This window comes from Mesorhizobium sp. M0563, from assembly GCF_040321065.1.
In the GTDB taxonomy this organism is placed as follows: Bacteria; Pseudomonadota; Alphaproteobacteria; order Rhizobiales; family Rhizobiaceae; genus Mesorhizobium.
On the sequence record NZ_JAMYQV010000011.1, the window covers coordinates 1 to 115,343 of the forward strand.

Genomic DNA, 115,343 nt, shown 5'->3' on the forward strand with positions numbered 1-115,343 from the left:
GGTCGCCGTCACCTAGGTCATGGTGTGCTCGTCCGCCCCGCGGGGGCGGGGGTTGGCCCCCCCGCCACCACTTCCTGTTGCCGGACTCCAGCTTAGCAAGGGGGGAATTGCCGTCATGGATCCCACCATCAAAGTCGTGCGATGCTCCGAGCCCGGCAGACTGGTGTTTGAGGAGCAGCAGGCACCAGACGCTCCGCCCGAAGGCTGGGCACTGGTCAATGTCGCCTTTGTCGGGATATGCGAAACCGACTACCACATCTTCGAGGGCAGGCATCCTTATCTCGCCTATCTGCGCATCATGGGCCATGAGGTTTCGGGAACAATCGCGGCAATCAACGCGCCCGTGGACCTGTCGGTCGGAGAGCAAATCCTCGTCAATCCCTATCTTGCCTGCGGACATTGTGCCGCCTGCCGCCAGGGCAAGCCTAACTGCTGCATGTCGATCGAGGTGCTTGGCGTGCACCGTGACGGTGCCATGAGTGAGCAGATTCTCGTGCCGGCGCAAAACTTGATTCCAGCGGCCGGCCTGTCACTGGTGGAGGCGGCCACGGTCGAGTTTCTGGCCATCGGTGCCCACGCAGTCCGCAGATGCATGGCGGGGCCGGGCATTCGCACCTTGGTTATCGGCGCCGGGCCGATCGGCCTCGGCACGGCGCTTTTTGCGCGAATCGCGCAACAGAACGTGACCGTCATGGACGTCGATACCGAGCGGCTGACCTTCGATCATCAAAACGATAGCGGCGCGAACTGCGGGAGCAGGTTTCGACGTCGTCTTCGACGCAACGGGAAACAGCCGTTCGATGCAGTCTGCCTTGCCTATGTTGCTCATGGCGGCGTCATGGTGATGGTCAGCGTCGTGCCGGACGACATAACTTTCTCCGATCCAGAGTTCCACAAACGGGAAATGATGCTGATCGGCAGTCGCAACGCGACTCGTAGCGATTTCCAGCACGTCATTGCCTCGATCCGCGCTGGAAAAATACCAATCGACCAGCTTGTCACCCACCGCACCACCCTGCGCGACAGCCCACGCGACATCGCAATCTGGGCGCAGCAGAAGTCCGGTCTGATCAAGGCCGTTATCGACGTAGGATCTGGCTGACTTCAGCAACACGATCAAGACATGTCATCGCAGCCCTGGTGCTGCATTGTGGGAGGGCGAGTTGCTCGGTGACGCCACGCTAAGCGTCGCGCTTGACACGGTATTCCGTGCGGTTTTCCTCAGATAACAATTGTCCCTGCCGAACTGGCTTGGCGTTTCGCTGATTACCGCGGGCGCAGTTTTCGTCGCATAAAGGTTGAAGCCGCGGAGCGACGATCTTTCCGGCAAAACGTGTTCCACGCAAATCCGCCGGGTATTCGCACCGCTTGAGTGTCCGACGTAGCTAGTCCACATCATGCGTGATGTTTGATGCGCGTCAGGAGAGTGATATGAGAACCACACTGGCGATTGATGACGACGTCCTGGTCGCGGCCAGGGCCATGGCCCGGCAGCAGGGTCGTAGCCTCGGCGAGGTCATTAGCGATCTCGCCCGGCGCTCGCTGCGCCGGCCTCAAGCTGGCGGCGAGCGCAACGGGATTCCTCTTCTGTCGCCTCGGCCGCATGCACCTCCTGTCACGCTTGAGACGGTCAACGCCTTGCGAAACGAACTGCCTTGACCTTCCTGCTCGGTGTCAATGTGCTGATCGCACTGATCGATCCTGGTCACGTCGCCTATGGCGACGCGCATGGCTGGTTCGAAGAGACGGGCAACGCGGCATGGGCTACTTGTCCGATCACCGAAAACGGCGTCCTGCGCATCGTCGGGAACCAAAGATATCCTAATTCTCCCGGCTCGCCCGCCATCGTTGCGCAAATCGTTACCAAGTTGCGGGCTCTGCACGGGCACAGCTTCTGGCCCGACGATGTGAGCCTGGTTGGCTCCGGCGACATCGATGCAGCGAAAATCCTGACTTCGGCACAGGTCACGGATACGTACCTTCTCGCGCTCGCCAAGGCGCGAGGCGGCCAACTTGCCAGCTTTGACCGCAAGCTGTCAGCGGCGCCCGTGAAGGGCGGGAAGTCTGCACTGCACCTAATTCACACAAGGTAGACCGCCGGGCTCTTCGGTGCAGTCTGCCTTTCGATCTTCTTGGCTTTGAATTGAGGCTTGCGCAACTTGTCGCGCTCAGCGCACTCCAGTGGATCGCGAGCGGCTATCTGGCCATAGTTTGCGGGGCATTCATCTTCTCCCTTGAGCGTCCGCGCTTGGACAGTTCGGCCTTGCCGCAATTGCCCTTTCAGCTGAATCGACTAGCGCGAAACGTTGCAAGCATGGGATGCGGATTGCCTGAGGCGATTTCTTTGGCAAGCAATTCGCCGACGATCAATCCAAGCGTGGCGCCGCTGTGGCTAAAGGCGACGTGAAGCCCGGCGACGGTCTCGACGGAGCCAAGCACTGGCTCGCCGTCGCCCGGGATGGGCTTCGGGCCAACTGCATAGGTAGCGAGTTGGAGCCGCCGATTGCCCTCGAGCACCGCACTAGCCTCGTCGAGCAGTCCTTTGACGGTCTTGTCGTGCACGGTGTAAGTTCCATCAGAGTTGACCACGACTTCTTCCTCCGACCACGCCGAATCCAAAACAAGTTCGCCATCCGGCGTCGGGCGCACCGCCACGCGCGGCGTATTCAGCACGGCACGGAGCTCGGTCTTGATCGGCTTGGTTTTCAAGAGGAGTGAAATCGGCGTGGCGTCGGGGACACGAACTCCGATCTCCGCAAGCATGGCAGGCGTCGCTGGCCCAACGGCAAGGACCACTGCATCCGCCTTTAACGGCACACCGTCGGCAGTGACGACGCCACGCGCGCGACCACCTGTGGCATCTATCCGCACGCGTCCGGCGTTCTGGACGAGCTTGCCGCCGCGGGAGCGGAACTCATTGAGCAGCAGATCGATCAGGCAGGGCAGGTCAACCCATCCTTCGCCAGGATTGAAGATGGCACCCTGCGGGGTGATTGCGCTGGCGTTGACACCGGGCGTCACTGCGCCGACTTCGGCAGGGCCGAGCAGAAGCGCGTCATAACCAATATCCTGCTCCAGCTGGCAGATGGAGGCGATCTGGTTCGTCCCATCATCCGCATCCCAGGTGAGGCCGCCGTCAAAGCGAAGCCACGACGCCGTTTCCGGCCTTGTGGCCGCCAGGGTCCGATAACGGTCGATGCCCGCAAGCCTCAAGCGGTGGTAAGCAGTGTCAGCACGTCGCGCTGAGTTCAGCCAGGAAAGTGAACGGCCGGATGCACCGTTGGCCGGCGCGCCGTCGTTGACAATGGTTACATCAAAGCCAAGACGAGCGAGGTGCAGCGCGGAAGAGATGCCGAAGATGCCAGCGCCGATGACGACGACTTGGCGCGGTTTTGGGGATGCAGTCATAGAAAAATCCTTCTACGCAGAAGCCGGGCTGGGAGTTGTTGGATGGCTGCAGAGCGCGGCGGAACTAGTAGTCCGTGAGCTTCTTCATGTAGCGCCGGCCCTCGAGCATCGGCTGGCCGCGCAGACCAGCCAGCGTATAGGCAAAACGCCATAGAGTGTCGAAGAAGACCAAGGGCACGAGATAGGGTTTGATGTGTTCGGACATACCGCTGAGGTCGAGTTCCGCTCCATCGAGCACCAGGATGTTTTCCCGGCTGCCGTGCTTGAAAAGGAAATCGCGAGCGCGTTCCGTAAGGTGCCTCGTCTCGTCCAAACCCATCAAGACCACGAAGCAAGTATCCCGGTCCACCACCTCGAACGGGCCGTGAAAGAACTCGTTGGCGTGTATGGCTTGCGAGTCGTACCACTGCATCTCCATCAACACGCAGATGGCGTAGGAATACGCCGCACCGTAGCTTGCACCGCTGGCCAGTGTGTAGATCGCTTTGCGCGGCGCGAAACGGGGTACGAAGGCCTTAAACCGGTCGGCATAGGTCCGGTGCGCACGTTCGATCGCCGGCTGAAGATGGCTCAGGCTCATCAGCAGATCGGCGGTCAGCCCGGCATCCTCCCGAGCATCGATTAGGCCGGCGAGCAACATGTAGAGCACGCCGTAGTTGCTGCGGGCTGCATCGATCGGTTTGCCCGTCGTGTAGGAGGCCTGGTAGGCGACTGCGTGGTCGACCGCCTGCGCGAGGGGCGATATCTGGTCGAGCGTCATGCCGATTGTCGTCGCGCCTTGATCCTTTGCATGATTGGCCGCTCGCACGGTCTCCTGGGTGGTGCCTGTCTGCGAGCAAAGGACGACGAGCGCGTCAGGTCCCAACCGTCGCGGATCTCGGCAGACGAACTCATCCGCGTTGTAGATATCGCAGGCGAATGTGCCGCTGTGACGGTCGACAAAGTATTTGCCTGCCATCATGATCGAGAGCGAGCCGCCGCACGCCACGAGGAATAGATGCGAAAACTGCCTGCCCGCCGTAGCGGCCAGGGCGCGTTCAACGTCGGCGGGGAGGGCGAAAATCATTAGGTTCCTCTTCTCGTTGACAGAGCTTGGGCCGGCGCACAATTGACAATGGCGGGCCATTGTGCGAACGTTATCACACCCTTTAAACTGAAAGTCCTGCGATGGTCAAGATTGCCGCGATGGGCGACAACGTGGTCGATTGTTATCTCGCTCGCGGCGAGATGTATCCTGGCGGAAATTGCCTCAATGTCTCGGTGTATGTCAGCCGCTTCGGCGGGCAGTCGGCCTATGTTGGGGCGATCGGCAAAGACCGGGCAGGGGACTTGATCCACGCCGCACTCAAGTCCGACCGCGTGGACATCACCCGATTGCGGCGCCTTGAAGGGCCGACCGCCTACTGCCTCATAGGTCACCGCAACGCCGATCGGATTTTCCTGGACTTCGATCTCGGAGTTTCGGTGTTCACGCCGACGCAAGAAGATCTGGATTTTCTCTCGGGTTTTCAGGCCGTCCACATCGGCCAGTCCAGCGGTTTGGACCCGTGGGTTGCCGCTGTATCAAGTAAGTCACTGTTGTCTTATGATTTTTCCACCCGCCGGGAACCGGGACACCGACGCGAGATTGGGCCCTATTGCTATCTGGCTTGTGTCTCGGGTGACGGTCTCGACGACAAGGAATTGGCCGCAATCGCAGCCGAATTGCTCGCATTTGGTTCAAGGTGGGTTCTTGTGACTCGCGGTCGGGCCGGCGCGGTGCTTCACGGCGACACCGTCTCTTACCGAACCCCGGCGCGGTTGGTCGAACCCGTCGACACCCTGGGCGCGGGCGACACCTTCATCGCAAGAACGCTATTCGGCCTGCTTAAGAAAGAGGCGCCTCAGGACATTCTTAGCCAAGCCGCGGAGGCGGCGGCTGCTACCTGCCGGTACTACGGGGCGATCGGCTATGCGGCAGCAATTGATCTAGGAAAGATCACGCCGGAGGTCCTCCGCGGAGCTCGGCGCATTCAAGACGAGAGAACCGTCTAGTTGGGGAATTCAACTGAGCAATTGACGCGAGAAATGGACAATGCTAGTCAAAGTGATAACGTTCTCATTCATCTAACCAACGCCATGAAAGAGCGTTTTGATGGATGGGTCGTCGAGTGGGACCGCAGGCCGACTTCGGCCAATCGTAAGAGGAGAAGACATGCAAACGAATTCGAGCAGGCGCCAATTTGTGAAATCCGGTCTGGCGCTGACGATCGCGCTGGTGACAGGACTTGGCACGTTGGCCGCATCAACGCAGGCAAAAGCGGCCGACAACCCCTACAACCTCATCGACCCGACGGTGATCAGCGTCGGAACCATGGGCGATGCGAAACCCTATGTCTTCACCGACGCCAACGGCAACTTCACCGGTTTCGACGCTGAACTCTTCCGCGACGTAGCGCGCCGGCTCGGGTTCAAGGAGGAGCAGGTCGTTTTCACCGGTCAGGAATTCTCGGCCCTGCTGCCCTCTGTCGCCAACGGTCGCTTCGACGTCGCTGTCGCCGCCATTGGCACGACCGCGGAGCGCAAGAAGACCGTGGATTTTGGCGACGGCTATCTCGCTGGCTACCTGTCGATCATTTCGCCTGATCCGGCTCTGACGAGCAATGAGAGCACCGCCGGAAAGCGCATTGGCGTGATCCAGGGGACGTTGCAGGAAATCTATGCCGAGAAGAATCTGAAGGGCGACATCGTCAAATTCCCGGACAACAACACTGCCGTGGCGGCGCTGAACAACGGGACGATCGATGGGCATTTCACTGACTATGAGTCGGCCAAGCAGTATGTGGAGCGCTATAAGAACCTGAAGATAACAATGAACGTGCCGTCCTTCGATGCGCCAGCCGGTTTCGTGGTCAAGAAGGGCAACGACGCCTTCCGAGAAGCGCTCAACAAGGCATTGCGAGAGGCCATGGACGATGGCACCTGGAAACGGCTTCACGAGAAATGGTTCCCGGGTACCCCGATGCCGGATCAATATCTGCCAAAGAAGTAAATTCGCGCGTATTCGTTAGCGTTTCCGGCCGGGCCCGTGAGCAACGGTGCCCGGCCGAGTTATAGATGGACTTGATATGAGCTGGTTCGACAACTTCGCCCGCAGCTTTCTTGATTTCCAGGCGATGGCAGAAGTTCTGCCGAACATGGTGATGGTCGGCCTCAAGAACACCCTGATCCTGGCCCTTGCCTCGACGTTTTTCGGGACGCTGATCGGTATCGTACTCGCCGTGATGGGGATTTCCGAGAACCGGCCGCTGAAACTCCTTGCCCGAGTCTACACCGATATCTTCCGCGGGCTTCCTGCCATCGTCACAATCCTAATCATTGGCCAAGGCTTCGCGCGATTGGGCCGAGATCTGTTCGGTCCATCGCCTTATCCGCTGGGCATTCTGGCGCTCAGCCTGATCGCCGGCGCCTATATCGGGGAGATTTTCCGCGCCGGCATTCAGAGCGTCGAGCGTGGTCAGATCGACGCCACCCGCACTCTCGGCATGACCTATGGCCAAGGCATGCGCTTGGTGGTGATCCCGCAAGGCATCCGCCGCGTCCTGCCCGCACTGGTCAACCAGTTCATCGGCAACGTAAAGGACTCCAGCCTGGTCTATTTCCTTGGTCTGCTCGCCTCCGAACGCGAACTGTTCCGCGTCGGCCAGGACCAAGCCGTGCTGACCGGCAACTTGTCGCCGCTGTTGCTGGCCGGCGTGTTCTATCTCGTGATCACGGTGCCGCTAACCCACCTCGTCAATTACATCGACGCGCGCATGCGCGTCGGCAAACGTATCACCGCTGTGCAAAGTGGCCTCAAGGAAGTCGCCGAGCTTGCCGAAGCGGGCGTGCCGGGCACAGCGACGTTGCCTGCAGCAGAGCCCACACGCTTCAAGGGTGGCGGCATTGAGGTCAAGAATATCGACATGGCCTATGGCGCCGTCCAGGTCCTCCATGACGTCAGTCTGAAAGTGGAGCCGGGGACCGTCACCTGCCTCATCGGTCCATCCGGCTCGGGCAAGTCGACCTTGCTGCGTTGCCTCAACCGCCTCGTAGAGTGTCGAGCCGGTGACATTCTGCTCGATGGCGAAAGCATCTACAAACAGACCCCTGACCAACTCCGGCGGCGCGTCGGCATGGTTTTCCAGCAGTTCAATCTGTTCCCCGACCGCAGCGCGCTCGCCAACATCACCTTGGCGCTTCGCAAAGTTAAACGCATGTCGCGCGAGGAGGCTGAGGGCGCGGCCTTGGCGAGGCTGAATGAAGTCGGACTGCTGGAGCGTAAGGACCATCGGCCGGCCAATCTCTCGGGCGGGCAACAGCAGCGGGTGGCCATCGCGCGCGCCCTGGCCCTCGAACCCGAGATTATGCTGTTCGACGAAGTCACCAGCGCGCTCGATCCGGAATTGGTCAAAGGCGTCCTGAACTTGATGGCCGATCTCGGTCGGGGCGGGATGACGATGGTGGTCGTAACACACGAGATGAATTTCGCCCGCAAGGTCGCGAACCAGGTCGTATTCATGGACGAGGGGCGAATTGTCGAGGCAGGCCGACCAGAGGACCTATTTGATAACCCGCAAAGCCCGCGTCTTGGGCGCTTTTTGTCCGAGGTGCTGTGATTGCAATGGTGTGCGCAACGGCGGCTGTTCCGGTGTTCGGCCTTGCGGGGCGGGCTTAACTGCCGCTAGGTCGCCGGCACAACGCGCGCATGGGCGGTAGGTTTGCCGAGTGACTCAAAGATTACCCAAAAACGCAACTATCATAGAGGTCGCTCGCCGGGCCGGGGTGAGTTCCGCCACGGCCGGGCGTGTTCTTGGTGACTACGGCTACAGCAGCCCCGAGGTTCAGGAGAAGGTGCGGGCCGCAGCAGCTGAGCTGGGCTACCGCCCCAATCGCCTTGCCAAAGGTCTGATCACCGGTAAAACGCAGACTATCGGCGTTGTGGTTGGCGACATCGAAAGCCCATTCTACGCCAGCGTGCTGCGCGGAATAGGGGATGTCGCGCGCCGTGGCGGCTTCGGGGTTATCGTTACGAACAGTGATGAAAATGCCGAACTCGAGCAAGAGGCGGTGCAACTGCTGCTGGAAAAGCAGGTCGACGGTTTAATTGTCTCATCGACCTTCGTGGACGAGCCGGATCATCTTCGTGAAGCAGTCGCGGCTCGCTGTCCCGTCGTGCAGTTCGACCGCATGGTGGCGGGCCTGGAAACCGATTCAGTCGTGGTCGACAACGTTTCTGTAACGCATAGCAGCATCGCGGCGATGATAGCGGCCGGACACAGCCGCATCGGAATATTGGCGGAACTCGGGCCGGGCCAACGCGACGATGTTGGCTCGTTTGTGGCAAACGTTGATCTCTCCAGCGCTGATCTTCGCTACCATCATCCAAGCTGGCAGAGACTATTGGGTTATCTCGAAGCCCATCGCGCCGCGGGCATTACGCCGGATCCGCAGTTGATCCGTCGCGTGGCGGTCTATTCTAGCGAGGCAGCCCGCAAGGAGGCGCTCGATCTGCTGACAATGCGCAATGCACCGTCCGCTCTGTTTACGGCCGATGGTGTGATGTCGACAGGGGTTCTGGAGGCCATTTCCGCATTGAAGCTTGCGATTCCAGGAGACGTTTCGCTGCTCTGCTTCGACGATCTCGACTGGATGCAGTTCGTGACCCAGGGTATCACAGCCATCGCGCAGCCGGCACATTTGATTGGAGCGGCGGCAGCGGAGCTTCTCTTGAAGAGGTTGGCGGAGGCCACGTTACCTTTCGAGCACCGTGTCCTTGCGGCCCGCTTGGTGGAGCGCAATTCAATTGCAGTTCATCTCAACCGCGAGGCCGTCTGACCCGGCCGCAACGGTCTATGGCTGGGGCAGTCTCTAAGGGGCTCTGAGAAACGCACCGCGGCCGAGACGCGAGACTACAACCGTCATCACCGGCCCCGCTGCATCAGCGTTGCCACGACGGCTTTAGCCAAGCGGCTCGCATCACCGCAATGATCATCTCTGAGTTGGCAATGCATCCTAAAATAGATGTCTACGCTGCGTCCCTACCCCGATATGGCCAGCCAGAAGGGGCTGCGCGGGGCTGGGCCATAGCCGGTTTTCCGATCCTTGGCTCGAACCGGGGCGTGGCTGACGGAACTCTTAGTTTAGATAGGGCTTATGTACAAATGTCGCTCCATTGGTTTTCACCGTCGATTCCCGTAAAGACCGGCCGTCCCGGCGTCATCTACCAATGCAGCAACGTCGAAGGGCCGCTGAGCAGCTCCTGAAGTGGAGCAAGCGCGGCCCTAAGTGGCATAGCGCGGTGCAACTCTGCATGGATGCAATGATCGATCAGGTGAAGCCCGATGTGGTTCGCAGAGCGTTCCTTGAGGCCGCCAAAGAGGAGGGAAAGCTACTGCCGCCGTAGCTCTTGTCTCCGAAGGAAGCTCATTCCATATCAGGCACGTCGCGGCTGACGAACAATGTCGTCGGCTCGCCGTATTCGCCTAATGCAGGGTTAGCATCGCGCGACCACGGCAATGACGCCAGCGTGTTTCGCCGCCAAGCCTCTCGCAGCCCATACCGCCCGGTCCTCGGTCTGGGAGGCTTCGGCCTGTGAATCGGCGTGCAAAATCGGCGTCGAATTTTGCACGCCGATTCACAAGTGTTGCCGTCGGGTCATGATGATCTCCCTTCGCACACTTTGCTTTGCTCGGCACGAGCTGGGTTGCGTTCCGCTCAGCCCAACCGTCGACCGCCTCGAGCCGCATACCGCTGTCGTCGAGACGTCAGGCGTCCCGCGCACGACCAGCCCTCCGTAAATGTCGTCTCGAACTGTTCCGGCGACGGAACGACCGTCTTCATTTTGGTGTCCATGCGCTGGCGTTCAAAGAGATATAGCCGCTACCTGAGATACTCGCTGTCGAATCCGGCTGTTTCGACCAGCTTCTTGCGGTTGATCACCTCTACATGGCCTGACTTGAAAGAGACGAGATCGGCCTTGCGCAGCTCCCTTAACGTTCGGTTGACGTGAACCGTGGTCATTCCGAGGATGTCGGCCAGTTCATGCTGGGCAAGAGGACACTCATATCTTCCATCAACCGACAGCTCAACCATGGAGAGCCTCTCTTCCAACTCCAGCAGGAAATGGGCGGTACGCCTCATCGCGTTCCGTCGCCCGGTATTTGTCAGATGTTCGGCAAGGATGGCGTTCAGGCGCGCCAGCGAACAGGCGATCTTCTTCCCGATTCGGCCGTCCGACAGGATGGCCTCGACCAGTTCCTTACTGGAAATTTCATAAACAGCTAGTTCGGTTATGGACGCCAGCGACGCAAGACGGGGTCCGTCCAAGCCACGGAAACCGACGACATCCCCTTTGAGGGGAGTGTCTATGATCTGCCGCTCTCCGTCCGGCAGTGCCTGATAAAGTATGCCCCAGCCCGATTTTACAATGAATATCTCACTGTTGTCGTCCTCCTGCCGGCATATCACCGAATGGGGTTTATAGATTTTTGCGGTAACACCGAGAAAATTGTTGTTCCCCCACTCATTCTTCGACAACGTCCCCCTATGGGATGAGAGCACATGAACTGCAATAGTGTCTGCATGGAGAATCGCAAGTTTGCTTCTGTTTCCACACGACTGACAATAGTATCTCCCGGATAAATCGACAGAACGACCTCTTACCCTAGGGGCGGGTTTGCCTACTGTCCTCGTCTGTTTGGTAAACTGCGTTTAACTTAGGGTGTACAAGGGCGGTTAAGTCTCCGGGTTAAGGTCCGGCAACAGGCTCCGAACCGCCAATCACCTTGCCGCGCAGTAGTACGGCTTGGTTGTGGGATCGGGGGATCGGCGAACGCATGCACATGGTCGAGATGAGCGAAACTTACCTGGATCGTCTGCCGGCCGAACTGTCGGGGGGGTCAGAAGCAGCGCGTTTGCGCCCGGGCGTTGGCCGCCGATCCGGAACTCATCATCTGCGACGAAATCACGTCCGCGCTCGACCAGATTGTGCAAGAGGAAATCCTCAAGCTCTTAATGCGGCTTCAGCGCGAACTCGGCATGAGCTGCATTTTCATCACCCATGACATTGCCACCGTGCGGGCGATCGCCGACGAAATTGGGGTGCACCAAGGTAAAGTCGTTGAGCGGGCATTAAAGAGCGAAATTCTCACGCCGCCGCACGGCCCCTATACCGAGCGGCTTTTATCCTCCGTGCCGGAAATGGATCCGAACTGGCTCACAAGGCTGCTGGCCAGCCGGAGGATGTGATCGTCGGGCGGAGCGTTGCGTGTCTTCCATATCGCCACGCCTTACAGCCTCGCGGTCGGCCTTCGGAACAATGCCAGAAATTTTGATGGTTCTCGCCCACGAAAAAGCCATCACGGCAGCAGGGACGAACTTGCGCTTTTGCGCATATTGATCTCTATCAGCAGCGATACCCAGCGCGCTCCTGCATCGGCTCGACGGCCGCAACCACCAGCTCAATGACGACTTGGCCGAGGTTGCCGCCGGTGTCCGCGCTTTGCTATAAAATCCCCCTATGTCACGAGAATGAGTATCAATCCGCCGCGCGAGTTGATGTCCTGGCGTCGTTCCGGGCACCCGTGCGCCAAATTCGGTCAGACGCCAGGCGCCGAAACGGGCGGGTCCACAGGCAAAGAGGGCAGGGCACTCGGCAAAGCTGCGCTCTATGGCAAACGGATAGCGGGCATTGCCCTTCAATGCGGGGATAGCGCCCCTTTGCCGTCGTTCGGTTTTCTGAGAGCATGATTGAGTACGTGCGATCCGGAGCCGATATTCCATGCCGACAAGAATCGATGCTAGTGAAGCGCGCCGGTGGTTTGCCGAAGATCTGCGTGTCTCATCACCTGTCTTGCACAACCCTGCGGTCATCGAGGCCTTCGCAAAGGTTCCGCGCGAACACTACCTTGGCAACGGGCCTTGGCGTATCCATTCGAGATTGCAAATCGGGGCGGTCCATACCAGCCCTTCAGCCGCACTTCATGAGATTTACCACGACGTTCTGGTCTTGCTTGACGAAAAACGCGGACTGAACAGCGGCTTGCCGTCGCTTTGGGCATTGGTTTTCGACCATCTGAACATCACTCCCGGCCAGACTGTCCTTCAGGTGGGCGCCGGTGTCGGCTATTTCACCGCCATCCTCGCTGAACTAACGGGTTCTGAAGGACGCGTGATTGCATATGAGATCGACGAAGAACTGGCTCGGCGTGCGCAAAGCAATCTTGCTCATTATGCCCATGTAGAAGTGATATCAGGTGATGCAACGCAGGCAGTTGATCTGCCAAACCTCGATGTCGTGGTCGCTTTTGCCGGCGTGACGCACGTGCCGGAACGGTGGCTTTCAAATTTGTCCGACGCTGGCCGGATGGCACTGCCGTTCACAGGTGAGGACCGACGAGGTTTCATGATGCTTCTGGAAAGGGTCGGCGATACGTTTCCCGTACGGTCACTTGTGCCATGCGGGTTTTACCCCTGCAGCGGAGCTAGGCGCAGTGACGAAGAAAAGGCCTTGATGGCCGCCCTCAAGGCTGCCCGAGGCAAGGTCACCCGTCTCGCGCAATATCATCCAGGCCGACCAGCAAATGGCCTCGAGAACGCTTGGCTGGTGACCGACACATACTGGATTTCGAAAGCCTAGCGATCGATATCAATCACGCGTGTCGCCGTCGTAGGGTGTGGCACGCATTGAAGGGCGTTCCACGAAGGATCTATACCATCGTGTCAGTCGTGGCCTTCCCTGCAAGAAGTCGGGCAGTCCCCGGAATTCCAGCCAGCTTAGACAAGTGGCGAGCGCGATGTGGCCGACATGGAGCGGTGCGTCGAATTCGACCTCGCGTTCCACGAAGTTATAGGATTCGATGAGCTTCATCGTCATGCCTGCGCCCAAGGCAGGATAACGCAGATGTTCAGGGCGGCGCTCGTTTTCCCAGCGGATGGAAATGCCTGCGTCGCACATGCCGCCGGCGAGCGCCTGGAGGCGCAAGGCGGACCATTTTGCTCGCCCTGTTTCGGGGATGAGCCGAGGACTGCTTTCGAGACTGTCGAGATAGCTGCAGATTACGCTCGAATCGAAGATCGCATAGCCGTCGTCGAGAACGAGAGCGGGCACCTTGCCAAGCGGATTGATCGCAAACACATCATCGTTGCGATTGATGGGGCTCGTCTCGTGATGAATGACGCGCAGACGTCCGGCAAGCCCGGCCTCGTGGGCAAAGACCAGAACCTTGCGCGCGTAGGGGGAGTGGGTCTGGTAGATGAGCTTCATGGACCCGTTCTGCGTTGAGTCTGAAGCGTGGGCATCTCGAGCAGTCCGCGGCCCAGCCGCTCTTTTGTTCAATGGTCCGGGGTTTGGCGCCATCGTCATGCGTCCTTCTCCAGTTCGGCCTCGGTCACGATGATCAGCACCCGGCTCGATTCGTCGAGCGCAAGCTCCCGCGATGGGCCGGAAGTCGCGACGGCGGTGGCGAGGCCGGCGAGGCCGGCCGCACCCGACGGGGTTGTGCCTGGACCGTTTGCCTCGCGAAGTCGGCTCTTCGCGTCGGCAAGCGCCGCTTCGGACACGGTTATGACCCGAGCGTTGCCTTGGCGGAGTACGTCGAGCGCCGATGCGGCTGCTTCGCCACAGGCGAGCATGTCTGCCGACGTCTTGAGATCGCCGGATATCCGCACGGACCGTGCTTGCGACAGCCCGGCCGCGACGCAGGCTGCGGCCTCTGGTTCTACTACGACGATCATGGCTGGAGGCATCAACCAGTCCTTCAGCCCAGTCGTCAGGGCGGCGGCAAGTCCGCCGACACCGGCCTGCACGAAGAGGTGGGTTGGCCTCAGATGGCCGATCTCGTTGACCTGGCGACGAATTTCCGCAGCAAGCACGCCATAGCCAGCGACGACATCTGCTACAGCTAGGTCGTCCGGGTCGCTAGAGGTGTCGGCCACCAGAATGCCTTCTCCGGCCCGGGCCGCCGCGGAGGCCCGATCGACGGCATCGTCGTAGGTGCCGTCGACCCACACGATTTCGGCGCCTTGTGATTCGATACGCCTGACCCGCGCCGCAGGAACGCCCGTGTGGAGGTATATTTTTGCCGTCCCACCGGCAAACTTCGCCGCCGCGGCAACGGCAAGTCCGTGATTGCCGGCGCTGGCCGTGATTAACGCCGGCAACGGCGTCCTGGCCCGCTCTGGATCGAGCAATTCGTCGATATCCATCCCGGTAGCCCGGGCCAGAGCACACAGACCAGCATAAGTGCCGCCGAGGGACTTGAAGCTGCCCAGGGCACGGTGTCCCTCGTTCTTGGCAAGCACCTGGGCCACATCCAGGCTCGCAGCGAGGTTTGGCAGGTCGAGCAACGGTGTCGGTGCATAAAATGGCGACAGGCGCTGTAACAGCGCCGCGATCTGATCAGGGTCAAGGCCCGGCTGTGTGTCTATGGCCATGAGGCGAAGTTCTATCCCGGAAACCACGCCGGTTGGCGCCTATTATCGTTGCTCGCCTGCCTGATTTCGTCATACATGCCTGTCCTCATGACGAAAACTGCCGTCCTCGATCGCTTCGACTATGTGCTGCTGTCGCTGGTTCAGCGCGACAACCAGATCCCGGCGCGGCGTCTCGCCGAGCAGGTCGGGCTTTCCCAGAGCGCGGTTCTGCGCCGCCTGCGCCGGCTGCGGAAGGATGGCGTGATCGCAGCAGACATTGCCGTCGTTCGCCCGGGGGCCGTGGGCCTGCCGCTAACCATCCATGTGCTCGTTTCCCTGGAACGGGAGAGCGCTGTCGAGTTGGACGCCTTCATCGGCAAGCTTCGCGGGCGCTCGGAGGTTCGTCAGGCTTGGTATGTCACCGGTGAAACCGATTTCGTGCTCCTCCTGCAATTGCCAGGGATGGAGGCGTACGATGTCTTCACGCGGGAAGTCTTCCACGCCGATTCGAACGTGAAGGCGTTTCGCACCATCGTGACGATGAGAGAAGTGATCGGCGCAGCCGATGCGCAGCCGCTATCCACTGCCTGAGTTTGTGGCGTGGCCCCAGCAAGGTCATTGCCCTTTTGACCCGTAATATCAGTCAAGGGCGCGAACCAGGTTGAAGGTCGATATACGCGTTCCCGTATCTACTCACCCGCCCCACCGCGAATGTCTGCACCTGGCCCATATTAGTTCCGCCAGTGCGTAGAAAGAGACTCTAGTACGACGGGTACATCGCATGGCAATTTGTGATAGCAACGCTGATCGCGTCTGGTGCCGGTCGGTGGGCGGTTGCGGCTCGTTCCGGCATAGTGATCGTCGCGGCAGCGAGCGGCATGAATTTCGGAAGGGATATGAGAGCCAACATTTCAGGATCTCCCGGTGACGAGGCGCACTCTACGCGGACCAGAATCAAAGAGGTCGCGGCCGAGTTCTATGTCCTACGCGGCCACGATGGTTTCAGCTTCGGCGATATAGCGACGGCAATCGGCACGACGCGCGCCAACATCCATCATCACTTCGGCAACAAGCGTCAGCTGATGGAGGAATTGATCGCAGACTTCGCCGCCAACGCCGAGGCCCGCATCAAGCGCTTCTGGACGACCCCCGATATCCGGTTCTTCGACCGTCTCGATATGCAGCTCGAGGATCTGCGCCGTTTCTACGAACGTTTCAATGCTGAGAAGGGAGCCCGCAATATGTGGAGCCCGCTTTCGCGCCTTCGCCACGACCTCCCGGTTCTCGGCGAACCAGCGGAACGTGCCCTGGAGCGCGTCAACCGGGTCTATGATCAGAGCCTGCGTCATGCGGTAGACCAGGCGGTGAAGGACGGAGAGCTTTCCTCCCACACACTCAGCGACGAGCTCGTGCACATGCTGCGCATTACCCTTCTGTCCTGTCCACCAATGACGCAGGACACCGGAAGCTTCGACGAGGTCGCCAGGACCTTCGCAGCGCTCGCCGCGATCATCCGCGCCGCTTGGCATGATGCGGGGAAGGGCTCGGGTCGAGGCTAGACATCCAGTGGATCAAAGCGAGGGTGAGTTGACAGCCTTTGGCTTTCAAGTTACTTACTTGCAGGTAAGTCAGCCCATGATGGCGACGAGGCGCGTATTAGGGAGGATCACGTGCTGCGCGATGACGCATTCACTCGTTTCGAGGTCAGCCCCTTCACTGGAGCGCTCGGTGCAGAAATTCGTGGGATCGATCTGGCGAGCGCGAGCGAGGATGCCTTCCAGGACGTTCGCCGCGCGCTCTACAAGTATCATGCGCTCGCCGTGCGCGATCAGGAGCTTGACGCCGCCGGCGTCCACAAGGTCGCCCGCCGGTTCGGACCATTTAGCGGCAATCCGGTGCACACGCCGATCGACGGCTTTAACGATATCGTGCGCTTCGTGCGCGAGCCGGACGACACGGGCAAGGTGATCGGCGAGGACTGGCACATGGACCTCGCCTGGCTACCGAAGCCGCCGGGCATTACGATCCTCTACGGTGAGGAGGTGCCGCCGGTTGGCGGCGACACCTGCTTCTCCAGCCTCGAGAAGGCATATGACTCGCTTTCGCCGCGGCTGGTCGAGATCCTGCAAGGCCTGACGGGCGTCCATAGCGGCCGCGGGGTCTTCGCCATCAACGCGGCCCACAGCCGGCTCGGCGTCAAGGCCGATGTCGAGGCGATCGAGAATGCCGTCGTCGAGCATCCTGTGATCTGTCGCCACCCCGAGACTGGCCGGCGCTATGTCTTCGTCAGCAGCGTGATGACCAATTTCAAGGGGATGACGGAGGAAGAAAGCAAGCCGATGATCGACTTCCTGATGGCGCGGGCTGTCCGGCCCGAGTTCAACTGCAGGCTGCGTTGGGAACCGAAGACGCTCGGTATGTGGAACAATCCCCATGTCCTGCACACCGCCATCAACGATTATCCCGGATATCGCCGGGTGATGTACAGGACAACGGTGGAGGGCACCGTTCCACTTGCCGCCAGGGACGGCTGACGCGCAACCGCTCAGGGAGGAGCAATGGCATTTGGTTCCGAGGCATCCGTCGGCCACAGGGGGGAGGGGACGGCGGAAGCGGCTGGCGAGACCAAGAGGCGGCGCTTCGCGTTTTCGCCTGCCTACCTCTATGCGACGCCCGTACACCTCCTGGTGCTTGGGATCATCGTGCTCCCCGCCATCTTCGTCCTGTGGCTGAGTTTCGAAGCCTCGTCATTCGGCCAATCGGCAACCTTCGTTGGGTTCGATAACTACATCCGCGTCCTCACCGATCCCTATTTTTGGTGTTCGGTCTGGAACACCGTCCTCGTCGTCGCCGTGGCGGTTCACATCGAACTGCTGCTCGGCCTTGGCCTGGCCCTGCTTTTCGCTTCCGGGCTTCCCCTCCAGCGCGTCATGCTCGTCGTGGTGCTCGCTCCCTACGCCATCAGCGAGGTGACGGCGGTCGCAATGTGGCGCTTCCTGTTCGATCCGGACGTCGGCCCAATCACGCTAATGCTGCGATACACCGGTCTGCCGACGCTCGACTGGACGTTCATCCCTTCCCACGGCCTCGTCCTCGTCGGCCTGCTCACGATCTGGCTGCACCTGCCATTCACATTCATCATCCTCTATGCGGCACGACTCGCGGTTCCGAAGGAGCTCTACGAGGCTGGGCGCACCGACGGGGCCAATGCGTTCCAGCTCTTCCGCAACATCACGCTGCCGCTCCTGGCGCCAGCGATGCTCATCGCGCTGCTCTTCCGCTACATCTTCGCCTTCCGCCTCTTTTCCGAGGTCTGGCTCCTGACCCAGGGCGGCCCGGCACGCACGACCGAGGTCGTTTCCGTTTATCTTTATCAGGAAGGCTTCCGCTACAACTCGTTCGGCACGGCGGCCGCGACGGCGTGGATGATGGTCGTCATCTCGCTGCTGCTTGCGACTGGCTATGTATGGCGGCTGCGCAAGGAATCCCTGGCCAATGCGTTCTAGGCGTCTCGCCATCGGTGCCGGAAAGATGCTCGCTGTTGCGGCAATCGTCGTCTGGTCACTGTTTCCGATCGGCTTCATCGTGCTCTCGTCGTTCAAACCCGGTCGCGAGATTTTCGCGGTTCCACCGGAGCTCTTCTTCGAACCGACCTTGGAGCACTACGCCTCGCTGTGGCAGCGCTGGCCGGCCTTTTTCGACGGGCTCGTCAACAGCCTGATCATCACCACCGGGGCGACGGCGCTTGCCGTCATGGCAAGTATGCTCGCCGGTTTTGCCTACTCACGCTATCGGGGCGTCCGTTTCCTGGAAGGATCGGTGATGTTTCTGATCGGATCGCGGCTGATCCCGCCGATCGTCGTGACGCTGCCACTGTTCCCGGTCGTCAATCGGCTCGGGCTCAACGACACCCATCTGGTGCTGATCCTGCTCTACGCGACGTTCTTTGTCTCGCTCGGCACGCTCTTGATGCGCACGTTCATCGATCAGGTACCGCGCGAACTCGACGAGGCGGCTGTCCTCGATGGCGCGCGGCCGCTGACGATCCTTGTCAAGATCATCTTGCCGCTCGTAGCGCCCGGCATGCTCGCCGTCGCCGTCTTCGTAGTCGTCTTCGCGTGGAACGAGTTTCTGTTCGCCTATATCTTCACCGCCAACCACGCCAAGACCGCGCCTCTGGTCCTTTCGGAGATGATCAGTTCGATCGACGGCGTCGACTGGGGCGTGCTCTTTGCGGCCTCTACCGTCCAATTGCTGCCGGCTCTCGTCTTCGTGGTCCTGATGAACCGGTTTCTGGTCGCCGGATTGACCGCCGGCGCGACCAAGGGGTGACGACGTCACCGAGAAAGGGAGGAAGACAATGCCTTTGCACATGACACGCAGAGCCCTGCTGACGACCGCGATGGCCGCCGGCGCGACGGGCGCATTGGGTCGGTTGGCCCATGCCCAGGTAAAGACGCTGAACGTGCTTTGCCATCGCGTCCACCAAGCCAACCTGACGACCGGCGCCGCCGGCAATGTCATCAAGCCCTGGGAGGACAAGAACAACGCCCAGATCTCCTGGACTACGCTTGACAGCAATCCGCTCCAGGACCGGTTATTCCGGGAGGCGAGCCTGAGCGAGACCGATTTCAACGTCGGCTATGTCATCGACAACCGCATGACGTCGCAGATCGCCTCGCTGTTCGAGCCGCTCGACGACCTCAAGAAAGCCGAGCCGATCGACGATTTCGACGATATCGCCGAGGGCCTGCGCCAATCGATGACCGTCGGCGGCAAGCTCGTCGGCATCCCCGTGCGCCATGCCACGCAGGGGCTTTTCTACAACGAGGAGCTGCTTCAGGAGGCCGGCATTTCGGCGCCACCGAACACATTGGAGGAGCTGGTCGAGCAGGCGAAGAAGCTGACCTTCACCTCCAAGTCTGGTACGCCGGCCGTCGGCATGATCCTTGCGAGCGACCTCGCCGTCTTCCCGGTCATGTTCGCCCGCGCGTTCGGCGGTGATTTCATCGACAAGCAGTTCAAGGTGGTTCCCGATCCGGAGGCGATGGAAAAGGGCCTGTCCGTGCTCGCCGACCTCTTCAAGGCCGGGGCGCTTCCCCGCAGCTACGCCACAACGCGCAACGACGACATGGCGACGTGGATGCAGCAGGGACGCGCTGCCTTCGCGGTGCTGCCTTTCGCCCGCTACGCGCAGCTCAACAGCAAGGAACAGTCGACTGCGCCGGGAAAGATCAAGCCGATCGAGTTTCCCGGCTCCAAGACCCTCGGCACCGGTCAGGAAATGCACCCAGTCGTCGAATCCTGGGCAATGGCCATTCCCGCCAATTCGGCGGACAAGAGGCTCTCCTGGAGCTACATCCGCTTCGTAGCGAGCAAGGCCGCCACACTCGACATGGCGCGCAACGGCAATGGCCCCGTCCGCGCTTCGACCTATGCCGAGCCGTCGTTCGCCGGGGCGCTGCCACAGGCGACGGTCGAGGCAGCCGCCCTTGCCAAGGCGCGACCGGCCTTTCCGGCTTTTCCCGAAGCCGCTCGCGCTCAGTCGACGTTTCTCGAGGAGGTTCAGCTCGCCGTCCTCGGTCGCAAGAGCCCGAAGGAAGCGGTCGCCGCCATTGTCGATCGCGTCAAGCCGCTAATGCCAGCTTGATCGTATGGACTGACGTGGCCATGTCGCCTGCTACTTGCCAGGCGACCAACCGGCGAGGATCAGCGCGGTCGTAAAGTCGTCGTCGGGTGAGGCGGTGTTCCATGGACCTGAGTTCGATCGCGCGAGCTCAGGACTGCTTAGCAGTGCGCTGGCGGCAGACAGCAGGTTCAGCGCGCCGCCACCGATATCCCACCACGCGGCCTAGGCGCCTGGGCGATCGCGTGATGCAGGCCTTACGGCGAGGCCACGCCTTGGCGCACGAGGATCATCAGCGACTCCAGCCGCGCGACGTCCTCTGGGCGAAAAAAGCTTGACGACACCATATTCGGATGCGTTTACTTCGTCCGTAACTAGGATATAAATTCCATTACTATGGAACAGAGCGAAGGGAACCAAGATGAAGCGTTTCTTGCAAATCGTCGCTTCACTCGCCGCGCTTATGCTGCCGGCGACAGGCGCTGCCTGGGCCGAGCCCGCTAGAGGTGGAGTGATTGATGTGGCGACCATTGGGGAGCCGCCGACACTGGATCCGATGGCCTCGACCGCCGATCTGGTTGGCATTGTCACGCAGCACATCTACGAGACGCTCTATACCTTCGACAAGGACTGGGGCATCACGCCGCTGTTGGCCGCCGAAATGCCACAGATTTCACCGGATGGCCGTACCTACACCATCGCGCTCAGAACCGGCGTTAAGTTCCACGACGGCAGCGATATGAATTCGGCCGACGTGGTCGCTTCGCTGCAGCGTTGGATGAAGATTGCCACGCGCGGCAAGCAGGCAGCCGAAGTCATCGCCACGGTCGACGCCGTTGACGACCACACCGTCAAGCTCACCCTGAAAAAGCCGTTCGCGCCACTTCTGTCGCTGCTCTCACTCAACAATGCGGCCGCAATCATCATCCCGTCCGAAAACGTGGGACAGGAGCCGCTGACCAGCTTCGTCGGTACCGGCCCCTATATGTTGAAGGAACGCAAGCCGGACCAGTACATCCAGCTTGCCCGGTTCGACGGCTACAAGTCGCGCGACGGCGAACCCAACGGCTATGGTGGCGCCAGAAAACAGTATCTCGACGAAATCCGTTTCGTGCCGGTTCCCGATGCGAACACGCGCGTCGAAGGCGCTGTCTCCGGCCAGTTCGCCTATGTTGACTCGCTGCCGGTCGAGTCCTTTGACAAGATCTCGGGTGGCAAGACCCAGCCGGTCATCTTGAAGCCGTTCGGTTGGCCGGTATTCGTCCTCAATACCAAGCAGGGGCTGAATTCCGACATTCGCATCCGCAAGGCGATACAAGCAGCGCTGGCGCCGAACGACATGCTGCTCGCCGCATTCGGATCGAAGGAGTTCTTCGCAGCCGACGGCGACATGTATCCCGAAGGCTTTGCCTGGCACACGGACGCCGGCACCGAGCCCTACAAGCCCGATGGCGACACTGAGGCGGCTGCGGCGCTGCTGAAGGAAGCCGGCTATGACGGCAAGCCTTTGCGCATCCTCACCAGCCGCCAATACGAGTTCCACTACAAGCTGGCGCAGGTCGCGGCCGAGTATCTGAAAGCCGCCGGCTTCCAGGTCCAGCTCGACGTGGTCGAATGGGCGACGCTGACCAAGAACCGCACCGACCCGGCGCTGTGGGACATCTACATTAGCCACAGTCCGTTCCTGCCCGAGCCGTCGCTGACCGGCATAATGTCGGACTCCTCTCCGGGTTGGTGGGTTTCGGATCGCAAGCACCAGGTGCTTGAGGCGTTCAACGCCGAAGCCGATCCGGCCAAGCGCGTCGCGCTGTTCGCAGATGTCCAGAAGGCGATCTACGACGAGGTTCCAGCGTTCAAGGTCGGCGACTTCAACGCCTTGGCCGCCCAGGCCCCCAAGCTGAAAGCCGTGACGCCGGCGCCATGGCCCTATTTCTGGAACGCTTATCTGGAAGGCAACTGAGACGGTCCTGCTTTCCGCCTCCACTCAACGACAGGCGACCGGGTGCCGGCCGACAAAGCCGGCGCCCAGCAAACCGTTCGATGGTTGCTCAGGGATGCTATAACGCCGATGCTGCACTCAATCCTCAACAGACTTCTCGGCATGATCGTCGTCATGGCGCTGGTCGTCACCATCGTGTTCGTCATCGTACGGGTGACGCCCGGCGATCCGGCGGCAGTTATGCTGGGTCCAGACGCCACCGCCGCCGATATAACCGCGCTGCGGTCCAAGCTCGGGCTCGACGGTTCCATCCTCGAACAGTTCGGGCGCTACGTTCTCGATGTCGTCCAAGGCGACTTCGGCCAGTCGATCTTCCTCGGCGAGCCGGTCACGACCGCGCTGGCCCAACGCGCCGAACCGACGTTTTTTCTCACCGTCTTCTCCCTGGTAATCGCAACGCTCATCGCGCTGCCGGTCGGAATCCTGTCGGCCTATAAGCGCGGCTCTATCTTCGACCAGGCAGCAACCACCATTGCCATGTTCGCAGCCAGCGTGCCGAGCTTCTGGCTCGGCCTTGTGTTCATTCAGTTCTTCGCCGTGAAGCTCGGCTGGTTCGACACATCTGGCTATGGCGGGCCGGGAGCTTCGTTTGCCGACCGGCTTGACCATCTGGTGCTGCCGGCGCTGGCGCTCGGTCTCATAAGCTCGGCACTGATCACCCGCTTCACGCGTGCCTCGATGCTCGACGTGCTCAATGACGACTATGTGCGGACCGCCCGATCCAAAGGCATGAGCGAATGGCGTGTGGTGCTGAAGCATGCCTTCAGAAATGCCTTGATCCCCATCCTCACCGTCATCGGCCTGACCGCGGCACTGCTCATTTCCGGTGCGGTGGTGACCGAGACGGTGTTCGGCCTGCCCGGCGTCGGCAGCTTGGTCGTCTCGGCGGTGTTACGGCGCGACTATCCGGTTATCCAAGGCGCGCTGCTGGTCATTGCCGGGCTGTACGTCCTGGTCAATTTCGCCATCGACATGCTCTATCTGGCTGTCGATCCGAGGGTTCGCTACTGATGGCCGCTATCTCGGTGCCGCTCCAGGCGGAGCCAAATATGCTTTCGCGGCTGATGACGCGGCCGACGGCGGCGGTGGGCATCGCCGTACTGATCGCCATCGTGCTCGCCGCGATCCTCGCGCCGGTCATCGCCCCCTACGCACCGACTAAGCTCTCCATTGCCAGTCGGCTGCATCCGCCGAGCCTCGACCACCTGTTCGGCACCGACGATCTCGGGCGCGATATCTTTACCCGCACGCTCTACGCCGCGCGCACTTCGCTGGCGGTCGGCTTTGCTGTCGTGATCTTCGCCTCGATCATCGGTGTCGTTTTGGGACTGACTTCCGGCTTCTTCAGAAGGCTCGACGCGCCGGTGTCGCGGTTGATCGACGCCATGATGGCTTTTCCCGACATATTGCTCGCAATTGCACTCGTGGCGGCACTTGGCGCCACCGCCGTCAATGTCGTGGTCGCCCTCGGCGTGGTTTATGCGCCGCGGCTCGCACGCGTCGTGCGCGCCTCGACGCTGGTCATTCGCGAACTGCCCTATGTCGAGGCGGCCCGCGCACTCGGCGTGCCGACGCCGATTATCCTGGTGCGGCACGTACTGCGCAACGTCACCTCTCCATTGCTGGTGCAGGCAACCTTCATCTTCGCCAACGCCATCCTGGCCGAGGCCGGTCTGTCCTTCCTCGGCGTTGGCATATCGCCCGACATCCCGACCTGGGGCACAATGATCGCCACCGGCCGTCAATACATGGATCAGGCCGGCTGGATCATGATGTTTCCGGGCGGCGCCATCGTCATCACCGTGCTGTCGCTGCAGCTCGTCGGCGACGGCTTGCGCGATCTTCTCGACCCTCGTCTCGCAAAGGACATCTGATGTTCAGCAATCGCTCTTCCCAAACCGAAAGGCCGCTGTTGATCCGGGGCGCAAAACCAGTCGGCTTCGGCGGCGAGTTTGGCCAGACGATCGACGTGCTGATCGGCAAGGATGGCCGTATCGCCGAAACCGGTTCGACCATTGCCGCCGGCGAGGATGTGACGATGCTTGACGCCAATGGCGCGTTCCTGTCGCCCGGCTGGACCGATCTTCACGTGCATGTCTGGTACGGCGGCACCGACATTTCGCTGCGGCCGCAGCAATGTGGCGCCGCCCGAGGCGTCACCACGATGGTCGATGCCGGCTCAGCCGGCGAAGCCAATTTCCACGGCTTTCGCGAGTTCATTATAGAGCCGGCGCGAGAGAATATATACGCGTTCCTGAACATAGGTTCGATCGGTCTCGTCGCCTGCAACCGTGTCAGCGAGCTGACCGACATGCGCTCGATCGACATCGACCGCACCATTGCAACCGTCGAGGCCAACCGCGACGTCATCGTCGGACTGAAGGTGCGTGCCAGCCACGTCATTACCGGCGGCTGGGACCTGACGCCGGTCCGGCTGGCGAAGAAGCTCAGCCGCATCCTCAAGCTGCCGCTGATGGTGCACGTTGGTGAGCCGCCGCCACTCTATGACGATGTTCTCGGCCTGCTGAGCGAAGGCGACATCGTCACTCATTGCTTCAATGGCAAGGCCGGCGGCTCGATCATCGAGGACGACGATCTTTATCGGCTCGCCGAGGATGCGGCGCAGCGCGGCATTGTGCTTGATGTCGGCCACGGCGGCGCCTCGTTCTCCTTCGATGTCGCCAAGGCGGCGCTCGAGCGCGGTCTGCCGCCGAAGACGATCTCGACCGATCTGCACAACCGCTCGCTCGACGGCGCGGTGTGGGATATGGCAACCACCATGTCGAAGCTGTTGTCGTTCGGCATGGCATTCGACGATGTGGTGACGGCCTCGACGACGGCGCCGCGCCGCGCCATCCGGTTGCCCGCCGACGGACTGCTGGAAAAGGGCAGGCCGGCAGAATTCACTTTGTTCGACCTCGCCGACGCCGAGCTCACCGTGAAGGATTCGCAAGGGGCGACAAGTACGCTGCACCGGCTGTTCGAGCCTCGCCACGCTATCCTCGGTGCCGAGGCGATCATTGCCCACCGCCACCTGCCGCCGGAAGGTTCTGCGGGCAGTGTGCACGTCTGTCCGCATTGCGGGTGGAAATCATGAGCGGCGCGATCGCCAGCGACGTCATCCTGTCGGTTCGGGACTTGCGGACCTGGTTTCAGACCCGCCGTCTTACCGCCAAGGCGGTCGATGGCGTCACCTTCGACCTGAAGCACGGCAAGACTCTGGCCGTGGTCGGAGAATCCGGTTCCGGCAAGTCGGTGACCAGCCTGTCGATCATGGGCCTGCTGTCACGGCCCGGAAGGATCGCCGGCGGCCAGATATTGTTCCGCGATCGGCAGGAGCGTGTCCACGACCTCGCCGGATTTACCCAGAAGGAATTCCGCAAGGTCCGCGGTCGGGAAATCGCGATGATTTTCCAAGAGCCGATGACCAGCCTCAACCCGCTCTTAACGGTCGGCGATCAGATCGGCGAAATGATCGCGCTGCACGAGCCGGTGACCCGGGAGCAAGCGCGCAGCCGTGCGCTCGCCATGCTGAAGCATGTCGAGATTCCGGACGCCGTCTCGCGGCTCGACGACTATCCGCACCAGATGTCCGGCGGCATGCGCCAGCGCGTCATGATCGCCATGGCACTCGCCTGCAGTCCGTCGCTGCTGATCGCCGACGAGCCGACTACGGCCCTCGACGTCACCATCCAGGCGCAGATCCTCGATCTCTTGCGTCGCCTGCAGGTCGAGATGGGCATGTCGATCCTTTTCATCACCCACAATCTCGGTGTCGTCGCCGAGATCGCCCATGATGTCGTTGTCATGTACGGCGGCCGTGTCGTCGAGCAGGCACCGGTCAACCACCTGTTTGCGCACCAGCGCCATCCCTACACGAGAGGGCTGCTGGCCTGCACGCCCAATGCCGCGCGCGACATCGGTGACGACGGCAAGCGCCGGGCGCTCTATTCCATTCCCGGCAGCGTGCCGCCGATCACCGCATTGCCGCCGGGTTGCGCCTTCGAGCCGCGCTGTGACTTCGCCATTGCGCCCTGTCGCGCGGCACCGCCGCCATTGATGCCGGCAGGACTGCACGGCGCTTCCCGTTGCATCAGGAGTGCAGAGCTGTGAGCGCCGGGGTGATACCAAGTCGTGCGGCGACTGCGCCATTGCTCAGCGTGCAGGGTCTGACAAAGCACTTTCCCGCCCGCAATGGCCGCATCGTTCATGCTGTCGAGGATGTCAGCTTCGATGTCGGACGCGGCTCGACGGTCGGGCTGGTCGGCGAGTCCGGCTCCGGCAAGACCACCGCCGGGCGCGCCATCCTCAGGCTGGTGGAGCCGACCAGAGGCAAAGCGCTGTTCGACGGCGTCGATCTGTTTTCGCTGTCCGCACGTGAAATGCGCGGCTATCGGCAAAAGCTGCAGATCGTGTTCCAGGATCCATTCTCCAGCCTCAACCCGCGCATGCGCATCGCCGCCATCATCGGCGAGGCACTCGACGCGCGCGGCTTTCCGCGAGGCAAGCGACGTGCCGACAGGGTCGCCGAACTGCTGACCCTGGTCGGCCTGTCGCCTGATCACGCCACGCGCTACCCGCACGAATTCTCCGGCGGCCAGCGCCAGCGCATCGGCATTGCACGCGCGCTCGCCGTCGAGCCGGAATTCGTCGTCGCCGACGAGCCGGTCTCGGCGCTTGACGTGTCGGTGCAGGCGCAGGTGCTCAACTTGCTCGGTGAGTTGCAAAAGCGGCTCGGCCTGACGCTGCTGTTCATCGCGCATGACCTCTCGGTGGTCGAATACCTTTGCGACGAAGTGGTGGTGATGTATCTCGGCCGCGTCATGGAGCGTGGTCCGAGCCGTCTTCTCTACGCCGCGCCGCGGCACCCATACACCAAGGCATTGCTGGCGACAGCACCCGTGCCCGACCCGACCCGCCGACGCACTCACGTCGCCTTGCGTGGTGACATTCCAAGCCCGATTGACCCGCCTTCCGGCTGCGTCTTCCGCACCCGCTGTCCGGACGCAATTGCTGCCTGCGCCGGGATCATTCCGCCCGTCGACGATATCGGCGGCGGGCATCACGTGGCCTGCATCCGGCACAACCAAAAAACGATCTGATTGGAGTTTGTGTATGACTTTTTCCGAGCTCATGAAGCGACCGGAAAGCACGCCCTACGACCGGCTTTTGGCGCTTGGAATAACGCTGCCCGAGGCGCCGCCGCCGATCGCCAATTTTGTCACACACGTGCAGGAGGGCAAGCTGCTGTTCCTGTCCGGCCAGGGGCCGAGTGGGTCTATACGGGCAAGGTCGGTGCCGACGTGACCGTGGATCAGGCCTATGCCCATGCGCGGCTGACCGGTGTCAACCTCATTGCCGTCATGCACGCAGCGCTCGGCGATCTGTGCCGCGTGCGACGTGTGGTAAAGCTGTTCGGCATGGTAAACGCCACGCCGGATTTCGCCGATCACCCCGCAGTGATCAACGGCTGCTCGGACCTGCTCATTGACGTTTTCGGCGAGCGCGGCACCCATGCCCGCTCTGCGGTCGGTCACGGATCACTGCCGGGAGGGATCAGCGTCGAAATTGAAGCCGTCATCGCCGTTGATTAGTCGCATCGAATAGTCGGAGCACAAGACCATGCCTGTCGAAGATATCCGCAGCCAGTTGGGCCTCAGGCCCGTCATCAACGTCTCAGGCACGATGACCTCGCTCGGCGCCTCCATTGTCGTTCCCACGGCTGTCGAGGCTGTGTCCGGCATTCTCACCGAGTTTGTCGAAATGGCCGATCTGCATCGCAAGGCCAGCGCCGTGATCGCCGAATTGACGGGCGCGGAGGCCGGTTTCATCACCGCCTCCTGTTCCGCGGCAATCAGCCTGGCCGTGGCGGCCAGCATGACGGGCCCGGACCTTGCCGCGATCGAACGGCTGCCGGATACCGCTGGACTGAAAGACGAGATCGTCATCCAGTCCGGCCACATGGTCAGCTACGGCGCACCGATCGAACAGGCGATCCGTCTCGCCGGCGCCAAGGTCGTGCCGGTCGGTCAGGCGACCAGCGCCTCGGCGTATCAGCTCTCAGGCGCTATCACCGAGCGCACTGCTGCAGCAATCTACGTCGTGTCGCACCATGTCGTCGAGTATGGGCAAATCCCGCTGAAGATGTTCGTCGAAACCGCCCGTGCACGCGGGGTCCCGGTCATCGTCGACGCAGCGTCCGAATACGATCTGGCGGGCTTTCTCGCCAGCGGAGCCGATCTGGTGCTGTATTCGGGTCACAAATTCCTGGGCGGCCCGACATCCGGTATCGTCGCAGGCACGAAGGCGCGGGTGCGCGACGTCTACTTGCAGAACCGGGGCATCGGGCGCGGCATGAAGGTCGGCAAGGAAGGCATCGTCGGTGCGCTCGCTGCTCTCCAGGCCTGGAAAACGCGTGACCATGAGGGTATTCGCGCTCGCGAACGCCGAGCGCTCGACTGCTGGGCGCAAGCACTCGAGGGGCGGCCTGGCGTCACCGCCGCTATCGTACCCGACCCGACCAGCAATCCGCTCGATCGCTTGAAGGTGTGGGTGAATGCCGCCGAATCGCGCATTACAGCCTGGGATCTGGCCGACCGGCTGGCAGCTGGCAATCCGCCGGTGGTCGTCCGCGATCATGAAGTCGAGCACGGCTATTTCTTCCTCGATCCATGCAATTTGCATCCCGACGAAGAATTCATTGTGGCGGCACGGCTTGCCGAGGAGCTTGATGGCGCGCGCAAGTCGAATGCGATCATCGCCACACCATGGAACGAGCGTCTCATGGCCCGCGAGGCTGCGATCCTCAACTGGCCGGATTGAGGCTGGCTGTGGTAAATGCCCCGGCTGCCTTACAGTGCCCGCAAAACCGAGAATGCCATGCCCACGATAGCGCCCGACCTGCACCTGAACCCCGCCGAAGACCCGCGGGAACCCCGCCGCTCGCGCACCAGCGGTATCGACCGTGCGCTGCAGATACTCGACTATCTGCAAAAGCAGGGGCGGCCAGCAACTGCATATGAGATTGCGCACGACATCGGCGCCCCCCTGTCGACGATCTACGTCATCGTCGACGATCTGGTCGAAAAGGAACTGCTGGACCGCAAGGACGGCGGCCTGCTCTGGCTGGGTCCGCGGCTCTATCAGTACGGCCTGACCTACGCTCGCACATTGGACCTGCTCAACGTGGCAACGCAGGAGATGCACGAACTGGCTCAGAGTTCGAAAGAGACGATCCAGCTATGCGGCCGTGACGGTGACCATATGGTCGTGCTTGCGATGGAAGAGGGCAAAGATCATTTCCAGGTTACATCTCGCGTCGGGACCCGGACGCCGCTGAACTGGACCGCGTCGGGTCGGCTGCTCGTCGGCCATTTGCCGGAAGCCGAACGCCGCGCCATTTTCGCTCGATCCGCGATCGCATCTCCGACCGGACGCGCCGAGACGGACGAGGATGTGCTCGCTCGGGCGGCCGCCACAGCACTGGAGCAGGGCCTGTCGATCCAGGCTGGTGAATCTGACTTTTCAGTTGCCTGCATTGCGGCTCCCATCCGTGACAACCAAGGAGCCTGCCGTGCCACGATCTCGATCGTCGTCCCGGATGTGAAGCTGAAGCAAAAGAACCCGGATTTGATTACGATGGTCAAGATCAGTGCGCGCCGCATCGAGTCGCGGCTCGGTTGGCGAACCGACCGGCCATAACGAACGCCCGGCGCGAGTTGGCAAAATCACGGGATGGTGCGTTTCTGCACATCCCGCTCACCGAACCAGAAATGATCCCATTGGGCTCAGCAGCCCGTCCAGACGAAAATTTGACGCATTGAACCGACGGGCGCCGAGTCTCCAGCCGTTCCAATCAAGCCTGCGCTCGCATCTTCAAGCTGGCCGATCTGGTGGTTTTCGGTGCCTGACAGGCTTGAGCAGTGAAACGAGAATGTGCTCTCTGGCCTGTTGATCAGACGCTCCCGTCGTCAGGCAACCGAGTACAGCGTCATCGCTGCATCAAAGCCGCGCTGACCTCTCGGGTCGAGGGCTGCCCTGATCCCCAGGGATCCGGGGCCCCGTGCGGTGTGGCCGCGCGCGCCGAGCCTCGCGTCGCCGAAGAGGCCCGAGGCGATGTCGAAGCCCAGAGTGTACATGCCGGGCGGCTCTGCAGTGCGGGCAGCCTTAAAGGCATCCGTCGAGGTCTTCTCCGCGATCTTCGCGCCGACGGTCGCGAGGCCGAGTTGCGCATTCCGGGCGACAATGAAGAACGCTGAATCCTCGCAGCCAACGCGCTCGTCAGCATCAAGGCCATCCATGAAAAGCTGCTTTCCCGGGCCCCATAGCGTGTCTGCTCCGGGCATCGCGACGCCAATATCAAACCCGGTCTTGGCGGGGCCGTCTGGCTCTAGTTCTCGCATCCCGCTCAACAACGCGTCGCGGCTGACCATCATTTTTCCCTTGTCTGCATAAACGCTTTTCAGCCCCTTCGCGCCTTCCGGAAATGGATCGGGCGTCAGCCCTTGCGGGAAACGCCGGGCCGGCGTCTGCTTCGCGGCGAAATCAACCGGCAGGCACGCTGTTTTAGGATCGTTGATCGCCGCGGCGGCGGCTTGCGCGATGATGTCTATATCGACTTGGAAACCACGGAATGCCTCCTGAACCGTCTGCAGGGTTGTCGGTGCCGTGAAGGTGAACTTGCCTGGATTGAGCGTAATGAAGTCCATCAGGTTCATCTGGTCTAGCCGGCTGCTGCGCTCCTTCGCGCACTCAACCAGAACATCCTGGGCTTGCCGGACCCGCGCTGCGTTCGGCGGGATCGGTCCATCTGCGATGGAGATTGGAGCTAGGGTGACGAAATAAGGAACGGCATTGGCGTTCGGATCGGTCTGGAATGCGTTCAGCCATTGCTGGAGAAGCCCATACATCTGGCTGGGATCCGTTACGTCCCCCATGATCAGATTGATCGGGCCGCCTTCGTGGTAGACGGTCGTGCGCACGTCTTCATGGAAATGCCTCTGCATGCTCTCCATTTTCATCTTGGCGTCGGCAGAAAACAGCCCGTAGGACCCCGACAACTCCATCGAAACGGCTTGGGCCTCCTCGGAACTGGCTGTATCCATCTGCAGGACGGCCAGGAACATCCCGCCGCGTCCTACCCCGTTCACGAACATGTTCCCGTAGCGTGATTGGAAGAGCTCGGGATTGCTCGATATCGCCGCCGCCGAGCCGCTCAGCTTTGGTTCGTCGATGCCGTGAAAGGGCAGCGTTACTTTGGCGGAGATGAGCAGGAACAGGGAACTGCTCTGGATCTTGGAACTTTGGGCGAAGTCAAACCTTCCGGCGCGGAGAAGCACCCGCACCCGCCGCTCGCTTCGACATTGATGCTCAGCGACTTTTCGAGTTCGGCGGTGGTGTGAATACGGCGTATGTCGAATGAAGATATGGACCCCAATGCATCGTCGACGCCGGAAAATGCGCCATCGACGACATGACCCATCGGACTACCCGTCGCAAGATCGACACCTTTTCCATAGTCGTAGCCGGGAGAGTAAGGTACGGTTACTTGAGTAAGCATTTCAATCTCCTGATGGGCCTATTGGCATTACTCTTAAATAAACCAGTTCAGCAGAGTATAATCTGCATGATTCTATCTGGCCGCCAGAGTGCAGCTAGTTGGCGGCGTCCTCCCCACATCCCTAGCAGGAAGGCTCAAGCGTCGTCGGGAGGCGCTACCCCAAGCCATCTGTCGAGTTCCCGTTTCGGAACCAAAATTACAGGGCCGGGCGCTCCGCCCCGGGAACAGCTCCCAGACGTCTTTGATGTCCATGACCTTCTCTGCAAGGTCTTCAAAGAACGGTCCGACCGGAACCGATCCATGCATGTCAAGAAGCTCGATCGGAACCGGATCGCTCGCCGAGCTTGAGTTCGGAGCAGTTCCTGGCGCGGAGAGGCCACCCTCGCCGGAGGCACCAGACATCCAAGGCGGAGCAGGCGCGATCCTGCTTCGAGTGCGGATCGCGCATGCTAGAGCTAGTCTGATACGGATTGGACGAGGATGGTGATGTCGTAACTGGCATCCGCGCCCTGCACGTTTTTCACGCTTTGGAAATCCATGATCGCGGACAGGTCGATCATCCCTATCTCGTCATCGCCTGAAAGGTCGGTCTCGATAATATTAAGGTAGAATTCACCGGCTGGAACGATCTGTTCGATGTCGAGATTGTAGTCGTTTCCCGGAGTGAAGGATCCAATCGGGAAGCGAACAGGACCCATCACTCCAACAAGGTCGTCAGAACCTGTATAATCGTTCGTCGAATGACATTTGATGCGGCTTATGTTCAGAGAGTAGGGACGCATGGTCATTGCTCCATCAACTTGTTGCGAGACGGAATGCTCACCTGCCCGAGCTTACGAATGGCTTACGGGGTGGTCACGGCCCGCTGCTTTCTGCTCGCTGAGGTGTTGTCGGCGACCGTGGACATCACCCGATGCCTGTCGCGCGGTCAGTCAATCCGGTAAATGACGTAGTAGGCCGAACCCTCAATCGCTGAGCGGGCGATCTTGGCGATTGGACCCATGCCTTGTTCTTCCTTGTCCATGGTGACGGAGCCGAGTGGATCGTTGCCATTAAGAGGGCCGTCTTCATCCCAAAGAGAGAGATTCTGGCTATACTCGAACGGCAGCACGAGGCCAGGTTCGAACGACTGGTCCGCATTGACTTCCCTGGTGGCTCCGGGAGAGGGCCAGACAGCGTCATCGACATTGCCTTCAGTCCCGGTGGTGATGAACAGGTTGTCCGGATCGGCCCGTATGGCGTCGATCGCTCCAAGAACGCTTGGCAGTGACTTGATCCCTTGCAGCAGGCTGCCGGCGAAGTCGTTCTGGATGAATTGCGGCGTCAGGCCCATGATGGCGTCGACTAGCGCCTGGTTGGCCGCGAAGTCGGTTCCGGTGGCGGGCTGGACACAATAGATGGTTTGAACGGTTGCGGTCGGCATGGTTTCCTCCATGAGTTGGAACGATGCCGACAGTGACCGAGCCGCGCTTACGTTTGGCTTACATGCTGAAATGACGCGCACCCGGCCCATCATCTGCTATAAGAGTGCAGCCTGGTGGATCTGGATGCGGCGGTGCACGGCGGCACGATAGCAAAACTTTCAATGCCAAGACCCGCGGGAATCTCGCGGCGGCCGCGCATTGCTGCACTGGTCGACAGGTGCCTGGAATCCGGCATGTGCTGGATTGCTGCCCCTGGCGGATACGGGAAGACCACCGCAGTCATCGATTACCTCCAGGAAAAGCGGGCTCCGCATGTCTGGTATCGCGTCGATGACGAGGACCAGGATATCGCCCGGCTGTTCTACTATCTGGCGATGTCGCCTGGGGCGCGGGAACTCAGCCTTCCTGTTTTCGGAACCGAATATGCGGAGGATGCTGCTGCGTTCGCGCGTCTGTTCTTCCGCGCTTACTTGGCGCAGATGGTGCCGGACACGGTCATCGTCCTCGACGATATTCACCGTGCCGATACACCAGAATTCCGCGAAATTCTGGCTGTCCTGCTGCGGGAATTGCCCAACACGGTCCGGTGCATCTGCATATCGCGTACACTGCCTGGTGGGGGCGTGGCCGAACTCGCGCTCGCAGGCAAGCTGCCGGTCATCGGCCAGACGGCACTGGAATTCTCGGAGGACGAAGCACGCTGCCTCGTCGGTCTCAGGGAACCAGGCCATGAGAAGGGGATCGAGGTCGCCGCCGCCAAGGGGTGGGCGGTCGGCCTGGTCATGATCGCCAACCAGAAATCAAGTACCCCACAGTTGATGAGCGCCATGCCTCTGGGGCAGGGAAATTTCCAGGAGGTGGTCGGCAGACTGTTCCTGCAGAACGTTCCAGGCGACGACCAGAACACCCTGTTGAAGCTTAATCTGCTTCCCGAAATCAATTCCGGTCTTGCCGACGCCTTGCTCGGACCCAGAGTCGGCGGCCCGGTGCTGGAGCGGCTCTTTCAAATGCAGCTGTTGGTCACCCGAACAGGCCTCAGAGGCGGAGGATTCCAGTTCCACGACCTCCTGCGCGACTACCTGTCCAGGCTCTTCGAAGCGCGGCTGCCGCCGGAAGAGCAGGCAAGTTTGCGCGAAAGGGCAGCTCGGGTCCTGCGCGACGCAGGATTGGTCGACGCTGCCGTATCGATGGCTCTCCAAGCAGAAGCCTGGCCGCTTGCCCGCGAGTTGGTCATCGAGCACGCCGAGGCGATGCTGTCCCAAGGCCGCAGGGCTACCTTGATCGAATGGGGCACCAGATTTCCTGCTGAAGAACTGGAAGGCTGGCTTCTCCACTGGATCGGGGCCGCTCACGTTCCTGACGACGCCGCAGCCGAGCGATGGTTCTCACGGGCTTGGGAGGCGTTCGAGAAGGACGGCGATTTGCGGGGGCAGTGGCTGACCGTAATCCGCGCCGTGCTCGTAAAGACAAGCAGCTGGCGGACGCACGGGGGCCTGGACGGGTGGACGCGAAGGGCAGCCGCCATCCTTCGCGGGAGGCAACCCGATCTTGTCCCGAGAGAGCGGATGCTGGTTGGTGTCGGCATGTTGCGCGCGGTTGACTACGGCGAGGCCGACGAGGAGACCGCACAGGCAGGAGTGAAGATCGCCGACGAGCTCCTGCAACAGCTGTCGAATCCGACTGGTGAAGTTCCGGTTGACCTGAGATTGCTTGCCAGTGAAGCCCTTGTTGATCATGCGGTCTGGTCAGGGCGGCAGGACATCTTCGAACAGGCGGTCGACAGCGTCGCTTCCGAATTGAACGACCCGAAGGTGACGCCTTGGGTGCTTGGCATGTGGTTGGTCTCTTTCGGCGCCGCCAGCGGCAGGTATTTTTCATTCTCGAGGCGCGGGTTTCCATATGCCTCGGCCGAAGACGCCCTTCGCAAGGCGATCGAGATGGGCGAGAGGGAAGCCCTGAAAAGCGTCGAGTTCAGCGGTCTCTACCATCTCCAGCTGCTGCTCAAGCTGCGCAATGATTTCGCCGGCTTCGCAGATCTCGTGACAAGGCTCGGCGAAATCGCGGACAGCCGCTTCACAACTCAGGTGGCCGTAGTCGCAGATTGCCGAGCCGCCATGCATGCGCGGCAAGGCAGCTTCGTCGAAGCCTACAGGGATTGCGACACGTTCATGACCGCGATCGAAGAGGCGAACGAGCCGATGGTCGAGCGCTGGCCGCATTATGTCACCAAATTCCAGGTTCTTCTCGCCGACAGAAGACCGGCTGAGGCCGCCTCGCTGTTGGCAGATGTCGTCGATCGGCTGGACGGCGGCCCGCGGGAACGGGTGAAGATTTGCATTCTTGCCGCTGCCGCTTTTGAAGAGAAATGGAGGGGCGGAGCCGCTTATGAAGAGAAACTGACGGAGTTCATGGCAGCCCTGAGGGCCGTCAACCCGTCTGCAATCCTACTCAACCTGCCCGATCTCCTCGCCGAACTGCTGGCGGATGCACTTGACCGCGGAATTGAAGCGGATCTCTGCCATTCGGTCATTCAGACGCGGCGTCTCGTCCCGCCAATGAGACGGCCTGCTAAATGGCCATGGCCACTGAAGATCTTTGTACTGGGCGGCTTCAGGATCGAGCTCGACGGAACTCAATTCGATCTCGGATCGAAATCGCCGACGCGTGCCCTCGATATCCTGCGGGTTCTCGCCCTGGCGCGCGACCAGACCTGTCCCCTCGAAAGCATTCATGACTGGCTTTGGCCCGATCTCGACGGGGATCAAGCCAAACCGGCGTGCGAGCAAGCCCTTCACCGCCTGCGCAAGACGCTCGGCAAGGGCGACTTCATCGTCCAGAGGGAGGGGCGGATCAGTCTGCCCCCGGATAAGGTGTGGGTCGACCTTGCTGATTGGGAAGCCCGTCTCAACCGCGGTCTTTCCAGGAAAGGGGATACGACAGCCCCCGAAAAGGAACAGCTTCTGGCGAGATTCCCCGGCCCGCCACTGTCACCGGGTTCTCTTCCGTCTTGGGCGATACCGGTGGCCGACAAGGTTCGGGACGGCTATATCGACCTGGCGATCAACGTCGGAAGACATTGGGAGAATGCCGGAGAAGGTTTCCGGGCGCGAGAAGCCTATCTGAGAGCACTCGAGTACTACCCAGATTCGGAAAGAGTGTACCAAGCCCTCATCAGGGAACGCCTGTCCAGCAGTGATCCTGCCGCAGCTGTAGACGACTTCTCGCGCTACGAAAGGGCGGTTGGAGCGAACGGGGAATACAAATCCTCACACGTGATCCGCACGCTGGTGCGTCCGTATCTGAGATCTTGAACGCCCAAAACCCGTAAGCCATCCGTGAGCTGCGTCTTGCCAGCGTGCTCCGAACCTCTTCTTTGCACGGCCCGATAACTTCACGGGCAATCCCAGGTCGATCGTGTGCGGGGCGGTTTTGTCTAACCAGCAATCCGGGATCGGAAACACTGAGAGACCGGAGCGATAGACTCTGCGCTTGGGCAGCGTACCTGCGTGTCCCCAGCGGCGTTCAAGACTACTCGCGCTGCGAGCGGGTGATAGACCGGCCGAACCGGGCTTTCGATGCAATCCACTTGCGTGTGGTTTCTTCCAGAGCGAATGAATCCAAAAAATTTCGATCTGTAAGCCATCCGTAAGCTGCGGTCAGAGAAACTCAATCCGTCGAAAACAAACAACCGCTTCGTCCGGCCCCTCGAGGGGCTACCCCGCTCGCGAAACCGCGCATGCAAGCAGCCCGATGAGGATCAAAACATGTCTACATGGCAGGATAGAGCATACCGGATATTAAATCTTTTCGAGGGTTCGGCCGACGAAGCTGGCGACCGGACCTGGCAGATTATGAACCACGTTCTCGACGAGAACAATCAGGACGACTACATCAGCAGAGACTTCTACAACGTCCAGCAGACCGCAGGCGGGCTGCCGGAAGGCGTCAGCTTCGAAGTCTTCCTGTCAGCGGTGTCCGGTCATGTCAGGGACGAGCTGCAAGGCGGAAGCTTCGACGAGGGGCTTGGCGATGATGACATTCGCACGGCAGGCCTCTCTTTCGACGACAACATTCGCCGGCATATCCGGTTCCTCAACGGAGTGGTCCACCAAGGCGCTCCCGGCGAGGTTCATCTCGGACTATGGGAGAGAATTCTGCAGGCCCGCGACAATGGCCGGAGTATCCACTCGCTGTATCACGATTACCTTGTCGATGCCTAGCCGGCTCAGACACTCACGGGTTTTGTCACAGGCACAGGTCCGCGGGAAGCCATCGCCCTAGTGACGCGTGCCCGGAAGGCACAGCCGCAGACTTCGGCTGGGAGATGCTCGGCAGCCAAGGAGGCGGCTGGGCCCGGCAAGGGCATTCCTGACCTGGTGATTGTCTACTCGGCCGATGTCTGAACGAGACGTAACTTGCTCTTGGGCCAGGGCTCCCGGATCGACGGAGCGCGGGCTTTGCACATCCGCAACCTGTCGTTGGTCTTTCCCCGTCCGCGTGACGATCCATGGTCCAACGCCGCAACAAACAAGGAGAGTTCTCATGCCTGGTAACGATCTTCAGGTCACCGGCGGCATCACGCAAGCACTGCTTGACGCGCTGAACCAGATACACACCGCCGTTGCGGCCCAGCTTGTGAATCCCGACGGCACGCCGTCTGGCTCGGCAGTCTACATGCACCTTCCAGTCGGCCAGCCGATCGACCCGAAGATGTATGCCAATCCCTGGACGCCCGCCGGCGGCAGCGCCTACGGCGCGGTTTCCACCACGGGCGCTTTCTCAGCACCACCCGCTCCCCCTTCTGCCGGAACGCCCGCGACGCCGGCCGGTCAGCTGGCCGCAATGCCGGCACCAGATCCCAGGCTGCAATTGGCGATCAGCAGCGCCTTCAACACGGCTCAACGGGTTGACGACATGTTGATGGTCACCAACAAGGGGGTTGCGGTGTCGTGGCCCCAGCGAACCGTCAGTATCGAGTATTTCACAGCCCTGGCCGGCATGCAGGCGGAACCGATCCCTGAGCCCTCGACCGATATCAAGAAACGCATCGCCGATGCCCAGAAGACATTGTATCTGATGGATGCCGACGGCAATTTTACCGGCTATACGCCGCGCCACACCGCCTACAGACACAACCAGAAGGTGCTGGCAGATGCACGCAGCGAGTTCGCGCTCGCTTACTCCCAAGCCATGTCCGATCCTATCCAGGGACAGGCATGGCCGGTCACCAGCGCCAGATACCAGAACGCCGTCGACCAAGCCTATAACGACTTCAAGGATATGGGCGGGCAACAGATCGACGACGCGATTGCAACCCTTCAGTCCGTCGGCGGCAGCGCCGCGGCCGCCCTGATTGCCAAGGCCCGCAAGATGTACGACGAGTATAGCGTTGGTCTCGGTGGCGCCGTGGCAATCAAGGTGCCGTGGTCGTATATCGATCCGGTCTCCTGGTGGGATCACACCAACCATGACTTCGGGGTGATGAAAATCACCGCCACATCGAAACAGTACCAGGCGAGCGGTGGCGGCGGCCAACACAGCTTCGGACACAGTTTCTACAACAACGAGTCGTCATCAACATCGGGCAGCGTCGGCTACAGCGTTCTGGGTTTCGGCGCCTCAGCCAATGCATCGCACAGCGAGACCAGCCACAACGACGGTTGGAATGCCGACCAGTCCTCCTGGCAGTCGCATCAGGACAGCAGTTCTTCGGCAACTGTCACATTCGAGTGGTTCATGGCCAGCATCGAACGGCCATGGCTGCTTGGCGACCTTTTCCACATGGACGGCTGGTATCTCGCCGGTCAGAAGAAGAATGCGATCAGCGACGGGACCATCGAAGGTCAGATCGGCGACGTGCCCAAGCTGCTCCCGATGATCCCGAAGGGTTTTCTGATTGTTCGAAACGTGAAGATTACCGCTAATTCCTGGGGCAGCATGGGCAGCGCATTCCAGAGCGCCGTCGACAGCGCTAGCGGACACACGGAAAGCAGCTCCACCTCCTATGGCGGCAAGGTTGGTTGGTGCGGTATCGGCGGATCGGTCCAACATTCCAATTCGGACAGCAGCGGCGCATTCAGCAACCAGCACGATGCATCTCAGGGTTTTTCCTTCAGCAGCAATGAACACGGTGGAACGCTTGAACTTTTCGGTTCGCAGATCGTCGGCTGGGTAGGCCAGATACAGCCGGCCGCACCGCGCAAGGACGACCCTGCACTCAGCGCCGAAGTCGTGGCCAACCCTGCGACAGCCGCCAATGCCGGAGCGCCTGCGATACCGGCTGACGCGCCCGCTGCTCCGCAAGGCTGAGGTGTCCCTGTGAGCACGAACAGCGATCAGCTCGCGATCCTTGGCCAGCAAGTGGTGGACACGTTAATCGCGACCTACAACCCCAACAATGACCCGTCGTTGGCGCTTGCCATTCATCCGGGGCAGGCGCTAGCCGATGGCATCGTGCAAAATGGCGTGACCAATCCGCTGCGGCTGTCGGAGTGGCTGGAAGACCAGTACGACTACCCGCTATGGCTGAAACGGTCCGATGCCTCCTCCGTTTCCGCCTCGTCTGTCGGCAGTCTTACCGCCAAGTCTGCCTATTTGGCGATGATCCCATGGGCGCAACCGGGGGTTCCGGTTGATGCTCCTTCCTATGCGCGCATCGCCGCGATGGTTGCCGAGGCACGAAAAGATATCGGGGACAATCCCGATGCGCTGCCATTCAGCTGCGAGCCGACAGATTTCGCCGAGCCCAGCTGCACGGCCTGGCATGTCTTCGATCAAAGGATATCCCGCACTACCGCAACCACGACCGAGACACCCGGCGCCATTAAGGCAAATCCCCACTTATGGAAGATGCGAGTGTTGACAAAAGAGGTGGTGTCGAACCTCACCGCAGTTTCCGAGGCGGTCGAACGGCGCAAGGCATTTGCCGCCGAATTAGCTGTTGTGCCAAGGGTTGAAGCGGTCAGAAAGCTGCGCATGCAGCCACATCTCACGGACTACGCTACCCAGCCAGTCGAGTTTCTCGGTATCCAGGATGCAGCAAGCACCGCGGTCAATCTGAGCCAGTTCAGCGCGAACCATCTGGGTGGCCTCACCGCTTCGCCGCTCCACGCCCGGGCGCTGGCCGCTACCCTGCCAACATTCAGTCGAATTCGCGCTGCCCGGCGACACTTCACAGCCGAGGCAGATCACGTCTCGCCGCCCAGAGAGCAGCCAAATGCTTCCAGCACGCAAATGCAGTTGGACACCTCGCTCGTGAACCGATTGGCCACAATCCAGCTTCACGATCTCATTAAAAACCCGGTCGTAACGGAGGTAACTACCTCGGACAGTGAACTGCATGTGCATTTCGAGTATTGCATGCTCACCATCACCCGGCGGATCGCCGGCACGAGATGGTGGCATCCCGACCTCGTCGACGAGGAGGATTGGTACGTACCGGGAATGAAGCGCGGCGACATGATCAAGGCTTCGACCGACGAGACCTATGCGCATTGCCTGCCTCAGGGCCTGCTTCTGGTTCGTAACGTGGAATTCAGCGGCTCGTGGACCGCCGAAGCCCGCACGACGATGCAAAACGCCGTCTCGTTTCTGGGTCCCTTCCTGATGCAGGCGCCAACCGGCTCTACATCCAGCACGTCCGACCTCGAACAGATAAGTGTGCTTGGCGTGGGCGTTCAGGTAATAGGCGAGCTTTGCTTTCCATTGCCGCCGCTCCCGCCGATGGATGATCCGGCGGAATCGGAACGTCCCGTTGTCTAAGCAATCAACGACGCTCAATGAAGAGGGTAAGTGCGTTGTGGCCGGGCCGGACGAGGTGTCCCAGGCACCGGTATCATCGCGTGCACTCTGCGGTGCTGGCACGCTGCGGACTGTGGGCAAAGGTGGTCGCGGGAGCGCGCTGCCGCCTTTGCCATACCCACCGGAATACCGGTTCCGGCCTCGCTGCTGCGGCTGAACGAGCGGAGCCTATCCCGAACCTTCGCGCGCCGATTTTTACTAGCTTCCCGCCAGCGACAATCCACGGGCGCGCTCGCATAGCAGGGCAAGCAATTCGCTGCGCCTGGCTTCCGGCGTGTCGACGGGCAACACGAAACAAAGCGTCTTGTTGATGGCCCCGTCGCCATCGCGGATGGGCGCGGCCATGCACCAGGTGAAGCGGTCAGCCAGAGCGGCGGTCTCGCTGAAACCTTGCTGGCGCGCCAGAGCCACATCGCCGAAGAACTCGGCTGGCGCAATGACGCGGCCGTCGGGAAGCTTGTAGTCGCCAGGCGGAATGAAGTCCTGTATTTCCTGCGCGCTCATATGGCCGAGCAGCAGCCTTCCGGACGCCGTCCACGGGATCGGCACCTCGACTCCGACATCGCTTGAAATCCGGAACGGGCCGGGCGAGTCCCGGCAATCAAGGACGACGTATTTGTTTCCGCGCAGGCCACACAGTTGGACGGTCTCGCCCGTCTCCGCGCCTAGTCTGTCCAGGGTTTCGATGATGCGTCGATAATGGGCATTATGATGTGAGTAGGCCCAGCCGAACAGATGCATCGCCTTTCCGAAATAGACATAGCCTTCCGTCCCGACGTTCTCGAGCATTTCGGCTTCCAGCAGGCTGTTGACGATCTCATAAGTGGTCGAACGCGGCGCGCCGATCATCTTGGCGATATCGCCGACGCGCATCGGCGCGCGCTGCCGCAGAAGCGCTTCAAGCAGCGTGATGACGCGGTCAATCCCGCGGCGCCGTTCGCCATTGCGCGGCTCGGCGCGGACTTCCCTTTCGATCAAACCAGTGACGCCATCGCTCATGTGGGCCGCACCCCGCGCAAAATCATTTCGGCCCTCGTCTCAAGACGCTTGAAAGATGTCAAGGCTCAGTCTAGCATCCCATCTGTCCGATATACAGGCCTCTTGTCTGGAATATCAGACAATAAGGAGCCAGGCGCAGAGAGTCCTGACGAGAAAAAGGGCCGTTTCCGAGATGCGGCAACCGGCGGGTTTTCTCGTCTCGACCCCGCACGTCCAGGCATAACCTCAGAAGGGAACAATCATGACCAAATCATCGTTTTTCGCATCCGCCAGCGCCCTTTGCCTCGGTCTTCTCCTCAGCGTTGGCGCCGGTTCGCAGGCCAACGCCGCCGCTAAATGCATCAAGGGCGACCGCAAGGCGCCGTATACGATCGGCTGGGCCAACATCTATTCAGTTCCGACCTGGATGAAGCAGACACAGGGCACGATCGAAGCCGAAGTCGAAACTTTGAAGAAGCAAGGCTTGGTCGACAAGCTCGTCGTGACCGACGCCCAAGGCGACGCCAACGTCCAGATTCAGCAGATCCAGTCGATGATCGATTCCGATGTCGATGCCATCATCCTGATCGCTGGCTCGTCGACCGCGCCGGCGCGCGTGCTGGCGGACGCCTGCGCCAAAGGCATCGCGATCATCAATTTCGACAGCCTCGTCGACACCGACCAGGTGACCGCCAAGGTCAACACCGATTCCTCACAGTGGGGCGATCAGGCGGCCAAGTTCCTGATCGACGCTATCGGAGGCAAGGGCAAAATTCTGATCCTCAATGGCCCAGCCGGCGTTTCGGTCAGTGACGACCGGCGCAAAGGCGCCGATGCCGAGCTTAAGGCTCATCCCGATGTGAAAGTGCTTGCCGAAACGAACACGCCCTACAATGTCGCGCCCGCCCAGGAAGCGGTCACCAGTCTGCTTTTCGCCAATCCCGAAATCGACGGCATCCTGTCGCTCGGCGGCGCTCTGTCGGCGGGTGCCGTGCTCGCGCTCGACAAGCAGGGTCGCGACCAGGTGCCGATCACCGGCGAGAATGCGCGCCAGTTCCTCGAACTGTGGAAGGAAAAGGGCTTGAAGAGCTGGGCGACGATGCAGCCGAACTGGCTCGGCGCTTTCGCCACCTACACCGCCGTACAGGCGCTGGACGGCAAGGATGTGCCGGCTTTCGTCAAGATCCCGCTGCCGGTGATCGACAATTCCAACGTCGACGAATATCTCGCCCGGGCTAAGGATTTCCCGGCTGACGGTTACATCTATTCGCCGTTCGATGAGGATCTGTTCAAGAAGCTGCTGGCCCAGAAATAAGCCTGAAGGGTTGCAACATTGACAACCACGGCTACGCTTCTCGCCGCGCGGGGGGTGTCGAAGTCCTTCTTCGGCAACCCCGTCCTGCGCAACGTTTCCATCGCTCTGCAGCCGGGCCGCGTGCATGCGCTGCTCGGCGAGAACGGCGCGGGGAAGTCGACGCTGATCAACCTTTTGTCCGGCGCCCTGCGCCCGGACGGCGGGGCGATCGAGGTTGATGGACGCCCGGTATCGCGCATGAGCCCCGCTCATGCGCGGCATGCCGGGATCGCCGTTGTCCAACAGGAACTCAGCCTGACGGCCAGCCTCTCGATCGCCGAAAATATCGGGCTCGGCGCCTATCCCAAGAGATTCGGCTTGGTCGATTACACGGAACTTGCCGCACGGGCCAGGGCCGCATGTGATCTTGTCGGCCTTCGCGAACCGCTGTCTACGCCGGTGGGGCATCTGTCACTCGGCCGGCGTCAGATGGTGGAGATCGCCAAGGCGCTCTACCGGCGGCCGCGCGTGCTCATTCTCGACGAACCCACCTCATCGCTATCGGCAACCGAGACAAAAACCCTCACGGACTTGCTGGAAAGGCTTCGGGCCGAGGGCATCGCCATTCTCTACATCTCACACCGACTGAACGAAGTGATGACACTGTGCCAGCATGTCACCGTACTGAAGGACGGCGCCTGCACGGCGGACCGCTCGCTGGAAGAAACTGATGCCGCCGGGCTGGTGCGGCTGATGGTCGGCCGCGACCCCGGCGATCTCTTTCCACGATGGCAGCCTTCGCCATCGCCAGCCAACGCCATCTCGGTTCGTAATTTTTCGGCCGGCCTGATGCGCGACGTCGATCTCGACATCAGGACAGGCGAGGTGCTTGGGATCGGCGGCCTGGTCGGGCAGGGGCAGGAAGATCTGCTGCTTGGCCTCTACGGCGCGATCCCGGCTAGGTCGGCATCCGCGACCGTAAACGCTGCTTCGGGTCTGCCGGGCGGCGTGCCGAAAGCCAATGCGCTCGGCCTCGCCTATGTCCCGGCCGACCGCAAGCGCGAAGGCCTGCACTTGATCCATCCCATCATCACCAACATGATGCTACCAGCCTTCGCAAGGCTGCCGGCGTTGAAGCTGCGCAGCCGGCGTGCCGAGCGCGATTTGGCGAGGGGACTCGCCGCCCAGCTTGCCATCAAGGGCGACCTCGATCGCCCGGCGCAGGCACTCTCAGGTGGCAACCAGCAGAAAGTCGCGCTGGCGAAATGGATGCCACACGATCCGCTTGTGCTTCTCCTCAACGATCCGACGCGCGGCGTCGATGTCGAGACCAAGCGTGAGATCTACATGATGCTTCGCAATCTCGCTGCCGCCGGCAAGGCGATCGTCCTGCTCAGTTCCGACACACCCGAACTGGTGCACCTTTGCGACCGCGTCGCCGTGGTCCGAGAAGGTCGCATCAAGGCCATGCTCGAGCGCGAGGCACTGAGCGAGGAAGTCATCGTCTCCGCCGCAATGGGCGCCGAACAGCAGAAAGTTGCGGCATGAGCACGGTTGTATCCTCAAGCCAAGCCGGCGCCCTCTACTGGCGAGTTCAGCTGCGCCGAAATGTTGGCGTGCGCAGCCTGTTTGCCGTGGTTCTGGCGTTCCTCGTTGCCTACGGCGTGTTGTTCCCCGGCCTCTTGACGGCGTCCGGCTTCGCCAAATTCACCCAGAGCTGGTTTCCGCTGGCGCTGGTCGCGATGGCCCAGGCGATCCTCATGCTCACCGGCGGCATCAGCTTGGCAATCGGCGCAATGGTCAGTCTCGGCGCGGTAATCGCCGCGACGACGATGATCGGGCCGCTGGGCGTAGCCGGCGGCACCGCCGTGGTGGCGCTGACCGGTATCGGCATCGGTGCCGCGACGGGGTTCATCGTCGTGAAACTTCGGTTGCCGGCCATCGTGGTGACGCTCGCCGGCTCCTTCATCATCGGCGGTGCTGCGTTGCTCATCCTGCCGAGGCCGGGCGGCGCCATTCCGGAGTGGCTGTCGGACCTGCTTGCCGGCAACACGCCGGCGGCATTCGTGTTGCTGGTGCTCGTCGTGCTTTTGTGGAAACTCTATCTCGCCACCCCGCTTGGGTTGAGCCTCTATGCCGCCGGTGAGAATCCGGTCGGCGCCTATCGCTCCGGCGTGCCGGTCGACGGCGCGCGGATCGCGGCCTATGCGATCAGCGGTCTGCTTTGCACAGGCGCCGGCCTGTTCGTCGCCGCGCAAACGGGTTCGGGCGACCCGGTCATAGGCACAGCCTTCACGCTGAATTCCATTGCCGCCGCGGTGCTCGGCGGAATCGGCTTCCTCGGCGGCCAGGGCACGATGCGCGGCGCGCTTGCCGGCAGCCTGCTGCTCAGCCTGATGATCAGTGTCATGTTCTTCCTCGGCTTCACGCCAGTTGCTCAGTATGTCGCCCAAGGCCTCATCATCATCGGGGCGGTCGCCATCCCGCAATTCCGCAAGGTGCAGCAATGACAGCACGGAAAGAGAGCGCGCGCGGCGGGCGGGCGTTGACGATCCTGCGCAGCCGGCCCTTCCTCACGGTCGCTATCGTTGCCGCGGTGTGGATCGCGGCGAGCTTCGCTTCACGTGGCTTCGGCGCTTATGGTCATTTGCGCTATTTGGTCGAGTTGGGCGCGGTGATCGGCCTGGTCGCGGCGGGCCAGACCTTCGTGGTGATTGCCGGCGGCATTGACCTTTCCGTCGCGGCGATCGTCACGGTCAGTGCCGTCAGCCTCCCGCTGCTCTCATTGCAGGCGGATCCGACCGGGCTCACAGCCGTTCTTGCAGTCCTTGCGTTGACGACCGCGATAGGTCTCGTAAACGGGCTGGGCGTGGCGCTGTTGCGCGTTCATCCAATGATCATGACACTGGCGATGGCGACATTCCTGCAGGGCCTCCTGATCATCATCGCCGGCGGCAGCGCCGTGACCGCCGAGAACCCGCTGGTCAGCTGGCTCGGCAATGCGCGGCCAGCCGGTATTCCGGCAGGCGTGCTTTTGTGGGTGGTCATTTCCGTGATCGTTCTGACCACGATGCATGCGACATCCCTCGGCGCCCGGATTTTCGCGATGGGCGCCAATCCGCTTGCCGCGGCGCTGTCCGGAGTTTCCGTCGCCTCGACCACGCTCGCCGTCTACGGCATCAGCGGCTTCTGTTCGGGACTTGCCGGTGTGTTGGTCCTCGGCATGAACGGCCAAGGCTATGTCGGGATCGGAGATCCCTATCTCCTCGCGTCGATTGCCGCCGTGGTGCTCGGCGGCACCTCGATACTGGGCGGGCTCGGCACCTATGCCGGTACTATCCCCGGCGCGATCCTGCTGGTCACGATCACGGCGCTGATCACCGTCGTCAACGCATCGCCCGGCTGGCGCAGTATCCTGTTCGGGTCGCTGATTCTGGGGCTGCTGCTTCTCTCAGGCAGGGAGCAGGCCCGCCGATGAAATATCGTGCAGCCGGTAGATACGCCTTGCGTTGCCGAAGAACAGCGCCGTTTGCTCGTCCGCGGAAAGCTCTCCTGCAATGGCTTTGAAGCTGTCATATACTGCATCGAATGACGCATGCAGGCCGGCGACTGGGAAGTCACTGCCGAACATCGCTCGCTGCGTACCGAAACAGTCGATGCAATGCATGACAACCGGCTTCAGGCTGTCGAGTGTCCAATCATGATCGTAGGCGACCAGATCCGATATCTTGATGGCAGCGTTGTCGCACTCCGACAAAAGCCGCAGCCCTTCGCGCCACACCCGCATCCCGTCTGCATCGCGATCGATCGGGCTGCCGCAGTGGTTGAGAACAAAGAATTGGTCCGGAAAGGCCGCTGCGAGGCGCGCCGCACCGGCGAGCTGGCGCGGAAACACCATCAGGTCGAAAACCAGCCGGTGGCGCCCAAGCAGGGACAGGCCGGCACGCCAGGCCTGATCGTCCATGATGCCGTCACGGGCAGCAAAACGGCGGGCAGGATCCGGATCCCAGCTCAGTATGTCGCGCACACCGACGACACGGTCGAATGCCGCCTGCGCCTCGACCAGCGCCGGCGCTTGGCGGCTCGCCAGCGGTATGTGAACAACATAACGGGCGGCCACGCCGCGCGACTTGTCGAGCGTTTCAAGCCACCGCGTTTCGCCGACGCATTCATCCCCGGTCCAGCCGGCTTCGACATGGACGGTTGCGACGACATTGTGCCGGCCGGCGTCGCGCAAATAATCTTCAGGAAGGTAGTTTCGCCGCAAGCGGCCAAGCTCCCCCAGACCGCCGCGTTCGCCAGCCGTTGTGGCGAGCCAGGGGTGCCGGCTGAGGCCGAGATCCCAAAGGTGATGGTGGGCATCGATGATCGGTCCGCGGTAAGGTGTTGGCACGCATCTCTCTCATGGTGTGGCCGGAATCGGAAATCGATCCGGACTTCATCCTGTAAAGGAAGGACTAGCATCGGATGACCGAAAGCTCACCCGTACTGTCGCTGGCGACCCGAGAAAATTTCCTGCTCGATGACCGTATCCGCGGCGTGCCGCCTGGCACCCTCGGCTTGGACAGCAGCCTTGTCGCATCTGAGCGCTGGCATCCAGCGGATGGGCGTATGTCGTTGCCGGTGTTGACCGTCGACGAGGGGGCCTTCATCGCCAATCGTGACCTGTTCCTGCGCTATGCGCGAGAGCAGGGCGCCGTGATCGCCCCGCATGCCAAGACCCCGATGGCGCCTGATCTTGCCCGGTCCCTGATCGAGGCCGGAGCATGGGGCACGACCGTCGCCGACATAAGGCAGGCCACGGTGATGCTCAGAGCCGGACTCTGTCGGCTGATCATCGCCAATGAGGTCGGCGGACCAGGTGGTGCGAACCGGCTTGCGGTTCTTGTCAGCGCCTGGCCAAGCGCTGAGTTCTACGTTTTCGCCGACTCGATCGCCGCCGTGAATGCGCTTGCCGAAGCCTGGCGGGCCAATGCGACGCTGCCGCCATTGCGCGTGCTCGTCGAACTTGGTGCGGGCAGGGCAGGCGCCCGGACCACCGGCGAAGCCGAGGCGATTGCCGACGCGATTGTAGCAGCCGGCGGCCGGCTGCTGATCGCCGGCGTCGCAACCTATGAAGGTGCCGCGGCGCAGCCCGATCCTGACCGCACCGATGAGGCGATATCCGCCCTGCTGACAATGACAGCCGACATGTTCCTGCGGCTCCGCGCCCGCGTCGGCGGCGACACCCCGCTGATTGTCACGGCAGGCGGCTCGGTCTACTTCGACAAAGTGGTCGCAGCGCTTTCGCCTCTCGTTTCTAGGGACAGCAGCGCGACGCTGGTGCTGCGCAGCGGCGCCATCTTCTTCCACGACCATGGCGTCTACGACCGCTCGCTCGGCACACTCGACGCCCGCGAGGGTTTTGCAGTCGGCGGCTTCAATGCGTCCGCACGAAATTCGTTCCGTCCGGCTTTGCGCCTATGGGCCGAGGTACTGTCGCGGCCGGAGCCCGGCCTTGCGATCTGCGGCATGGGCATGCGCGACGTGTCGTTCGACCAGGGCTTTCCAATGGTCCTGACCATCTTTCGTGCCGGCAAGCAGCTGCCGATAGCGCGTGCCGAGGTCTTCAAGCTCAACGACCAGCACGCCTTCCTGACAATTGCGTCGGGCGACGACATTGCCGTCGGCGACACCGTTGAATTCGGCATCTCCCATCCCTGCACCTGCCTTGATCGCTATCGCGTGATCTTCGGCGTCGACGCGGCCGGATATGTCAGCCACGCCTTTCCCACCTATTTCGGCTGACCATCGTCGCGCTTTCCAAAAAAAGAACGAAAGGATCCGATATGATCAAGTACTTCCAATCCGGCTCCCGCATGTCGCAGGCGGTCGTCTATGGCGGCCTCGTGCACATAGCGGGCCAGGTCGCAGACGATCGCAAGGCCGGCATCGAGGGTCAGACGAGCGAGGTACTCTCCAAGATCGAGGCGCTCCTGGTCGAGGCCGGCAGCAGCAAGTCGAAGCTCGTGGCGGTCAACATCTTCCTGCCGCAGATTGGCGATTTCGACGCCATGAACAGTATCTACGATGCCTGGGTGGATTCCGCCCGTCTGCCGGCGCGTGCCTGCGTCGAGGCGCGTCTCGCTGATCCTGACCTCCGCATTGAGGTCACCGCCGTCGCGGCTGTGTGAACCGCCGCCATGCACACCGGCATCAGCCATTCGCTCGATTTCGATCGGGACGGCAAGACGCTCAGCCATCTGAGCATCCCGTTCTCGATAGACCGTTCGCCATATTTCCAAATCAAGGTCCCGATCTGCCTCATGCGCAATGGTGAGGGTCCGTCGCTGCTTCTTATGGCCGGTAATCACGGCGATGAATATGAAGGCGAGCTGTGCTTGGCAAAGCTGGTCCGCCGGCTCGATCCAGCGCGAGTCAGGGGCCGCGTCACCATCCTGCCGATGGCCAATGTGCCGGCGGTGATGGCCGCCAAACGCTGCTCGCCGCTCGATGGCGGCAATCTCAATCGCGCCTTCCCCGGAGATCCGTCGGGCACGCCGACAAGCCGGCTCGCCAACTTTCTCGAGACAGACCTGTTCCCCCGACACGACATCGTCTTCGACATTCATTCGGGGGGCACTTCGATGGAACATCTGCCGACTGCACTCGTCGAGCGCAATGCCGATCCCGAGCGCCACAGGCGCGGGGTGGAGCTGATGCGGGCGCTCTGCATGCCCTATGGGTTCGTGGCCGACAATGGCCAGGCCTCGCCGACCTCCATGGGTGCAGCGCGCCGTGCCGGCGCCATCGGCGTCAGCGGTGAGTTCGGGGGCGGCGGCACCGCCACGGTCGACACGATGGCGATCACCGCTCGCGCGATCGACAATCTGCTGATTGCACTAGGCCTGGTCGACGGGCCAGTTGTTGGCGCGGAGTCAATGCATTCGATGCCGACGCGACTGCTTTCGCTTTCGCGGCATAGCCAGGGCCTCTACGCCGCCCGCCGCGGCTGGTTTGAACCCGCCGTGAGGGTTGGCGACAGCGTGAACGCCGGACAATTGGCTGGCTGGTATCACGATCTCGAAAGGCTCGATCTTGCCGAGGAAGCCTTGCATTTTGCCGAAAACGGCATCGTGCTTTCGCGGCGGCTGCATACAATGTGCGAGGCAGGAGACTGCCTCATGCAAGTCGCCGAACCCGTAGAAACCTAAAGGGAAACCGCACGGCGTCTAGCTGCTGCGCCACTCTGGAGAACTGAGGATATCTTATGCAGCTTTCCATGTGGACCTACCCCTGGGATGTCCAGGATCTCGGTTTCGAGATGGTCGAACGCGATCTGGTCGAACGCGCGGGACTCAACATGATCAGCCTTGCTGCCTCGTATCATGCGGGACGCTTCCTTCAGCCGCGCAGCCCGCGCCGCAAAGCCTATTTCCCGGAGGACGGCACGATCTACTTCAAGCCAACCGCCGCGCGATGGGCCGACCTCGCAATTCAGCCCAAGGTGGCGGACGTGATCTCGCAGGGAGGCGACGTGCTTGGCGAGCTCGTTCGCAGACGAGACGCCAATGGGCTCGGTGTTTCGTGCTGGACGGTGTGCCTGCACAACACCCGCGCCGGCATGCTTTATCCGCAGGTGGTTACCCGAAATGCCTTCGGCGATCCCAATTATTACAACCTTTGTCCCTCGCATCCGGATGCGCGCGCCTATGTTCGCGCGCTGGTCGCCGACGTTACGCACACCTACAAGCCGGACAGAATCGAGCTCGAAAGCCCGTCATTCATGAGCTTCGCCCACGAATATCATCACGAGAAAGACGGTGTCGGGCTGACCGCGGAAGATGACTTCCTTCTGTCGCTGTGCTTTTGCCCGTCCTGCCTCGCCCGCGCCGCTTGTGCCGGCATTGACGGCGAGGCGGCGCGCAAACTGGTCAGAGGGTGGATCGTCGAGACCTGTGATCGTGCCGTTCCGGCACCGCGTTTTCCGGACTTTCCGAACGGTAGCTTCGATACCTTCCAGCCCTGGCCAGAATTATACGACTTTCTGCTGTGGCGGTTCGAGCCGGTGACCAGCTTGGTTGCCGAGCTGCGCGACGTTGCCGATCCGGGCACACGTGTCCTCATCATTGACCTGAAGGACGGCTGGTTGGGCGGCTGCGATCTGGCGGCTCTCGGCCAGGCTTGCGACGGCGCGATCCTGTGCGCCTACGATATGCAGGCCAGCGATGTCGCAGATCTGATGGCCACTGGCCGTGCCACGCTCGGAGCAGAGAAATTCCTTGGGACCGGTTACCGGCTGTTCCATCCGGAAATGGCAGGCCCGGACATTCTCGCCGCCAAAGTGAAACCGGCGCTGGCGGCGGGCGTCGATGGCATCAATTTCTACAATTACGGCCTTGTACCTGCCGCACGCCTCGATTGGGTGAGTGCCGCACGATCTGTGTGAACAATCGATCCATTGCCGACCCAATAGGCCTAATTTTGCCTCGAGCATTGCGCGTAATGGAGAGGCGTTCGGAGGACTTCCCGCATGGATCCTCGCATTGCTTTGGCCGGCGGCCAGCAGCCTAGCTGAAAATCGAGGCATGGCTGTGAGGGCCACGCGGGAGGGAGGCGGGTTATACGGTGGAGCGCATCTTCCAATTTATTCGCTCTAGCGCATATTGAAATCTATCTTCTGAGCGTATATCTCATAGCTGGAGAGGTACGCTGTGGACCAAATCGCCCGAACGCCTAAGCAACTCGGAGATGCCATCCGCCGGCGGCGCCGCAAGCTCGGCCTGAACCAGGCCACTGTCGGGGAGCACACGATGCTACGCCAAGCGACCATCTCGGCCGTCGAGAATGGAGCGCCCGGGACACAGCTCGGAACGCTTTGCGACATTCTCGCAGCGCTCGACCTTGAATTGGTTGTCCGCTCTCGGACCAGAGCAAAGTCGACCGAGATCGAGGACGTCTTTTGATGGCTCGTCCGCGGCGGCACCTCCCGCTCAACGTCTTCTTGAACAGCCGTCTCGTCGGGCGGCTGAATAGACAATCCAGCGGCGCGATCGATTTTCAGTATGATCCGTCCTGGCTTGCCTGGGAGCATGCGCTACCAGTCTCGCTATCTCTGCCCCTACGTGAAGATCGCTATATCGGTGCACCCGTCATTGCCGTGTTCGACAATCTCCTGCCCGACAGCATCCCGATTCGCCGCCGTATGGCTGAGCGTGTTCATGCCCGAGGGATAGACGCCTACGACTTGCTTGCCGCTGTCGGACGGGATTGTGTCGGCGCACTGCAATTCCTGCCGGATGATGTCGAGCCGGGCCCCGCCGGTATTGTCGACGGCAAACCCGTTGACGATATCGAAATTGCTCGTCTCGTCCGCGATCTGGCATCGGCCCCCCTCGGGCTGGGCGAGGATGAAGATTTCCGGATCTCGATCGCTGGCGCTCAGGAAAAGACTGCGCTCTTGTTCTGGAAAGGACGTTGGTACAAGCCGCTGGCGACGACTGCTACAACGCACATCCTCAAGCCACAGATTGGACGCTTGCCAAATGGCATCGACCTTTCCTTCAGTGTTGAAAACGAATTTTTCTGCCTCAAGATGACAGCCGCCCTGGGACTCCCGTGCGCCGTCGCCGCAATCGAGGAATTCGAAGGCAATCGCGTGCTCGTAGTCGAACGTTTCGATCGCCGATGGACGAGTGACAACCGTCTCCTGCGCTTGCCCCAGGAAGACTGCTGCCAGGCTCTGTCTGTGCCTCCGTCGCTGAAATACGAATCCGATGGCGGGCCTGGGGTTCCGGCTATCCTTGGTCTGATGAAGGGAAGCGACCAACCGGAGCTAGATCAAGCTGCGGTTCTGAAGGCCGTGGTCGCCTTTTGGCTGCTCGGCGCCACAGATGGACATGCCAAGAATTTTAGCGTCTTTCTTTCTCCCGGCGGCCGGTTCCGCATGACGCCGTTATATGATGTGATCTCAGCGCAGACCAGCCTTGATGCGGGACAGATCAGGCGCAACAAAATGAAGTTGGCGATGGCTATAGGCGACGCACGCCACTACCTTATCGATAGCGTCATGCCGCGCCATTTCATCCAGACCGCCGCCAAGGCAGGAATTGGTCCAAAACCCGTCACAGCGATCTTTGACGAGCTGCGCCAACGGGCGCTAGCGGCAATCGAACTGGTTTGTGCATCGCTCCCAAAGGGTTTCCCTTCGCAAGTCGCAGATGCCATTGGCAATGGGGTCAAAGCTCGCGTGCGCAGACTGGAAGAGGTGTGATGCTTAAGATCGAGGCACAACCAGACTGATAGCCATTGGGACGTCCAAATGATCTTCTTTTAGCAGCAGCAACGCCGCGCGGGATGTAATCAACCCACGGACTTGCCAGCCTGTAACTTTCTGACCAGGCCGATCAGCTGATCCAGGTCCGCGCGTGTAAGCGCAAGCATCTCCGCAGGGGGTTTGTGATATTCCCTTGTCAATTCCTCAATGGTTGCAACACCCTTGGCCGTAAGCTTGACACGTTTGACACGGCGATCGCTTGGCGACGGAACCCGTTCGGCGAGCCCCGCCTGCTCCAACCGGTCGACCAGCCAGGTCGCCGTCGAAGGGTCGCAGTGCCATTGAGCGGCCAATGCGCCGATCGGCTTGCCCGCATCTTTGTCGAGGGTGAAGAGGGCGCGCGAGTCGTTGGGCGTCAGACCCAATTTCTGCTGGATCGCCAACCGGTCCGGCGCGGACCGCATCAGGAAATCAAACATCAGGCGCCAAGCCTCGGTGGCGTGCTGCAAGCGATCTTGGCCCGGTCCCATTCCACGCTCCTTCGTGTCTTGACACATATTTGGACCAATCATATGATTTGATCAATCAAAATATTTAAGTGATCAAATCAATGAGAGGAGATCCGAGATGACCAACACCACGGTTCTCGTCGTCGGGGGCGGCCTGAACGGTCTGACGGCGGCCGCCCTTTTGGCTCACAACGACATTCCGTGCGTCCTCGTCGAGCGCCATCCCGACACGTCAATCCAGTACAAATTTGCCGGCATTTCCCCGCGCAGCATGGAGATCTTTCGAAGCCTCGGCCTCGAGGAGGAGATTCGTGCAAATCGTACGGGGGACCAGCAGGCAGGCGCTATTGCGCGCGCCAGGAATCTCACCGATCCCGAGATTCAATGGGGCGGACCGGCGTGGCCGGATGCAAGTGCCCTCAGCCCCACGCAACCGGCGACGTGTGATCAGCACGTCCTGGAACCGATTCTGCGCCGCTACGCCGAGCGGAACGGTGCAGACATACGTTTCAGCACGGAACTGGTGGCTTTCGAACAGGATGAGAATGTCGTCCGCGCGGAAATTCGCGATATCGCGACCGGCGCAAAGGACGCCATCTCGGCCGACTATCTGATCGTCGCGGACGGTGCGAACGGCTCGATGCGAGAGAGGCTGGAGATCAGCCGCAGCGGGGCAGGCGGCCTTCAGCACTGGATAAATGTCGTCTTTGACACGGACATGCCTCCGACGATCGGCGGCAAGCGTTTCACGTCGTGCTTCGTGACGGACCTCAACGGGACCTTCACGCCCAGGGAGGGTGGACGATGGCTTCTGGCGCTCCAGTACTTTCCCGAAAAGGGCGAGAAACCCCAGGATTTTGATGAAGCCAGGTGCAGGGAACTGATCATACGAGGTGCGGGCCGGTCGGATATCACGACTAGGCTTGTCGATGCGCGCTCCTGGGAAGTGGCCGCGATGACAGCGCGCCAATTCCGCCGAGGCCGCGCGTTTCTTGTGGGGGATGCCGCACATGTGATGCCCCCAACAGGCGCTTTCGGTGGCAATTCAGGTATCCACGACGCCCATAACCTTGCCTGGAAGCTTGCGATGGTAACAGGCGGGCATGCCGGTCCCTCGTTGCTGGATAGCTATGACATGGAGCGCCGGCCGGTCATCGAGGCTACGTTGGCGCAAGCGCTAGCCCGCCTTCAGAAATGGTTCGACGATCCGTCGAAGCGATTGCCTCCCCCAGTCGCGATCGTCGAGGATTACGACGTGGTATTTGGCCAACGCTACGCTGCCGGTGTCGTGGCTCAGGAAGCCATGCGGGACGATCACCCATTCCAAAAATCCACGGAGTTATCGGGCCGCCCTGGCACGCGTTTACCGCATTTCGCGGTCGGGCGTGCCGGCCAACGGATTTCGAGTCTCGATTTGTGCGATCGCGACCCTCTTCTCCTCTGCGCCGACGACGCATGGTGTCAGGCCGCTGACGCCGTAAGCCAGCGCCTCCGCATGCCGCTGACCTGCCACGCCTTGGGTGCCAATGGGGTCTGATTGATTTGGACCATCGGTGGCCTTCCGCGCTCGGGGTTGAAAGCGGCGGTGCCGCCTTGGTCAGGCCGGACGGGTTTGTCGCGTGGCGGTCAACGCACGGTGTGCCTGATCCTGTACAGATGCTGATCGAAATACTTGACGGCTTGGGTTTCCGCACGCAGGCGTGCGAACATCATCAGTGAGCGGCGGATGCCTCCGGTCTTCCGGCACGACTTCCTTGCCGATGTCGTCGCCGGGAATGCCGGCGATGTTCAGCCGTTTGCCCGTCTCGTCATGCCTCCTTCCTACTCGTTGTCACCGAATAGGGCCGCGCCAACCGCTTCGGTCCTCCCCTTGTGTCGCTAAACTCGCATGGACCATCGTGCTGGCCTTTGGCATTGGAGGCCGAATGTCGCCGTTACGGCAAATGATCAATCAACTCGTTCAGCAGGAGCAGCAACGCCCCAGCGACGACAGCAGCGGCCGCGTCGTCCAGCATGATGCCGGCCCCACCCCTTACCTTGTCATGCATGATACGGATGGGCCAAGGCTTGACGACGTCGAAAAACCGGAAAGCAAGGAAGCCTGCTGCCCACCAGAGTGGGTCGAGCGGCAGCATGGAAAGCGTTACGGCGGCGCCGAAGGTCTCATCGATGACGACGATTTGCGGGTCCTCCGTCCCGGTATGGGAGATAACATGCGATGACGCCCATACGCCGACGGCGAACAGGGCCGCATAGGCAAGCACCGTCAGCCAAGGCGATGCGGGTATCAGAGCCGCGGCAACAGCCACTCCAACCATTGCGCCGGCCGTGCCCGGCCATGTTGGAGACAATCCCACGCCGACAGAGGTCGCGAGCAGGTAGGCGAACTTGGGTAGAAATTTATGCATCGAGTTTCGGCCGGCTTCCGACGGGTCGCAAGCAATCATAGTCACATCGTTCGGGTGTTGCCGCCAGACCGCCGCTCGATTTGCACACCCGTCACAAGGCATCGCCCAAACCGTGAAATGCTGTCGGGCACCTGTCGCTGCGACCGGAAGTTCTGTTTCGCCGTCAGCTTGGCGAGCAGCACCTTAATCCGCCGGCCACATTCGCCAAACGAGATCACTTTTGCGGCGAGTTGAGAACATTGCGGAGCCCGGTCTCGGCCCGCATTGGCCAACTGAAACGGTGGCGATGGTGGAACAAACCCGCAAATTGCTGGTAAAGCTCCGTCAAACGACATCATCAGAGGAGCCGCCATGATCGCCGGTCTCATGAAAAGTCGCATCGACCCGCTATGGGAGCAGGCCGCCTCTCCGCTGATCGGGATCGGCATGACGCCGAACCAGGTTACGGCCAGCGGGCTCGTGCTCGTGGCTTTGTCTTCTGCCGCCTACGCGTATCACCATTCAAGTCTTGCCTTTGGCTTGTGCCTGGCGTTTGCCTTCAGCTTCGACGCGCTGGACGGTGCGGTCGCCCGCCGGACAAATATGAGCACCAAGGCCGGTGGCTATTTCGACGCTGTCGTCGACCGTTATCAGGAATTGGCCGTCTTTGCGGCAATAGGCTGGGTCGCCGATCTGTGGGCGATCGCAATGTTCGCGTTCGCCGGCGGGATCCTCACCAGTTACGCCAAGGCGCGGACGGCGCTGGAAATCCCTGTGGAAAACCATGGTTGGCCGGATTTCTTCGAGCGGATGGAACGTCTGGTGTTCATTTGCGTGCTGCTCGCCGCCGACGGAGTCGCGACTGCCATGGGCGCGGCTTCGCCCTGGATTCTGGCAGGCGGGTTCGCGTTGTACGCAGTGCTGGCCAACGCGACGGCCCTGCAACGGATCAGTCGCGCATTTGCGATGCTGAAACGAGCCGACGGGAAGCAGCCGTGAGACCGCTAGAACGCGAGCAAGTATTGACCGCCGTGGCTTTTCCAACAAAGTCGCGTCAGCGCCAGCCCAAGCCTGGGGCGACGTGGGTCAGGATCGCCTCGATGGCATGGACATTGTAGTCGACACCGAGCTGGTTGGGGACTGTGAGCAGCAGCGTATCGGCCTCAGCGATGGCTTCGTCGCCCTTTAGCTGCTCGATCAGGACGTCTGGCTCGGCGGCATAGGAGCGGCCGAACACGGCAAGCCTGTCTGCCTCGATATAGCCGAACTGATCTCCGCCCTGGTTGCCGCCGAAATAGGCGCGGTCGCGATCGTCGACCAGCGCAAAAATGCTGCGGCTCACCGACACCCGCGGCTCGCGCGTGTGGCCGGCCGCCTTCCAGGCTTCGCGAAAAGCCCTGATCTGTTCGGCTTGCTGGATGTGAAACGGCTTTCCGCCTTCATCGAATTTGAGCGTGGAGCTCTGCAGGTTCATTCCAAGTTTCGCCGCCCATTCTGCGGTGGCGTTTGTGGCGGCGCCCCACCAGATGCGCTCGCGCAGGCCCTCCGAGTGTGGCTCGACGCGAAGCAGGCCAGGCGGGTTGGGAAACATCGGCCGCGGGTTGGGCTGGGCAAAGCCTTTGCCCAGCAACACTTCGAGCAGCACTCCGGTGTGTCTGCGAGCCATGTCGGCATCGCTCTCGCCCTCTTGCGGGGCGTAGCCGAAGTACCGCCATCCGTCGATCACCTGCTCCGGCGAGCCGCGGCTGATGCCTAGCTGCAGACGCCCTCCGGCGATCAGATCGGCGGCGCCGGCGTCCTCGGCCATGTAGAGCGGGTTCTCGTAACGCATGTCGATCACCGCCGTGCCGATCTCGATTCGGCTGGTCTTCGCCCCAACCGCTGCCAGCAGCGGGAAGGGCGAGGCGAGCTGGCGGGCGAAGTGATGCACGCGGAAATACGCGCCGTCCGCACCCAGCTCCTCGGCGGCGACGGCCAGCTCGACGGACTGCAAAAGCGCATCGGATGCCGTCCGCGTCTGCGATTGCGGCGAGGGCGTCCAGTGCCCGAACGAGAGGAAACCAATCTTCTTCATGAAATAGCCAGCCTAGAGGGAAGACAGGTGCAGACCATGCTTCGGCGCAGAGCAAAGCATCCCGAAATCGGTACCGACGGCCCAGTTTGAGGTGAACGGTCCGTTGTTGATCAGCGATGCCGTCAATGGCGAGCCTGTTGCTGGCGCGAGCGCATCTAGGAAGGTGCCGCGAACGCGAGCGCTATCGCGATGAGGATCAACAGCGGCCCCATCCATTTAAAATGGATTCCAAAGTTGGTCCACCATGCTTGCTGGCCGGGGCGAGCTTGGAACGGGTCCGCGAGAAATCCGAAGCCGATGCCAGCCATCCACAACCCGGCGCAGAACATGATGAACTCGTCGATGTAATCCGCGACCATGTTCCGCAACTTTCGAATTATGCCGCCGCCACGTGCGCCGAATTCGAGCCGACATAGTTACGGATCGTTTCGATGATCCGGTCCTGGTCGGCCTCGCTCAGATAGGGATGCATCGGCAGGCACAGGATGCGCTTCGGCAGCTCTTCCGAAACGGCAAGGCCGGTCGGCGTGCGCGGATAATCGCGATAGGCAATCTGGCTGTGCAGCGGTTTCACATAGTAGATGACCGACGGAATGCCCTTTTCACCGAGATGTGCCTTGAGCCCGTCGCGCTTCGGCGTTTCGATGGCGTATTGCGCCCAGGCCGAGCGGCCGCCGCCCAGATTGCGCGCCGTCTTGACTATATCGCCGAGACCTTCGGCATAGCGATTGGCGACCGCTTGCCGCGCCACCATCTCGTCCTCGAGGATGGCCAGCTTCTCGATTAGGATCGCCGCCTGCAGTGTATCGAGCCGTGAATTGATGCCGACGCGGACATTGTCGTATTGCGTTTCGCCCTTGCCGTGAAAGGCGAACGAGCGCAGCTGTTCGGCCAGCGCATCGTCATTGGTGAACATCGCACCGCCGTCGCCGTAGCAGCCGAGCGGTTTTGCCGGATAGAAGCTGGTCGAGCCGACGGTGCCGAACGAGCCGCACATCTTGCCGTCAGCCGAGCCGCCGGTCGCCTGCGCCGCATCCTCGATGACCATCAGGCCTTCGCGATTGGCGATGGCCATGATTGCTTCGTAATCGGCGGCGAGGCCGAACAGGTCGACGGGAATGATTGCCTTCGGCCTCAGCCGCCCCTCCGCCTTGATCATGGCGATTGCCGCCTCGAGGCTGGCGATGTCGATATTGTAGCTGTCAGCATCGACATCGACGAACACCGGCTCGGCCTTGGTCAGCGCCACCACTTCGGCCGTGGCGGCGAAGGTGAAGCTCGGCACGAATACCGCGTCGCCCGGGCCGATGCCGGCGGCAAACAGCGGCAACAGCAGCGCGTCGGTGCCGTTGGCGCAAGCGACCACGTGCTTGGTGCCGATATAGGCGGCGAGCTTGTTTTCGAATTCGGTGACCTGCGGTCCAAGAATATAACGACCTTCGTCGACGACGCGGTCGATTGCCGCCTTCAGCCTGTCGCGGATGCGTTCGCGCTGTGCGCCAAGATCGATGAACTGCATGTCGGCCTCAAACGGTTTTTAGCCAGATAACCGGCCGCTGGTAGCAGACTTGGCACGGCCGAGAAAGCCGCAGGGCAAAACCCTGAATTGCTCAAGTGTCGCAGCCTGTTACCTCTGGTTTCCGATCTGCCCTCTTAAACGCGGGAAAATCCGGGCTTCGGCATGCTTGATATGGGCTGCGCATCCCGCCCGCCAGGTTAGGCGAAACATAAAGTGATCGCCGGCAGGCAGTCCGTGAGGCGGTTGCCAGCCGGTCAGGCGAGTTCATGCCGCCATGGCGGATTGGCGCCGGCCCGCGAGACCGTCACCGCCGCAGCCTTGGCGCCGAGCGTCAGCGCCTTATGGATGGCTTCTTTCGGCAGGCCGGCGATTGCCGTCTTCGACAGCAGGCCCTGCTCGTGCAAGGAGGCAAGGATGCCGGCATTGAACGTGTCGCCGGCGCCGACCGTATCGACCAGCTCGACCTTGTCCGGCACGACCGTGACCCGGTGCTGGCTGCTGTAACCAACCGCGCCCTCGCTGCCGTGGGTGACGACGATCAGCTTCGGGCCGCAGTCCAGCCAGTTGCGGACGACGTCCTCATGCGAGCCGGCTTCGTCGAACCAGTTCAAATCCTCGTCCGACAGTTTCACGATGTCGGCCATCGCCATCATGTTGCGGATGCGCCTGAGATGCCTGGCCTTGTCGGGAATGAAGGTTGGCCGGATGTTGGGGTCGAGCATCATCACGCGGCGCTCATGCTCACGTCGCATGAACTCCTCATAGGCCGATCCGGCCGGTTCCGAGATCAGGCTGATGGCGCCGAACAGCATGGCCTCGATCTCGCTGCCGAGCTCCGGCAGGTCCTCGATGGTCAGCATGCGCCCGGCGGTGTTCTCGTCATAGAATGTATAGGTCGCCTGGCCGTTGGTGAGCCGCACGAAGGCGAGCGTGGTCGGCCGCGGCGAGGTGTGCGCATAGGTGGAACTGACCTTGCTGGCCCCCAGCGCCTCCCTGAACTGCCCGCCGAACAGATCCGACGACAGGCCGGAGAAGAAGCCGGCCGGCGCGCCGAGTCGGCCGAGCGCAATGGCCGAGTTGAAGACGGCACCGCCGACATAGGGGGCAAAGGCCGCTTCGCCCTCCGTCGTGGTGCGCGGCAGCATGTCGATCAGGGCTTCGCCGCAGCAGAGGATCATGAAGTCTTGCTTTCCGGCGGATAGATCACGCCCTTGCGAATGATGATGTTGGCGTAAAGCCGCGGCTCGCTCGTCGCGACGATCGCGTGCGCGGCCTTGACCCGTGCATAGAAGTCGGCGCCGGCAAGCGCAACCACCTTGCGGCCCGGCGCATGCCTGGCGCAGATCGCTTCAATCTCATGATGAACCGGATCGGCGAGCAGGGGATCGCCTTTAGCCGAGGCGCGAAACAGCGCCTGCGGCACGGCGTCGTCGACAGGCAACACGCTCAATACGGCATCCAGCACCGGGACGAGATGATGACCGTCGGCGCGGATCAGCCGCTGTGCCTGCTGTTCGGCCGGGTAGTTGCCGTCGACCAGCGCGATCTCGTCGCCATGGCCCATGGCGCGCAACATCGCCAGAAGCTCCGGGCCGAGCAGCGCCGGGATACCGATCAGCATGCTCAGAAGCTCCGGGAAATCGTGGTCGAGCCGATGAGGAAGCGCTCCGATAGCGGCAGACTGGCGCCACCCAGCGCCCGCGCATGGATGCCGACCGTTCCCTCGCGGACGGCCGGCAGCCTCAGGCCTTCGCCGTCGATCCTGCCGATGGCCTGGATGACGGCATCGACAAGCCGCCTGCGCACGGCGAGCGGCATCCATCCGTCGATCACCGCGGCTTCGAAATCGATGACGGACGACGCCGCAACGATGGCATAGGCGAGCGCCTGCGAGGCGCTGGCGATCCAGTCGTCAAGCTCGGCACCGATCTCGCCCCAGTCCCCCGGTGATGTCCACAGATGCGAGGCCTCGACGCCGCGTGCGTTGAGCGCCTTCTCCAGCATGGCGATCGATGCAACGTCGATCAACTGCGTCGGCTTGCCGTCAGGCCCGGGCACTGGCATTGAGCCCAGCGCGCCGGCATTGCCGGTTGGGCCGCCAAACAGCCGGCCGTTCAGCACGATGCCGCCGCCGGCAAAGGCACCGATGTAGAAATAGACGAAATCGCGCGCCGCACCCGCCGCCTGGCCGAACACGAGCTCGGCGCCGCAGGCCGAGGTGGCATCGTTTTGCAGGTAGACCGGAAATTCGCATTGCGCCTGGATGTCGGCGCGGATGTCGCGATGGCGCCATTCGTCCATGATTTCACGCGGCGCGCCGGCGGTATCGGCCCAGTTCCACAATTCGAACGGCATGGCGATGCCAAGCCCGGCGATGCGCTTGTCCTGCGCAGGAGTGAGCTCGCCGCGCATCTTCTTCATGCCGCTCGTAACGAATTCCACCGTCTCGCGCGGCGCCGGATAGCGGTACGAATGCTGCAGCATCGAGCGCACATTGCCGAGGAAATCGATCAGCACGAGCTCGGCGCTGCGCCGGCCGATCTTCAGGCCGATGAAATAGGCGCCGTCGGGATTGAGCGCCATGGGTATCGAGGGCTGGCCAATCTTGCCGCGCAACGGCGCCTGGCGAACGAGCAGGTCGTCCTCCTCCAGCTCGCGCATGATGACTGATACTGTCTGCGCCGAGAGGCCAGTCATGCGTGCGATGTCGGATTTGGCCAGGCTGCCGTGCTGGCGCACCAGCGACAGCACCAGCCGCTCATTGTGGTCCCGCATGCCGCTTTGATTGGTGCCGCGGTGCAGGCGGCTTTCGGCCGCATCGGGCGAGCCGTGCCTTGTAATGCCGGTCTCCACCCCTGTTCCTCCCGTCGTTCCCCTCAATGCTTTTGGTCTAGAGTGAGTGAACAATCCTGCGTTGTCAATAATAAATAAGAGTGATTTAATTATTGACAGTGCTGGCGGACTGGTGTCTCTTGAGATCGGCGTCGACACTGGGAGATTTCGTCGGACGCGCTGCAGATGCCGGTTGGCCGGCATCCTAAATGGTTCAATGGGAGGAAAATCGTGACCACGTCAAAACTGTTGAAATCCACCGTGTTTGCCGCGGCCGGACTGAGCCTGATGGCGTTTGCGTCGACGGCATCGGCCGCCGGGGTCGGCGCCTGCTTGATCACCAAGACCGACACCAATCCCTTCTTCGTGAAGATGAAGGAAGGTGCCGCCGCGAAAGCCAAGGAAATCGGTGTCGATCTGAAAGCCTATGCCGGCAAGGCGGAAGGTGACAATGAGGGCCAGGTTGCGGCGATCGAATCCTGCATCGCCGACGGCGCCAAGGGCATTTTGATCACCGCCACCGACACTGCGGCCATCGTGCCGGCGGTGAAGAAGGCGCGCGATGCAGGGGTGCTGGTGATCGCTCTCGACACGCAGCTCGAGCCTGCCGATGCCGCGGATGCGACGTTTGCGACCGACAATTTCAAGGCCGGCGAGCTTATCGGCTCCTGGGCAAAGGCTACCTTGGGCGACAAGGCCAAGGATGCGCACATTGCCTACATGGATCTGATCGCCAGCCAGCCCTCCGTCGACGTCCAGCGTGATCAAGGCTTCATGAAGGGCTTCGGCATCGACCTCGGCGATCCCAAGAAGATCGGCGACGAAACCGACGCACGCAACGTCTGTCACGATCTGTCGAGCGGCAATGAGGATGGCGGGCATACTGCCATGGAGAATTGCCTGCAGAAGGATCCGGATATCAACGTCGTCTACACCATCAACGAACCTGCGGCCGCGGGCGCCTACCAGGCACTGAAAGCCGTCGGCAAGGAGAAGGACGTCCTGATTGTCTCGGTCGATGGCGGCTGCCCCGGTGTCAAGAACGTTGCCGAGGGCGTGATCGGCGCCACTTCACAGCAATATCCATTGCTCATGGCCTCGCTCGGCATCGAGGCGATCAAGACCTTTGCCGACACCGGCAAGAAGCCTGAGCCGTCGCCCGGTCTGAACTTCTACAACACCGGCGTCACGCTGATCACCGACAAGCCTGCCGCCGGCATCGAATCCATCGACACGAAGCAAGGCCTCAGCAAGTGCTGGGGTTGATTTGATCCCCTGATCGGCTCAACTTCAAAAGAACAATAGGGAATGTGGAGCGGTTTCGGCCGCTCCACATCACAGGCGGGGAGGCCGACTTGAGCGTCGAAACAACCAGGAGCAAGGGACCGCAGGAATTCGAGACGGTCCTGGCCGCTAGCGACGCCAGCGTCGCATCATTCGAGACGCATTCCCGCTCGACGTTGGAGAGCATCCAGCACCGCTTGCATAAAAGCCCGGCCATGGTGCCGCTGATCATCCTGCTCATCTCGGTGGTTCTGTTCGCAGTCGTCGTCGGCGGACGCTTCTTTTCTCCCTTCACCCTCACCCTGATCCTCCAGCAGGTGGCGATAACCGGCATGGTCGGCATCGCGCAGACACTGGTGGTGCTCACCGCCGGCATCGACCTGTCAGTCGGCGCCATCATGGTGCTGAGCTCGGTTGTTATGGGCCAGTTTGCCATGCATTACGGTGTTCCAGCGCCGGTCGCCGTTGCCATCGGGCTGCTTGTCGGCGCGATTTGCGGCTTGATCAACGGCATTCTCATCGCCTGGGTGAAACTGCCGCCCTTCATCGTGACGCTCGGCACCTGGTCGATCTACGCTGCCATCAACTTCATCTATTCCGGCAACGAGACCATCCGCAGCCAGGATCTCGAGGCGACGGCACCGCTGCTGCAGTTTTTCGGCGGCTCGTTCAGGATCGGCGGCGCAGTCTTCACCTATGGCGTGCTGTTGGTGCTGATCATGGGGGCAATTGCCTGGTACGTGCTCAATCACACCGCATGGGGCCGGCATGTCTACGCAGTCGGCGACGACCCGGAAGCCGCGGAACTGTCGGGGGTGCGCGTCAGCCGGATGCTGGTCACGGTCTATACCCTGACCGGCATCATTTGTGCCATCGCCGGCTGGGCCTTGATCGGACGCATCGGATCGGTCTCGCCGCAGGCCGGGCAGTTCGAGAACATCAATTCGATTACCGCCGTGGTGATTGGCGGCACATCACTGTTCGGCGGCCGCGGTTCCATCCTCGGGACCATCTTCGGTGCGCTGATCGTCGGGGTGTTCGCGCTCGGCCTCAGGCTTTGGGGGACAGATCCCCAATGGACGCAATTGTCTGTCGGCGCCCTTATCATCATCGCTGTTGGTATTGACCAGTGGATCAGGAAGATCTCGGCATGAACCAGACTCAGGAACCGATCCTTACCGCCCGCAGCCTGGTCAAACGCTACGGTCGCGTCACCGCCCTCGACAATGCCGATTTCGATCTCTATCCGGGCGAAATCCTTGCTGTCATAGGCGACAACGGCGCCGGCAAGTCGTCGCTTATCAAGGCGATTTCCGGCGCGGTCGTGCCCGACGAAGGCGAGATCCGGCTTGAAGGCAAGCCTATTGCATTCAAATCGCCGATGGAGGCCCGCGAAGCCGGCATCGAGACCGTCTACCAGAACCTGGCGCTGTCGCCGGCGCTGTCCATTGCCGACAACATGTTTCTCGGCCGCGAGATCCGCAAGCCGGGCTTTCTTGGCAGCTGGCTGCGCATGCTCGACCGTCCGGCGATGGAAAAGCGCGCCCGCGACAAGCTCACGGAGCTTGGCCTGATGACCATCCAGAACATCAGCCAGGCCGTGGAAACACTTTCCGGCGGCCAGCGTCAGGGTGTGGCGGTGGCGCGCGCCGCTGCCTTCGGCAGCCGGGTGGTGATCATGGATGAGCCGACGGCGGCACTTGGCGTGAAGGAGAGCCGCCGCGTGCTCGAATTAATCCTCGACGTGAAAAAGCGAGGCCTGCCGATCGTGCTGATTTCACACAACATGCCGCATGTCTTCGAGGTGGCGGACCGCATCCACATTCACCGGCTCGGCCGTCGCCTCTGCGTCATCGATCCGAAGCAGTATACGATGTCCGACGCGGTCGCCTTCATGACCGGCGCCAAGGTGCCGCCGGAGGCGGCGCTGGCGGCCTGAACAAGAACTTGAGGCCCGCCGCTGAGGGCGCGGTGTTTCAATGCCAAATTGCCGCAGGGCAACCCGGCTTGCGGTCGCCTGAATCCATTGAACATCCGGTGGGATGCATTAGCATTGGCGGAGATGGTGAAAGCCGCATGATCCTGGCAACGTCACGAGAGGCAGCATGACGCGCGCGATGACAACCGAAGCTCCTCTGCCCACGCTCGAAAACCCGGATCCCAAGACGCTCGCCGACGAAGTCTTGCAGGCCCTCAAATACAGGGTCGGCAAGGGCACCAACGTTGCAACCCAGTACGATTGGCTCACCGCCTCGATCAAGGTTGTGCGCGACCGCATCGTCGATCATTGGATGCAGGCGACCCAAGAGGCCTACGCCCAGCAGGAAAAGCGCGTCTATTACCTGTCACTGGAATTCCTCATCGGCCGCCTGATGCGCGATGCCTTCTCCAATCTCGGCCTGATGGACAATATGCGCGAGGCGCTGTCGTCGCTTGGCGTCGACCTTGACATCATTGCAGCGCTCGAACCGGACGCTGCCCTTGGCAATGGCGGCCTTGGCCGGCTCGCCGCCTGCTTCATGGAAAGCATGGCTACCGTCGATATCCCCGCGCATGGCTATGGCATTCGCTACGCCAACGGCATGTTTCGGCAGGAGATCCATGACGGCTGGCAAGTCGAACTGCCCGAGACATGGCTCGATCACGGCAATCCTTGGGAGTTCGAACGCCGCGAACGCTCCTTCGAGGTCGGCTTCGGCGGCTCGGTGGAATCGATCACCTCGAAGGACGGCAGGCTCGAGCGCCATGTCTGGAAGCCGACCGAACATGTTCTGGCCGTTGCTTACGATACCCCAGTGGTTGGCTGGCGGGCCAACCGCGTCAACACGCTGCGTCTGTGGTCCGGCATGCCGGTCGATCCGATCCTGCTCGACAAGTTCAACGCCGGCGATCACATCGGCGCGCTCGCCGAGAGCAACAAGGCCGATGCGCTGTCGCGCGTCCTTTACCCGGCCGATTCCCACAAGGCAGGCCAGGAGTTGCGGCTCAGGCAGGAGTATTTCTTCTCCACCGCCTCGCTGCAGGACATCCTTCAGCGTCATCTCAGCCAGTATGGCGACCTGCAATCGCTGCCCGACAAGGCGGCGATCCATCTCAACGACACCCATCCGGCCATCGCCGTCCCCGAGCTGATGCGCCTGTTGATGGATGTCCACGGCATGGATTTCGACCAGGCGTGGAGCATCACCAAGCGCACCTTCGGCTACACCAACCACACGCTGCTGCCCGAAGCGCTGGAAAGCTGGCCCGTGCCGCTATTCGAGCGGCTGTTGCCGCGCCACATGCAGATCGTCTACGCCATCAACGCCGAGGTGCTGCTCGAGGCGCGCGTCTCCGACCAGTTCTCGGACGAGCAGATCAGCCGCATCTCGCTGATCCAGGAAAATGGCGATCGCCGCGTGCGTATGGGCAATCTGGCCTTTGTCGGCTCGCACTCGATCAACGGCGTCTCGGCACTGCATACGGAATTGATGAAGGAGACGGTGTTTGCCGACCTCCACAGGCTCTACCCGGATCGCATCAACAACAAGACCAACGGGATCACACCGCGGCGCTGGCTGATACAGTGCAATCCCGGCCTCACGGCACTCACCCGAGAGGCGATCGGCGACGGCTTCCTCGACGACATCGACGAGATAAAGCTGCTCGATCCTTTCGCCGAGGACGCTGCCTTCCGCGACAAGTTCGCCGCTGTCAAACGGGCGAACAAGACGAGGCTTGCCAATCTCGTTGCCGACCGGCTCGGCATCAAGGTGGACCCCTCGGCGCTGTTCGACATCCAGGTCAAGCGCATCCACGAATACAAGCGCCAGCTCTTGAACATTCTCGAAGCGGTCGCGCTTTACGACCAGATCCGCTCGCATCCGGAGCGCGACTGGATGCCCCGCGTCAAGTTCTTCGGCGGCAAGGCGGCGCCCAGCTATCACAACGCCAAGCTGATCATCAAACTTGCCAACGACGTCGCCCGGGTCATCAACCGCGACCCGGCGGTGCGCGGCTTGCTGAAAGTGGTGTTCGTGCCGAACTACAATGTCAGCCTGGCCGAGATCATGATGCCGGCCGCCGATCTTTCGGAGCAGATATCGACCGCCGGCATGGAAGCGTCCGGCACCGGCAACATGAAGTTCGCGCTGAACGGCGCGCTGACCATCGGCACGCTCGACGGCGCCAATGTCGAGATCAAGGAATGCGTCGGCGACGACAACATCTTCATCTTCGGCCTGACCACCGATGAGGTCGCCGAGCGGCGCAACAATGGTTACGATCCGCGCGCCGTAATCGAGGGATCGCCTGAATTGGCGCAGGCGCTTGCCGCGGTTTCGTCCGGGGTCTTTTCGCCTGACGATCCGGACCGTTATCGCGACCTGATCAACGGCCTTTACCAGAGCGACTGGTTCATGGTCGCTGCGGATTTCGATGCCTACGCCGCCACCCAGCGCGACGTCGATGCCGTCTGGCGCAACAGCCCGGACTGGTACGCCAGAGCCATCCGCAATGTCGCCCGCGTCGGCTGGTTCTCGTCCGACCGCACGATCCGCCAATATGCGAAAGACATCTGGCACGTGCCCGCCTGATGTGATTGCATGAGACCAGGAACAATGTGGCCCTAGTGGAGTGATTTGACCTTCGCATCCCTTGGAAGGTCAGGCGGCCTGCGACTGTCGAATTCAAAACTTCACTAGAAACACGCACTTGGTGCCCGAGGAGGGACACTGCCTGATGAGCAAGCCGCGCGCGACCGTTGCGACAAGCGGGCCGGACGGACTGGCGCCAGCCGGCGATGTCGCGGCGATTGTCGCCGGCACGCATGGCGACCCGTTCTCCGTGCTTGGCGTGCATGAGGCGGGGAAGGGCTTTGTCGGCCGCTGCTTCGTCCCTCATGCCGAGTCCGTCACCGCCTATACGCTGACCGGCAAGAAGGCCGGCGAGCTGTCGAGACGCGACGATCGCGGCTTCTTCGAGGGCAAACTGTCGCTGCGCAAACGCCAGCCGCTGCGCTATCACGCCAGGAACGCCGGCGGCGACTGGTGGCTGACCGATCCATATTCCTTCGGCCCCGTGCTCGGCCCGCTGGACGATTATTACATCGCCGAAGGATCGCATCTCAGGCTGTTCGACAAGCTCGGCGCTCATCTCATCGACCATGAGGGTGCATCGGGCGTACATTTTGCGGTGTGGGCGCCCAATGCAAGGCGTGTCTCGGTGGTCGGCGACTTCAACGAGTGGGACGGCCGCAGGCACACCATGCGCGACCGCCGCGATACCGGTATCTGGGAGCTGTTCATTCCCGACATCGGCGCCGGCCGCCCTTATAAATACGAGATCATCGGGCCGGATGGCGTGAGATTGCCGCTCAAGGCAGATCCGTTCGCCTTCAAATCCGAACTGCGCCCGGCTACCGCCTCGGTGACGGCGCTGCCGCCGGTGCATGAATGGGGCGACGAGGCGCACCGGAACTACTGGCGCAATGCCGACCACAGGCGCGAGGCCGTATCGATCTACGAGGTCCATGCCGGCTCATGGCGGCTTCACGACGACGGCAGCTTCCTGTCATGGGACGAGCTCGCCGACCGGCTGATCCCCTATGTGGTCGAGACGGGTTTCACCCACATCGAATTCATGCCGATCTCCGAACACCCCTATGACCCGTCCTGGGGCTACCAGACGACCGGTCTCTATGCGCCGAGCGCCCGCTTTGGCGATCCGGACGGTTTTGCCCGCTTCGTCGACGGTGCCCACCGCGCCGGCATCGGCGTCATCCTTGACTGGGTGCCGGCGCATTTCCCGGTTGACGAACACGGTCTGGCAAAGTTCGACGGCACCGCACTCTACGAACATGCCGATCCGCGCAAGGGCTTCCATCCCGACTGGAACACCGCGATCTACAATTTCGGTCGTCGCGAGGTGGTCTCGTTCCTTGTCAATAATGCGCTGTTCTGGGAAGAGAAATATCACGTCGACGGTCTGCGCGTCGATGCGGTCGCCTCGATGCTTTATCTCGATTATTCGCGCAAGGCCGGTGAATGGATTCCCAACGAGAAAGGCGGGCGCGAGAACCTGGAAGCGGTCAGCTTCCTGCAACGGATGAACAAGGAGGTCTACGGCCACCATCCGGGCGTGATGACGATCGCCGAGGAATCGACCTCGTGGCCGAAAGTCTCGCAGCCGGTGCATGAAGGCGGACTGGGCTTCGGTTTCAAGTGGAACATGGGCTTCATGCACGACACTCTGGAGTATTTCTCCAAGGAGCCGATCTTCCGCAAGCATCACCACAACGATATCACCTTCGGCCTGGTCTACGCCTTCAGCGAGAATTTCGTGCTGCCGCTGTCCCATGACGAGGTGGTGCACGGCAAGGGCACGCTGCTTAACAAGATGGCCGGCGACGACTGGCAGAAATTCGCGACGCTGCGCGCCTATTACGCCTTCATGTGGGGCTATCCCGGCAAGAAGCTGTTGTTCATGGGCCAGGAGTTCGCGCAACGCCGCGAGTGGAGCGAGGCGCGCGCGCTCGACTGGAACCTGCTCGATTTCCGGCTCCACCGTGGTGTCTGGCAGACGGTGCGCGATCTCAACTATCTCTACCGCTCGCGCCCGGCGCTGCATGCCCGCGACTGCGAGCCGGAGGGCTTTTCCTGGCTGATCGTCGATGACAGCGCGAATTCGGTGTTCGCTTGGCTGCGCAGCGCGCCGGGCGGCAACCCGGTCGCCGTCATTTCCAACTTCACGCCGGTGCCGCGCGACAATTACCGCGTGCCGTTGCCGCAGACCGGAAAATGGCGCGAGATCATCAACACCGACGCCACGGACTATGGCGGTTCCGGCAAGGGCAACAGCGGCCTCGTCGAGGCTCGGGCGGAAGGAGGAGGCATTTCGGCGACGATGCTTTTGCCGCCGCTGTCGACGATCATGCTCGAATTCGTCCCGGACTGAGCTATGTCTGGAGCATCTAACCTGGGAGGATAGGAATGGCTGAAATAAAACGAACACAGCCGCTGGCACGCGACGCCATGGCTTATGTGCTGGCCGGCGGCCGTGGCAGCCGGCTCAAGGAACTGACCGACCGCCGCGCCAAGCCGGCGGTCTATTTCGGCGGCAAGACCCGCATCATCGATTTCGCGCTGTCCAATGCGCTCAATTCCGGTATCCGCCGCCTCGGCGTCGCCACCCAGTACAAGGCGCATTCGCTGATCCGCCACCTGCAGCGCGGCTGGAACTTCCTGCGGCCCGAGCGCAACGAGAGTTTCGATATCTTGCCGGCCAGCCAGCGTGTGTCGGAAACACAGTGGTATGAGGGCACCGCCGACGCCGTGTACCAGAACATCGACATCATCGAGGCCTATGGGCCGGAATACATGGTCATCCTGGCCGGCGACCACGTCTACAAGATGGATTACGAATTGATGCTGCGCCAGCATGTAGAGGCCGGCGCCGATGTCACCGTCGGCTGCCTCGAAGTGCCGCGCATGGAAGCCACCGGCTTCGGCGTCATGCATGTCGACACCAAGGACACCATCATCTCCTTCATCGAAAAGCCCGCCGATCCGCCGGGCATTCCCGACAAGCCGGATTTTGCGCTGGCCTCGATGGGCATCTATGTGTTCAAGACCAAGTTCCTGATGGAGCAATTGCGTCGCGATGCGGCGGAGCCCGGCTCCAGCCGCGACTTCGGCAAGGACATCATCCCCTACATCGTCGAACACGGAAAGGCGATCGCGCATCGCTTCGCCAAATCATGCGTGCGCTCGACCGCCGAGAACGAGGCCTATTGGCGCGACGTCGGCACGGTCGATGCCTATTGGGAAGCCAATATCGACCTGACCGACATCACGCCGGAACTCGACCTCTACGACCGCGACTGGCCGATCTGGACCTACGCCGAGTTGAAGCCGCCGGCAAAGTTCGTGCATGACGAAGATGGCCGCCGCGGGTCGGCCGTGTCGTCTCTCGTGTCGGGCGATTGCATCGTTTCGGGCGCTTCGCTGAAGCGAAGCCTGATCTTCACCGGGGCGCGCATCAATTCCTATTCGACGCTGGAGGAGGTCGTCATGCTGCCCGACGTCCATGTCGGCCGCAACGCCAGGCTGAAGCGCGTGGTCATCGATCACGGCGTCAGGATCCCGGAGGGGCTGGTGGTCGGCGAGGATCCTGTCCTCGACGCCAAGCGTTTCCGCGTTTCGGAAAAAGGCATCTGCCTGGTCACGCAGGACATGGTCAACAGGCTGGGATCGTAGTGCATGGAGGTTCTGTCGGTGGCGCCCGAGATCTTTCCGCTGGTCAAAACCGGAGGGCTCGCCGACGTGACTGGCGCCTTGCCCGTGGCATTGGCCGGCAACGGCGTCAACATGCGCACGCTCGTCCCCGGCTATCCTCAGGTGATGGGCGCCTTCAGGAAAAAGAAGGCGGTTCAGCAATATCCATTGCTGCAGGGTGGGAAGGCTTCGGTGCATGCCGTCCAGATCGCCGGGCTCGACCTGTTTGTGCTCGACGCGCCGCATCTTTTCGACCGTCCCGGCGGCCCGTACGGCAACGCGGCCGGCGCCGACTGGCCGGACAATTGGCGGCGGTTCGCGGCCTTGAGCCAGGTCGGCGGTGATATTGCTGCCGGCGCCATCTCCGGCTACCTGCCCGATATCGTCCATGCCCATGACTGGCAGTCGGCAATGACACTCGCCTATATGCGCTACGGCAAGGCGGTCGGCACGCCGTCGATGATCACCGTCCATAACCTCGCCTTCCAGGGCCAGTTCGGCGCCGGCATCTTTGGCGAGCTTGGCCTGCCGGCGGCGGCGATGGCGCTCGACGGCGTCGAATATTATGGCGGCGTCGGCTTCCTCAAGGCCGGCCTGCAGGCCGCCTGGGCGATCACCACGGTCAGCCCGACCTATGCGCAGGAAATCCGCTTGCCCGAATTCGGCATGGGCCTCGACGGCCTGATCAACATGCGCTCCGTCGATCTCCATGGCATCGTCAACGGCATCGATACCGAGATCTGGAACCCGGAAACCGACACGCATCTGGTCTCCAACTACACGGCAAAGACGCTTAAGGCGCGAATGCCCAACAAGGCCGCGGTCGAGGACCGTTTCAGCCTCGATCGCGACGATAGCCCGATCGTCTGCGTCGTCAGCCGGCTGACCTGGCAAAAGGGCATGGACATATTGGCGGCGGCCGTCGACGGTATCGTCGCGGCAGGTGCACGGCTGGCAGTCCTTGGGTCTGGCGACGCAGGGCTCGAAGGCGCGTTGCTTGCCGCCGCAGCCCGCCATCGTGGTCGCATCGGCGTCGTCGTCGGCTATGACGAGGGGCTCTCCCACACCATGCAGGGCGGCTGCGACGCCATCATTATCCCGTCGCGCTTCGAACCTTGCGGGCTGACGCAGCTTTACGGCCTGCGCTATGGCTGCGTGCCGGTCGTCGCGCGCACCGGCGGCCTTGCCGACACGGTTATCGATGCCAACGAAGCCGCCATCTCTGCCGGCGTGGCGACCGGCTTCCAGTTTGCGCCCGCCAATGCTGGCGCCCTGCTGCACGCCATCCGCCGCCTTGTCGAAGCGCATGCCAATTCCGCGGTGTGGGCGTCGATGCAGCGGCAAGGCATGAAGGCCGACGTGTCGTGGGACAAAAGCGCCGAAAAATATGTCCAACTCTATCGCTTGCTGCTTTCGAAAAGGGCTGCCTGACTGATGATCCGCACTGTCGCCACAAAACCCTATCCCGACCAGAAGCCCGGCACCTCCGGGCTGCGCAAGAAAGTCCCGGTGTTCCAGCAGGAGCACTATGCCGAGAACTTCATCCAGTCGATCTTCGACGCGCTGGGCGGGTTCGAGGGCAAGACCCTGGTGATCGGCGGCGACGGCCGCTTTTATAACCGCGAGGTCATCCAGAAGGCCATCGCCATGGCCGCGGCAAACGGCTTCGGCAAGGTGATGGTCGGGCAGGGCGGTATCTTATCCACGCCGGCCGCTTCGCATGTCATCCGCAAATACAAGACCTTCGGCGGCATCATCCTGTCCGCCAGCCACAATCCGGGTGGCCCGCATGAGGATTTCGGCATCAAGTACAATGCCGGCAATGGCGGCCCGGCGCCGGAAAAGCTGACCGACGCGATCTTCGAAAAAACCAAGGCGATTTCGAGCTTCAAGATCGCCGATATCGGACCGGTCGACATCGACACGATCGGCACGGTCAAGGCAGGAGACATGACCGTCGAAATCATCGATCCGGTCGCCGACTATGCCGAACTGATGGAAAGCCTGTTCGATTTCAATGCCTTGCGGGCGCTGTTCAAATCAGGCTTCCGCATGCGCTTCGACGCCATGCATGCGGTGACCGGCCCCTACGCCAAGGAGATCCTCGAAAACCGGCTAGGCGCGCCCAACGGCACCGCTCGCAATTTTATCCCGCTGCCGGATTTCGGCGGCCACCATCCCGATCCCAATCTGGTGCATGCAAAACACCTCTACGACGAGATGATGGGGCCGGATGCGCCCGACTTTGGCGCTGCCTCCGACGGCGACGGCGACCGCAACCTGATCATCGGCAAGGGCATTTTCATAACCCCGTCGGATTCGGTGGCGATGCTCGCTGCCAATGCCCATCTGGCTCCGGGCTACAAGGCCGGGCTGAAAGGCATCGCCCGTTCAATGCCGACCAGCGGTGCTGCCGACCGGGTCGCTGAAAAGCTCGGCATCGGCATCTATGAAACGCCAACCGGCTGGAAGTTCTTCGGCAATCTGCTCGATGCCGGCATGGCGACGATCTGCGGCGAGGAGAGTGCGGGGACCGGCTCCAACCATGTCCGCGAAAAGGACGGGCTGTGGGCCGTGCTTTTGTGGCTCAACATCCTTGCCGCGCGTGGTGAAAGCGCCAGGCAGATCGTCACCGAGCATTGGGCGGCCTATGGGCGCCACTACTATTCGCGCCACGACTACGAGGAGGTCGAGACCGATCGTGCCAACGCGCTTGTCGACGAGCTGCGCGCCAAGCTCGGCTCGCTGCCTGGCACCAGCGTGCGCGGCATGACGATCGCCAGCGCCGATGATTTCGCCTATCACGATCCGGTCGATGGCTCGGTCAGCAAGAACCAGGGCATCAGGGTGTTGTTCGAAGGCGGCTCACGCGTCGTCTTCCGCCTGTCCGGCACCGGCACCTCGGGCGCGACGCTGCGGCTTTATGTCGAGCGCTACGAGCCGGACAAGAATCGCCACGATCTCGACACCCAGGAGGCGCTTGCCGATCTGATCGCGGCGGCCGACGACATTGCCGGCATTCGCAGCCATACCGGCCGCGCCAAGCCGAGCGTGATTACGTGAGCTTGGAGCGGCGCGCCTTTCCTTCTCCCCTTGTGGGGTCCGAAGGACGGGGCGAGACCCGTGGCTCGCCCCCGGGCGGTGGATCGGCGCGAAGCGCCGAGACGGACGAGGGGTGTTGGAAGGAATGCCGTCCGCGCCAAGCTGGAGCACCCCTCATCCGTCGCCTTCGGCTCCCCCTTCTCCCACAAGGGGAGAAGAGGGAGCTAACCCGGCAACGCCTCAAACTGTCTACGACCTGCTGCTGTGAGCGCGTGTGAGCCAACTCGGCGCAACCATCACCAAAGAAGGCATTCGCTTCGCCGTATGGTCCTCGTCGGCTCGGCGCATCTGGGTCTCGATTTTCGACGAGCGAGGAAGGCGCGAGATCGACCGGCTTGAACTGCAGCCCGAGGGCGACGGCGTGCATACGCTTTTTGTTGCCGGTCTCGCCGCCGGCACCCGATACGGGTTCCGCGCCGATGGCGACTACGCGCCGGAACAGGGGCTCTGGTTCGATCCCGACAAGCTGCTGGCCGATCCCTATGCCGTCGAGATCGACAGGCCCTATGCCTATGACGGCCAACTCGCCGCGCGCCGGGGCGAGGGGGCCGACACGGCGCCGCTGATGCCGAAGGCCATCGCCGGCGCCTTGCCGGAACCCTTGCCCGTCTTGCCGCCGCTGTTTCGGCCCGGCGGCCTTATCTACGAAGTGCCGGTTCGCGCCTTCACAAAGCTGCATCAGCACATTCCCGAGAAGCAACGCGGCACCATTGCAGCCCTCGCTCATCCCGTTGTTGTCGAGCATCTGCAAAAACTCGGCGTTGCAGCCGTGGAGTTGATGCCGGTGACTGCATCGATCGACGAACGGCATTTGCCGCCGCTCGGGCTGGGCAACGCCTGGGGCTACAATCCCGTGACCTTCATGGCGCTGGATCCGCGACTGGCGCCCGGCGGTCTGGCTGAGCTGCGCGAAACGGTCGCCGCGCTGCGCGAGGCCGGCATCGGTACCATTCTCGACCTGGTGTTCAACCACACCGGCGAAAGCGACCGGCTCGGCCCGACATTGTCGCTGCGCGGGCTCGACAACCGCGCCTACTACCGGCACGAGGCCGACGGCGCTCTGGTCAATGACACCGGAACCGGCAATATGGTTGCCTGCGATCATCCGGTCGTCCGGGAAATGGTCCTCGACACGCTTCGCCACTTTGTCCAGCACGCCGGTGTCGACGGGTTCCGCTTTGACCTGGCGCCGATCCTTGGCCGCGTCGACGGCGTTTTCGACGCCGATGCGCCGCTGCTGAACGCCATTCGCAACGACCCAGTTCTTGCCGACCGTGTGCTGGTCGCTGAGCCTTGGGACATCGGACCGGATGGCTATCAGCTCGGCAATTTTCCGCCGCCCTTCCTCGAATGGAACGACAAATACCGTGATGATATCCGCCGCTTCTGGCGCGGCGACGGCGGCATGATCGGTGCGCTGGCGACGCGGCTTGCGGGGTCGTCCGATGTCTTTGCCAAACCAGGCCAGGCAACGGTCCGCAGCATCAATTTCATCGCCGCACATGACGGGATGACACTGGCCGACATCGTTGCCTATGAACACAAGCACAACGAGGCCAATGGCGAACAGAACCGCGACGGCCACGACGACAACCTGTCCTGGAACAATGGCGTCGAGGGCCAGGCCGACGACCGGGCGATCGTTACGGCCCGTTTCGATGACCAACGCGCACTGCTGGCGACGCTCTTTGCCTCGCGCGGCACGATCATGCTGACGGCCGGCGACGAGTTCGGCCGCACGCAGCGCGGCAACAACAACGCCTACGCGCAGGACAATGACATCACCTGGCTCGACTGGGCCGGGCGCGACCGGGCGCTGGAGCGGTACACGGCTCTGCTCGCCAAGATGCGTCGTGCCGCGCCGGCGCTTTTAGACACAAGCTTTTTCACCGGCGAGCCTGCGGCCGGCTCGGAAATAGCTGACGTCGTCTGGCTGACCGAAACCGGCGTGCCGCTCGACGAAGCGGCCTGGCACGATCCTAGACGGCATCGGCTGGTCATGGTTCTCGGTGGCGATAAGGACGGTCGCCTTGCCGTGATCATCAATGGTGACCGCCGGGCCTGCATGTTCACGCTGCCGGAACGGGCGGGTTTTCATTGGCGCCCAGCCGTCGAAACGGATAGTGGCGATATCTCACGGCCGGTGTCGGGGCGAACGGTCATGTTCATGATCGAAAGCAGGGCCGCGCAGGCGGGCGCAGGGGAGAGCCATGATGGCTGACAATGCCGAATGGTGGCGCGGCTGCGTCATCTATCAGATCTACCCGCGCTCCTTCCAGGACACGACCGGCGACGGCAGCGGCGATCTCCTCGGCATCACCTCGAGGCTGGCCCATGTCGCATCGCTCGGTGTCGACGCCGTTTGGCTGTCGCCTTTCTTCAAGTCGCCAATGGCCGACATGGGCTACGACGTTTCGGATTACTGCGCCGTCGATCCGATGTTCGGCACATCAGAGGATTTCGACGCGCTGATTGCCGAGGCGCACCGGCTCGGCCTGAAGGTGATCATCGACCAGGTCTTGTCGCATTCGTCGGATCGGCACCAATGGTTCGTCGAAAGCCGAACGAGCCGCGATAACGCCAAGGCCGACTGGTACGTCTGGGCCGATGCGAAGCCCGACGGCACCGCGCCCAACAACTGGCTGTCGCTTTTCGGCGGCCCCGCCTGGGAATGGGACGCAACGCGCAGGCAATATTACCTGCATAATTTCCTCGCCTCGCAGCCGGACCTGAATTTCCACAATCCGCAGGTGCAGGACGCCTTGCTGGAAACGGTGCGGTTCTGGCTCGAGCGTGGCGTCGACGGTTTCCGGCTGGATACGGTCAACTATTACGTCCACGACCGCTGGCTCCGCAGCAACCCGCCTTTGGCGGAAAGCGTCGCCGGCACCAATACGGCAACCAGCCCCTATTTTTACCAGGAGCATCTGTTCGACAAGACGCAGCCGGAAAACCTTGCTTTTCTCAGGCGCTTCCGGGCGTTGCTTGACGAGTACGAAGGCCGCGCCGCGGTCGGCGAGATTGGTGACGAAAGCCGTTCGTTGCAGACGCTTGCCGCCTACACGGGCGGCGGCGACAAGCTCCAAATGTCCTACACGTTCGACCTGCTTGGCCCGCAATTCTCCGCGGCGCATGTGCGCGGTTGTGTCGAGGCCTTCGAGAGTACGGTGTTCGACGGCTGGGTTTGCTGGGCATTCTCCAACCACGATGTCGTGCGCCATGTCAGCCGCTGGACAAGGCCGGGCGGCGATCCGGACAGGGTGGCGAAATTCTCAATCGTGCTGCTTTCTTGCCTGCGCGGGTCGATCTGCCTCTATCAGGGCGAGGAGCTCGGGCTGGAGGAGGCCGAACTGGCGTTCGAGGATTTGCGCGATCCTTTCGGCATCCGCTTCTGGCCGGAGATCAAGGGGCGGGATGGGTGCCGCACGCCGATGGTCTGGGAGGCTGGCGCCGATAATGCCGGCTTTTCAACCGGCAAGCCGTGGCTTCCGGTCCCGGCAAACCATCGCGCCCGCGCGGTCGATGTCCAGGACGGCGAGCAAACCTCCGTCCTGGCGAGCTACCGGGCGATGCTGGCCTTGCGCAAGCAGCATCCGGCGCTGGTTCGAGGCTCGATCCGGTTTCTCGATGCTGAGGGCGACGTCCTTGCCTTCATTCGCGAAGGCGGTGACGAAAAACTGCTCTGCGTCTTCAATTTTGCCGATGAGCCGGCCGGCTGGCAATCGCCGCCGGATCTGGATGTGATAGAGCCGATAGATCTTGGCAGTACTACCGGCGTCTTGCAGGAAGGAGCTCTATCCCTGCCGCCGCTCGGCTGCTTTCTCGGCCGGATCGGCTGATCTCCATCTCATTGAACGAGTACGGAGCGCCCGCAAGTCGCGCCGACAACCCGGACATCGGCCTCGCCGACATGCACGCCAAGCGCTGCAAGAACGTTATAAACCAGTGCATCGACAGGCGCCGTCACGCCGTTCAGAACCGTTACCACCGCCGGCTTCACCGTTCCAAGCAGGGCCGTCACGTCCAGCCCGAGGCCCAGCGCATTGACCGAGAGCGACAGCCCGCTGACCAGTGACGTGGTGAGCGATTGCGTCAGGTTCTTCGTCGAAACCGTCTTTATCGTCTTGTTGGCGATATCGGTGCTGTCGAACGTCAATGTGGTCGGATCGTTGTTGGTGATCGCAAGTGCTGAAGAACCCTTCACATCGAGCAGATTGAGGGTGAGCAGCAGGAGCTTCACCTTTACCTGTGCAATCGTGGCATCGGAGAACGATTGCGGATTGCTGAAATCGGCGAAGGCGGATGGGTTGTTGTCGGCGTCGCTGGCGGCAAGGTGCAGCGAGGCCACGCCGGGCTGCGCGGCAATCGAGACCTTGATGCTATCCGGCCGGCCCGTCGGGCAGCTGATGTCGGTCAGCTTGGCTTCCGCATAGGCCACTTCGACATGCAGGGGCAGGTTGACGGACGCCAGGCTGACGCCGCCGCCGAGATCGGAACTGCCGAGCCCGACTGTGGTGACCAGCTTGATTCGCGTCTGCGCGGTGCGCACCACGGTGCCTTTTTCCCCGACGGCCAGCCAGGGTGAATATTGCATCGGTTCACCGATGGCGATGGCGAGTGTGGTGGAGGTAAGTCCCGGAATAGTGGCGCCGAGATCGACCTCGACCTGGTTTGAGCCATTGGCCAGCGAGGCGGCGGCACCCAGCATGCCCATCGCGCTTGCGTCGACGGAAAAGCCGGGAGACTTTTGTCCGAGGCCGAGCTTGCCGATCGAGCCAAGATCGATAAGATGATTGATGGGTATCTTGACCGTGTTGGTGGCCCTGGACGCGATCGTCTGCAGCACAAGTTTGCTGGCGCTGCCCGACCCGGACGCATTGGCCATGGCGGTCGCGATCTGGCCTACCGTCGCTTTTGACGCCAGCACGTCGGAATAGCTGACACCTGTCAGTTGCAACTGTACGGCAAGGGCATCGACGAACGAAAGCACGTTGACATCGGCCGAAATCAGCGCGTTGTAGTCCATGACGCTGAGCGAGATGTTTCCGCCCAGCAGCTTACTGAGAAGCGCGTTGAGGATGCCGCCGTTGACGCTGAGAAGCCTGGATCCGACCGAGAACATCGCTTGCGGCGTCATGCTGGCAATGGCTTCGGTGCCGACAACCGGAGTAGGGATGAGCGAACTGGCGAAATACCGGGCGGGGATTTTGTGTAGAGTGACGCGAACGGCGTTGTAAGGCGGTTTACCGGCTTCGAAGCGCTTGTCGACCCCGACCGAGGACGCCGCTGAGTATCGGCCGCCGGTGACGGACACGACGGTTTTCCCAACCGTGGGAACGATTGTCTCACCCGGCTTTTGAACAATGATGCCGGGCATTCGGTTGTCACTGAGCGTGGTTACCGCCGCGGCTTCCATATTGTTGATGTTCGACGCCGCGGTGATCGCCGCCAGATCGGTCATCGCCTGGGCTTCCCTGCGCTCCGTGTAGATCGAACCTTCGTCGACAGCGAAGGCCGCCAGCCCCAGCGCGAATGGCGCTATCAGCGCAGTCATGACGGCAAAGTTCGCCTTCTTGTCGCCAACGATGGAGCGAGCGATCCGCCCGATGCCCCTCAGCAAGAACTGCGACATTTCAAATGCCTCCAATCCTGATGGTAGACCTGCGCGAGATCGTGGTTTGCGGCATCGCAAGGCTGGGCAACAGGTTCCAGATCGGCAGGTTGCTGGCATCGTACTGGATCGACACGACGAACTGATTTCCGTCGGCCGTGCTGTCCGTCGCCTGATAGGTCAGCTTGCCGGAATCGACGAACGGGTATCCACTGGCATTGTTTTTGACGAAACCCGCCACCAGCGCCTGGCGCTCGGTTTGGTTCAATCCGGCAATTGCAGTACGGGCGGCATCGGCGGCGATTTGCTGCAACGAGTTGCTTGCACCAAAATAGATACCATATGCAACCATTCCGAGTACGAGCAGGATAAAGATCGGGGAAAGCAGGGCGAATTCGACCGCGGAAGTTCCGGATTCTTCTCCAATTTTGCGTAGATTTGCCCTTATTGGGCGCAATATTTTACGCTTTAATGTGACAGTATTACTGTCTATCTTGTTCATTGCCCTTGCCCGTTGGACCATAAAGGTCGATGTGCCGAACCCATCGGGATTTGTAACCCTTGGTTGCCTAAGAACCAATTAATACATTCCGGTAAACTGAAATGATCAGCCAGATTATCGGCGTTCTGGCCAGGAAACCCAGCCAAACTCATGCTTTCGATCATTGATTGGCGGTTCGCAAAGCGGCTGCCCCGGCCCCCTTACTTTGGGTGACCCCGAGAGTCTGTTGAAATAAAAAATCTCCACGTTACTGTTTGGCCACCAGCTGCCGGAAAGGGAACCGGCTGCGCGCTCGAAAGGAACCAGCCAATCGGTTTCGGGGCGTCAACACTTAGAGACGTAGCTGAAGGGCGACGTCATTAGGGAGAACTCCATGCTGAAACATGTGCTGAAGGCGACGGTACTCGCCACGACCATGGTCTTGGCCGCCGGTACGTTCTACACGCCGGCTTTCGCCGAAACCGTCTACAACCGCGGAGCCGCCGCCGAAGCGGAGACGCTCGATCCGCACAAGACCTCGACGGTCTACGAAGCCGATATCATACGCGACCTGTTCCAGGGCCTCGTCATGCATGACCAGAAGACGAACCTCATTCCGGGCGCAGCCGAAAGCTGGACGGTGTCCGACGACGGCACTGTCTACACCTTCAAGCTGCGCAAGGACGGCCTCTGGTCGGATGGCAGCCCGGTGACGGCGGACGACTTCGTTTATTCGTTCCGTCGGCTGGAAGATCCGGCCACCGCTGCCGAATACGCTTCCATGCTCTATCCGGTGAAGGGTGCCGAGGAAGTCAACACCAAGAAGGGAAAGCCGGAGGATATGGGCGTCAAGGCGATTGACGCAAATACCCTCGAAGTCACCCTCAAGGCGCCAACGCCTTACTTCCTGGAGATGCTGACCCATCAGGCGACCTTTCCGGTTAACAAGGCGTCCATCGAAAAGCTTGGCGCCGACTGGATCAAGGCAGGCAAGCTGGTCTCCAACGGGGCCTTTACAGCGGCGGAGTGGATTCCCAACGACCATCTCAAGCTGGTGAAGAATCCGAAATTCTGGGACGCCGCCAGCGTCAAGTTAGACGTGGTCAACTACATCCCGACCGAGGATCGCTCGTCTGCGATGAAGCGCTTCGAGGCCGGCGAATTCGACAGTTACGGTGACCTGCCGACGGAACAGCTCGCCGATCTCAAGTCCAAATTCGGCGACCAGGTCCGTGTCGGGCCATATCTCGGCACCTACTATTATGCGATCAAGACCGACAAGGCGCCGTGGGACAATGTCGAACTGCGCAACGCCATCTCGATGGCGATCGATCGCGACTTTCTCGCCGAAAAAGTCTGGCAGAATTCGATGCTGCCCGGCTATTCGATGGTGCCTCCGGGCATCGAGGGCTACACGCCGGCACTGGCCAAATACGCTGACATGCCGCAGATCGACCGCGAGGATGAAGCCAAGAAAATCCTGGAGAAGCTCGGCTATACGCCCGAGCATCCGTTGAAGATGCAGATCCGCTACAACACCTCGGAAAACCACAAGAACACCGCTGTCGCCATCCAGGAACAGCTGAAGCCGCTTGGCGTCGAGGTCACGCTGCTCAACACCGATACCAAGACCCACTACTCCTTCCTTGAGCAGAAGGGCGACTATGATGTGGCGCGTGCCGCGTGGATCGCCGACTACAAGGATCCGGAAACCTTCCTTGGCATCACCCGCAAGGCCAGCGGCAACAACTATTCGAGCTACGTCAGCCCGAAATACGAAGAGGCCATGGACAAGGCCGCCGCCGCCGGCGGCAAGCCCGAAGAGCGCATGAAGGAACTCGCCAAGGCCGAGCGCATCCTCGTCGACGATGTCGGTAACATCCCGCTTCTCTACTACAGCTACCACGACATCGTTTCCTCGAAGCTGCACGGCTTCGACGACAATGTGATGGACATCCATCCGTCCCGCTTCATCAGCAAGGACTGATCCCTTAGCCAGGCCGCCGCGCAACTCGATGCGCGGCGGCGCTGGTTTGCCATCGCATCGGCCCGGGAACCGGATTCGATTTTCGACAATGTCGGTGCGAAGATTTGAAGGCTAGAGCGCAATCGTCCAGTTGGACGCGCGCTGCTCTGGATCAAGCGGGGCACCGATGCTGCGTTACGTATTTCGGCGGCTGCTGACCGCCATCCCGACGCTGTTCGTCATCGTGACCATAGCGTTCTTCCTGATACGCGTCGCGCCGGGCGGCCCGTTCAACCAGGAGCGGGGCCTGAGCCCCGAGATCAGGGCCAATCTCGAAGCCCAGTTCGGGCTCAACGACCCGCTCTGGCTGCAGTACCTCCATTATTTAGGCAATCTTCTGCGCGGCAATTTCGGCCCCAGCTACAACATGCCGGATTTCACCGTCGGCGAGTTGTTCAGGGAAGGCCTGCCTATCTCGATCCAACTCGGCGCTTCGGCGCTCGTTCTGGCGCTGCTTCTCGGCAGCGTGCTCGGCACTGTTGCCGCGCTCAACCAGAACAAGCTTGCCGACTATTCGGTGATCGCGTTGGCGACCGCCGGCAGCACCATTCCGACCTTCGTCATCGCTCCGGTGATCCAGCTTGTATTCGGATTGACCTGGAAGCTGCTGCCGATCGGCGGCTGGGGCGATGGAGCCGTCATCAATAAGGTCGGCCCGGTGCTGACGCTCGCTCTGCCGCAGATCGCCATCGTCGCTCGATTGATGCGCGGCTCGATGATCGAATCGCTGCACTCGCATCACATCCGCACCGCCCGCGCGCTTGGGTTGTCGAACTGGTCGGTCGTCGTCAAGCATGCGCTGCGCGGCGCCATCCTGCCGATCGTCTCCTTCACCGGTCCGGCGGCCGCAGCCCTTCTCACCGGCTCGATCATCGTCGAGACCATCTTCTCTATCCCGGGCATCGGCCGCCATTTTGTCGTTGCCGCACTCAATCGCGACTACACACTGGTGATGGGGACGGTGGTGGTCATCGCGCTCTTCACCATTGTCTTCAACCTGATCGTCGACGTCCTCTATGGTGTCGTTGATCCGAGGGTGCGCTATGACTGATATCGCAGTTGCAGCACCGGTCGTCGGCCGATCCCTGTGGGGGGATGCGTGGGCGCGCCTCAAGGCCAACCGCGCGGCCATGTTCAGCCTCTATTATCTTGCCTTCATCGCCGTCATCAGCGTGTTTGGACCCTCTTTCGTGCCGCACCAATACACCACCATCTATGGCGACTATGTCCGCACGCCGCCGAGCTTCTCCGCCTATCCAAAGGCCGACATGATCGAAGGCGCTCTCGACGAGGCGATCAGGCGTATGCGCGTCGACATCAAGGAGTGGCGGCAGGAGGGCAGCCGTGTGTTCGTTACCGTCAGATCGTCCAAGCCGATCGACGACCGCAACATTCGCTACCTTGATCGTTCCGATACCTTCGATGACACAAAGATCGAGAGCAAATCGCCGGACGGTCTCGAAATGGTGATGAGTGCATCGATCAAGCAGCAATATTTCCTGTTCGGCACCGACAATACCGGCCGCGATCTCCTGTCGCGAACGCTGATGGCCGGGCGCATATCGCTGGCCATCGGCCTGCTTGCCGGCATTGTGGCGGTGGTGATCGGCGTGCTCTATGGCGCCACCGCCGGCTTTGCCGGCGGCAGGGTCGACGAGGTGATGATGCGTATCGTCGACGTGCTTTATTCTTTGCCGTTCATCTTCTTCGTCATCATGCTGGTGGTGTTCTTCGGCAGGAACTTCGTGCTGATGTTCCTGGCCGTCGGCGCCGTGCTGTGGCTCGACATGGCGCGCATCGTGCGCGGACAGGCGCTATCGATCCGCCGGCAGGAATATGTCCAGGCGGCGGAGGCGATGGGCGTCGGGCAGCGCGGCATTCTGCTGCGCCATGTGATCCCCAATTTGCTCGGGCCGGTGGTGATCTACATGACGCTGCTGGTGCCGCAGGTCATCATCCTGGAGAGTTTTTTGTCGTTCCTCGGGCTCGGCGTCCAGGAGCCGATGACCAGCTGGGGCGTGCTGATTTCGGTCGGCGCCCAGAATATCGGCTCGGCCAACTGGCTGCTTTTGTTCCCGGCCTTCTTTCTCGTCTCGACATTGTTCGCGCTGAATTTCGTCGGCGATGGGCTGCGCGACGCGCTCGACCCGAGGGATCGTTGAGATGGCTGCTTCCGAAACCATTCTCAGCGTCAAGGATCTTCGCGTCCGCTTCCGCACGCTCGACGGCGTGGTGGAGGCGGTGAAGGGCATCAATATCCATGTTAAATCAGGCGAGACGGTAGCCGTCGTCGGCGAATCCGGCTCCGGCAAGAGCCAGACGATGATGGCGGCGATGAGCCTGCTGGCCTCGAACGGCGAAGCCACCGGGAGCGTCGACTACCGCGGCCGCAATCTTTTGACCCTGAGCAAGCCCGAGCTCAACAAGATCCGCGGCCGCAAGATCAGCATGATCTTCCAGGAGCCGATGACTTCGCTCGACCCGCTCTATTCGATCGGTAGCCAGTTGATCGAACCGATCCGCAAGCATCGCGGGCTTGGCGCCGCCGAGGCGCGCGAAGAGGCGCTCAAGCTGCTGCGGCTGGTCCATATTCCAGATCCGGAGCGGCGGATGAAATCCTATCCGCACGAGATGTCGGGCGGTCAGCGCCAGCGCGTCATGATTGCCATGGCGCTGGCCAATGACCCCGACATATTGATCGCCGACGAGCCGACGACGGCGCTCGACGTGACCATCCAGGCGCAGATCCTCATGCTGCTCGCCGAACTGCAGCGCAAGCTCGGCATGGCGATCGTCTTCATCACCCACGATCTCGGAATCGTCAGGCGCTTTGCCGACCGGGTCTATGTGATGCGCTATGGCGAGGTCGTCGAGGAGGGCGAGGCGGAAGCAATCTTCGTCAACCCGCAGCACGCCTACACCAAGATGTTGCTTGCCGCCGAGCCGACCGGCACCAAGGCCCCGCCGCCTCCGAATGCCCCCGTCCTGCTCGAAGGCAGGAACGTCGAAGTGACCTTCAAGATCGGCGGCGGCTTTCTTGGTGGAGAACCGCTGATATTGCGCGCTGTCGATAGCATTTCGATCCGGCTGAAGCGCAACCAGACCATCGGCATCGTGGGCGAATCCGGTTCGGGAAAGTCGACGCTCGGCCGCGCCTTGCTGCGGCTCCTGCCCAGCGACGGCATCATCCGGCTTGGCGACCGCGACATCTCCCACGCCGACCGCCAGGCGATGCGGCCGCTGCGGCGCGAATTGCAGCTGGTCTTCCAGGACCCGTTCGGCTCGCTGTCGCCGCGCATGACCGTCGGCCAGATCATCACCGAAGGGCTCCTGGTCCACGAGCCCAATCTGTCGGGCAGGCAGCGCGATCTCCGCGCCGTCGATGCCTTGCTCGAAGTCGGGCTCGACCCGAACACGCGCAACCGCTATCCGCACGAATTCTCCGGTGGTCAGCGGCAGCGCATCGCCATTGCGCGCGCCATGATACTGAAGCCGAAAGTGGTGGTGCTGGACGAGCCGACCTCGGCGCTGGACCGCTCCGTGCAGAAGCAGATCGTCGAATTGCTGCGCAAGCTGCAGGCCGACCACGAACTGTCCTATCTGTTCATCAGCCACGATCTCGCGGTCGTGCGCGCCATGGCCGACTACATCATCGTCATGAAGCAGGGCAAGATCGTCGAGGAGGGGCCGTCCGAGGCGATCTTCAGCAATCCGCAGGCAACCTATACGCAGACACTGATGGCCGCGGCCATCGATGTGACGCGATTTCGCCTGAGCGCATAGCGCGATTGGTCAGAACTGCGGCGGAAGGTGGTTGTTTCGGGAACAAGAACAGCTAAGCCGCTGTTTTTTCTGGTCGGAGTGGCAGGATTTGAACCTGCGACCCCATCGTCCCGAACGATGTGCGCTACCAGGCTGCGCTACACTCCGTGACCAGACCGCGGGCTTATAGCCGCCGCATTTGGTTACTGCAAGCGCCAATGGCAGCGCTTCCGTCGCATTTCTTTCGCTTTAGCCGCTACGTCATACAGGTTTCAGTTTCCTGTCGCACAAACACGGCTTAAAGGGGCTTCTAGGTAACCGTCCACTTGCCTCGAAGCATCTGATTCAGCCGCCTGGAGTTGCAGCCTTGTCGATGAAGATCGTTAGCGATGTCAAACCAAACACTTTTGAGTTCGAAACCTCGGCGTTGATCAAGCCATCCGGGTTTCGCGAATATGATGCGCGCTGGTGGTTTGGCCATCCCGGTTCGAACGAGCCGCCGGAGCTCAATCTGATCGGCGTCCAGGCGCTCGGCATGGGGCTCGGCACGCTGATCCGCCGTCTGGGTGCCGGACCCGACATCGTCACCGGTCACGATTTCCGCTCTTATTCGCTTGCCATCAAGCTGGCGCTGGTTTCCGGGCTGATGGCCGCCGGCGCGCGGGTCAAGGATGTCGGGCTGGCCTTGTCGCCGATGGCCTATTTCGCCCAATTCGCGCTCGACACGCCGTCCGTCGCCATGGTCACCGCCTCGCATAACGAGAATGGCTGGACCGGCGTCAAGATGGGCGCGGCGCGCCCGCTGACTTTTGGTACGGAGGAGATGAGCGCGCTGAAGGCGATCGTGCTCTCAGGCGATTTCGACCTTGTCGGTGGCGGCTCCTATGACTTCGTTGCGGATTTCCGCAAAACCTACCTCGACGATCTGACAGCGGGAAAGCGTATCTCGAGGAAGCTCAAGGTGGTGGCCGCCTGCGGCAACGGCACCGCCGGGGCTTTCGCTCCCGAGGCACTGAAAAGGATCGGCTGCGAGGTGATTCCGCTCGACGTCGCGCTCGATCATACGTTTCCGAATTACAATCCCAACCCCGAAGACATGAAGATGCTGCACGCCATTCGCGACAAGGTGCTGGAAACTGGCGCCGATGTTGGGCTCGGCTTCGACGGCGACGGCGACCGCTGCGGCGTGGTCGACAATGAAGGCAACGAGATCTTCGCCGACAAGGTCGGCGTCATGCTTGCGCGCGACATCTCACACCTCTATCCCGGCTCGACTTTCGTCGTCGACGTCAAGTCGACCGGATTGTTCATGACCGACAAGGTGTTGCGGGAAAATGGCGCGGTCACCGACTATTGGAAAACCGGTCATTCCTACATCAAACGGCGCGTCGCCGAACTCGGCGCTGTCGCCGGTTTTGAGAAATCGGGCCACTTCTTCTTCAATCCGCCGATTGGCCGCGGTTATGACGATGGCCTGGTCACGGCCATTGCTATATGCCAGATGCTGGATCGCAGCCCGCAAAGCAGCATGGCCGACCTCTACCGCGATCTGCCGCTGACGTTCGGCACGCCGACCATGTCGCCACACTGCGCCGACGAGCTCAAATACGGCGTCGTCGAGCGGGTCGTAGGCGATGTTCGCAAGATGAAGGACGAGGGCGCAGTCTTCGCCGGCCAGAAGATCGCCGAGCTGATCACCGTCAACGGCGTCAGGGTCGTGGCGGAGGATGGTACTTGGGGGCTGGTGCGGGCATCATCGAACAAGCCGGAGCTTGTGGTGGTGGTCGAAAGCCCGGTATCGTCCGAGCGGCGTCGCCAGATGTTCGAAGCCGTCGACGCGGTGCTGCGCCGCAGCCCGGAAGTCGGCGCCTACAATCAGACCTTTTGAGCGGGACTTATTTTCATGACCGAACGGATCGTCAGTTTTGTGATGAGCGGCGGCATCGGCTCGCGGCTGTGGCCGCTGTCGCGCGAGGACAATCCCAAGCAGTTCCATGATTTCTCCGGCGACGGCTCGATGCTGGCCAAGACGCTACGCCGGCTGACTGCGCGGCCGGAAGGCGAAACGCCGGTTTTCCTGATTGCCTCGGAAAGGCACGCCGACCGCGTTCATGCCGACATTGCCGGCCACGAGCTTTCCGGCGGCGGCCCGCTGTTCGAGCCGACCGGACGCAACACTGCCGCGGCCGTCGCTTTGGCAAGCCTGCGCACTTTGTCCGAATTCGGCGACAGCCTGGTGCTGGTGGTGCCGTCCGACCATGAGATCGCGACCGCGCAGCAATTCTGGCGGAGCGTCGAGGCCGGCACGGCGGCGGCGCGCGAAGGCAGGCTGGTGGTGTTCGGCATCAAGCCCACCCAACCGGAGACCGGGTATGGCTACATCGAGGTGGCCGGCGAGCGCGATGGCATCTGCGATGTCTCGCGTTTCGTCGAAAAACCCGATCTCGCCACCGCGCAGAGCTATCTTGAGGCCGGCAATTTCTACTGGAACACCGGCATCTTCCTGTTTCGCGCCAGTGCCATGCGCGACGCGTTCATGGCTTTCCAGCCAGACATCTGGAGCGCCACAGAGGCTGCCTACCAGGCTGCGACATCGGATCTTTCCGGCCTCTACATGCCTCTGGAGCTCTATGCCGCCATCCCTTCGACATCGATCGACTATGCGATCATGGAGCGCGCCAGCGGCATCGCCATGGTGCCGGCCGGCTTTCGCTGGAACGATCTCGGTTCCTGGCAATCGCTGCTCGATGTCGGGCCGTCCGACAAGCAGGGCAACGTCATTGTCGGCGACGTCGTCGCCATCGATTGCGAGAACTCCTATATCCGCAGCGACGGCCGCCTGCTGTCGGCCATTGGCCTGAAGGACGTCGCCATCGTCTCGACCGCCGACGCCACTTTCGTCGCGCCGGTCAGCCACAGCCAGAACGTCAAGAAGATCGTCGAGCAGCTCGAAAAGAGCGGCCGCCTGGAGACCAGGTTCACGCCCGCCGACGATCGCGTCATCGAAAGCGGCGCCTGGCAACGCCGCGTGCACCATTGGCTGTTCGAGGAGACGGTGCCGCTGTGGTCGACGATCGGCGTCGATGAGCGCCATGGCGGGTTCCATGAGGCGCTCGGTTTCGACGCCACCCCGCTGATGAAACCCAAGCGCATGCGCACGCAGGCCAGGCAGATCTATGCCTTCGCCGTCGCCAAGGCGCGCGGCTGGAACGGCCCGGCCGATCGGCTGATTAGCCACGGCCTCGAATTCATGGCCAGGAACGGCCGCACCGATAATGGCGGCTGGGTGCGCACGCTCAACGTCGACGGCACCGTCGCCGATGCCGCCGAGGATGCCTATGACCATTCCTGCGTGCTTCTGGCGCTGGCGCATGCCCATATGTCCGGCAATCCGGATGCATTGCGGCTTGGCGAGGAGACCTTTGCGTTCATCGACGCGCATCTCGAGGACGAACGCCTGACCGGCTTCCGCGAGACCTCGAGCGGCGAGGGCGAACGCCGCTCCAACCCGCACATGCATCTGCTCGAGGCGTTTTTGGCCTGGCATCAGGCGACCGGCGAGCGCGCCTATCTTCGCCGCGCCGCGCGCATCGTCGATCTGTTCCGCAGCCATTTCTTCGACCCGGAAAGCTGGACGCTGGGTGAGTATTTCGACAATGAATGGCGGCCAGCCCCTGGCGAGAAAGGCACGTGGACCGAACCGGGCCATCATTTCGAATGGGCCTCGCTGCTGGTCGACTTCGCGGGCCGCAGCGGCCAAAGCGGCTTGACCGGCCTCGCCAGGAAACTCTACGCGTCGGCGATTGCCAATGGCCTGAACCGCGCCACAGGCCTCGCCTACGGCGCCGTCTCGCGGCAAGGGCTGCCGCTCGACCGCGTCTCGCGCAGTTGGCCGCAGGCCGAAGCAATCAAGGCAGCGATCGCGCTGGACGGCTCGGGCGGTCCCGACCTGAAGCCGGAAATCGAGGCGCGTGTCGGCCGGCTGTTCCGCTGGCACATCAATCCGGCACCGCTCGGCCTGTGGATCGACCGCATCGACGAGCGTGGCCGCTCGCTGGCAAGCGAGGTGCCGGCCAGCATCTTCTACCATCTGGTCTGTGCGCTGACGCAGTATCTGGACGGTACGGCCCGCAAGGATCAGTACGGGCTGGCGACATCACCGGTCTCGACGTAGACCGACTTTAGCTGCGAATAGAGTGCCAATGCCGCGAGCGAATTCTCGCGGCCGATGCCGGACTGCTTGAAGCCGCCGAACGGGATTTCGACCGGCGTCAGATTGTAGGCGTTGATCCAGCAGGTGCCGGCCTGCAATTCGGCGATGACACGGTGGGCGCGCGCCAGGTCGCGCGTGAACACGCCTGCAGCGAGGCCGAATTCGGTGTCGTTGGCGCGCTCGATCACCTCGTCCTCGCTGTCGAACTTCAGCACGCTCATGACAGGCCCGAAAATCTCCTCGCGGGCGATGCGCATCGTGTCGGTGACACCGGTGAACACCGTCGGCTCGACGAAGAAGCCGCCCTGAAAACCCTGCAGCGAAGGCACATTGCCGCCGCAGGCGAGCACCGCACCATCCTGCTTGCCGGCCTCGATGTATGAGACGACCTTGTCGTGCTGCGCCTTCGAGACCAGCGGCCCCATCTGCGTGTCCTGGTCGAGCGGGTCGCCGATGCGGATTTTCTTGGTCCGCTCGGTCAGCCTTTCGACGAAACGGTCATGGATGCTGCGCTGCACGAAGACCCGTGTGCCGTTGGAGCAGATCTGACCGGTCGAATAGAAATTGCCGAGCATCGCGCCGCCGATGGCGTTTTCGAGGTTGGCGTCTTCGAAGACGATCAGCGGCGACTTGCCGCCGAGCTCCATCGTCGCGTGCTTCATCTTCGAGCCGGCGAGCGACAGCACCTTGCGGCCGGTCGGCACTGAGCCGGTCACCGAGACTTTGGCGACGACCTCATGGCCGACAAGGCCGGCGCCGACATCGCCAAAACCTTGCACGACATTGAACAGCCCGTCGGGCAGCCCGGCCTCGGTGTAGATTTCGGCGAGCGCCAGCGCTGAAAGCGGCGTGTTTTCCGACGGTTTGAACACCATCGCATTGCCCATGGCGAGGGCGGGTGCGGATTTCCAGCCGGCGATCTGGATCGGGTAGTTCCACGCGCCGATGCCGACGCAGACGCCGAGCGCCTCGCGCCTGGTATAGGCAAAGGGACCGCCGAGATCGACGGCCTCGCCATTAAAGGCGGCGACCGCGCCGCCGAAATATTCGAGGCAATCCGCCGCCGAAGGGGCGTCCGCAACCAGCGTCTCCTGGATCGGCTTGCCGGTGTCGAGCGTCTCGATACGCGCCAAATCGGCATTGCGGGCGCGCAAAATGTCGGCGGCACGGCGCAGTATGCGGCCGCGCTCGACCGGCTTCAGCCGTGCCCAGGCCGGCTGTGCCGCACGCGCGGCTTCGATCGCGAGTTCAAGCACGTTCGGCGTCGCCGAGCGCAGCATGGCAATGGTCTCGCCGGTCGCCGGATAGATGACCGGCAGCGGCGCGCCGCGCTCGTCGTCGATATAGCGGCCGTTGACATAATGCGATGCCGTTGGCTGGGCGCGCATGACTGTTCTCCAATCGTCTTTCGCGGCAGGCGGAATGTGCGTCCGCCGGATCATGGCCTATCTGTCCGACGCCTGCCAGCGCGGATTGATCCATGGTTCCTGGTTGGACGGCGCCAGCGGCGAGCGCCCGAGAACGTGGTCGGCGGCCTTCTCGCCAGTCATGATCGACGGCGCGTTGAGATTGCCATTGGTGACGCGCGGGAAGATCGAGGAATCGGCGACCCGCAGCCCTTCGACGCCGATGACGCGGCATTCCGGATCGACGACGCTCATCGCATCGTCGGCACGGCCCATCTTGCAGGTGCCGCAAGGGTGATAGGCGCTTTCGGCGTGGTCGCGGATGAAGGCGTCGAGCTCGTCGTCCGATTGTACGTGCGAACCCGGCGACAGTTCCTTGCCGCGGTAAGGATCGAAGGCCGCTTGCCCGAAGATCTCACGGGTCAGCCGGATGCAGTGGCGGAACTCCGTCCAGTCGTCCGGATGCGACATGTAGTTGAAGCGGATCACCGGCTTCGATTTGGGATCGGGCGAGCGCAGCGTGACCGAACCGCGCGACTTCGACCGCATCGGCCCGACATGCGCCTGGAAGCCATGCGCCTTCGCCGCCGCCTTGCCGTCATAGCGGACTGCTGCCGGTATGAAGTGATACTGGATATCGGGATAATCGACGCCGGCGCGCGAGCGCACAAAGGCGGCCGCCTCGAAATGATTGGTGGCGCCGAGGCCGGACTTGAAGAACAGCCACTGCGCGCCGATCAATGCCTTCGAGAACGGGTTCAAGATGGAGTTCAGCGTGATCGGCTTTGTCGATTCCTGCTGGATGTAGAGTTCCATGTGGTCCTGCAGATTGCGGCCGACGCCGGGCCGGTCGACAATCACCGGAATGCCGTTTTCTTTGAGGTGCTGGCCGGGGCCGATGCCGGACAGCATCAGGATCTTGGGCGAGTTGATCGAGGACGCGGCAACGATCACCTCACGCCGCGCTCTGATCACCTGAATCCGCTTGCGCGCTTCGATCTCGACTCCGGTGGCGCGTTGATTCTCGATGATTACCCGTCGGGCGAACCCCTTGACCAAGCTGACATTTTTCCGCCTGAGTGCCGGCCTGAGATAGGCGCTCGCCGCCGACCAGCGGCGACCGCCACGAATGGTCTGCTCCATCGGCCCAAAACCTTCCTGCTTCGCGCCATTGTAATCATCGGTTAGCTCGAAACCGGCCTGACGGCCTGCCTCGACAAAGGCGCCGTAGAGTGGATTGGTCCGCGAGCCGCGCTGCACAGTCAGCGGGCCGCCATGGCCGCGCCAGCCATTCTCGCCGCCATTGCTGTCCTCCATTCGCTTGAAGTACGGGAGCACGTCTGCGAAGCCCCAGCCGGCCGCGCCCTGTTCGGCCCAATGGTCGAAGTCGCGGGCATGGCCGCGCACATAGACCATGCCGTTGATCGAGGATGAGCCGCCGATGACCTTGCCGCGAGGCGTTGCCAGCACGCGGCCGCCGAGATGCGGCTCCGGCTCGCTGGCAAAGCCCCAGTCGTAGAGGCTCATGTTGAGCGGGATCGACAGCGCCGACGGCATCTGGATCAGCGGCCCGATATCGCTGCCGCCATATTCGATGACGATCACCGAATGCTTGCCGTCCTCCGACAGCCGGTAGGCCATGGCCGAGCCGGCCGAGCCGGAGCCGATGATGACGAAATCCGCTTCAAGCATGGTTCATGCGCGCCCATGGTTCATATGCGCAATGAAATCGGCCAGCGAGACGTTGCCGCCGGTTGCCACTACGAGAACGGTCTTGCCGGTCACGTCGACCTTGCCGCCGAGCAACGCCGCGAGTGAAGCAGCGCCCGAAGGCTCGAGCACCAGCTTCAGCCGCTCGAAGGCGATCCGCATAGCGCGCCGCACCGAAGCATCGTCGACGGTGACGCCGCGAACGCCGGCGGTCTTCACCGCTGCGAACGGCGCGTCGCCAGGCCGCCGCGACATCAGCCCGTCGCAGATCGATTTCGGCCCGATCGGCATGGTTTCGATGGCGCCATGTGCCAGCGACGAGCCCATGCCGTCAAAACCTTCCGGCTCGACGCCGATGATCTTCGTGGCTGGCGACAGGTAGTGGAAGGCCAGCGAAACACCGCCGATCAGGCCGCCGCCGCCGACCGAGCAGAACAAGAGATCGGCCTCGGTTTGCCTGGCGGCGAGCTGGTCGAGTGCCTCCAGCCCGGCACCGGCCTGGCCGGCGACGATCTCCGGATCGTCGAACGGGTGCAGCAGCGCCAGGCCTTCGCTCGCGGCGATCTCGCGCGCCCTGGCGGCAGCGACTTCCTCACGCGCGCGCTCGCCATGGTCGGTCAGCACGACGTGCGCGCCGTAGCCCGATGTGGCGTCGCGCTTGGCGGCCGGCGCGTCGATCGGCATGACGATGGTGACAGGAATGCCGAGCGCCTGGCCCGCCGCCGCCAGCCCTTGCGCGAAATTGCCGGAGGAATAGGCGACGACGCCCTTTTTGGCTTCGTCAGGCGACAGCCGCTTCAGCCGCCAGTAGGCGCCGCGCACCTTGAACGATCCTGCCCATTGCAGCGACTCGGCCTTGACGAAGAAGCGGGCGGCGCCGGTCTCGCGGGCGAGTGCCGCCGATTCCAGCAGCGGCGTGATCTGCGTCGCCTTGGAGGTGGCGGCATAGGCCTGCCTGAGATGGTCGAGCGAGGGGACGAGACTGTCTGCCATCATTTGCCTCGCGGAAAGCGCTTCTGCTCTTCGAGCAGGTCGAGGTTCATGTGATTGCGCATGTAGCGCTCCGATGCTTTCTGCAGCGGCTGGAATTCCCAAGGGTAGTGGGTGCCGTTGCGCAGCGCCGGGTAGACCACCCAGCGGCGTGCCTGGCTGGCACGCACCGCGGCATCGAACGCCGCCATGTCCCAGCGCTCCCGCACCTTGCCGGTGAAAGCCGCCACCAAAGCCGCATTGGCCGGATCGGCGGCGAGGTTGGTCAATTCCAGCGGATCCGATTCAAGATCAAACAGTTGCGGCGGATCGATCTCGCAATGGATGAATTTGTAGCGGCCCTCGCGCATCGCCACCATCGGCGCGTTCGAGCCTTCGGCTGCATATTCCATCAGCACCGGCGCGGAGCGTTTCCTTCCGTTCAGCAGCGGCAGTAGCGACTGGCCGTCGGTCCACGGCGCAATCGCGCTGATGTCGATGCCGGCGAGATCGCAAAGCGTCGGCGTCACGTCGAGGTTGGAGACCGGCGTGTCGATCAGCCCGGTGCGTATGCTCTTGCCGGCGATCATCAGCGGCACCCGCGCCGAACCTTCGAAGAAGCACATCTTGAACCACAGGCCGCGCTCGCCGAGCATGTCGCCGTGGTCCGAGCAGAACAGGATGACCGTGTCGTCGAGCATGTGCGTGCGCTCGAGCACCGACAGCAACTCGCCGAGCTTGTCGTCGAGATAGGAGATATTGGCGAAATAGCCGCGCCGCGCGCGGCGGATCTGCTCCGCGGTGATGTCAAAGCTATCATAGTCGCTGGCGCGGTAGAGCCGCTGCGAATGCGGGTCCTGCCTGTCGTAGGGAATGAAGCCGATCTCGGGCTCGAGCGCCGGGCAATCCTCGTAGAGGTCCCAGTAGCGCCGCCGTGCGACGTAGGGATCGTGCGGATGGGTGAAGGAAACCGTCAAGCACCAGGGCCGATGTGCGATGTCGTCGGAGACGCGGGCAAGATCGTAGAGCTTCTGCACCGCATGGAAGGCGACCTCGTCGTCATACTCCAGCTGGTTGGTGATTTCGGCAGTTCCGGCACCGCTCACTGAGCCCAGATTGTGATACCACCAGTCGATCCGCTCGCCGGGCTTGCGATAGTCCGGCGTCCAGCCGAAATCGGCCGGATAGATGTCGGTGGTCAGCCGTTCCTCGAAGCCGTGCAACTGGTCCGGCCCGACGAAATGCATCTTGCCAGAGAGGCAGGTGTGATAGCCGGCGGCGCGCAGATGATGGGCAAAGGTCGGGATCGACGAGGTGAATTCGGCGGCGTTGTCATAGACCCCGGTGCGTGACGGCAATTGGCCGCTCATGAATGCGGCCCGGCCCGGCGCGCAGAGCGGCGAGGCGGTGTAGTTGTTGCAAAAACGCGCCGAACGCGCGGCGAGCGCCTTCAGATGTGGCGCGTGCAGGAAGTCTGCCGGCCCGTCTGGAAACAGCGTTCCGTTGAGCTGATCGACCATGACGATCAGGATGTTGGGTCGCTTGGATGTCACTGCTTCTGCCGTCCGCTAAGCTTCATTTCGAGATAGTCCTCAACCAGTGCGATCGCGGTCGCGGCATCGGGCACGCCGTCCTTCAGCGCGCGCCTGATATAGAGCCCGTCGATCAGCGCCGCCGTCGCTTCGGCAACCCGGTCGGCCTCGCTTCTCGGCAGGATACCGGTCAGCCCGCTGAGCAGATTGGAATGCAGCCGCCGCGCATAGACCTTGAGCAGCCGGCGAAGTGCTGCCGATTTCTGCGCCTCGACATAGAAGGCGAGCCAGGCGGCGATCGTTTCCGGCTGGAACTGGACGTCGGAGAAATTGACCGCGACCACTGCCGAGACGCGCTGGCGCGCCGTGCCGGCCGTGCGAAGCGCGCGCCGCGTATCGGCGGTGAGCCCGCTCAGGATGTGCCGCATCGTCGCCAACAGCAATTCGTCCTTGGCGCCGAAATAATGGTGGGCAAGCGCCGAGGACACGCCGGCGCGCCCGGCGATTTCCGACATCGTGACATCAAGCGAACCGCGCTCGCCAATCGCCGAGATCGTTGCGTCGATGAGCGCCTTGCGGCGCAACGGCTCCATTCCGAGTTTCGGCATTCTTGCTCCGGCCTGTTGGGCAAGTTTATTTTTTATTGACGCATCAATCAACAAAAAATTCAGCCTGATTTGCTGGCAAATGCCAGGCGTTATGACCAGATATCAAGATCAAGCGATTGTGCGGTTCTGGCCCCTTCACGAAACCGGCGGAACGGTTCATCCTTGAACAATGCCGAGCGGCCGCGACATCGCGCAGCCGGGCCTGCAGGATGGAGATCGCCATGACAGCATGCATCGTCGGTTGGGCGCATTCGCGCTTCGGCAAGCTCGAAGGCGAGACGCTGGAGGGCCTGATCACCAAGGTGGCGGTCGAGGCGCTCGATCATGCCGGCATCGGTCCAGATGACGTCGACGAGATCGTGCTCGGCCACTTCAACGCCGGGTTTTCCGCCCAGGATTTCACCGCGAGCCTGGTCCTCCAGGCCGACGACCGGCTGCGCTTCAAGCCTGCGACCCGCGTCGAGAATGCCTGCGCCACCGGCTCGGCGGCGGTCAGGCTAGGCATCCGCGCCATCGACGCCAATGCCGCCCGTATCGTGCTGGTGGTCGGCGCCGAACAGATGACGACGACGCCCGGTCCCGAGATCGGCAAGAACCTGCTCAAGGCCTCGTATCTGCCGGAGGACGGTGACACGCCGGCTGGCTTTGCCGGCGTCTTCGGCAAGATCGCCCAAGCCTATTTCCAGCGCTACGGCGACCAGTCGGACGCGCTGGCGATGATCGCCGCCAAGAACCACAAGAACGGCGTCGACAACCCCTACGCGCAGATGCGCAAGGATTTCGGCTACGAGTTCTGCCGGCAGGAAAGCGAGAAGAACCCCTTCGTCGCCGGTCCGCTCAAGCGCACCGACTGCTCGCTAGTTTCGGACGGCGCCGCGGCTCTTGTCCTCGCCGACACGGCGACCGCGCTGAAGATGCGCCGCGCCGTCGCCTTCCGCGCCAATGAGCATGTGCAGGATTTCCTGCCGATGTCGAAGCGCGACATTCTCGCGTTCGAAGGCTGCGAGCAGGCCTGGAACCAAGCGCTGAAGCAGGCGGGCGTGACGCTCGGCGACCTGTCCTTCGTCGAGACGCATGACTGTTTCACCATCGCCGAGCTGATCGAGTATGAGGCGATGGGCCTGGCCAAGCCGGGCGAGGGCGCCAAGCTGGCGTTGGATGGCGAAACGGCGAAAGACGGAAGGCTGCCGGTCAATCCGTCCGGCGGGCTGAAGGCCAAGGGCCACCCGATCGGTGCCACCGGTGTATCGATGCATGTGCTGAGCGCCATGCAACTCGTCGGCGAGGCGGGCGGCATCCAGGTGCCGGGAGCAAAGCTCGGCGGCATCTTCAACATGGGCGGTGCGGCAGTCGCCAACTACGTTTCCATTCTCGACCGGATCAGATAAAAGCGGCGCCGCATTACAGCGCCGCGGACCGTTCGGCCGCGCAAAAGGGCGCTATATCGCTTTGATTTTGCGCATGATCCTTTTCGAAAATTGATTCCGAGTTTCGAGATCATGCGCTAGCGGGGAATTCATGACAAATCCGGTTCTGGTCGAAGTTTTGCGCGGCGCTATCGTCGAGAGCGCGCATCGCGGCGCTGTTGCCGTCTTCGACGCCGACGGCAAGCCTGTTTGGGAGATCGGCGACACGGCACAACCGGTGTTCCCGCGTTCGGCGGTCAAGGCGATCCAGGCGTTGCCGCTGGTCGAGAGCGGCGCTGCCGATGCCTACGGCTTCGGTGACCGGGAGCTGGCACTGGCCTGCGCCTCGCATTCCGGCGAGCCGCCACATGTCGAGCTCGCGAGGGCTATGCTGGCGAAGGCCGGCCTGGACGAGACGGCACTCGAATGCGGCGCGCATTGGCCGTCGAGCCATGGGGCGACGCTGGCGCTTGCCCGCGCCGGCAGCGTGCCGAACGCGCTGCACAACAATTGTTCCGGCAAGCACTCAGGCTTCCTATGCACCTGCGTTCACAGCGGCATCGCCCATCGCGGTTACGTCAAGGCTGGCCATGCTTCGCAGGAGATGGTGCGCGAAGCGATGCAGGCGGTGACCGGTGCTGCCCATGACGCCGATCACCGTGGCACTGACGGCTGCTCGATTCCGACCTATGCCGTGCCGCTGCGCAGCTTTGCGCTTGGCTTTGCCCGCATGGCGACAGGCGCCAGCTTCGAGCCGGTGCGCGCCCGGGCGGCGAAGCGGCTGCTTTCCGCCTGCATGGCTGAGCCGTTTTTCGTCGCCGGCACTGGCAGGTCCGACGTCGCGATGATGGAGGCCGCGCCCGGCCGGATCTTTGCCAAGGGGGGCGCCGAGGGCGTCCATTGTGCCGCCCTTCCAGAGCTTGGCCTTGGCATCGCGCTGAAATGCGACGACGGCGCAGGCCGCGCAACTGGAGTCATGCTCGCCGTCGTGCTGTCAAAGCTTTTGCACGCAGACCAGCCGCTGGCGGGAAAGCTGATCGAACAGGCAAATCCGCCTATCGAAAGCCGGATCGGCGCCAAAGTCGGCGCGCTCCGGCCCACCGCCGCCCTCAACTGACGTGATTGCGCTCGACGGTCAAATGCGCATAGCCGGCATTGCCTGACGCGGCGAGGTCGCCGGTCACCGGCTCGGCCCAGCGCTGGCCGACGATCGCGCCCTTCTTGACCCCGTCGATGACATTGTCGGAGATGATTGCCGTCCCGGCACCTTCGACCACGGTGACGACGATACCGGTCCCCGCCTTGCGGATGACGTTTCCCGTGGCGACCACATTGCGCATGAACGGTCCCCAGCCGATCTGCATGCCGTAGAGCGGCGCATTCTCAACGACATTGCCGGAAACGGTGGTGTCTGCCTCGACGCTGATGCCGACGCCGAAGCCGGGCGCGTCGGCAGGGTAGGGGCCGCTGGTCGACAGATTGCGGACGACGTTGCCGGAGCAGACGCCCATGCGGCCGCCTTCGTTGAAATTGACGATCGAAATACCGTTCGCAGCACCATCGACGATGTTATTGCCGATGACGGCACCTTCAAAGGAGAATTCAGAATACACGGCCGTTTCGCCCGAGCGCGAGCAGGTATTGCCGGTGATCTGCAAATTGCTGGCACTGTTGGCGCGGATCGCCGAAAACGCGCAGTCCGAAACAATATTGCCGGAGATGATGACATTGCCGGCGCGGAAGGCATTGATGCCATTGCCGTTCTGGCCGGTTCCGCCGCCGCGCGCCTGGATGCGTTCGATCCGGTTGCCGCTGACGATGGTTCCGTCTTCAGCCGCCTGCCAGCGGTGCACGAGAATGCCGCCATTGGCGCAGTCGGAGACGCTATTGCCTGATATTTCCAGGCCATCGGCCTCGACCGAATAGATGCCGGCATCGGCCGCACCGGATATCTCCGAGCGCTGGATACGACCCGAGGCGTGTTCGAGTGCCAGACCATTCTTGCCGCTGCCGTTAAGCTGGCAATTGTCGACGACCAGATGGGCGATGCGGCGCAGATCGAGCAGGCCTTGCGTATAATCGCCCATCGAGTGCTTGCTGCCGTCGAACACCAGTCCACTGAGTACGATATGCTCGGCCTGTTCCGCCATGATGAGATGGCCGTTGCCGCCATAGACGATCCGCGATGCGCCCGCCACGCCGGACAGGCGCACGCGGCCGGGCAGCGACAGGTTGGAAACGATATAGGTCCCCGGCGGCAGGAACACCGGCATGTCGCGAACGTGCGCTTCGCGCAGCAGCTTGGTGAAAGCCTTGCTCTGGTCCTCAAGCGCGCCGGGCCGGACGCCGAGATCGGTCGCATTGATCGCCCCGCGCATCGCGGCTTTGTCGATGCCGGGCAGGTTTTCTGCCGCTGCCTTGCCGAGCGAAAGCCCCATGACGGCAAAGCCGGCGGTCTGCGTAAGCAGCGTTCTTCTGTTCAACATCGGCACAGATCCCTTGCGTCCAACACTCACGCGGCAGGATTCGTGCCAGACGGGATCGGCCCCGAGGTCGGGTTTGCCGGCTATGGCTTGTGGAGTCGTCGCGCCGGGCCTAAGTTCATCGGATGAGCAGGGCCTTCACCCGCGAGGAAGACAGCGAAAACGCCATTGCCGGCATCGGCGAGCGGCCGATCAGCCATCACCGCAATCTGGTGACGGAACACGGCCTGGCGCTGATCGATGCGGAGGTGGCCGCTCTGCGCGACGAACTGGGCAGAGCCGAAAAGAGGGCCGACCGCGAGCGCATCGCGCTGGTGTCGCGTGATCTCCGCTATTGGACGGCGCGGCGTGAAAGCGCCGAGCTTTCGGTGCCGGAACCGGGCAGCGACATGGTTCGCTTCGGTATGGGCGTCACACTGGAGAGCGACGACGGCAAGAAGGTGCACTGGAAGATCGTCGGCGAGGATGAGGCCAACCCGGCCAAAGGGACAATTTCCCATATGTCGCCGATGGCGATGGCACTGTTCGGCAAGAAGGTCGGCGAAATTGCCGTGGTTAACGGCAAGGAATGGGAGATCGTCAAGCTCTCCGATAGTTAGTCTTCGAGCTTGACGACATGGTCGCGGAAGAACGCCGTGGCACCGGCCTCGTCGATTTCGCCGGCGGCGACGCCCATGACGAATTCGTAAAGCATGCCGTCATTGGCCGACAGGGCATAACCATTCACAATCAGAAATGCGCCGGCAGCGACAATGGCGGTGCGTTTGTTGCCGTCGACAAAGGCATGATTTCGGGCGATGCCGAAGACATAGACGGCGGCGAGTTCTTCAACCGACGGGTCTCCGTAGTTGGCTTTGTTCTCCGCACGGGCGAGCGCCGATTCAATGGCATTTTCATCCCTCAAGCCTTGTGCTCCGCCGTGTCGGCGCAACTGCTCGGCGTGCATCGCTTCGACTGCACGCCGCGTCAGAAACTCCCAGCTCATTCGGCGAGCTTCTGAAGCGCGACCTTGTATTTGTCCATGACCTCGCGGGCAGCTTTCATTTGCCGCTCGAAGCTGTCGTCCACCGGCTTCAGCGCAAGACCGTCACCTGTTTCAACGATTTGAAGCTGGTCGCCGGCCTTCAGGTTCAGACGATCGAGAAGCTCCCTCGGTAGGATCACGCCTTCGGAATTGCCGATCTTGCGAATGGTCGTGTTCATGGTGAGACATCCTGTTGCAACGCTGATTATAACTCAGCGTGTCGGTCGTTGCAACGGGCATTATAACAAAGCGTCAGCCCGCCTGCAGCAGCCGGTCCATCAGCCGCTCCGCCGCTTCCGGGATGACCGTGCCGGGCGGGAAGATCTCCGCTGCGCCTGCCTGCCGGACTGCATCGTAATCCTTCGGTGGAATGACGCCGCCGGCGACGATCAGCATGTCGTCGCGGCCGAGCTTCTTCAGCGCCTGTTTGAGTTCGGGAATGAGCGTCAAATGGCCTGCCGCCAACGACGAGGCGCCGACCATGTGCACGTCATGCTCGACCGCCAGCTTGGCGATCTCGTCCGGCGTCTGGAACATCGGCCCAACGGTGACGTCGAAGCCGAGATCGGCAAAGGCGGTGGCGATCACTTTCTGGCCGCGATCATGGCCGTCTTGCCCCATCTTGGCGACCAGAATACGCGGCTTGCCGCCGGACTTCTCCTCGAACGCTACGACCTTGTCCTGCAACCGGTCGACCACCGGATTGTCGCCAAGCGCGTTGCGATAGACGCCGGAGATCGTCTGCACCGAGGCGACATGGCGGCCGAAGACCTTTTCCAGCGCCAGCGAAATCTCGCCGACCGTGGCATTGGCGCGCGCCGCCCGGATGGCGAATTCCAGCAGGTTTTCGTTACTCCCGGCAGCACGGGTCAGCGCATCGAGCGCGCTCTCGACGGCGGCGACGTCACGCGTGCCTTTCAGCCGCTGCAGCTTCGACAATTGCCGCGCCCTGACTTCCGCGTTGTCGATCCTCAGCACGTCGACTTCGATGTCCGTGCCGGGACGGTGGGCATTGACGCCGACCACGATCTGTTCGCCGGAATCGATGCGCGCCTGGGTGCGCGCGGCAGCCTCTTCGATGCGCAGCTTCGGTAGGCCCTTTTCGATCGCCGCGGCCATGCCCCCGAGGCTCTCGACCTCCTCGATATGGGCGAGCGCGCGCGCCGCCAGATCATGCGTCAGCCGCTCGACATAGGCCGAGCCGCCCCACGGGTCGATGCTCCGGGTCGTGCCGGATTCCTTCTGCAGGATGAGCTGTGTGTTGCGGGCGATGCGGGCCGAATGATCGGTCGGCAGCGCCATTGCCTCGTCGAAGGAATTGGTGTGCAGCGACTGCGTGTGGCCTTGAGTCGCCGCCATCGCCTCTATCATGGTGCGGATGATGTTGTTGTAGGGGTCCTGCGCCGTCAGCGACCAGCCCGAAGTCTGGCAATGGGTGCGCAGCGACAGCGAGCGCTCGTCCTTCGGCGAAAAGTTCTTCAGCATCAGGCTGGCCCACAAAAGGCGCGCTGCTCTCAGCTTCGCGACTTCCATGAAGAAATTCATGCCGATCGCCCAGAAAAACGAGAGGCGCGGCGCGAAACGGTCGATGTCGAGGCCGGCCGCGACGCCGGCGCGGGCATATTCGATACCGTCGGCAATCGTGTAGGCGAGCTCGAGGTCCGCCGTCGCTCCCGCCTCCTGCATGTGGTAGCCGGAGATCGAGATCGAATTGAACTTCGGCATATGCGTCGACGTGTAGGAAAAAATGTCCGACACGATTCGCATCGAAGGTTTGGGCGGATAGATGTAGGTGTTGCGCACCATGAACTCTTTCAGGATGTCGTTCTGAATGGTTCCAATGAGGTCCTTCTGCGCGACGCCCTGTTCCTCCGCCGCCACGATGTAGAGCGCCATAATCGGCAGCACCGCGCCATTCATCGTCATCGATACCGTCATCTCATCCAGCGGGATGCCGTCGAACAGGTGGCGCATGTCGAGAATGGAATCGATGGCGACGCCGGCCATGCCGACATCGCCGGCGACGCGCGGATGGTCGCTGTCGTAGCCGCGATGCGTGGCGAGATCGAAGGCGACCGACAGGCCTTTCTGGCCGGCGGCAAGGTTGCGCCGGTAGAAGGCGTTGGACTCTTCGGCCGTCGAGAAGCCGGCATATTGCCGGATCGTCCAGGGTTGCTGGACATACATCGTCGGATAGGGGCCGCGCACGAAAGGCGGCAGGCCCGGATAGGTATCGAGATGCGGCAAGCCCTTGAGATCGCCCTGGTTGTAGAGATGCTTGACGGCGATGCCTTCCGGCGTCATCCGCTGGCCTTTGACCTCGACCGGCGCCCGCCGTGGCGGCGACCAGCCGATCTGGCTGAAATCCGGGATCATGGTACGGCTCCGATCGACTGATCGATGCGGATCGGAAACAGCGGCTCGCACACCGCAACGCCTTCGGTGAAGGCTGGCCGCCGCTCCGCCGCCAGCGTCTCGACCGGACGCTCGGTTTTCGACGGGTGCAGCGTCGTGCCGACGATCGCCCGTTCGCCCGCCTGGTAGGCAGCGTTGCGGCGGGCGGAAGCTGCCTGCACGCGTCTCTGGACGTGGCCTTGTTCGAGGCTGGACAGCACGCCGCCTTCCGCCTCGATCTGCTGGAACTCCTGCCAGGCCGCCGCGCAGAGCTCCGCAGTCAGGGCTTCGACGGCGCCCGAACCGCAAGCCGGATCGGCGACGTGGTCGATGTGGCTTTCATTGGCCATGATCAGTTGCGCGTTGCGGGCAACGCGGCGGGCAAAACCTGCGGGCAGGCCGTGCGCGATGGTGTGCGGCAGGATGGCGATCGAATCCGCTCCGCCTGCGGCAGCGGCAAAAGCGGCGATGGTGGTGCGCAGGATGTTGGTTTCCGGGTCGGCCGCCGTCATCATCCTGAAGGAGGTTTCGGCATGGATGCTGGCGGTGGAGGGCGGTATCGAGCAGGCCTCCTGGACACGCGCCCACAGTCTCCGCAACGCCCTGACCTTGGCCATCGACACGAACTGGTCCTGGTCGACGCTGAGCGCAAAACCGATATGCGGCGCCGCGTAGACGAGCGGCTGGCGCGCCTTCTCGAACAGCCTCAAATAGGAGACTGCCGAGGCGAGCATGGTGCCAAGCTCCTGCGCCTCGGTGGCGCCGGCATTGTGGAACACCCGCCCATCAGCTTCCAGCAGGACGCCGGGCACGCCCATCGAAAAGAAATGCGCCAGCGACTGCGGCATCGAAGCCTGCAAAGCCTCGATCGACATGCGCAGCCTGCCGGTCCCGGCAAATATCGCCGCCGGATCGATGCCGAAGGAGAGGTTGAGCTTTGCCGGGTCGGAGCGGCGCTTGGTCAAGAACGCCACCAGCCAGTCGGCCACGGCGCGGCTCCAGGGATGGGCATCGATGCGGATCTGGATGCGGTTGAGCGGCACGCCGTCGAGCACGCTCTCCAGCGCCTCGGCCGTCCTCGGCAAGCCATAGCCGAAGGCGTTCGGCGCGCCTTCGAAGACAAGCGACAGTCCGGTAGCACCCTGCGCGACGTCTTCCAGCGCCTGCGCCCTGGCGCGGCCTATGTCCGGATCGTCGATACGCTGGCTGAAGATCCACGGTGATCCCGGGTTGGCGCGCACGACAGGCTCGACGGTCACCGAACGCTCGTAGAGCGGCTCGATGCGGATGGCGTCGTCCGTATGCGAGACGAGCTTTTCCTCGAAGGAACCGCCGGCCAGCGCCTTCTCCGCCAGCGCCAGCCATCGTTGCCGGTCGGCGCTCGGAAGGTCGGCATCATGGGTCAAGGCACCGGCGCCCATCCGTTCTCCTCGTTCTAGTGGCCGTGTCAGCCTACTATGTCAGTCTACGGTCCCCGGTCCCATATCACAATGCAGCACACATGCCGTGCAACTCGCCTTCCGTGACGGTGACCGTCAACCGATTGCCAAACATGGGCAGGTTCCGCAAGCTCCAAAAGCCATTTTCGACGATGCCCATTGTCGCTGCGCAATGGCCTCACTATACCTGCGGCGGGCCTCCCTTTCTTCAAGGGGATCAGGGCATTCAACCCTATAGGTTTGCGGAGACCGGACACATGGCCGACGACACCAGTATCTTCATGGGAGCCAGCCGCAAGCCGGACGACAGCTATCAGCGGCCGGAACGGCTTTTGCTGCAATATGGCAATCGTCACGGCCTGGTCACCGGCGCGACCGGCACCGGCAAGACGGTGACCCTGCAGATATTGGCCGAGGGTTTCTCCAATGCCGGCGTGCCGGTATTCTGCGCCGACATCAAGGGCGATCTGTCGGGTATCGCCATGATGGGCACAGCGCAGGATTTTCTGGTCAAGCGGGCCGAGCAGGTCAAGCTCGATCCCTATGAGTTCCAGGAATTTCCGGTCATCTTCTGGGATCTGTTCGGCGAGCAGGGTCACCCGATCCGCGCCACCATCTCGGAGATGGGGCCGCTGCTTCTGTCGCGGCTGATGAACCTCTCCGAGGCGCAGGAAGGCATTATGAACATCGCCTTCCGCATCGCCGACGAGGAAGGCCTTTTGCTGCTCGACTTGAAGGACCTGCAGTCACTGCTTGCCAACATCGCCGACCGCGCCGAAGAGATCGGCGCCCGCTACGGCAATGTGACGAAACCTTCGGTCGGCGCGATCCAGCGCACGCTGCTGGTCCTGGAGCAGCAGGGCGCTGCCAATTTCTTCGGCGAGCCGGCATTGCGGATCGCCGACATCATGCGCACCACGCGCGATGGACGCGGCGCCATCAGCGTGCTCGCCGCCGACAAACTGATGATGAATCCGCGGCTCTATGCGACGTTCCTTCTGTGGCTGATGTCGGAACTGTTCGAGGAACTGCCCGAGGTCGGCGACCCGGACAAGCCGAAGCTGGTCTTCTTCTTCGACGAGGCGCATCTTCTGTTCGACGACGCGCCGAAGGTGCTGATCGACCGCGTCGAACAGGTGGTCCGGCTGATCCGTTCGAAGGGCGTCGGCGTTTATTTCGTCACGCAAAATCCGCTGGATATCCCTGAAACGGTGCTGGCGCAGTTGGGCAACCGCGTGCAGCACGCACTGCGTGCCTATACGCCGCGCGAACAGAAGGCCGTCAAGACGGCGGCCGAGACGTTCAGGCCCAATCCCGATTTCGACTGTGCAACCGTGATCACGCAGCTCGGCACCGGCGAGGCACTCGTCTCCACGCTGGAAGCCAAGGGCGTGCCGTCCATGGTACAGCGCACGCTGATCCGCCCGCCATCCTCGCGGCTTGGCCCGATCACGCCCGAAGAGCGCCGCAAGCTGATCACTGAGAGCCCGGTTTCGGGACAGTACGACCAGACCGTCGATCGCGAATCGGCTTTCGAGATGCTGCAAAAAAAGGCCAAGGACGCCCAGGAGGCACAAGCGCAGCAGCAGGAGAGCGGCCGTTCGCGCTGGACCATTCCCGGCTTCGGCAATGACGATCCCCAGCCAGCTGGCGGCCGCCGCGCGCCGCGGCCTTCCAACCGCCAGACGGTGGCGGAGGCGGCGATCAAATCCGTGGTGCGCTCGGTCGGCTCGTCGGTCGGACGGGCGATCGTGCGGGGTATTCTGGGGAGTTTGGCCAGGGGGCGGTGAGGGAGCATCGGGCCACCGAGTTTGACAAATGCTGTCTTGGCATCAAGCGCCAGTAGCCAGATCTGGAGGACAGCGGGCGGCGGCTATGCTCCCGTCTATTTGGCGGATAAGGTAAAGAGCCTCCGGGATGCGCCCGAGACTTGGGAGTGAACATGCCACCCCGCCTGCTCGCTCTAGTGTCCGCCTCTGGGATGCGGCTACCGCCCCTTCAGCGACCGACATGCGGGCATTGCAGCCTGCGGCCTTTGGGCCGATTGCGGACAGGCCGCCTTAGGCTGGGATACACGAGAGCCGACATTCAGGTCGTCGCGAACATCGTCGTGACCTGACCCTGACCCGCCCTTCATCAGCATATTACGCTGCCTGATAGCTGACATTCACGGCAACCAGCACCGAGACCCCAAAGCAGCCACTTGCTCGAGTAAATGCCTTGGCAGATCTTGTGGAGGATTACAGATGCCGGCCTTCTTTGGGAGGTGCCGTGCGCCGGGGCCGGCGTCCGGAAGCCCTCCAGGGAACGAACCCGCGGGTGGTGATCGCGGTTTCGACCCTATGGGAGATTTGACGAGAGCTGCCATTGCTCCTCAATAAGGCCCTCGCCGACATGGTTAGACACGGTCCAAGAACTCGAGCACCCGCCGCGTGAGCAGCGCGCTGGCAGCCGCCTCGTACGACGGGAGCGAGCTGTCGGCGAAGTAGTGCTGGTCGCCGGGATAGAGGAACAGCTCCGCGTCCTCGACCTTCTCCACGATCTCGCGAGCGGCGTCGATGTCGCCCTCGCCGACGAAGATCAGGTCGTTATCCATACCGTGGATCTGGACCGGGACGCCGTCCGGCCAGGGTCCGAAGGCCCACTCGCCGCTAATCGGCAGACAGGAGTGGAAGAGCAGGGCTCCGCAGGCACCGGGTCGTGTCTGTGTGAGCTTCTGCGCCGGCAGCACGCCGAACGAGAATCCGGCGTAAACGAGCTCGGGGGTCAGTTCGCCGGCGACGCGGACGCCGCGCTCCCGCATGTCGTCGAACCCGATCTCACCGATGTAGGCGAGACCCTCGTCAATACTCTGGAATGTGCGTCCGTCGAACAGGTCCGGCGTATGCACGGTGTGCCCGGCTGCCCGCAGGTCGTCAGCGAACGCGCGCACGCCGGGAGTCAACCCTTGTGCGTGGTGGAACAGCAGGACCTCGGCCATGGGAGCCTCCAGGTGGGACGTGGATTGCGGCGATAATTGCGAATCGCTTCGCAGAACTGCAAGCGATTTCGCTGTGCATCGAAGAACTTCCAAATGATGACAAGCCTCGGCGCATCGTCTTTCCCGGCGTGACGACGCGGGGGCCGATCTACACCAACAGATAGGCGGCGACGAAAATGCTTCCGGCGCCCACGTCCGCCAGACGGACGCACCGCGGCGGTAGTGTCTTGGTTCGAATTTCCGCCAAGGTCGACTCCGGCCGATGCGCGAAAGGCAGCTTGAAGGAGCGCCATGAAAGTCGCTTTAAGCGCGTCCGTTCGTTCAAGAACCCTAAGCTACCGAACGACCGAAATCGACGGCGAAGGACTGGCTGGGGTGGGAATGCGTCATTCCCAGCAGACACACGAATGACGCAAGCGCGCACAGAAGCGGACATTGATCCAGTTAGTCGCTCGGTGTTATGTCGCTTGGGCAACTGGCTCCTGTCAGCGGTTGGTTTGATCTGCATCAGCGGCAGTTTGCAGGCCTTTCTGTTTACTTGGAGTCACATCAGCATGGAATCACACGACGACGACCTCAAGAATTTCGAGGCCCATGGCGCTGCGCCTCTGCCCGTTACGAGCGATCAGGGCTTCGTGGATCACGACGGCGCTCGAATTTGGTACGCGACATACGGGTCCGGCTCTCCCGTGATCCTGCTGCATGGTGGCCTCGGCCATAGCGGTAATTGGGGCTATCAAGTTTCAACGCTGGTCAGCTCTGGCTATCGCGCCGTGCTCATTGATAGCCGCGGCCACGGCCGCAGCACGCGCGATCAGCGGCCTTTTACATATGAGTTGATGGCATCCGACGTGCTCGCCGTGATGGACGCGCTGCAGTTGGAAAAGACGGCCGTTGTGGGCTGGAGCGACGGCGCGTGCATCGCTTTAATCCTCGCAATGAACGCACCCGAGCGGGTTGCCGGTGTATTCTTCTTTGGCTGCAACATGGACCCCAGCGGCACAAAGGAATTCGAGCCCACTCCGACCGTCGACCGGTGTTTCAGACGGCACGCCAAGGACTATGCCGACCAATCGGCCACGCCGGACCAATTCAATGTATTTGTCGAAGCGGTCGGCAAGATGATGAAGAGCGAACCTAACTATTCTGCAGGCGACTTGACCCATGTCCATGTGCCCGTTGCGATCGTGCAAAGCGAGCACGACGAGTTCATCAAGCCCGAACATGCCGCATATCTCGCGCGGAGCATTCCGGCAGCGGAATTGATCATCCTGTCCGGCGTGAGCCACTTCGCACCCCTGCAAAGACCAGAGCAATTCAACGGCGTGATGCGTGCTTTCCTCGGCAAGGTTCTTTCTTGAAGGAAGATGACGCTCGGCGGCGGCTCGCAAGTCCGCTTTCGGGTCACGGCTTGCCGTAGGACTGCTCCGCAGGAGGGGCAGAGAAGGGCCGACTCAAGCCGTAGCGCGAAGGTCAGTTTTGGAGAAGCGCCGGGAATGGCAGCTCCTGGCGCCACCACGACCTCCAGCGCGGTCGCCTGCGACGTCAGCTTTCAGGAAACGGCAAAGCGAATCTATACGGCCGAGATTAGGCGCAAAGCGGTGATCCGAACGCTCGGCCTGCCGAAGACGGATTTGGATCATGAGCTGTCCACCGGCGGCGTCTGCACAGAGCGCGGCAAAATCCGCTGCTCGGCGTAAGGACCGCACCTGAAGGCGGGCGCCGGCACCGGCAAGCCGACGCGCAGCAAAACCAGCAGGAGCGAGGAATATCCCGCCCCCGTGCTTCCGTCAGCTCAGAAGATCGAGTCTGTGATCGCCTTGACCGGGCCGAGCAGGATCGATCCTTCCGGCACGCCGGCGTCGATCGGAATGGCTTTGCGGTTTGCGGTCGCCACCATCGGCTGGCCGATATCGGCCGTCACCACGACCGGGGTCTTGTTCGGCACACGGTCGTAGAGATCGATAATGTCCTGGTTCATCAGGCGAACACAGCCCGACGACACCGACTTGCCGATCGACCGCCATTCCGGCGAACCGTGCAAGCGGTAGAGCGTGTCCTGGTTGCCCTGGAAGAGATAGAGCGCCCGCGCGCCAAGCGGGTTCTTGAGCCCGCCGGGCATGCCGCCATTATCGGCGCTGTACGGCTTCAACTCCGGCTGCCGGGAGATCATTTCATCCGGCGGCGTCCATTTCGGCCATTTCTGCTTCCATTGGACCACGGCATCGCCCGACCATTCGAAGCCGGCGCGGCCGAGGCCGACGCCGTAGCGGATAGCCTGGCCGCCCGGGCGCACCAAGTAGAGGAAGTGATTGGTGGTGTCGACGACGATGGTGCCCGGCTGCTGCCCGGTCGGATCGTCCACGATCTGGCGCAGGAACTGCGGGTCGATTTTGTCGACCGGTATGGCCGGCAGCTCGAAGCCGCCATCAGACATCGGCCCATACATCGTCATATAGTCGCCGAGCGCCGGCTCGACATAGGTCGGCGGCGGTGGCTCGACCGGCTGTTGCGACAGCGTGGTGCAACTGGAGACCGCGACCGAGGCGGCGCCAAGGGCTGCGGCGTTGAGGAAACCGCGACGGCTAAGGCGCAGAGAGGACGATGGAGGTGTGAACATGATTGCCTTTTTTAAGTCTCAAATCGCAACAAAGCATGAATGCGTCCGGTTGTGCGCAGGTGCTCGAGCAATGCTCGGCGCGATAGGCGGTTCCAATTCTGGCCGCAGGGTGGACAAACAAAGGCAAAGCTGTGACTGGATCGCCACTGTTGCGCCGACGCAACATTTCCGGTGTCAAACCGCGGCAACCAGACCTTCAAGGGACGGCAGGATCAGGGCCGGTGGGAAATCCCGGTATTCCTCTGGGTGATTGGCGCGGTTGATCCACACCGTCCGGAAGCCGAATTTGGTGGCGCCGGCAACGTCCCAGCGGTTGGAGGACTGGAAAGAGACAGCGCCTGGATAGAGGCGCCAGCCCGTGGTGACTATGTCGTAGACCGACGGGTCGGTCTTGAAGCGCCTGACGCTGTCGACGGAAAAGACGTCGTCCAGGACCTGGTCGAGCGCGGCGGACTTGACGGCCGCCTCCAGCATTTCAGGCGAACCGTTGGACAGGATCGCCAGCCTTGCCCCCGATGCCTTGAGCGCCTTGAGCACGGCCGGCACCTCCGGATAGCAGTCCAGCCGCCAATAGGCCTCGAGCAACTTCGCCTTCAGCCCGGCATCGGCGGACGGAACCTTGCGCAGGGCGAAATCGAGTGCCTGCTCGGTGAGCTGCCAGAAATCGGCATAGGCCCCCATCAGCGTCCGCACCCAGGAATATTCCAGCTGCTTTGCGCGCCAGATCTCGGACAGCAACTGGCCGTCCGGCCCGATCTGGTCGGCGTGACGGCGCACGGCCGCGTGCACGTCGAACAGCGTGCCATAGGCGTCGAAAACGTAAGCTGCATGGTGCATGCGACAGTTTTGAGGCTGCGCAAGGCAAGGCGCAAGCGCTGATTGCAGTCCGCCAGCCCGCTGGCCTCAACAAATCTCAGCCAAACCGGTTGACGGCGGCCGCCAAAGCATCTTCCAATGCGCCGCAACAAGCATCGAACGGAACCTGGCAATGACACTGGCGACTGCGGCGCAATCCGCGACATGGACCTTCGTCGACGGCGACTGGTATGAGGGCAACGTCGCCATCCTCGGGCCGCGCAGCCATGCCATGTGGCTCGGCACCAGCGTGTTCGACGGCGCCCGTTGGTTCGAGGGCGTCGCTCCCGACCTCGATCGCCATGCAGCAAGGGTGAACGCCTCGGCGATCGCGCTCGGCCTGAAACCGACGATGAGCACCGACAAGATCGTCGGCCTGACCTGGGACGGGCTGAAGAAGTTCGACGGCAACACAGCGGTCTACATCAGGCCGATGTATTGGGCCGAGCATGGCGGCTATATGGGCGTGCCGGCCGACCCGGCCTCGACGCGTTTCTGCCTTTGCCTCTATGAATCGCCGATGATCTCGCCAGCGGGTTTTTCGGTGACGGTGTCGCCGTTCCGCCGCCCGACAATCGAAACCATGCCGACTAACGCCAAGGCCGGCTGCCTTTATCCCAACAACGGCAGGGCCATCCTCGAAGCCAAGATGCGCGGCTTCGACAATGCGCTCGTGCTCGACATGCTGGGCAATGTCGCCGAGACCGGGACCTCGAATATTTTCCTGGTCAAGGACGGCCATGTCCTGACGCCGGCGCCGAACGGCACCTTCCTGTCCGGCATCACTCGCGCGCGCACCATGGCCCTGCTTGGCGAGTACGGTTTCACGACGACGGAAAAGACGCTGTCGATCCGCGATTTCCTGGAGGCGGACGAAATCTTCTCGACCGGAAACCACTCGAAAGTCGTGCCGGTCACCCGTATCGAGGATCGCAATCTGCAGCCCGGGCCGGTGGCCAAGAAGGCGCGCGAACTCTATTGGGAATGGGCGCATTCGACTTCGCCCGGCTGACCCGCTAAAAAGCGGCCCGGCGCTTCGTTTCCGGAGTTGTTCCAGACCAATCCAGTCCTATGTTAGTCCGGTATCGACACCGGATTTTTCCACGAGGGAGTACGACCGATGGCTTTTGAATTGCCCGCCTTGCCCTATGATTACGAGGCTTTGCAGCCTTATATGTCCAAGGAAACGCTGGAATATCATCACGACAAGCACCACAAGGCCTACGTCGACAACGGCAACAAGCTGGCCGCCGAGGCGGGCCTGGGCGATTTGTCGGTCGAAGAGGCCGTCAAACAGTCCTTTGGCAAGAATGCGGGGCTCTTCAACAATGCCGCCCAGCACTACAATCATATCCATTTCTGGAAATGGATGAAGAAGGGCGGCGGCGGCAACAAGCTGCCGGGCGCCTTGCAAAAAGCGGTCGACAGCGATCTTGGCGGCTACGACAAGTTCAAGGCCGACTTCATCGCCGCCGGCACCACCCAGTTCGGTTCGGGCTGGGCCTGGGTCTCGGTCAAGGACGGCAAGCTGGCGATCTCGAAGACGCCGAATGGCGAGAACCCGCTCGTCCATGGCGCGACGCCGATCCTTGGCGTCGATGTCTGGGAACATTCCTACTACATCGATTATCGCAACGCCCGGCCGAAATATCTCGAAGCCTTCGTCGACAGTCTCATCAACTGGGACTATGTGCTCGAACTCTACGAAAAGGCCTGATCCGTTCCAGAAAGCCCCGGCAGAACCGGGGCTTTTCTTTTTCAGCATCAGAACGACAGTTGCAAAAATTTCACGCAAGCGTGAGGCGAAGCGTCGGAATTTTTAAGCCATCCTTGCCGTTTGTCATCGGGGTGGGACCGCACCCTGAATTGCCTTCAACATGGAGCCAAGTGAATGAGAAAGCTTATCCTCGCCATCTCGATGCTCGCCTTCGCCGGTTCGGCGGCATTTGCCGACCCGGTCGCTGACCGGCAGGCCCTGATGAAGGAACGTGGCAAGATCGCCGCCGGCTTGTCGAAAGTGGTCAAGGGCGAGACGCCCTACGACGCAGCTTCGGTGCTGACGGCGTTGCAGGCACTGCAGGCCAATGCC

The 115,343-nt window shown here is 62.1% G+C and carries 99 protein-coding genes, 1 tRNA gene and 2 pseudogenes (1 of these 102 running past the window's edge); 67 read left to right on the top strand and 35 right to left on the bottom strand.

Features of this window, described 5'->3' with window-relative positions:
* Positions 1 to 127: 127 nt before the first annotated feature.
* The 3 genes and pseudogenes from NKI50_RS15640 (at position 128) to NKI50_RS15650 (ending at position 2,093) form a co-directional block, all read left to right on the top strand.
* A pseudogene (locus NKI50_RS15640) lies at positions 128 to 1,102 on the top strand (zinc-binding alcohol dehydrogenase family protein).
* A 329-nt stretch (positions 1,103 to 1,431) separates the two neighbouring features.
* A complete protein-coding gene (locus NKI50_RS15645; RefSeq protein ID WP_023718512.1) occupies positions 1,432 to 1,659 on the top strand; it encodes a ribbon-helix-helix domain-containing protein in 228 nt (75 codons plus the stop codon).
* Positions 1,656 to 2,093 carry a TA system VapC family ribonuclease toxin gene (locus tag NKI50_RS15650; RefSeq protein ID WP_352483673.1) on the top strand — a complete coding sequence of 146 codons (438 nt, stop codon included), beginning with the start codon at positions 1,656 to 1,658 and terminating at the stop codon, positions 2,091 to 2,093. Before NKI50_RS15645 ends, NKI50_RS15650 begins: the two co-directional genes overlap by 4 nt.
* 187 nt (positions 2,094 to 2,280) lie before the next feature.
* On the opposite strand, the gene NKI50_RS15655 is transcribed toward NKI50_RS15650, so the two are convergent.
* Positions 2,281 to 3,408, bottom strand: coding sequence for an NAD(P)/FAD-dependent oxidoreductase (locus NKI50_RS15655; RefSeq protein ID WP_352483672.1), 1,128 nt, complete (start codon positions 3,406 to 3,408; stop codon positions 2,281 to 2,283).
* A gap of 64 nt (positions 3,409 to 3,472) precedes the next feature.
* Positions 3,473 to 4,474 (bottom strand): SIS domain-containing protein, encoded by a 1,002-nt coding sequence (locus NKI50_RS15660; RefSeq protein WP_023718509.1) that lies wholly within the window; start codon positions 4,472 to 4,474, stop codon positions 3,473 to 3,475.
* Positions 4,475 to 4,575: 101 nt separating this feature from the next.
* Here NKI50_RS15660 and NKI50_RS15665 point away from each other — a divergent pair, with 101 nt between their 5' ends.
* The 5 genes from NKI50_RS15665 (at position 4,576) to NKI50_RS15685 (ending at position 9,832) form a co-directional block, all read left to right on the top strand.
* Positions 4,576 to 5,442, top strand: coding sequence for a PfkB family carbohydrate kinase (locus NKI50_RS15665; protein ID WP_023718508.1), 867 nt, complete (start codon positions 4,576 to 4,578; stop codon positions 5,440 to 5,442).
* A 160-nt stretch (positions 5,443 to 5,602) separates the two neighbouring features.
* Positions 5,603 to 6,439, top strand: a complete 837-nt coding sequence (locus tag NKI50_RS15670; RefSeq protein ID WP_352483671.1) for an ABC transporter substrate-binding protein — start codon at positions 5,603 to 5,605, stop codon at positions 6,437 to 6,439.
* A gap of 76 nt (positions 6,440 to 6,515) precedes the next feature.
* On the top strand, positions 6,516 to 8,045 hold the full coding sequence (locus tag NKI50_RS15675) for an amino acid ABC transporter permease/ATP-binding protein (RefSeq protein ID WP_023718506.1): 1,530 nt from the start codon (positions 6,516 to 6,518) through the stop codon (positions 8,043 to 8,045).
* 109 nt (positions 8,046 to 8,154) lie between these two features.
* Positions 8,155 to 9,264 carry a LacI family DNA-binding transcriptional regulator gene (locus NKI50_RS15680; protein ID WP_023718505.1) on the top strand — a complete coding sequence of 370 codons (1,110 nt, stop codon included), beginning with the start codon at positions 8,155 to 8,157 and terminating at the stop codon, positions 9,262 to 9,264.
* 391 nt (positions 9,265 to 9,655) lie between these two features.
* On the top strand, positions 9,656 to 9,832 hold the full coding sequence (locus tag NKI50_RS15685) for a DUF982 domain-containing protein (protein ID WP_023718504.1): 177 nt from the start codon (positions 9,656 to 9,658) through the stop codon (positions 9,830 to 9,832).
* A gap of 476 nt (positions 9,833 to 10,308) precedes the next feature.
* On the opposite strand, the gene NKI50_RS15690 is transcribed toward NKI50_RS15685, so the two are convergent.
* Positions 10,309 to 10,965, bottom strand: a complete 657-nt coding sequence (locus NKI50_RS15690) for a Crp/Fnr family transcriptional regulator (protein ID WP_352483670.1) — start codon at positions 10,963 to 10,965, stop codon at positions 10,309 to 10,311.
* A gap of 390 nt (positions 10,966 to 11,355) precedes the next feature.
* Between NKI50_RS15690 and NKI50_RS15695 the strand changes: the two genes are divergently transcribed.
* Positions 11,356 to 11,676, top strand: a complete 321-nt coding sequence (locus NKI50_RS15695) for an ABC transporter ATP-binding protein (RefSeq protein WP_023718503.1) — start codon at positions 11,356 to 11,358, stop codon at positions 11,674 to 11,676.
* Between the two features lie 532 nt (positions 11,677 to 12,208).
* Positions 12,209 to 13,066, top strand: a complete 858-nt coding sequence (locus tag NKI50_RS15700) for a protein-L-isoaspartate O-methyltransferase family protein (protein ID WP_352496637.1) — start codon at positions 12,209 to 12,211, stop codon at positions 13,064 to 13,066.
* A gap of 9 nt (positions 13,067 to 13,075) precedes the next feature.
* Here the strand turns inward: NKI50_RS15700 and NKI50_RS15705 are convergent, their stop codons facing one another.
* Positions 13,076 to 13,693, bottom strand: a complete 618-nt coding sequence (locus NKI50_RS15705; RefSeq protein WP_352483668.1) for a glutathione S-transferase family protein — start codon at positions 13,691 to 13,693, stop codon at positions 13,076 to 13,078.
* A 95-nt stretch (positions 13,694 to 13,788) separates the two neighbouring features.
* On the bottom strand, positions 13,789 to 14,862 hold the full coding sequence (locus NKI50_RS15710; protein ID WP_031193821.1) for a pyridoxal-phosphate dependent enzyme: 1,074 nt from the start codon (positions 14,860 to 14,862) through the stop codon (positions 13,789 to 13,791).
* 87 nt (positions 14,863 to 14,949) lie between these two features.
* Here NKI50_RS15710 and NKI50_RS15715 point away from each other — a divergent pair, with 87 nt between their 5' ends.
* The 15 genes and pseudogenes from NKI50_RS15715 (at position 14,950) to NKI50_RS15785 (ending at position 30,167) form a co-directional block, all read left to right on the top strand.
* Entirely contained in the window at positions 14,950 to 15,432 is a 483-nt protein-coding gene (locus NKI50_RS15715; protein WP_023718499.1) for an Lrp/AsnC family transcriptional regulator, read from the top strand.
* Positions 15,433 to 15,695: 263 nt separating this feature from the next.
* Positions 15,696 to 16,400, top strand: a complete 705-nt coding sequence (locus tag NKI50_RS15720) for a TetR/AcrR family transcriptional regulator (RefSeq protein WP_352588814.1) — start codon at positions 15,696 to 15,698, stop codon at positions 16,398 to 16,400.
* Positions 16,401 to 16,511: 111 nt separating this feature from the next.
* The gene (locus NKI50_RS15725) at positions 16,512 to 17,375 is read left to right on the top strand and encodes a TauD/TfdA dioxygenase family protein (protein WP_023718497.1); all 864 of its coding nucleotides are present in this window, start codon (positions 16,512 to 16,514) and stop codon (positions 17,373 to 17,375) included.
* Between the two features lie 24 nt (positions 17,376 to 17,399).
* Complete coding sequence (locus NKI50_RS15730) at positions 17,400 to 18,347, top strand: carbohydrate ABC transporter permease (RefSeq protein WP_023718496.1); 948 nt, start codon at positions 17,400 to 17,402, stop codon at positions 18,345 to 18,347.
* Positions 18,337 to 19,173: a carbohydrate ABC transporter permease gene (locus NKI50_RS15735; protein WP_352717058.1), complete on the top strand. Its 837-nt coding sequence runs from the start codon at positions 18,337 to 18,339 to the stop codon at positions 19,171 to 19,173. The genes NKI50_RS15730 and NKI50_RS15735 overlap by 11 nt, the downstream gene beginning before the upstream one ends.
* Before the next feature lie 28 nt (positions 19,174 to 19,201).
* A complete protein-coding gene (locus NKI50_RS15740) occupies positions 19,202 to 20,491 on the top strand; it encodes an ABC transporter substrate-binding protein (protein ID WP_023718494.1) in 1,290 nt (429 codons plus the stop codon).
* A 397-nt stretch (positions 20,492 to 20,888) separates the two neighbouring features.
* Positions 20,889 to 22,427: an ABC transporter substrate-binding protein gene (locus tag NKI50_RS15745; RefSeq protein WP_023718492.1), complete on the top strand. Its 1,539-nt coding sequence runs from the start codon at positions 20,889 to 20,891 to the stop codon at positions 22,425 to 22,427.
* Between the two features lie 108 nt (positions 22,428 to 22,535).
* The gene (locus tag NKI50_RS15750) at positions 22,536 to 23,477 is read left to right on the top strand and encodes an ABC transporter permease (RefSeq protein ID WP_023718491.1); all 942 of its coding nucleotides are present in this window, start codon (positions 22,536 to 22,538) and stop codon (positions 23,475 to 23,477) included.
* Entirely contained in the window at positions 23,477 to 24,340 is an 864-nt protein-coding gene (locus NKI50_RS15755; RefSeq protein WP_023718490.1) for an ABC transporter permease, read from the top strand. Before NKI50_RS15750 ends, NKI50_RS15755 begins: the two co-directional genes overlap by 1 nt.
* Positions 24,340 to 25,563 (top strand): amidohydrolase/deacetylase family metallohydrolase, encoded by a 1,224-nt coding sequence (locus NKI50_RS15760; protein ID WP_352717060.1) that lies wholly within the window; start codon positions 24,340 to 24,342, stop codon positions 25,561 to 25,563. The genes NKI50_RS15755 and NKI50_RS15760 overlap by 1 nt, the downstream gene beginning before the upstream one ends.
* Positions 25,560 to 26,579 (top strand): ABC transporter ATP-binding protein, encoded by a 1,020-nt coding sequence (locus tag NKI50_RS15765; protein WP_023718488.1) that lies wholly within the window; start codon positions 25,560 to 25,562, stop codon positions 26,577 to 26,579. The genes NKI50_RS15760 and NKI50_RS15765 overlap by 4 nt, the downstream gene beginning before the upstream one ends.
* Positions 26,576 to 27,568 (top strand): ABC transporter ATP-binding protein, encoded by a 993-nt coding sequence (locus NKI50_RS15770; RefSeq protein WP_352483667.1) that lies wholly within the window; start codon positions 26,576 to 26,578, stop codon positions 27,566 to 27,568. The genes NKI50_RS15765 and NKI50_RS15770 overlap by 4 nt, the downstream gene beginning before the upstream one ends.
* A gap of 13 nt (positions 27,569 to 27,581) precedes the next feature.
* Positions 27,582 to 28,060, top strand: a pseudogene (locus NKI50_RS15775) (RidA family protein).
* Between the two features lie 28 nt (positions 28,061 to 28,088).
* Complete coding sequence (locus tag NKI50_RS15780) at positions 28,089 to 29,288, top strand: aminotransferase class V-fold PLP-dependent enzyme (protein ID WP_023718485.1); 1,200 nt, start codon at positions 28,089 to 28,091, stop codon at positions 29,286 to 29,288.
* A 57-nt stretch (positions 29,289 to 29,345) separates the two neighbouring features.
* The gene (locus NKI50_RS15785; protein WP_023718484.1) at positions 29,346 to 30,167 is read left to right on the top strand and encodes an IclR family transcriptional regulator; all 822 of its coding nucleotides are present in this window, start codon (positions 29,346 to 29,348) and stop codon (positions 30,165 to 30,167) included.
* Positions 30,168 to 30,436: 269 nt separating this feature from the next.
* Here the strand turns inward: NKI50_RS15785 and NKI50_RS15790 are convergent, their stop codons facing one another.
* From NKI50_RS15790 to NKI50_RS15800, 3 genes are all read right to left on the bottom strand, one after another.
* Positions 30,437 to 31,810, bottom strand: coding sequence for a hypothetical protein (locus NKI50_RS15790; protein WP_352717062.1), 1,374 nt, complete (start codon positions 31,808 to 31,810; stop codon positions 30,437 to 30,439).
* Between the two features lie 670 nt (positions 31,811 to 32,480).
* Entirely contained in the window at positions 32,481 to 32,813 is a 333-nt protein-coding gene (locus NKI50_RS15795; protein WP_352639595.1) for a hypothetical protein, read from the bottom strand.
* A gap of 140 nt (positions 32,814 to 32,953) precedes the next feature.
* Positions 32,954 to 33,448 (bottom strand): hypothetical protein, encoded by a 495-nt coding sequence (locus NKI50_RS15800; RefSeq protein ID WP_031193811.1) that lies wholly within the window; start codon positions 33,446 to 33,448, stop codon positions 32,954 to 32,956.
* A 114-nt stretch (positions 33,449 to 33,562) separates the two neighbouring features.
* On the opposite strand from NKI50_RS15800, the gene NKI50_RS15805 reads away from it, so the two are divergent.
* The 4 genes from NKI50_RS15805 to NKI50_RS15820 all read left to right on the top strand — a co-directional run bounded on the left by NKI50_RS15805 (position 33,563) and on the right by NKI50_RS15820 (position 41,210).
* Positions 33,563 to 36,760, top strand: coding sequence for an AfsR/SARP family transcriptional regulator (locus NKI50_RS15805; protein WP_023718479.1), 3,198 nt, complete (start codon positions 33,563 to 33,565; stop codon positions 36,758 to 36,760).
* A 540-nt stretch (positions 36,761 to 37,300) separates the two neighbouring features.
* Positions 37,301 to 37,669 (top strand): hypothetical protein, encoded by a 369-nt coding sequence (locus tag NKI50_RS15810; protein WP_156948050.1) that lies wholly within the window; start codon positions 37,301 to 37,303, stop codon positions 37,667 to 37,669.
* A 277-nt stretch (positions 37,670 to 37,946) separates the two neighbouring features.
* A complete protein-coding gene (locus NKI50_RS15815; protein ID WP_156948049.1) occupies positions 37,947 to 39,758 on the top strand; it encodes a hypothetical protein in 1,812 nt (603 codons plus the stop codon).
* A gap of 9 nt (positions 39,759 to 39,767) precedes the next feature.
* Positions 39,768 to 41,210 (top strand): hypothetical protein, encoded by a 1,443-nt coding sequence (locus tag NKI50_RS15820; RefSeq protein WP_352639592.1) that lies wholly within the window; start codon positions 39,768 to 39,770, stop codon positions 41,208 to 41,210.
* A 237-nt stretch (positions 41,211 to 41,447) separates the two neighbouring features.
* Here the strand turns inward: NKI50_RS15820 and NKI50_RS15825 are convergent, their stop codons facing one another.
* Complete coding sequence (locus NKI50_RS15825) at positions 41,448 to 42,248, bottom strand: IclR family transcriptional regulator (RefSeq protein WP_352483665.1); 801 nt, start codon at positions 42,246 to 42,248, stop codon at positions 41,448 to 41,450.
* A gap of 241 nt (positions 42,249 to 42,489) precedes the next feature.
* On the opposite strand from NKI50_RS15825, the gene NKI50_RS15830 reads away from it, so the two are divergent.
* From NKI50_RS15830 to NKI50_RS15845, 4 genes are read left to right on the top strand one after another with little or no spacing between them, the layout of a single operon-like run.
* Positions 42,490 to 43,542 carry a substrate-binding domain-containing protein gene (locus tag NKI50_RS15830; protein ID WP_031193806.1) on the top strand — a complete coding sequence of 351 codons (1,053 nt, stop codon included), beginning with the start codon at positions 42,490 to 42,492 and terminating at the stop codon, positions 43,540 to 43,542.
* A gap of 18 nt (positions 43,543 to 43,560) precedes the next feature.
* Positions 43,561 to 45,069 carry a sugar ABC transporter ATP-binding protein gene (locus NKI50_RS15835; RefSeq protein ID WP_023718472.1) on the top strand — a complete coding sequence of 503 codons (1,509 nt, stop codon included), beginning with the start codon at positions 43,561 to 43,563 and terminating at the stop codon, positions 45,067 to 45,069.
* Positions 45,066 to 46,031, top strand: coding sequence for an ABC transporter permease (locus tag NKI50_RS15840; protein ID WP_023718471.1), 966 nt, complete (start codon positions 45,066 to 45,068; stop codon positions 46,029 to 46,031). Before NKI50_RS15835 ends, NKI50_RS15840 begins: the two co-directional genes overlap by 4 nt.
* A complete protein-coding gene (locus tag NKI50_RS15845; protein ID WP_156948048.1) occupies positions 46,028 to 46,999 on the top strand; it encodes an ABC transporter permease in 972 nt (323 codons plus the stop codon). The genes NKI50_RS15840 and NKI50_RS15845 overlap by 4 nt, the downstream gene beginning before the upstream one ends.
* Here NKI50_RS15845 and NKI50_RS15850 read toward each other — a convergent pair.
* Positions 46,973 to 47,914, bottom strand: a complete 942-nt coding sequence (locus tag NKI50_RS15850; protein WP_352639591.1) for an amidohydrolase family protein — start codon at positions 47,912 to 47,914, stop codon at positions 46,973 to 46,975. The two genes, NKI50_RS15845 and NKI50_RS15850, sit on opposite strands and share 27 nt — an antisense overlap.
* 74 nt (positions 47,915 to 47,988) lie before the next feature.
* Between NKI50_RS15850 and NKI50_RS15855 the strand changes: the two genes are divergently transcribed.
* From NKI50_RS15855 to NKI50_RS15880, 6 genes are all read left to right on the top strand, one after another.
* Positions 47,989 to 49,308 carry an alanine racemase gene (locus tag NKI50_RS15855; protein ID WP_352717066.1) on the top strand — a complete coding sequence of 440 codons (1,320 nt, stop codon included), beginning with the start codon at positions 47,989 to 47,991 and terminating at the stop codon, positions 49,306 to 49,308.
* Between the two features lie 41 nt (positions 49,309 to 49,349).
* Complete coding sequence (locus NKI50_RS15860; RefSeq protein ID WP_023718467.1) at positions 49,350 to 49,694, top strand: RidA family protein; 345 nt, start codon at positions 49,350 to 49,352, stop codon at positions 49,692 to 49,694.
* Positions 49,695 to 49,703: 9 nt separating this feature from the next.
* Positions 49,704 to 50,714, top strand: a complete 1,011-nt coding sequence (locus tag NKI50_RS15865; protein ID WP_023718466.1) for a succinylglutamate desuccinylase/aspartoacylase family protein — start codon at positions 49,704 to 49,706, stop codon at positions 50,712 to 50,714.
* Positions 50,715 to 50,770: 56 nt separating this feature from the next.
* Positions 50,771 to 51,949 (top strand): hypothetical protein, encoded by a 1,179-nt coding sequence (locus tag NKI50_RS15870; protein ID WP_023718465.1) that lies wholly within the window; start codon positions 50,771 to 50,773, stop codon positions 51,947 to 51,949.
* 265 nt (positions 51,950 to 52,214) lie between these two features.
* Positions 52,215 to 52,466, top strand: a complete 252-nt coding sequence (locus NKI50_RS15875) for a helix-turn-helix domain-containing protein (protein ID WP_023718464.1) — start codon at positions 52,215 to 52,217, stop codon at positions 52,464 to 52,466.
* Positions 52,466 to 53,773 carry a type II toxin-antitoxin system HipA family toxin gene (locus tag NKI50_RS15880; protein ID WP_023718463.1) on the top strand — a complete coding sequence of 436 codons (1,308 nt, stop codon included), beginning with the start codon at positions 52,466 to 52,468 and terminating at the stop codon, positions 53,771 to 53,773. Before NKI50_RS15875 ends, NKI50_RS15880 begins: the two co-directional genes overlap by 1 nt.
* A gap of 89 nt (positions 53,774 to 53,862) precedes the next feature.
* Here the strand turns inward: NKI50_RS15880 and NKI50_RS15885 are convergent, their stop codons facing one another.
* The gene (locus NKI50_RS15885) at positions 53,863 to 54,306 is read right to left on the bottom strand and encodes a MarR family winged helix-turn-helix transcriptional regulator (protein ID WP_031193803.1); all 444 of its coding nucleotides are present in this window, start codon (positions 54,304 to 54,306) and stop codon (positions 53,863 to 53,865) included.
* Positions 54,307 to 54,403: 97 nt separating this feature from the next.
* On the opposite strand from NKI50_RS15885, the gene NKI50_RS15890 reads away from it, so the two are divergent.
* Both NKI50_RS15890 and NKI50_RS15895 read left to right on the top strand, forming a co-directional pair.
* Positions 54,404 to 55,822 carry an FAD-dependent monooxygenase gene (locus NKI50_RS15890; protein ID WP_352717068.1) on the top strand — a complete coding sequence of 473 codons (1,419 nt, stop codon included), beginning with the start codon at positions 54,404 to 54,406 and terminating at the stop codon, positions 55,820 to 55,822.
* 5 nt (positions 55,823 to 55,827) lie between these two features.
* On the top strand, positions 55,828 to 56,004 hold the full coding sequence (locus tag NKI50_RS15895; RefSeq protein ID WP_352717070.1) for an aromatic-ring hydroxylase C-terminal domain-containing protein: 177 nt from the start codon (positions 55,828 to 55,830) through the stop codon (positions 56,002 to 56,004).
* 215 nt (positions 56,005 to 56,219) lie between these two features.
* Here NKI50_RS15895 and NKI50_RS15900 read toward each other — a convergent pair whose 3' ends face one another.
* The gene (locus tag NKI50_RS15900) at positions 56,220 to 56,693 is read right to left on the bottom strand and encodes a phosphatidylglycerophosphatase A family protein (protein ID WP_352717072.1); all 474 of its coding nucleotides are present in this window, start codon (positions 56,691 to 56,693) and stop codon (positions 56,220 to 56,222) included.
* A 351-nt stretch (positions 56,694 to 57,044) separates the two neighbouring features.
* Between NKI50_RS15900 and NKI50_RS15905 the strand changes: the two genes are divergently transcribed.
* A complete protein-coding gene (locus NKI50_RS15905; protein ID WP_352717074.1) occupies positions 57,045 to 57,671 on the top strand; it encodes a CDP-alcohol phosphatidyltransferase family protein in 627 nt (208 codons plus the stop codon).
* Positions 57,672 to 57,726: 55 nt separating this feature from the next.
* Here the strand turns inward: NKI50_RS15905 and NKI50_RS15910 are convergent, their stop codons facing one another.
* The 6 genes from NKI50_RS15910 to NKI50_RS15935 all read right to left on the bottom strand — a co-directional run bounded on the left by NKI50_RS15910 (position 57,727) and on the right by NKI50_RS15935 (position 63,118).
* Complete coding sequence (locus NKI50_RS15910) at positions 57,727 to 58,746, bottom strand: LLM class flavin-dependent oxidoreductase (protein ID WP_352549178.1); 1,020 nt, start codon at positions 58,744 to 58,746, stop codon at positions 57,727 to 57,729.
* A gap of 155 nt (positions 58,747 to 58,901) precedes the next feature.
* Positions 58,902 to 59,105, bottom strand: coding sequence for a hypothetical protein (locus NKI50_RS15915; RefSeq protein ID WP_352717077.1), 204 nt, complete (start codon positions 59,103 to 59,105; stop codon positions 58,902 to 58,904).
* Positions 59,106 to 59,122: 17 nt separating this feature from the next.
* Positions 59,123 to 60,265 (bottom strand): DegT/DnrJ/EryC1/StrS family aminotransferase, encoded by a 1,143-nt coding sequence (locus NKI50_RS15920; RefSeq protein ID WP_352717079.1) that lies wholly within the window; start codon positions 60,263 to 60,265, stop codon positions 59,123 to 59,125.
* 254 nt (positions 60,266 to 60,519) lie between these two features.
* Positions 60,520 to 61,443 (bottom strand): carbohydrate kinase family protein, encoded by a 924-nt coding sequence (locus NKI50_RS15925; RefSeq protein ID WP_352717081.1) that lies wholly within the window; start codon positions 61,441 to 61,443, stop codon positions 60,520 to 60,522.
* Entirely contained in the window at positions 61,440 to 61,886 is a 447-nt protein-coding gene (locus NKI50_RS15930) for an RbsD/FucU family protein (protein ID WP_023718455.1), read from the bottom strand. Before NKI50_RS15930 ends, NKI50_RS15925 begins: the two co-directional genes overlap by 4 nt.
* Positions 61,887 to 61,888: 2 nt before the next feature.
* The gene (locus NKI50_RS15935) at positions 61,889 to 63,118 is read right to left on the bottom strand and encodes an ROK family transcriptional regulator (protein WP_352717083.1); all 1,230 of its coding nucleotides are present in this window, start codon (positions 63,116 to 63,118) and stop codon (positions 61,889 to 61,891) included.
* Between the two features lie 228 nt (positions 63,119 to 63,346).
* Between NKI50_RS15935 and NKI50_RS15940 the strand changes: the two genes are divergently transcribed.
* The 10 genes from NKI50_RS15940 to bglA all read left to right on the top strand — a co-directional run bounded on the left by NKI50_RS15940 (position 63,347) and on the right by bglA (position 79,574).
* Complete coding sequence (locus NKI50_RS15940; protein ID WP_023718453.1) at positions 63,347 to 64,363, top strand: sugar ABC transporter substrate-binding protein; 1,017 nt, start codon at positions 63,347 to 63,349, stop codon at positions 64,361 to 64,363.
* A gap of 89 nt (positions 64,364 to 64,452) precedes the next feature.
* Positions 64,453 to 65,535, top strand: a complete 1,083-nt coding sequence (locus NKI50_RS15945; RefSeq protein ID WP_023718452.1) for an ABC transporter permease — start codon at positions 64,453 to 64,455, stop codon at positions 65,533 to 65,535.
* The gene (locus NKI50_RS15950) at positions 65,532 to 66,320 is read left to right on the top strand and encodes an ATP-binding cassette domain-containing protein (protein WP_352717085.1); all 789 of its coding nucleotides are present in this window, start codon (positions 65,532 to 65,534) and stop codon (positions 66,318 to 66,320) included. The genes NKI50_RS15945 and NKI50_RS15950 overlap by 4 nt, the downstream gene beginning before the upstream one ends.
* A gap of 166 nt (positions 66,321 to 66,486) precedes the next feature.
* Positions 66,487 to 68,955: a glycogen/starch/alpha-glucan phosphorylase gene (locus NKI50_RS15955; protein ID WP_023718450.1), complete on the top strand. Its 2,469-nt coding sequence runs from the start codon at positions 66,487 to 66,489 to the stop codon at positions 68,953 to 68,955.
* 145 nt (positions 68,956 to 69,100) lie between these two features.
* Positions 69,101 to 71,314 (top strand): 1,4-alpha-glucan branching protein GlgB, encoded by a 2,214-nt coding sequence (gene glgB, locus NKI50_RS15960; protein ID WP_352717087.1) that lies wholly within the window; start codon positions 69,101 to 69,103, stop codon positions 71,312 to 71,314.
* Between the two features lie 35 nt (positions 71,315 to 71,349).
* Positions 71,350 to 72,615 carry a glucose-1-phosphate adenylyltransferase gene (gene glgC, locus NKI50_RS15965; protein WP_352717089.1) on the top strand — a complete coding sequence of 422 codons (1,266 nt, stop codon included), beginning with the start codon at positions 71,350 to 71,352 and terminating at the stop codon, positions 72,613 to 72,615.
* A 3-nt stretch (positions 72,616 to 72,618) separates the two neighbouring features.
* Positions 72,619 to 74,064, top strand: coding sequence for a glycogen synthase GlgA (glgA, locus tag NKI50_RS15970; RefSeq protein ID WP_352717091.1), 1,446 nt, complete (start codon positions 72,619 to 72,621; stop codon positions 74,062 to 74,064).
* 3 nt (positions 74,065 to 74,067) lie between these two features.
* Entirely contained in the window at positions 74,068 to 75,696 is a 1,629-nt protein-coding gene (locus NKI50_RS15975; protein ID WP_352717093.1) for an alpha-D-glucose phosphate-specific phosphoglucomutase, read from the top strand.
* A gap of 253 nt (positions 75,697 to 75,949) precedes the next feature.
* A complete protein-coding gene (glgX, locus tag NKI50_RS15980) occupies positions 75,950 to 77,956 on the top strand; it encodes a glycogen debranching protein GlgX (protein ID WP_352717095.1) in 2,007 nt (668 codons plus the stop codon).
* On the top strand, positions 77,946 to 79,574 hold the full coding sequence (gene bglA / locus NKI50_RS15985) for a beta-galactosidase BglA (protein ID WP_352639573.1): 1,629 nt from the start codon (positions 77,946 to 77,948) through the stop codon (positions 79,572 to 79,574). The genes glgX and bglA overlap by 11 nt, the downstream gene beginning before the upstream one ends.
* Positions 79,575 to 79,582: 8 nt before the next feature.
* On the opposite strand, the gene NKI50_RS15990 is transcribed toward bglA, so the two are convergent.
* Entirely contained in the window at positions 79,583 to 81,367 is a 1,785-nt protein-coding gene (locus NKI50_RS15990; RefSeq protein ID WP_352717098.1) for a pilus assembly protein TadG-related protein, read from the bottom strand.
* A 1-nt stretch (position 81,368) separates the two neighbouring features.
* Positions 81,369 to 81,848 carry a TadE family protein gene (locus tag NKI50_RS15995; protein ID WP_084642568.1) on the bottom strand — a complete coding sequence of 160 codons (480 nt, stop codon included), beginning with the start codon at positions 81,846 to 81,848 and terminating at the stop codon, positions 81,369 to 81,371.
* Between the two features lie 373 nt (positions 81,849 to 82,221).
* Between NKI50_RS15995 and NKI50_RS16000 the strand changes: the two genes are divergently transcribed.
* The 4 genes from NKI50_RS16000 (at position 82,222) to NKI50_RS16015 (ending at position 87,636) form a co-directional block, all read left to right on the top strand.
* Positions 82,222 to 83,814, top strand: a complete 1,593-nt coding sequence (locus NKI50_RS16000) for a peptide ABC transporter substrate-binding protein (RefSeq protein WP_023718441.1) — start codon at positions 82,222 to 82,224, stop codon at positions 83,812 to 83,814.
* Between the two features lie 166 nt (positions 83,815 to 83,980).
* Positions 83,981 to 84,904: an ABC transporter permease subunit gene (locus tag NKI50_RS16005; protein ID WP_023718440.1), complete on the top strand. Its 924-nt coding sequence runs from the start codon at positions 83,981 to 83,983 to the stop codon at positions 84,902 to 84,904.
* The gene (locus NKI50_RS16010; RefSeq protein ID WP_023718439.1) at positions 84,897 to 86,015 is read left to right on the top strand and encodes an ABC transporter permease; all 1,119 of its coding nucleotides are present in this window, start codon (positions 84,897 to 84,899) and stop codon (positions 86,013 to 86,015) included. Before NKI50_RS16005 ends, NKI50_RS16010 begins: the two co-directional genes overlap by 8 nt.
* Before the next feature lies 1 nt (position 86,016).
* A complete protein-coding gene (locus NKI50_RS16015) occupies positions 86,017 to 87,636 on the top strand; it encodes an ABC transporter ATP-binding protein (protein WP_023718438.1) in 1,620 nt (539 codons plus the stop codon).
* Positions 87,637 to 87,706: 70 nt separating this feature from the next.
* Here NKI50_RS16015 and NKI50_RS16020 read toward each other — a convergent pair.
* Positions 87,707 to 87,783, bottom strand: a tRNA-Pro gene (locus NKI50_RS16020).
* 205 nt (positions 87,784 to 87,988) lie between these two features.
* Here NKI50_RS16020 and NKI50_RS16025 point away from each other — a divergent pair.
* On the top strand, positions 87,989 to 89,503 hold the full coding sequence (locus tag NKI50_RS16025; protein ID WP_502895881.1) for a phosphomannomutase/phosphoglucomutase: 1,515 nt from the start codon (positions 87,989 to 87,991) through the stop codon (positions 89,501 to 89,503).
* Positions 89,504 to 89,518: 15 nt separating this feature from the next.
* Complete coding sequence (locus NKI50_RS16030) at positions 89,519 to 91,789, top strand: AGE family epimerase/isomerase (protein ID WP_352717100.1); 2,271 nt, start codon at positions 89,519 to 89,521, stop codon at positions 91,787 to 91,789.
* Here NKI50_RS16030 and betB read toward each other — a convergent pair.
* The 6 genes from betB to NKI50_RS16060 are packed head-to-tail and all read right to left on the bottom strand — an operon-like array spanning position 91,753 to position 98,276.
* The gene (gene betB / locus NKI50_RS16035) at positions 91,753 to 93,216 is read right to left on the bottom strand and encodes a betaine-aldehyde dehydrogenase (protein WP_023718435.1); all 1,464 of its coding nucleotides are present in this window, start codon (positions 93,214 to 93,216) and stop codon (positions 91,753 to 91,755) included. The two genes, NKI50_RS16030 and betB, sit on opposite strands and share 37 nt — an antisense overlap.
* 57 nt (positions 93,217 to 93,273) lie before the next feature.
* Positions 93,274 to 94,926 carry a choline dehydrogenase gene (gene betA, locus NKI50_RS16040; RefSeq protein WP_023718434.1) on the bottom strand — a complete coding sequence of 551 codons (1,653 nt, stop codon included), beginning with the start codon at positions 94,924 to 94,926 and terminating at the stop codon, positions 93,274 to 93,276.
* 3 nt (positions 94,927 to 94,929) lie between these two features.
* A complete protein-coding gene (locus tag NKI50_RS16045) occupies positions 94,930 to 95,937 on the bottom strand; it encodes a threonine/serine dehydratase family protein (RefSeq protein WP_023718433.1) in 1,008 nt (335 codons plus the stop codon).
* The gene (gene betC / locus NKI50_RS16050) at positions 95,937 to 97,466 is read right to left on the bottom strand and encodes a choline-sulfatase (RefSeq protein WP_352494813.1); all 1,530 of its coding nucleotides are present in this window, start codon (positions 97,464 to 97,466) and stop codon (positions 95,937 to 95,939) included. The genes NKI50_RS16045 and betC overlap by 1 nt, the downstream gene beginning before the upstream one ends.
* Entirely contained in the window at positions 97,463 to 98,053 is a 591-nt protein-coding gene (betI, locus tag NKI50_RS16055; protein WP_023718431.1) for a choline-binding transcriptional repressor BetI, read from the bottom strand. The genes betC and betI overlap by 4 nt, the downstream gene beginning before the upstream one ends.
* A 43-nt stretch (positions 98,054 to 98,096) precedes the next feature.
* A complete protein-coding gene (locus NKI50_RS16060) occupies positions 98,097 to 98,276 on the bottom strand; it encodes a hypothetical protein (RefSeq protein ID WP_352483650.1) in 180 nt (59 codons plus the stop codon).
* Here NKI50_RS16060 and NKI50_RS16065 point away from each other — a divergent pair.
* Together NKI50_RS16065 and NKI50_RS16070 are read left to right on the top strand one after the other, a co-directional pair.
* On the top strand, positions 98,275 to 99,441 hold the full coding sequence (locus NKI50_RS16065) for an acetyl-CoA acetyltransferase (protein WP_352639562.1): 1,167 nt from the start codon (positions 98,275 to 98,277) through the stop codon (positions 99,439 to 99,441). The genes NKI50_RS16060 and NKI50_RS16065 overlap by 2 nt on opposite strands.
* A gap of 130 nt (positions 99,442 to 99,571) precedes the next feature.
* Positions 99,572 to 100,576: an asparaginase gene (locus NKI50_RS16070; RefSeq protein WP_352639560.1), complete on the top strand. Its 1,005-nt coding sequence runs from the start codon at positions 99,572 to 99,574 to the stop codon at positions 100,574 to 100,576.
* Here NKI50_RS16070 and NKI50_RS16075 read toward each other — a convergent pair.
* On the bottom strand, positions 100,569 to 101,945 hold the full coding sequence (locus NKI50_RS16075; protein ID WP_352639558.1) for a TIGR03808 family TAT-translocated repetitive protein: 1,377 nt from the start codon (positions 101,943 to 101,945) through the stop codon (positions 100,569 to 100,571). The genes NKI50_RS16070 and NKI50_RS16075 overlap by 8 nt on opposite strands.
* 122 nt (positions 101,946 to 102,067) lie before the next feature.
* On the opposite strand from NKI50_RS16075, the gene NKI50_RS16080 reads away from it, so the two are divergent.
* Positions 102,068 to 102,541 carry a GreA/GreB family elongation factor gene (locus tag NKI50_RS16080; protein ID WP_352639557.1) on the top strand — a complete coding sequence of 158 codons (474 nt, stop codon included), beginning with the start codon at positions 102,068 to 102,070 and terminating at the stop codon, positions 102,539 to 102,541.
* On the opposite strand, the gene NKI50_RS16085 is transcribed toward NKI50_RS16080, so the two are convergent.
* The 4 genes from NKI50_RS16085 to NKI50_RS16100 form a co-directional block, all read right to left on the bottom strand.
* The gene (locus NKI50_RS16085; protein WP_352639556.1) at positions 102,538 to 102,927 is read right to left on the bottom strand and encodes a type II toxin-antitoxin system death-on-curing family toxin; all 390 of its coding nucleotides are present in this window, start codon (positions 102,925 to 102,927) and stop codon (positions 102,538 to 102,540) included. The genes NKI50_RS16080 and NKI50_RS16085 overlap by 4 nt on opposite strands.
* Positions 102,924 to 103,145 (bottom strand): AbrB/MazE/SpoVT family DNA-binding domain-containing protein, encoded by a 222-nt coding sequence (locus NKI50_RS16090; protein WP_095496758.1) that lies wholly within the window; start codon positions 103,143 to 103,145, stop codon positions 102,924 to 102,926. The genes NKI50_RS16085 and NKI50_RS16090 overlap by 4 nt, the downstream gene beginning before the upstream one ends.
* A gap of 73 nt (positions 103,146 to 103,218) precedes the next feature.
* A complete protein-coding gene (scpA, locus tag NKI50_RS16095; RefSeq protein WP_352639554.1) occupies positions 103,219 to 105,342 on the bottom strand; it encodes a methylmalonyl-CoA mutase in 2,124 nt (707 codons plus the stop codon).
* Positions 105,339 to 106,781, bottom strand: coding sequence for a methylmalonyl-CoA mutase subunit beta (locus NKI50_RS16100; RefSeq protein WP_352639553.1), 1,443 nt, complete (start codon positions 106,779 to 106,781; stop codon positions 105,339 to 105,341). The genes scpA and NKI50_RS16100 overlap by 4 nt, the downstream gene beginning before the upstream one ends.
* A 275-nt stretch (positions 106,782 to 107,056) precedes the next feature.
* Between NKI50_RS16100 and NKI50_RS16105 the strand changes: the two genes are divergently transcribed.
* Entirely contained in the window at positions 107,057 to 108,589 is a 1,533-nt protein-coding gene (locus tag NKI50_RS16105; protein WP_023718421.1) for a helicase HerA-like C-terminal domain-containing protein, read from the top strand.
* 608 nt (positions 108,590 to 109,197) lie between these two features.
* On the opposite strand, the gene NKI50_RS16110 is transcribed toward NKI50_RS16105, so the two are convergent.
* Entirely contained in the window at positions 109,198 to 109,779 is a 582-nt protein-coding gene (locus NKI50_RS16110; protein WP_023718420.1) for a dienelactone hydrolase family protein, read from the bottom strand.
* 554 nt (positions 109,780 to 110,333) lie between these two features.
* Here NKI50_RS16110 and NKI50_RS16115 point away from each other — a divergent pair.
* Positions 110,334 to 111,140, top strand: coding sequence for an alpha/beta fold hydrolase (locus NKI50_RS16115; protein ID WP_023718418.1), 807 nt, complete (start codon positions 110,334 to 110,336; stop codon positions 111,138 to 111,140).
* A gap of 135 nt (positions 111,141 to 111,275) precedes the next feature.
* Complete coding sequence (locus NKI50_RS16120) at positions 111,276 to 111,479, top strand: hypothetical protein (RefSeq protein WP_352639551.1); 204 nt, start codon at positions 111,276 to 111,278, stop codon at positions 111,477 to 111,479.
* 95 nt (positions 111,480 to 111,574) lie between these two features.
* On the opposite strand, the gene NKI50_RS16125 is transcribed toward NKI50_RS16120, so the two are convergent.
* Both NKI50_RS16125 and NKI50_RS16130 read right to left on the bottom strand, forming a co-directional pair.
* Complete coding sequence (locus NKI50_RS16125) at positions 111,575 to 112,399, bottom strand: L,D-transpeptidase (RefSeq protein WP_023718416.1); 825 nt, start codon at positions 112,397 to 112,399, stop codon at positions 111,575 to 111,577.
* 174 nt (positions 112,400 to 112,573) lie between these two features.
* Positions 112,574 to 113,236 carry a haloacid dehalogenase type II gene (locus NKI50_RS16130; RefSeq protein ID WP_023718415.1) on the bottom strand — a complete coding sequence of 221 codons (663 nt, stop codon included), beginning with the start codon at positions 113,234 to 113,236 and terminating at the stop codon, positions 112,574 to 112,576.
* A 151-nt stretch (positions 113,237 to 113,387) separates the two neighbouring features.
* Between NKI50_RS16130 and NKI50_RS16135 the strand changes: the two genes are divergently transcribed.
* The 3 genes from NKI50_RS16135 to NKI50_RS16145 form a co-directional block, all read left to right on the top strand.
* Positions 113,388 to 114,266: a branched-chain amino acid aminotransferase gene (locus NKI50_RS16135; RefSeq protein WP_023718414.1), complete on the top strand. Its 879-nt coding sequence runs from the start codon at positions 113,388 to 113,390 to the stop codon at positions 114,264 to 114,266.
* Positions 114,267 to 114,374: 108 nt separating this feature from the next.
* Positions 114,375 to 114,971: a superoxide dismutase gene (locus tag NKI50_RS16140; protein ID WP_023718413.1), complete on the top strand. Its 597-nt coding sequence runs from the start codon at positions 114,375 to 114,377 to the stop codon at positions 114,969 to 114,971.
* A gap of 174 nt (positions 114,972 to 115,145) precedes the next feature.
* Positions 115,146 to 115,343, top strand: the 5' portion of a protein-coding gene (locus tag NKI50_RS16145; protein WP_023718412.1) for a c-type cytochrome. 246 nt of this gene lie beyond the right edge of the window; the window shows 198 of its 444 coding nt (coding positions 1-198); the start codon lies at positions 115,146 to 115,148; the stop codon falls past the right edge of the window.

What these genes read in the sequence shown, in the direction of transcription:
- scpA (WP_352639554.1), bottom strand. Translation starts at nt 105,342, where the DNA reads ATGATCCCGGATTTCAGCCAGATCGGCTGGTCGCCGCCACGGCGGGCG.
- NKI50_RS15830 (WP_031193806.1), top strand. Translation starts at nt 42,490, where the DNA reads ATGACCAAATCATCGTTTTTCGCATCCGCCAGCGCCCTTTGCCTCGGT.
- betB (WP_023718435.1), bottom strand. Translation starts at nt 93,216, where the DNA reads ATGCGCGCCCAGCCAACGGCATCGCATTATGTCAACGGCCGCTATATC.
- NKI50_RS15740 (WP_023718494.1), top strand. Translation starts at nt 19,202, where the DNA reads ATGCCTTTGCACATGACACGCAGAGCCCTGCTGACGACCGCGATGGCC.
- NKI50_RS16015 (WP_023718438.1), top strand. Translation starts at nt 86,017, where the DNA reads ATGGCTGCTTCCGAAACCATTCTCAGCGTCAAGGATCTTCGCGTCCGC.
- NKI50_RS16130 (WP_023718415.1), bottom strand. Translation starts at nt 113,236, where the DNA reads ATGCACCATGCAGCTTACGTTTTCGACGCCTATGGCACGCTGTTCGAC.
- NKI50_RS16090 (WP_095496758.1), bottom strand. Translation starts at nt 103,145, where the DNA reads ATGAACACGACCATTCGCAAGATCGGCAATTCCGAAGGCGTGATCCTA.
- NKI50_RS16075 (WP_352639558.1), bottom strand. Translation starts at nt 101,945, where the DNA reads ATGTTGAACAGAAGAACGCTGCTTACGCAGACCGCCGGCTTTGCCGTC.
- NKI50_RS16125 (WP_023718416.1), bottom strand. Translation starts at nt 112,399, where the DNA reads ATGTTCACACCTCCATCGTCCTCTCTGCGCCTTAGCCGTCGCGGTTTC.
- NKI50_RS15855 (WP_352717066.1), top strand. Translation starts at nt 47,989, where the DNA reads ATGACCGAAAGCTCACCCGTACTGTCGCTGGCGACCCGAGAAAATTTC.
- NKI50_RS16000 (WP_023718441.1), top strand. Translation starts at nt 82,222, where the DNA reads ATGCTGAAACATGTGCTGAAGGCGACGGTACTCGCCACGACCATGGTC.
- NKI50_RS16045 (WP_023718433.1), bottom strand. Translation starts at nt 95,937, where the DNA reads ATGGCAGACAGTCTCGTCCCCTCGCTCGACCATCTCAGGCAGGCCTAT.
- NKI50_RS15735 (WP_352717058.1), top strand. Translation starts at nt 18,337, where the DNA reads ATGCGTTCTAGGCGTCTCGCCATCGGTGCCGGAAAGATGCTCGCTGTT.
- NKI50_RS15675 (WP_023718506.1), top strand. Translation starts at nt 6,516, where the DNA reads ATGAGCTGGTTCGACAACTTCGCCCGCAGCTTTCTTGATTTCCAGGCG.
- NKI50_RS15700 (WP_352496637.1), top strand. Translation starts at nt 12,209, where the DNA reads ATGCCGACAAGAATCGATGCTAGTGAAGCGCGCCGGTGGTTTGCCGAA.
- NKI50_RS16060 (WP_352483650.1), bottom strand. Translation starts at nt 98,276, where the DNA reads ATGGCGATCTCCATCCTGCAGGCCCGGCTGCGCGATGTCGCGGCCGCT.
- NKI50_RS15905 (WP_352717074.1), top strand. Translation starts at nt 57,045, where the DNA reads ATGATCGCCGGTCTCATGAAAAGTCGCATCGACCCGCTATGGGAGCAG.
- NKI50_RS15730 (WP_023718496.1), top strand. Translation starts at nt 17,400, where the DNA reads ATGGCATTTGGTTCCGAGGCATCCGTCGGCCACAGGGGGGAGGGGACG.
- glgC (WP_352717089.1), top strand. Translation starts at nt 71,350, where the DNA reads ATGGCTGAAATAAAACGAACACAGCCGCTGGCACGCGACGCCATGGCT.
- NKI50_RS15885 (WP_031193803.1), bottom strand. Translation starts at nt 54,306, where the DNA reads ATGGGACCGGGCCAAGATCGCTTGCAGCACGCCACCGAGGCTTGGCGC.
- NKI50_RS15660 (WP_023718509.1), bottom strand. Translation starts at nt 4,474, where the DNA reads ATGATTTTCGCCCTCCCCGCCGACGTTGAACGCGCCCTGGCCGCTACG.
- NKI50_RS16065 (WP_352639562.1), top strand. Translation starts at nt 98,275, where the DNA reads ATGACAGCATGCATCGTCGGTTGGGCGCATTCGCGCTTCGGCAAGCTC.
- NKI50_RS15995 (WP_084642568.1), bottom strand. Translation starts at nt 81,848, where the DNA reads ATGAACAAGATAGACAGTAATACTGTCACATTAAAGCGTAAAATATTG.
- NKI50_RS15860 (WP_023718467.1), top strand. Translation starts at nt 49,350, where the DNA reads ATGATCAAGTACTTCCAATCCGGCTCCCGCATGTCGCAGGCGGTCGTC.
- NKI50_RS16120 (WP_352639551.1), top strand. Translation starts at nt 111,276, where the DNA reads ATGGCAGCTCCTGGCGCCACCACGACCTCCAGCGCGGTCGCCTGCGAC.
- NKI50_RS15955 (WP_023718450.1), top strand. Translation starts at nt 66,487, where the DNA reads ATGACGCGCGCGATGACAACCGAAGCTCCTCTGCCCACGCTCGAAAAC.
- NKI50_RS15710 (WP_031193821.1), bottom strand. Translation starts at nt 14,862, where the DNA reads ATGGCCATAGACACACAGCCGGGCCTTGACCCTGATCAGATCGCGGCG.
- NKI50_RS16110 (WP_023718420.1), bottom strand. Translation starts at nt 109,779, where the DNA reads ATGGCCGAGGTCCTGCTGTTCCACCACGCACAAGGGTTGACTCCCGGC.
- NKI50_RS16085 (WP_352639556.1), bottom strand. Translation starts at nt 102,927, where the DNA reads ATGAGCTGGGAGTTTCTGACGCGGCGTGCAGTCGAAGCGATGCACGCC.
- NKI50_RS15745 (WP_023718492.1), top strand. Translation starts at nt 20,889, where the DNA reads ATGAAGCGTTTCTTGCAAATCGTCGCTTCACTCGCCGCGCTTATGCTG.
- NKI50_RS15870 (WP_023718465.1), top strand. Translation starts at nt 50,771, where the DNA reads ATGCAGCTTTCCATGTGGACCTACCCCTGGGATGTCCAGGATCTCGGT.
- NKI50_RS15715 (WP_023718499.1), top strand. Translation starts at nt 14,950, where the DNA reads ATGACGAAAACTGCCGTCCTCGATCGCTTCGACTATGTGCTGCTGTCG.
- NKI50_RS15645 (WP_023718512.1), top strand. Translation starts at nt 1,432, where the DNA reads ATGAGAACCACACTGGCGATTGATGACGACGTCCTGGTCGCGGCCAGG.
- glgA (WP_352717091.1), top strand. Translation starts at nt 72,619, where the DNA reads ATGGAGGTTCTGTCGGTGGCGCCCGAGATCTTTCCGCTGGTCAAAACC.
- NKI50_RS16025 (WP_502895881.1), top strand. Translation starts at nt 87,989, where the DNA reads ATGAAGATCGTTAGCGATGTCAAACCAAACACTTTTGAGTTCGAAACC.
- NKI50_RS15990 (WP_352717098.1), bottom strand. Translation starts at nt 81,367, where the DNA reads ATGTCGCAGTTCTTGCTGAGGGGCATCGGGCGGATCGCTCGCTCCATC.
- glgB (WP_352717087.1), top strand. Translation starts at nt 69,101, where the DNA reads ATGAGCAAGCCGCGCGCGACCGTTGCGACAAGCGGGCCGGACGGACTG.
- betA (WP_023718434.1), bottom strand. Translation starts at nt 94,926, where the DNA reads ATGCTTGAAGCGGATTTCGTCATCATCGGCTCCGGCTCGGCCGGCTCG.
- NKI50_RS15705 (WP_352483668.1), bottom strand. Translation starts at nt 13,693, where the DNA reads ATGAAGCTCATCTACCAGACCCACTCCCCCTACGCGCGCAAGGTTCTG.
- NKI50_RS15975 (WP_352717093.1), top strand. Translation starts at nt 74,068, where the DNA reads ATGATCCGCACTGTCGCCACAAAACCCTATCCCGACCAGAAGCCCGGC.
- NKI50_RS15755 (WP_023718490.1), top strand. Translation starts at nt 23,477, where the DNA reads ATGGCCGCTATCTCGGTGCCGCTCCAGGCGGAGCCAAATATGCTTTCG.
- NKI50_RS15880 (WP_023718463.1), top strand. Translation starts at nt 52,466, where the DNA reads ATGGCTCGTCCGCGGCGGCACCTCCCGCTCAACGTCTTCTTGAACAGC.
- NKI50_RS16070 (WP_352639560.1), top strand. Translation starts at nt 99,572, where the DNA reads ATGACAAATCCGGTTCTGGTCGAAGTTTTGCGCGGCGCTATCGTCGAG.
- NKI50_RS15765 (WP_023718488.1), top strand. Translation starts at nt 25,560, where the DNA reads ATGAGCGGCGCGATCGCCAGCGACGTCATCCTGTCGGTTCGGGACTTG.
- NKI50_RS15825 (WP_352483665.1), bottom strand. Translation starts at nt 42,248, where the DNA reads ATGAGCGATGGCGTCACTGGTTTGATCGAAAGGGAAGTCCGCGCCGAG.
- NKI50_RS15685 (WP_023718504.1), top strand. Translation starts at nt 9,656, where the DNA reads ATGCAGCAACGTCGAAGGGCCGCTGAGCAGCTCCTGAAGTGGAGCAAG.
- NKI50_RS16080 (WP_352639557.1), top strand. Translation starts at nt 102,068, where the DNA reads ATGAGCAGGGCCTTCACCCGCGAGGAAGACAGCGAAAACGCCATTGCC.
- NKI50_RS15930 (WP_023718455.1), bottom strand. Translation starts at nt 61,886, where the DNA reads ATGCTGATCGGTATCCCGGCGCTGCTCGGCCCGGAGCTTCTGGCGATG.
- NKI50_RS15950 (WP_352717085.1), top strand. Translation starts at nt 65,532, where the DNA reads ATGAACCAGACTCAGGAACCGATCCTTACCGCCCGCAGCCTGGTCAAA.
- NKI50_RS15760 (WP_352717060.1), top strand. Translation starts at nt 24,340, where the DNA reads ATGTTCAGCAATCGCTCTTCCCAAACCGAAAGGCCGCTGTTGATCCGG.
- NKI50_RS16115 (WP_023718418.1), top strand. Translation starts at nt 110,334, where the DNA reads ATGGAATCACACGACGACGACCTCAAGAATTTCGAGGCCCATGGCGCT.
- NKI50_RS16010 (WP_023718439.1), top strand. Translation starts at nt 84,897, where the DNA reads ATGACTGATATCGCAGTTGCAGCACCGGTCGTCGGCCGATCCCTGTGG.
- NKI50_RS16140 (WP_023718413.1), top strand. Translation starts at nt 114,375, where the DNA reads ATGGCTTTTGAATTGCCCGCCTTGCCCTATGATTACGAGGCTTTGCAG.
- NKI50_RS15890 (WP_352717068.1), top strand. Translation starts at nt 54,404, where the DNA reads ATGACCAACACCACGGTTCTCGTCGTCGGGGGCGGCCTGAACGGTCTG.
- NKI50_RS16030 (WP_352717100.1), top strand. Translation starts at nt 89,519, where the DNA reads ATGACCGAACGGATCGTCAGTTTTGTGATGAGCGGCGGCATCGGCTCG.
- bglA (WP_352639573.1), top strand. Translation starts at nt 77,946, where the DNA reads ATGATGGCTGACAATGCCGAATGGTGGCGCGGCTGCGTCATCTATCAG.
- NKI50_RS15845 (WP_156948048.1), top strand. Translation starts at nt 46,028, where the DNA reads ATGACAGCACGGAAAGAGAGCGCGCGCGGCGGGCGGGCGTTGACGATC.
- NKI50_RS15910 (WP_352549178.1), bottom strand. Translation starts at nt 58,746, where the DNA reads ATGAAGAAGATTGGTTTCCTCTCGTTCGGGCACTGGACGCCCTCGCCG.
- NKI50_RS16135 (WP_023718414.1), top strand. Translation starts at nt 113,388, where the DNA reads ATGACACTGGCGACTGCGGCGCAATCCGCGACATGGACCTTCGTCGAC.
- NKI50_RS15670 (WP_352483671.1), top strand. Translation starts at nt 5,603, where the DNA reads ATGCAAACGAATTCGAGCAGGCGCCAATTTGTGAAATCCGGTCTGGCG.
- NKI50_RS15915 (WP_352717077.1), bottom strand. Translation starts at nt 59,105, where the DNA reads ATGGTCGCGGATTACATCGACGAGTTCATCATGTTCTGCGCCGGGTTG.
- NKI50_RS15810 (WP_156948050.1), top strand. Translation starts at nt 37,301, where the DNA reads ATGAACCACGTTCTCGACGAGAACAATCAGGACGACTACATCAGCAGA.
- NKI50_RS15750 (WP_023718491.1), top strand. Translation starts at nt 22,536, where the DNA reads ATGCTGCACTCAATCCTCAACAGACTTCTCGGCATGATCGTCGTCATG.
- NKI50_RS15900 (WP_352717072.1), bottom strand. Translation starts at nt 56,693, where the DNA reads ATGCATAAATTTCTACCCAAGTTCGCCTACCTGCTCGCGACCTCTGTC.
- NKI50_RS15840 (WP_023718471.1), top strand. Translation starts at nt 45,066, where the DNA reads ATGAGCACGGTTGTATCCTCAAGCCAAGCCGGCGCCCTCTACTGGCGA.
- NKI50_RS15865 (WP_023718466.1), top strand. Translation starts at nt 49,704, where the DNA reads ATGCACACCGGCATCAGCCATTCGCTCGATTTCGATCGGGACGGCAAG.
- NKI50_RS15655 (WP_352483672.1), bottom strand. Translation starts at nt 3,408, where the DNA reads ATGACTGCATCCCCAAAACCGCGCCAAGTCGTCGTCATCGGCGCTGGC.
- NKI50_RS15795 (WP_352639595.1), bottom strand. Translation starts at nt 32,813, where the DNA reads ATGACCATGCGTCCCTACTCTCTGAACATAAGCCGCATCAAATGTCAT.
- betI (WP_023718431.1), bottom strand. Translation starts at nt 98,053, where the DNA reads ATGCCGAAACTCGGAATGGAGCCGTTGCGCCGCAAGGCGCTCATCGAC.
- NKI50_RS15785 (WP_023718484.1), top strand. Translation starts at nt 29,346, where the DNA reads ATGCCCACGATAGCGCCCGACCTGCACCTGAACCCCGCCGAAGACCCG.
- NKI50_RS16005 (WP_023718440.1), top strand. Translation starts at nt 83,981, where the DNA reads ATGCTGCGTTACGTATTTCGGCGGCTGCTGACCGCCATCCCGACGCTG.
- NKI50_RS15800 (WP_031193811.1), bottom strand. Translation starts at nt 33,448, where the DNA reads ATGCCGACCGCAACCGTTCAAACCATCTATTGTGTCCAGCCCGCCACC.
- NKI50_RS15665 (WP_023718508.1), top strand. Translation starts at nt 4,576, where the DNA reads ATGGTCAAGATTGCCGCGATGGGCGACAACGTGGTCGATTGTTATCTC.
- NKI50_RS15925 (WP_352717081.1), bottom strand. Translation starts at nt 61,443, where the DNA reads ATGATCCTCTGCTGCGGCGAAGCCCTGATCGACATGCTGCCGCGCACC.
- NKI50_RS15920 (WP_352717079.1), bottom strand. Translation starts at nt 60,265, where the DNA reads ATGCAGTTCATCGATCTTGGCGCACAGCGCGAACGCATCCGCGACAGG.
- NKI50_RS16105 (WP_023718421.1), top strand. Translation starts at nt 107,057, where the DNA reads ATGGCCGACGACACCAGTATCTTCATGGGAGCCAGCCGCAAGCCGGAC.
- NKI50_RS16100 (WP_352639553.1), bottom strand. Translation starts at nt 106,781, where the DNA reads ATGGGCGCCGGTGCCTTGACCCATGATGCCGACCTTCCGAGCGCCGAC.
- NKI50_RS15780 (WP_023718485.1), top strand. Translation starts at nt 28,089, where the DNA reads ATGCCTGTCGAAGATATCCGCAGCCAGTTGGGCCTCAGGCCCGTCATC.